General features: G+C 51.9%; 104 protein-coding genes, 2 pseudogenes and 1 riboswitch (1 of these 107 only partly in view). Of the genes and pseudogenes, 54 read left to right on the top strand and 52 right to left on the bottom strand.

Going from position 1 to position 115343, the window contains the following annotated elements:
- The first annotated feature begins 63 nt into the window (after positions 1-63).
- The 3 genes from folA (at position 64) to ACJHYR_RS11080 (ending at position 1179) form a co-directional block, all read left to right on the top strand.
- Positions 64-543: a type 3 dihydrofolate reductase gene (folA, locus tag ACJHYR_RS11090; protein WP_000624375.1), complete on the top strand. Its 480-nt coding sequence runs from the start codon at positions 64-66 to the stop codon at positions 541-543.
- Positions 544-628: 85 nt separating this feature from the next.
- The gene (locus tag ACJHYR_RS11085; RefSeq protein WP_000125566.1) at positions 629-862 is read left to right on the top strand and encodes a type II toxin-antitoxin system CcdA family antitoxin; all 234 of its coding nucleotides are present in this window, start codon (positions 629-631) and stop codon (positions 860-862) included.
- A gap of 2 nt (positions 863-864) precedes the next feature.
- Positions 865-1179 carry a CcdB family protein gene (locus ACJHYR_RS11080; protein WP_001160962.1) on the top strand — a complete coding sequence of 105 codons (315 nt, stop codon included), beginning with the start codon at positions 865-867 and terminating at the stop codon, positions 1177-1179.
- Here the strand turns inward: ACJHYR_RS11080 and apaH are convergent.
- From apaH to lptD, 6 genes are read right to left on the bottom strand one after another with little or no spacing between them, the layout of a single operon-like run.
- Complete coding sequence (apaH, locus tag ACJHYR_RS11075; protein WP_021556397.1) at positions 1176-2024, bottom strand: bis(5'-nucleosyl)-tetraphosphatase (symmetrical) ApaH; 849 nt, start codon at positions 2022-2024, stop codon at positions 1176-1178. The two genes, ACJHYR_RS11080 and apaH, sit on opposite strands and share 4 nt — an antisense overlap.
- 6 nt (positions 2025-2030) lie before the next feature.
- Positions 2031-2408: a Co2+/Mg2+ efflux protein ApaG gene (gene apaG / locus ACJHYR_RS11070; RefSeq protein ID WP_000610901.1), complete on the bottom strand. Its 378-nt coding sequence runs from the start codon at positions 2406-2408 to the stop codon at positions 2031-2033.
- Positions 2409-2410: 2 nt separating this feature from the next.
- Entirely contained in the window at positions 2411-3232 is an 822-nt protein-coding gene (rsmA, locus tag ACJHYR_RS11065) for a 16S rRNA (adenine(1518)-N(6)/adenine(1519)-N(6))-dimethyltransferase RsmA (RefSeq protein WP_001065363.1), read from the bottom strand.
- On the bottom strand, positions 3229-4218 hold the full coding sequence (pdxA, locus tag ACJHYR_RS11060) for a 4-hydroxythreonine-4-phosphate dehydrogenase PdxA (RefSeq protein WP_000241280.1): 990 nt from the start codon (positions 4216-4218) through the stop codon (positions 3229-3231). Before pdxA ends, rsmA begins: the two co-directional genes overlap by 4 nt.
- Positions 4218-5504: a peptidylprolyl isomerase SurA gene (gene surA / locus ACJHYR_RS11055; RefSeq protein ID WP_000800457.1), complete on the bottom strand. Its 1287-nt coding sequence runs from the start codon at positions 5502-5504 to the stop codon at positions 4218-4220. The genes pdxA and surA overlap by 1 nt, the downstream gene beginning before the upstream one ends.
- 52 nt (positions 5505-5556) lie before the next feature.
- On the bottom strand, positions 5557-7911 hold the full coding sequence (lptD, locus tag ACJHYR_RS11050; protein ID WP_000746151.1) for an LPS assembly protein LptD: 2355 nt from the start codon (positions 7909-7911) through the stop codon (positions 5557-5559).
- 254 nt (positions 7912-8165) lie between these two features.
- Between lptD and djlA the strand changes: the two genes are divergently transcribed.
- Both djlA and ACJHYR_RS11040 read left to right on the top strand, forming a co-directional pair.
- Positions 8166-8981: a co-chaperone DjlA gene (djlA, locus tag ACJHYR_RS11045; protein ID WP_001200573.1), complete on the top strand. Its 816-nt coding sequence runs from the start codon at positions 8166-8168 to the stop codon at positions 8979-8981.
- A gap of 294 nt (positions 8982-9275) precedes the next feature.
- Positions 9276-9980, top strand: a complete 705-nt coding sequence (locus ACJHYR_RS11040; RefSeq protein WP_042028623.1) for a hypothetical protein — start codon at positions 9276-9278, stop codon at positions 9978-9980.
- A 26-nt stretch (positions 9981-10006) separates the two neighbouring features.
- Here the strand turns inward: ACJHYR_RS11040 and ACJHYR_RS11035 are convergent.
- The 7 genes and pseudogenes from ACJHYR_RS11035 to araB all read right to left on the bottom strand — a co-directional run.
- Positions 10007-10185 (bottom strand): annotated as a pseudogene (locus ACJHYR_RS11035) (transposase DNA-binding-containing protein); the annotation flags it as partial.
- Between the two features lie 212 nt (positions 10186-10397).
- The gene (rluA, locus tag ACJHYR_RS11030; protein ID WP_000525176.1) at positions 10398-11057 is read right to left on the bottom strand and encodes a bifunctional tRNA pseudouridine(32) synthase/23S rRNA pseudouridine(746) synthase RluA; all 660 of its coding nucleotides are present in this window, start codon (positions 11055-11057) and stop codon (positions 10398-10400) included.
- Positions 11058-11068: 11 nt separating this feature from the next.
- A complete protein-coding gene (gene rapA / locus ACJHYR_RS11025; protein WP_001117011.1) occupies positions 11069-13975 on the bottom strand; it encodes an RNA polymerase-associated protein RapA in 2907 nt (968 codons plus the stop codon).
- A gap of 163 nt (positions 13976-14138) precedes the next feature.
- Positions 14139-16490: a DNA polymerase II gene (polB, locus tag ACJHYR_RS11020; RefSeq protein ID WP_059328315.1), complete on the bottom strand. Its 2352-nt coding sequence runs from the start codon at positions 16488-16490 to the stop codon at positions 14139-14141.
- 74 nt (positions 16491-16564) lie between these two features.
- On the bottom strand, positions 16565-17260 hold the full coding sequence (gene araD, locus ACJHYR_RS11015) for an L-ribulose-5-phosphate 4-epimerase (protein ID WP_000888652.1): 696 nt from the start codon (positions 17258-17260) through the stop codon (positions 16565-16567).
- A 284-nt stretch (positions 17261-17544) separates the two neighbouring features.
- Positions 17545-19047: an L-arabinose isomerase gene (gene araA, locus ACJHYR_RS11010; RefSeq protein ID WP_059328314.1), complete on the bottom strand. Its 1503-nt coding sequence runs from the start codon at positions 19045-19047 to the stop codon at positions 17545-17547.
- Positions 19048-19057: 10 nt separating this feature from the next.
- The gene (gene araB, locus ACJHYR_RS11005; protein WP_000951845.1) at positions 19058-20758 is read right to left on the bottom strand and encodes a ribulokinase; all 1701 of its coding nucleotides are present in this window, start codon (positions 20756-20758) and stop codon (positions 19058-19060) included.
- 338 nt (positions 20759-21096) lie between these two features.
- On the opposite strand from araB, the gene araC reads away from it, so the two are divergent.
- Positions 21097-21975 (top strand): arabinose operon transcriptional regulator AraC, encoded by an 879-nt coding sequence (gene araC / locus ACJHYR_RS11000; RefSeq protein ID WP_001300811.1) that lies wholly within the window; start codon positions 21097-21099, stop codon positions 21973-21975.
- An 85-nt stretch (positions 21976-22060) separates the two neighbouring features.
- Positions 22061-22825 carry a DedA family protein gene (locus ACJHYR_RS10995; protein ID WP_059328313.1) on the top strand — a complete coding sequence of 255 codons (765 nt, stop codon included), beginning with the start codon at positions 22061-22063 and terminating at the stop codon, positions 22823-22825.
- Between the two features lie 81 nt (positions 22826-22906).
- Here ACJHYR_RS10995 and thiQ read toward each other — a convergent pair whose 3' ends face one another.
- The 3 genes from thiQ to thiB are packed head-to-tail and all read right to left on the bottom strand — an operon-like array spanning position 22907 to position 26158.
- Positions 22907-23605: a thiamine ABC transporter ATP-binding protein ThiQ gene (gene thiQ, locus ACJHYR_RS10990; protein WP_072837376.1), complete on the bottom strand. Its 699-nt coding sequence runs from the start codon at positions 23603-23605 to the stop codon at positions 22907-22909.
- On the bottom strand, positions 23589-25199 hold the full coding sequence (gene thiP / locus ACJHYR_RS10985; protein WP_059328312.1) for a thiamine/thiamine pyrophosphate ABC transporter permease ThiP: 1611 nt from the start codon (positions 25197-25199) through the stop codon (positions 23589-23591). Before thiP ends, thiQ begins: the two co-directional genes overlap by 17 nt.
- A complete protein-coding gene (gene thiB, locus ACJHYR_RS10980; RefSeq protein ID WP_001306203.1) occupies positions 25175-26158 on the bottom strand; it encodes a thiamine ABC transporter substrate binding subunit in 984 nt (327 codons plus the stop codon). Before thiB ends, thiP begins: the two co-directional genes overlap by 25 nt.
- A gap of 30 nt (positions 26159-26188) precedes the next feature.
- Positions 26189-26288, bottom strand: a riboswitch (TPP riboswitch).
- Between the two features lie 240 nt (positions 26289-26528).
- On the opposite strand from thiB, the pseudogene ACJHYR_RS10975 reads away from it, so the two are divergent.
- Both ACJHYR_RS10975 and ACJHYR_RS10970 read left to right on the top strand, forming a co-directional pair.
- Positions 26529-27197 (top strand): annotated as a pseudogene (locus ACJHYR_RS10975) (pentapeptide repeat-containing protein); the annotation flags it as partial.
- Positions 27192-27365: a pentapeptide repeat-containing protein gene (locus ACJHYR_RS10970; protein ID WP_240751378.1), complete on the top strand. Its 174-nt coding sequence runs from the start codon at positions 27192-27194 to the stop codon at positions 27363-27365. The pseudogene ACJHYR_RS10975 and the gene ACJHYR_RS10970, both read left to right, overlap by 6 nt.
- A 496-nt stretch (positions 27366-27861) precedes the next feature.
- Here ACJHYR_RS10970 and sgrR read toward each other — a convergent pair whose 3' ends face one another.
- Positions 27862-29520, bottom strand: a complete 1659-nt coding sequence (sgrR, locus tag ACJHYR_RS10965) for a DNA-binding transcriptional regulator SgrR (protein ID WP_042028615.1) — start codon at positions 29518-29520, stop codon at positions 27862-27864.
- An 88-nt stretch (positions 29521-29608) separates the two neighbouring features.
- Between sgrR and sgrT the strand changes: the two genes are divergently transcribed.
- On the top strand, positions 29609-29740 hold the full coding sequence (gene sgrT, locus ACJHYR_RS10960; RefSeq protein ID WP_001248766.1) for a glucose uptake inhibitor SgrT: 132 nt from the start codon (positions 29609-29611) through the stop codon (positions 29738-29740).
- A 107-nt stretch (positions 29741-29847) separates the two neighbouring features.
- On the opposite strand, the gene leuD is transcribed toward sgrT, so the two are convergent.
- The 5 genes from leuD to leuL all read right to left on the bottom strand — a co-directional run bounded on the left by leuD (position 29848) and on the right by leuL (position 34708).
- Positions 29848-30453 (bottom strand): 3-isopropylmalate dehydratase small subunit, encoded by a 606-nt coding sequence (gene leuD, locus ACJHYR_RS10955; RefSeq protein WP_000818231.1) that lies wholly within the window; start codon positions 30451-30453, stop codon positions 29848-29850.
- Positions 30454-30463: 10 nt separating this feature from the next.
- Positions 30464-31864 carry a 3-isopropylmalate dehydratase large subunit gene (gene leuC / locus ACJHYR_RS10950; RefSeq protein ID WP_001140652.1) on the bottom strand — a complete coding sequence of 467 codons (1401 nt, stop codon included), beginning with the start codon at positions 31862-31864 and terminating at the stop codon, positions 30464-30466.
- A 2-nt stretch (positions 31865-31866) separates the two neighbouring features.
- Positions 31867-32958, bottom strand: coding sequence for a 3-isopropylmalate dehydrogenase (leuB, locus tag ACJHYR_RS10945; RefSeq protein ID WP_000042379.1), 1092 nt, complete (start codon positions 32956-32958; stop codon positions 31867-31869).
- Positions 32958-34529, bottom strand: coding sequence for a 2-isopropylmalate synthase (leuA, locus tag ACJHYR_RS10940; protein ID WP_000082847.1), 1572 nt, complete (start codon positions 34527-34529; stop codon positions 32958-32960). The genes leuB and leuA overlap by 1 nt, the downstream gene beginning before the upstream one ends.
- Positions 34530-34621: 92 nt before the next feature.
- Positions 34622-34708: a leu operon leader peptide gene (gene leuL, locus ACJHYR_RS10935; RefSeq protein ID WP_001300467.1), complete on the bottom strand. Its 87-nt coding sequence runs from the start codon at positions 34706-34708 to the stop codon at positions 34622-34624.
- Between the two features lie 658 nt (positions 34709-35366).
- Here leuL and leuO point away from each other — a divergent pair.
- Positions 35367-36311, top strand: coding sequence for a transcriptional regulator LeuO (gene leuO / locus ACJHYR_RS10930; protein ID WP_059328311.1), 945 nt, complete (start codon positions 35367-35369; stop codon positions 36309-36311).
- Positions 36312-36465: 154 nt separating this feature from the next.
- On the opposite strand, the gene ACJHYR_RS10925 is transcribed toward leuO, so the two are convergent.
- Positions 36466-36510 carry a protein YabR gene (locus ACJHYR_RS10925; RefSeq protein ID WP_120795371.1) on the bottom strand — a complete coding sequence of 15 codons (45 nt, stop codon included), beginning with the start codon at positions 36508-36510 and terminating at the stop codon, positions 36466-36468.
- 119 nt (positions 36511-36629) lie between these two features.
- On the opposite strand from ACJHYR_RS10925, the gene ilvI reads away from it, so the two are divergent.
- From ilvI to mutT, 23 genes are all read left to right on the top strand, one after another.
- The gene (ilvI, locus tag ACJHYR_RS10920) at positions 36630-38354 is read left to right on the top strand and encodes an acetolactate synthase 3 large subunit (RefSeq protein WP_000425633.1); all 1725 of its coding nucleotides are present in this window, start codon (positions 36630-36632) and stop codon (positions 38352-38354) included.
- 2 nt (positions 38355-38356) lie between these two features.
- Complete coding sequence (ilvN, locus tag ACJHYR_RS10915) at positions 38357-38848, top strand: acetolactate synthase small subunit (protein WP_001252744.1); 492 nt, start codon at positions 38357-38359, stop codon at positions 38846-38848.
- An 11-nt stretch (positions 38849-38859) separates the two neighbouring features.
- Positions 38860-38946: a fruR/shl operon leader peptide gene (locus ACJHYR_RS10910; protein ID WP_001303787.1), complete on the top strand. Its 87-nt coding sequence runs from the start codon at positions 38860-38862 to the stop codon at positions 38944-38946.
- Between the two features lie 81 nt (positions 38947-39027).
- Positions 39028-40032 (top strand): catabolite repressor/activator, encoded by a 1005-nt coding sequence (cra, locus tag ACJHYR_RS10905; protein WP_000762401.1) that lies wholly within the window; start codon positions 39028-39030, stop codon positions 40030-40032.
- 601 nt (positions 40033-40633) lie between these two features.
- Complete coding sequence (mraZ, locus tag ACJHYR_RS10900; RefSeq protein WP_001295770.1) at positions 40634-41092, top strand: division/cell wall cluster transcriptional repressor MraZ; 459 nt, start codon at positions 40634-40636, stop codon at positions 41090-41092.
- Between the two features lies 1 nt (position 41093).
- Entirely contained in the window at positions 41094-42035 is a 942-nt protein-coding gene (rsmH, locus tag ACJHYR_RS10895) for a 16S rRNA (cytosine(1402)-N(4))-methyltransferase RsmH (protein ID WP_000970479.1), read from the top strand.
- Positions 42032-42397, top strand: a complete 366-nt coding sequence (gene ftsL, locus ACJHYR_RS10890; protein WP_000625658.1) for a cell division protein FtsL — start codon at positions 42032-42034, stop codon at positions 42395-42397. Before rsmH ends, ftsL begins: the two co-directional genes overlap by 4 nt.
- Before the next feature lie 15 nt (positions 42398-42412).
- Complete coding sequence (gene ftsI / locus ACJHYR_RS10885; protein ID WP_059328310.1) at positions 42413-44179, top strand: peptidoglycan glycosyltransferase FtsI; 1767 nt, start codon at positions 42413-42415, stop codon at positions 44177-44179.
- Entirely contained in the window at positions 44166-45653 is a 1488-nt protein-coding gene (murE, locus tag ACJHYR_RS10880) for a UDP-N-acetylmuramoyl-L-alanyl-D-glutamate--2,6-diaminopimelate ligase (protein ID WP_000775104.1), read from the top strand. The genes ftsI and murE overlap by 14 nt, the downstream gene beginning before the upstream one ends.
- The gene (murF, locus tag ACJHYR_RS10875; protein WP_000626688.1) at positions 45650-47008 is read left to right on the top strand and encodes a UDP-N-acetylmuramoyl-tripeptide--D-alanyl-D-alanine ligase; all 1359 of its coding nucleotides are present in this window, start codon (positions 45650-45652) and stop codon (positions 47006-47008) included. Before murE ends, murF begins: the two co-directional genes overlap by 4 nt.
- On the top strand, positions 47002-48084 hold the full coding sequence (mraY, locus tag ACJHYR_RS10870; RefSeq protein ID WP_000964122.1) for a phospho-N-acetylmuramoyl-pentapeptide-transferase: 1083 nt from the start codon (positions 47002-47004) through the stop codon (positions 48082-48084). Before murF ends, mraY begins: the two co-directional genes overlap by 7 nt.
- Positions 48085-48086: 2 nt before the next feature.
- Entirely contained in the window at positions 48087-49403 is a 1317-nt protein-coding gene (gene murD / locus ACJHYR_RS10865; RefSeq protein ID WP_000796459.1) for a UDP-N-acetylmuramoyl-L-alanine--D-glutamate ligase, read from the top strand.
- Complete coding sequence (ftsW, locus tag ACJHYR_RS10860) at positions 49403-50647, top strand: cell division protein FtsW (RefSeq protein WP_001295532.1); 1245 nt, start codon at positions 49403-49405, stop codon at positions 50645-50647. The genes murD and ftsW overlap by 1 nt, the downstream gene beginning before the upstream one ends.
- Positions 50644-51711 (top strand): undecaprenyldiphospho-muramoylpentapeptide beta-N-acetylglucosaminyltransferase, encoded by a 1068-nt coding sequence (gene murG / locus ACJHYR_RS10855; RefSeq protein WP_000016559.1) that lies wholly within the window; start codon positions 50644-50646, stop codon positions 51709-51711. The genes ftsW and murG overlap by 4 nt, the downstream gene beginning before the upstream one ends.
- Before the next feature lie 53 nt (positions 51712-51764).
- Positions 51765-53240, top strand: coding sequence for a UDP-N-acetylmuramate--L-alanine ligase (gene murC / locus ACJHYR_RS10850; RefSeq protein WP_001096047.1), 1476 nt, complete (start codon positions 51765-51767; stop codon positions 53238-53240).
- Positions 53233-54153 (top strand): D-alanine--D-alanine ligase, encoded by a 921-nt coding sequence (ddlB, locus tag ACJHYR_RS10845; protein WP_059328309.1) that lies wholly within the window; start codon positions 53233-53235, stop codon positions 54151-54153. Before murC ends, ddlB begins: the two co-directional genes overlap by 8 nt.
- A 1-nt stretch (position 54154) precedes the next feature.
- On the top strand, positions 54155-54985 hold the full coding sequence (gene ftsQ, locus ACJHYR_RS10840) for a cell division protein FtsQ (RefSeq protein WP_000075744.1): 831 nt from the start codon (positions 54155-54157) through the stop codon (positions 54983-54985).
- Positions 54982-56244: a cell division protein FtsA gene (ftsA, locus tag ACJHYR_RS10835; protein WP_000588474.1), complete on the top strand. Its 1263-nt coding sequence runs from the start codon at positions 54982-54984 to the stop codon at positions 56242-56244. The genes ftsQ and ftsA overlap by 4 nt, the downstream gene beginning before the upstream one ends.
- 60 nt (positions 56245-56304) lie before the next feature.
- Positions 56305-57456: a cell division protein FtsZ gene (ftsZ, locus tag ACJHYR_RS10830; protein ID WP_000462776.1), complete on the top strand. Its 1152-nt coding sequence runs from the start codon at positions 56305-56307 to the stop codon at positions 57454-57456.
- A gap of 100 nt (positions 57457-57556) precedes the next feature.
- Positions 57557-58474, top strand: coding sequence for a UDP-3-O-acyl-N-acetylglucosamine deacetylase (gene lpxC, locus ACJHYR_RS10825; RefSeq protein ID WP_000595482.1), 918 nt, complete (start codon positions 57557-57559; stop codon positions 58472-58474).
- A 230-nt stretch (positions 58475-58704) separates the two neighbouring features.
- Positions 58705-59217 carry a secA translation cis-regulator SecM gene (gene secM, locus ACJHYR_RS10820; RefSeq protein WP_000014320.1) on the top strand — a complete coding sequence of 171 codons (513 nt, stop codon included), beginning with the start codon at positions 58705-58707 and terminating at the stop codon, positions 59215-59217.
- 61 nt (positions 59218-59278) lie between these two features.
- A complete protein-coding gene (gene secA / locus ACJHYR_RS10815) occupies positions 59279-61984 on the top strand; it encodes a preprotein translocase subunit SecA (RefSeq protein WP_000905780.1) in 2706 nt (901 codons plus the stop codon).
- Positions 61985-62043: 59 nt separating this feature from the next.
- Positions 62044-62442 carry an 8-oxo-dGTP diphosphatase MutT gene (mutT, locus tag ACJHYR_RS10810; protein WP_000736038.1) on the top strand — a complete coding sequence of 133 codons (399 nt, stop codon included), beginning with the start codon at positions 62044-62046 and terminating at the stop codon, positions 62440-62442.
- An 87-nt stretch (positions 62443-62529) separates the two neighbouring features.
- On the opposite strand, the gene yacG is transcribed toward mutT, so the two are convergent.
- From yacG to coaE, 3 genes are read right to left on the bottom strand one after another with little or no spacing between them, the layout of a single operon-like run.
- The gene (yacG, locus tag ACJHYR_RS10805) at positions 62530-62727 is read right to left on the bottom strand and encodes a DNA gyrase inhibitor YacG (protein WP_000005042.1); all 198 of its coding nucleotides are present in this window, start codon (positions 62725-62727) and stop codon (positions 62530-62532) included.
- A gap of 9 nt (positions 62728-62736) precedes the next feature.
- Positions 62737-63480: a cell division protein ZapD gene (gene zapD / locus ACJHYR_RS10800; RefSeq protein WP_001194720.1), complete on the bottom strand. Its 744-nt coding sequence runs from the start codon at positions 63478-63480 to the stop codon at positions 62737-62739.
- The gene (gene coaE / locus ACJHYR_RS10795; protein WP_001269517.1) at positions 63480-64100 is read right to left on the bottom strand and encodes a dephospho-CoA kinase; all 621 of its coding nucleotides are present in this window, start codon (positions 64098-64100) and stop codon (positions 63480-63482) included. Before coaE ends, zapD begins: the two co-directional genes overlap by 1 nt.
- 24 nt (positions 64101-64124) lie before the next feature.
- Between coaE and ACJHYR_RS10790 the strand changes: the two genes are divergently transcribed.
- Both ACJHYR_RS10790 and guaC read left to right on the top strand, forming a co-directional pair.
- Positions 64125-64169 (top strand): protein YacM, encoded by a 45-nt coding sequence (locus tag ACJHYR_RS10790; RefSeq protein ID WP_120795372.1) that lies wholly within the window; start codon positions 64125-64127, stop codon positions 64167-64169.
- A 155-nt stretch (positions 64170-64324) separates the two neighbouring features.
- Positions 64325-65368, top strand: a complete 1044-nt coding sequence (gene guaC, locus ACJHYR_RS10785; protein WP_001217337.1) for a GMP reductase — start codon at positions 64325-64327, stop codon at positions 65366-65368.
- A 34-nt stretch (positions 65369-65402) separates the two neighbouring features.
- On the opposite strand, the gene hofC is transcribed toward guaC, so the two are convergent.
- The 4 genes from hofC to nadC form a co-directional block, all read right to left on the bottom strand.
- Positions 65403-66605, bottom strand: coding sequence for a protein transport protein HofC (gene hofC / locus ACJHYR_RS10780; protein ID WP_059328308.1), 1203 nt, complete (start codon positions 66603-66605; stop codon positions 65403-65405).
- Positions 66595-67980: a type II secretion system protein GspE gene (gene gspE, locus ACJHYR_RS10775; RefSeq protein ID WP_059328307.1), complete on the bottom strand. Its 1386-nt coding sequence runs from the start codon at positions 67978-67980 to the stop codon at positions 66595-66597. Before gspE ends, hofC begins: the two co-directional genes overlap by 11 nt.
- A 9-nt stretch (positions 67981-67989) precedes the next feature.
- Positions 67990-68430: a prepilin peptidase-dependent pilin gene (gene ppdD / locus ACJHYR_RS10770; RefSeq protein WP_000360907.1), complete on the bottom strand. Its 441-nt coding sequence runs from the start codon at positions 68428-68430 to the stop codon at positions 67990-67992.
- 202 nt (positions 68431-68632) lie between these two features.
- Entirely contained in the window at positions 68633-69526 is an 894-nt protein-coding gene (gene nadC / locus ACJHYR_RS10765) for a carboxylating nicotinate-nucleotide diphosphorylase (protein WP_001135146.1), read from the bottom strand.
- A gap of 87 nt (positions 69527-69613) precedes the next feature.
- Here nadC and ampD point away from each other — a divergent pair, with 87 nt between their 5' ends.
- Both ampD and ampE read left to right on the top strand, forming a co-directional pair.
- The gene (ampD, locus tag ACJHYR_RS10760; RefSeq protein WP_000923726.1) at positions 69614-70165 is read left to right on the top strand and encodes a 1,6-anhydro-N-acetylmuramyl-L-alanine amidase AmpD; all 552 of its coding nucleotides are present in this window, start codon (positions 69614-69616) and stop codon (positions 70163-70165) included.
- Positions 70162-71016, top strand: a complete 855-nt coding sequence (ampE, locus tag ACJHYR_RS10755; RefSeq protein ID WP_000172019.1) for a beta-lactamase regulator AmpE — start codon at positions 70162-70164, stop codon at positions 71014-71016. Before ampD ends, ampE begins: the two co-directional genes overlap by 4 nt.
- 42 nt (positions 71017-71058) lie before the next feature.
- On the opposite strand, the gene aroP is transcribed toward ampE, so the two are convergent.
- Complete coding sequence (aroP, locus tag ACJHYR_RS10750; RefSeq protein ID WP_072262462.1) at positions 71059-72432, bottom strand: aromatic amino acid transporter AroP; 1374 nt, start codon at positions 72430-72432, stop codon at positions 71059-71061.
- A gap of 540 nt (positions 72433-72972) precedes the next feature.
- On the opposite strand from aroP, the gene pdhR reads away from it, so the two are divergent.
- From pdhR to lpdA, 4 genes are all read left to right on the top strand, one after another.
- Positions 72973-73737, top strand: a complete 765-nt coding sequence (gene pdhR / locus ACJHYR_RS10745) for a pyruvate dehydrogenase complex transcriptional repressor PdhR (RefSeq protein ID WP_000331776.1) — start codon at positions 72973-72975, stop codon at positions 73735-73737.
- 160 nt (positions 73738-73897) lie between these two features.
- Positions 73898-76561, top strand: coding sequence for a pyruvate dehydrogenase (acetyl-transferring), homodimeric type (gene aceE / locus ACJHYR_RS10740; RefSeq protein WP_000003820.1), 2664 nt, complete (start codon positions 73898-73900; stop codon positions 76559-76561).
- A gap of 14 nt (positions 76562-76575) precedes the next feature.
- Positions 76576-78468: a pyruvate dehydrogenase complex dihydrolipoyllysine-residue acetyltransferase gene (gene aceF, locus ACJHYR_RS10735; protein WP_000963535.1), complete on the top strand. Its 1893-nt coding sequence runs from the start codon at positions 76576-76578 to the stop codon at positions 78466-78468.
- Positions 78469-78792: 324 nt separating this feature from the next.
- A complete protein-coding gene (gene lpdA, locus ACJHYR_RS10730; protein WP_000102485.1) occupies positions 78793-80217 on the top strand; it encodes a dihydrolipoyl dehydrogenase in 1425 nt (474 codons plus the stop codon).
- Positions 80218-80287: 70 nt separating this feature from the next.
- Here the strand turns inward: lpdA and ACJHYR_RS10725 are convergent, their stop codons facing one another.
- The gene (locus ACJHYR_RS10725; RefSeq protein WP_410233111.1) at positions 80288-82141 is read right to left on the bottom strand and encodes a DUF3300 domain-containing protein; all 1854 of its coding nucleotides are present in this window, start codon (positions 82139-82141) and stop codon (positions 80288-80290) included.
- A 354-nt stretch (positions 82142-82495) separates the two neighbouring features.
- Here ACJHYR_RS10725 and acnB point away from each other — a divergent pair, with 354 nt between their 5' ends.
- On the top strand, positions 82496-85093 hold the full coding sequence (acnB, locus tag ACJHYR_RS10720; RefSeq protein ID WP_001303793.1) for a bifunctional aconitate hydratase 2/2-methylisocitrate dehydratase: 2598 nt from the start codon (positions 82496-82498) through the stop codon (positions 85091-85093).
- A gap of 196 nt (positions 85094-85289) precedes the next feature.
- Positions 85290-85652 carry a protein YacL gene (gene yacL, locus ACJHYR_RS10715; protein WP_000384304.1) on the top strand — a complete coding sequence of 121 codons (363 nt, stop codon included), beginning with the start codon at positions 85290-85292 and terminating at the stop codon, positions 85650-85652.
- 37 nt (positions 85653-85689) lie between these two features.
- On the opposite strand, the gene speD is transcribed toward yacL, so the two are convergent.
- The 3 genes from speD to ACJHYR_RS10700 form a co-directional block, all read right to left on the bottom strand.
- Positions 85690-86484, bottom strand: a complete 795-nt coding sequence (gene speD, locus ACJHYR_RS10710; protein ID WP_000734287.1) for an adenosylmethionine decarboxylase — start codon at positions 86482-86484, stop codon at positions 85690-85692.
- A 15-nt stretch (positions 86485-86499) separates the two neighbouring features.
- Positions 86500-87366, bottom strand: a complete 867-nt coding sequence (gene speE, locus ACJHYR_RS10705) for a polyamine aminopropyltransferase (RefSeq protein WP_000818425.1) — start codon at positions 87364-87366, stop codon at positions 86500-86502.
- Positions 87367-87471: 105 nt separating this feature from the next.
- Positions 87472-87819: a YacC family pilotin-like protein gene (locus ACJHYR_RS10700; RefSeq protein WP_014639061.1), complete on the bottom strand. Its 348-nt coding sequence runs from the start codon at positions 87817-87819 to the stop codon at positions 87472-87474.
- Positions 87820-87984: 165 nt separating this feature from the next.
- On the opposite strand from ACJHYR_RS10700, the gene cueO reads away from it, so the two are divergent.
- Positions 87985-89535, top strand: coding sequence for a multicopper oxidase CueO (cueO, locus tag ACJHYR_RS10695; RefSeq protein ID WP_001189621.1), 1551 nt, complete (start codon positions 87985-87987; stop codon positions 89533-89535).
- A gap of 46 nt (positions 89536-89581) precedes the next feature.
- Here cueO and gcd read toward each other — a convergent pair whose 3' ends face one another.
- Positions 89582-91972, bottom strand: coding sequence for a quinoprotein glucose dehydrogenase (gene gcd / locus ACJHYR_RS10690; RefSeq protein WP_014639062.1), 2391 nt, complete (start codon positions 91970-91972; stop codon positions 89582-89584).
- 205 nt (positions 91973-92177) lie between these two features.
- Here gcd and hpt point away from each other — a divergent pair, with 205 nt between their 5' ends.
- Positions 92178-92714 (top strand): hypoxanthine phosphoribosyltransferase, encoded by a 537-nt coding sequence (hpt, locus tag ACJHYR_RS10685; RefSeq protein WP_000683335.1) that lies wholly within the window; start codon positions 92178-92180, stop codon positions 92712-92714.
- Between the two features lie 40 nt (positions 92715-92754).
- On the opposite strand, the gene can is transcribed toward hpt, so the two are convergent.
- Positions 92755-93417: a carbonate dehydratase gene (can, locus tag ACJHYR_RS10680; protein ID WP_000651599.1), complete on the bottom strand. Its 663-nt coding sequence runs from the start codon at positions 93415-93417 to the stop codon at positions 92755-92757.
- Between the two features lie 108 nt (positions 93418-93525).
- Here can and ACJHYR_RS10675 point away from each other — a divergent pair, with 108 nt between their 5' ends.
- The 4 genes from ACJHYR_RS10675 (at position 93526) to ACJHYR_RS10660 (ending at position 97057) form a co-directional block, all read left to right on the top strand.
- Positions 93526-94452, top strand: coding sequence for an ABC transporter ATP-binding protein (locus tag ACJHYR_RS10675; protein WP_072837377.1), 927 nt, complete (start codon positions 93526-93528; stop codon positions 94450-94452).
- Positions 94449-95219: an ABC transporter permease gene (locus ACJHYR_RS10670; RefSeq protein WP_000972203.1), complete on the top strand. Its 771-nt coding sequence runs from the start codon at positions 94449-94451 to the stop codon at positions 95217-95219. Before ACJHYR_RS10675 ends, ACJHYR_RS10670 begins: the two co-directional genes overlap by 4 nt.
- 104 nt (positions 95220-95323) lie before the next feature.
- Positions 95324-95764, top strand: coding sequence for a PTS sugar transporter subunit IIA (locus ACJHYR_RS10665; protein WP_000901998.1), 441 nt, complete (start codon positions 95324-95326; stop codon positions 95762-95764).
- Between the two features lie 63 nt (positions 95765-95827).
- On the top strand, positions 95828-97057 hold the full coding sequence (locus ACJHYR_RS10660; RefSeq protein ID WP_059328306.1) for a polysaccharide deacetylase family protein: 1230 nt from the start codon (positions 95828-95830) through the stop codon (positions 97055-97057).
- Positions 97058-97060: 3 nt separating this feature from the next.
- Here ACJHYR_RS10660 and panD read toward each other — a convergent pair whose 3' ends face one another.
- Positions 97061-97441: an aspartate 1-decarboxylase gene (gene panD / locus ACJHYR_RS10655; RefSeq protein ID WP_000621515.1), complete on the bottom strand. Its 381-nt coding sequence runs from the start codon at positions 97439-97441 to the stop codon at positions 97061-97063.
- A gap of 273 nt (positions 97442-97714) precedes the next feature.
- Between panD and ACJHYR_RS10650 the strand changes: the two genes are divergently transcribed.
- Positions 97715-98659, top strand: coding sequence for an Rpn family recombination-promoting nuclease/putative transposase (locus ACJHYR_RS10650; protein WP_000339900.1), 945 nt, complete (start codon positions 97715-97717; stop codon positions 98657-98659).
- 68 nt (positions 98660-98727) lie between these two features.
- Positions 98728-98955 (top strand): hypothetical protein, encoded by a 228-nt coding sequence (locus tag ACJHYR_RS10645; RefSeq protein ID WP_064225960.1) that lies wholly within the window; start codon positions 98728-98730, stop codon positions 98953-98955.
- A gap of 81 nt (positions 98956-99036) precedes the next feature.
- Here ACJHYR_RS10645 and panC read toward each other — a convergent pair whose 3' ends face one another.
- The 14 genes from panC to thpR form a co-directional block, all read right to left on the bottom strand.
- The gene (gene panC, locus ACJHYR_RS10640) at positions 99037-99888 is read right to left on the bottom strand and encodes a pantoate--beta-alanine ligase (RefSeq protein ID WP_000905382.1); all 852 of its coding nucleotides are present in this window, start codon (positions 99886-99888) and stop codon (positions 99037-99039) included.
- A gap of 11 nt (positions 99889-99899) precedes the next feature.
- Positions 99900-100694, bottom strand: coding sequence for a 3-methyl-2-oxobutanoate hydroxymethyltransferase (gene panB, locus ACJHYR_RS10635; RefSeq protein WP_000805448.1), 795 nt, complete (start codon positions 100692-100694; stop codon positions 99900-99902).
- A gap of 113 nt (positions 100695-100807) precedes the next feature.
- Positions 100808-102058 carry a fimbrial-like adhesin gene (locus ACJHYR_RS10630; RefSeq protein ID WP_064766744.1) on the bottom strand — a complete coding sequence of 417 codons (1251 nt, stop codon included), beginning with the start codon at positions 102056-102058 and terminating at the stop codon, positions 100808-100810.
- 51 nt (positions 102059-102109) lie between these two features.
- Complete coding sequence (locus ACJHYR_RS10625; protein ID WP_001178095.1) at positions 102110-102709, bottom strand: fimbrial-like protein; 600 nt, start codon at positions 102707-102709, stop codon at positions 102110-102112.
- Between the two features lie 13 nt (positions 102710-102722).
- Complete coding sequence (locus tag ACJHYR_RS10620; RefSeq protein WP_000594819.1) at positions 102723-103283, bottom strand: fimbrial protein; 561 nt, start codon at positions 103281-103283, stop codon at positions 102723-102725.
- A gap of 18 nt (positions 103284-103301) precedes the next feature.
- Complete coding sequence (locus ACJHYR_RS10615; protein WP_024190023.1) at positions 103302-105902, bottom strand: outer membrane usher protein; 2601 nt, start codon at positions 105900-105902, stop codon at positions 103302-103304.
- A 34-nt stretch (positions 105903-105936) separates the two neighbouring features.
- Entirely contained in the window at positions 105937-106671 is a 735-nt protein-coding gene (locus tag ACJHYR_RS10610; protein WP_024165574.1) for a fimbrial chaperone, read from the bottom strand.
- A gap of 89 nt (positions 106672-106760) precedes the next feature.
- Positions 106761-107333, bottom strand: coding sequence for a fimbrial protein (locus tag ACJHYR_RS10605; RefSeq protein WP_000038432.1), 573 nt, complete (start codon positions 107331-107333; stop codon positions 106761-106763).
- A 348-nt stretch (positions 107334-107681) separates the two neighbouring features.
- The gene (folK, locus tag ACJHYR_RS10600) at positions 107682-108161 is read right to left on the bottom strand and encodes a 2-amino-4-hydroxy-6-hydroxymethyldihydropteridine diphosphokinase (protein ID WP_000215129.1); all 480 of its coding nucleotides are present in this window, start codon (positions 108159-108161) and stop codon (positions 107682-107684) included.
- Complete coding sequence (gene pcnB, locus ACJHYR_RS10595) at positions 108158-109555, bottom strand: polynucleotide adenylyltransferase PcnB (RefSeq protein WP_014639063.1); 1398 nt, start codon at positions 109553-109555, stop codon at positions 108158-108160. Before pcnB ends, folK begins: the two co-directional genes overlap by 4 nt.
- A 59-nt stretch (positions 109556-109614) precedes the next feature.
- Positions 109615-110511, bottom strand: coding sequence for a tRNA glutamyl-Q(34) synthetase GluQRS (gene gluQRS, locus ACJHYR_RS10590; protein ID WP_014639064.1), 897 nt, complete (start codon positions 110509-110511; stop codon positions 109615-109617).
- A gap of 66 nt (positions 110512-110577) precedes the next feature.
- Positions 110578-111033, bottom strand: a complete 456-nt coding sequence (dksA, locus tag ACJHYR_RS10585; protein WP_001155227.1) for an RNA polymerase-binding protein DksA — start codon at positions 111031-111033, stop codon at positions 110578-110580.
- Positions 111034-111210: 177 nt separating this feature from the next.
- The gene (sfsA, locus tag ACJHYR_RS10580; RefSeq protein ID WP_000396050.1) at positions 111211-111915 is read right to left on the bottom strand and encodes a DNA/RNA nuclease SfsA; all 705 of its coding nucleotides are present in this window, start codon (positions 111913-111915) and stop codon (positions 111211-111213) included.
- Positions 111916-111929: 14 nt separating this feature from the next.
- The gene (gene thpR / locus ACJHYR_RS10575) at positions 111930-112460 is read right to left on the bottom strand and encodes an RNA 2',3'-cyclic phosphodiesterase (protein ID WP_001294687.1); all 531 of its coding nucleotides are present in this window, start codon (positions 112458-112460) and stop codon (positions 111930-111932) included.
- Between the two features lie 73 nt (positions 112461-112533).
- On the opposite strand from thpR, the gene hrpB reads away from it, so the two are divergent.
- Together hrpB and mrcB are read left to right on the top strand one after the other, a co-directional pair.
- Positions 112534-114963 carry an ATP-dependent helicase HrpB gene (hrpB, locus tag ACJHYR_RS10570; protein WP_072262460.1) on the top strand — a complete coding sequence of 810 codons (2430 nt, stop codon included), beginning with the start codon at positions 112534-112536 and terminating at the stop codon, positions 114961-114963.
- 93 nt (positions 114964-115056) lie between these two features.
- On the top strand, positions 115057-115343 hold the beginning of the coding sequence (mrcB, locus tag ACJHYR_RS10565) for a bifunctional glycosyl transferase/transpeptidase (protein WP_000918166.1). It continues 2248 nt past the right edge of the window; 287 of the gene's 2535 nt are visible here — the first part of the coding sequence; its start codon is at positions 115057-115059; its stop codon lies beyond the right edge, outside the window.

The following is a 115343-nucleotide window of genomic DNA, read 5'->3' as shown; positions in this document are numbered from 1 at the left end:
CCAGTCGACGACGGTTTACGCTTTACGTATAGTGGCGACAATTTTTTTTATCGGGAAATCTCAATGATCAGTCTGATTGCGGCGTTAGCGGTAGATCGCGTTATCGGCATGGAAAACGCCATGCCGTGGAACCTGCCTGCCGATCTCGCCTGGTTTAAACGCAACACTTTAAATAAACCCGTAATTATGGGCCGCCATACCTGGGAATCCATCGGTCGTCCGCTGCCAGGACGCAAAAATATTATCCTCAGCAGTCAACCGGGTACTGACGATCGCGTTACGTGGGTGAAATCGGTGGATGAAGCCATTGCGGCGTGTGGTGACGTACCAGAAATCATGGTGATTGGCGGTGGTCGCGTTTATGAGCAGTTCCTGCCCAAAGCGCAAAAACTGTATCTGACGCATATCGACGCAGAAGTGGAAGGCGACACCCATTTCCCGGATTACGAGCCGGATGACTGGGAATCGGTATTCAGCGAATTCCACGACGCTGATGCGCAGAACTCTCATAGCTATTGCTTTGAGATTCTGGAGCGGCGGTAAGTTTGTATATTAGAATTCCGGCATCACTGATACGTGCAGATATCCGTGTTTACTAGACGTATAAATTGTACAGGAGCACGATATCATGACTGCAAAACGTACCACACAAAGTGTGACCGTCACCGTCGACCGTGAGTTAGTCAATCGCGCTCGTGATGCAGGCTTAAATATGAGCGCCACCCTTACGGTTGCGCTCAATGCTGAACTTAAAAAACATGCAGCAACACGTTGGCGTGAAGAGAACGCAGAAGCTATCGCTGCGTTAAATCAATTGGCTGATGAAACCGGATGTTTCTCTGATGAGTACCGGAGCTTCTAGCGATGCAATTTACGGTATACCGCAGTCGCGGCAGGAACGCCGCGTTTCCCTTTGTTATCGATGTTACCAGCGACATTATTGGTGAGATTAATCGCCGTATTGTTATTCCATTAACACCTATTGAACGATTTATCCGTATTCGCCCTCCAGAACGGCTTAACACAATCCTTTTACTGGTAGACGGCAAAGAATATGTGCTCATGACGCATGAGACTGCAACTGTTCCAGTTAACGCGCTGGGAACGAAATTTTGCGATGCCAGCGCGCACCGAACGTTGATTAAAGGGGCATTAGATTTTATGCTCGACGGGATTTAAGACGCGACCGCCTCTCCTTCGCCCATATCCTTATGCCGGTTCGACGGCTGGACAAAATAGTGTTTATCTTCCCAGCGCAGGCAGGTTAATGTACCACCCCAGCAGCAGCCAGTATCCAGCGCGTAAATACCTTCCGGCGTACCTTTGCCTTCCAGCGATGCCCAGTGACCAAAGGCGATGCTGTATTCTTCAGCGACAGGGCCAGGAATCGCAAACCACGGTTTCAGTGGGGCAGGGGCTTCTTCCGGCGATTCTTTGCTGTACATATCCAGTTGCCCGTTCGGGAAGCAAAAACGCATACGGGTAAAGGCGTTGGTGATAAACCGCAGTCTTCCCAGCCCCCGCAATTCCGGTGACCAGTTATTTGGCATATCGCCGTACATGGCATCAAGGAAGAAGGGGTAGGAGTCGCTCGACAGCACCGCTTCTACATCGCGCGCGCACTCTTTGGCGGTCTGCAGATCCCACTGCGGCGTGATCCCGGCGTGGGCCATCACCAACTTTTTCTCTTCGTCGATTTGCAGCAGAGGCTGGCGACGCAGCCAGTTAAGCAGCTCGTCGGCATCCGGCGCTTCCAGCAGCGGTGTCAGGCGATCTTTCGGTTTATTGCGGCTGATCCCGGCAAATACCGCCAGCAGATGCAGATCGTGATTGCCCAGCACCAGACGTACGCTGTCGCCTAAGGATTTCACATAGCGCAGAACATCCAGCGAACCCGGGCCGCGCGCGACCAGATCGCCCGTCAGCCAGAGGGTATCTTTCCCAGGGGTAAATTCTACTTTATGCAGCAATGCGATCAGTTCATCGTAACAACCATGAACGTCGCCAATAAGGTATGTCGCCATATTCTTTTAATGAATGAGTGTGGGAACGGCGAGTCGGAATACGGGAATGTCGATGCTGAAAGGGACGCCATTTTCATCGATCATTTCGTAGTGACCCTGCATGGTGCCCAGCGGGGTTTCAATGATTGCACCGCTGGTGTACTGGTACTCTTCGCCAGGGGCGATAAGTGGCTGGACGCCAACCACTCCTTCGCCCTGGACTTCGGTTTCACGGCCATTGCCATTGGTGATCAGCCAGTAACGCCCCAACAACTGCACTGGCGCTCGCCCCAGATTGCGTATGGTTACGGTATAAGCAAAAACGTAACGTTCATTATCAGGTGAAGATTGTGCCTCAATGTAGACGCTTTGAACCTGAATACACACTCGGGGCGAATTGATCATCGTTAACTCTCCTGCAAAGGCGCGTTCTCCGCCAGATAGTTCGCCATCTGGCAATATTGCGCGACAGAGATATTTTCCGCTCGCATCGCCGGATCGATCCCCATTCCGGTTAACACCTCGACGCTAAACAGGTTGCCGAGGCTGTTACGAATGGTTTTACGACGCTGGTTAAAGGCTTCGGTGGTGATGCGGCTCAACACGCGAACATCTTTAACCGGGTGAGGCATCGTTGCATGAGGAACCAGGCGCACGACGGCGGAATCCACTTTGGGTGGTGGTGTAAAGGCTGACGGCGGAACTTCCAGCACCGGGATCACGTTGCAATAGTATTGCGCCATGACGCTTAATCGACCATACGCTTTGCTGTTCGGTCCTGCAACCAGACGATTCACCACCTCTTTTTGCAACATAAAGTGCATGTCGGCAATGGCATCAGTATAGCTAAACAGATGGAACATCAACGGCGTGGAGATGTTATACGGCAGGTTGCCGAAAACACGCAGCGGCTGGCCCATTTTCGCGGCCAGTTCGCCAAAGTTAAAGGTCATCGCATCCTGCTGATAAATTGTCAGTTTTGGGCCTAAGAACGGATGCGTTTGCAGACGTGCCGCCAGATCGCGGTCAAGTTCGATGACCGTAAGTTGATCCAGACGTTCACCGACCGGTTCGGTCAATGCCGCCAGACCGGGGCCGATTTCGACCATCGCCTGGCCCTTCTGCGGGTTAATGGCAGAAACAATGCTGTCGATCACGAACTGATCGTTGAGAAAGTTTTGCCCGAAGCGTTTACGGGCTAAGTGGCCCTGGTGGACTCGATTATTCATTGGGTGTTAACAATCATTTTGATGGCGAGATTAAGCGCCGTAATAAAACTGCCGACATCGGCTTTACCACGTCCCGCTAGTTCAAGCGCGGTGCCGTGGTCCACTGATGTGCGAATAAAGGGCAGGCCCAGCGTAATGTTCACACCGCGCCCGAAGCCCTGGTATTTTAGCACGGGAAGACCCTGATCGTGGTACATCGCCAGCACGGCGTCGGCGTTATCGAGATATTTCGGCTGAAACAGGGTATCGGCAGGCAGCGGCCCGTTGAGTTTCATCCCCTGCGCCCGCAGCTCGTCGAGCACCGGAATAATGGTGTCTATCTCTTCAGTACCCATATGACCGCCTTCGCCCGCGTGCGGATTCAGCCCGCAGACCAGAATGCGCGGTTCGGCAATACCAAATTTGGTCCGCAAATCGTGATGCAAAATAGCAATCACTTCGTGCAAAAGCGCAGGGGTGATAGCATCTGCGATATCGCGCAGCGGTAAATGCGTCGTTGCCAGCGCCACGCGAAGTTCTTCGGTCGCCAGCATCATCACCACTTTTTTCGCCTGCGAACGCTCTTCGAAAAACTCGGTATGACCGGTAAACGGAATGCCTGCGTCGTTAATGACGCCTTTATGCACGGGGCCTGTGATCAGCGCAGCAAATTCACCGTTCAGACAGCCATCACACGCTCGCGCCAGCGTTTCCACCACATAATGCCCATTTTCAACCGCTAACTGCCCCGCAGTGACAGATTCACGTAGCGCGACAGGAAGTAGCGTTAATGTGCCCGCAGTTTGCGGTTGTGCAGGGGAGTTGGGGGAATAAGGGCGGAGGGTGAGCGGCAAACCGAGCATCGCTGCCCGGTTGGTAAGGAGAGTGGCATCGGCACAAACAACCAGTTCGACTGGCCACTCACGCTGTGCGAGCTGGACAACTAAGTCCGGGCCAATCCCGGCGGGCTCGCCGGGAGTGATCACAACACGTTGGGTTTTAACCATTAGTTGCTCAGGATTTTAACGTAGGCGCTGGCACGTTGTTCCTGCATCCAGCTTGCTGCTTCTTCCGAGAACTTACGGTTCATCAGCATGCGGTACGCACGATCTTTCTGTGCCGCGTCGGTTTTATCGACATTACGGGTATCCAGCAGTTCGATTAAATGCCAGCCGAATGAAGAGTGAACCGGTGCACTCATTTGACCTTTGTTCAGGCGGGTCAGGGCGTCACGGAAGGCCGGATCGAAAATATCTGGCGTAGCCCAGCCGAGATCACCGCCCTGGTTAGCAGAGCCTGGATCCTGAGAGAACTCTTTCGCTGCGGCAGCAAAAGTCGTTTTACCACTCTTGATATCGGCAGCAATTTGTTCCAGTTTCACGCGGGCTTGTTCGTCGGTCATAATCGGCGATGGTTTCAGCAGAATATGGCGAGCATGAACTTCGGTCACCGAGATATTTTTGCTTTCGCCGCGCAGGTCGTTAACTTTCAGAATATGGAAGCCAACGCCGGAACGAATCGGGCCAACAATGTCGCCTTTCTTCGCGGTGCTTAATGCCTGGGCGAAGATCCCCGGCAACTCCTGAATACGGCCCCAGCCCATCTGGCCGCCGTTCAGCGCCTGCTGGTCGGCAGAATGAGCAATCGCCAGCTTACCGAAATCAGCGCCGTTACGCGCCTGATCGACAATGGCACGCGCCTGGCTTTCCGCTTCGTTCACTTGATCAGAGGTCGGGTTTTCCGGCAGCGGGATCAGGATGTGGCTCAGGTTCAGCTCAGTGCTGGCGTCGTTTTGGTTACCCACCTGCTGCGCCAGGGATTCGACTTCCTGCGGCAGGATGGTGATGCGACGACGCACCTCGTTGTTACGCACTTCAGAGATAATCATCTCTTTGCGGATCTGGTTACGATAGGTGTTGTAGTTCAGACCATCGTAAGCCAGACGGCTGCGCATCTGATCCAGCGTCATGTTGTTCTGTTTCGCGATGTTAGCAATCGCCTGATCCAGCTGCTCATCGGAGATTTTCACTCCCATTTTCTGCCCCATCTGCAGGATGATTTGATCCATGATCAAACGTTCCATGATTTGGTGGCGCAGCGTCGCGTCATCAGGAAGCTGCTGCCTTGCCTGAGCAGCGTTCAGTTTTACCGACTGCATTAATCCATCAACGTCGCTTTCCAGCACGACGCCGTTATTGACGACGGCTGCGACTTTATCGACTACCTGGGGGGCAGCGAAACTGGTATTCGCGATCATGGCGATACCGAGAAGCAGCGTTTTCCAGTTCTTCATACTTTTTCCATTTCAATTAACCGCACTGCGGATTACGTGGTAAATCAACAAATCACAAAGTGTTTTGATACGGCAGAATGTTCGAACGCAGCATCTCTTGCGTACCCAGGCCGTAGTTGGAGCTCAGGCCGCGAAGTTCGATGTTAAAGCCGATTGCGTTGTCATATACCGCATGTTGTTTATCGTTATCCCAACCGTTCAGCTTCCGCTCGTAACCGACGCGAATTGCATAGCAGCAGGAGCTGTATTGCACACCTAACATAGAGTCGGCTTGCTTGTTCGCATTGGTGTCGTAGTAGTAGGCCCCAACAATTGACCAACGATCAGCAATTGGCCAGCTGGCGACGGCACCTACCTGCGAAATACCATTCTTATATTGCTCAGCTGTGGAATAGTACTTAGGCAGCGTAGCCTGAATATATTCCGGGCTGGCGTAACGGTAATTCAGCTGTACCAGACGGTCTTCATCCCGACGGTATTCAATGCTGGAGTTACTGGTCGCTACGTTATCCAGACGTGTATCGTACTGAATCCCGCCACGCAATCCCCAACGCTCGGAGATACGCCAGTAAGTATCGCCTGCCCACACCAGTGAGCCCGTTTTGTCGTCATTCTCCCATGTTATGTTGTCATCGCCAGTGCGAGACTCCGTAAAATAGTAGATTTGACCAACGGAAATATTAAAACGTTCAACGGCAGCATCATCATATATGCGAGATGTGACACCGGTCGTCACCTGGTTAGCGGAGGCAATACGGTCAAGACCGCCGTAAGTCCGGTCCCGGAACAGGCCAGAGTAGTCAGATTGCAGCAGAGACGAGTCGTAGTTATAGATGTCGCTCTGATCGCGATACGGCACGTATAAATACTGCGCGCGCGGTTCCAGCGTTTGGGTATAACCCGGAGCCAGCATTTCCATATCGCGTTCAAAGACCATTTTGCCGTCAACTTTGAATTGCGGCATTACGCGGTTAACGGATTCGTCCAGCTTGGTTGTGTTTCTGGAGTTATACCAGTCAAGATTAGTTTGCTGATAATGGGTTGCCAGCAACTTCGCTTCGGTATTGATGCTGCCCCAGTTATTAGAGAGCGGCAAATTGATGGTCGGTTCCAGGTGAACACGGGTTGCCTCAGGCATGTCGTCTCTGGTGTTAACAAAGTGCACTGCCTGGCCATAAATACGCGTATCAAACGGACCAACATCATTCTGGTAGTAGTTAACGTCTAACTGCGGCTCTGCCGAGTAGCTACTGGTGTTCTGCTCGCTGAAGACCTGGAACTGCTTGGTTGAAACGGTGGCATTGAAGTTTTGCACCGCATAGCCAACGCTGAATTTTTGCGTTGCGTAGCCGTCAGTACTGGAACCGTACTTGTTATCGAAATCATTGAAGTAACTAGGATCGCTGACCTTAGTGTAGTCGACGTTGAAACGCCACACCTGATCCATGACCCCGGAGTGGTTCCAGTAGAATAACCAACGACGTGAACTGTCATCGTTCGGGTGTTCATCTTCATAGACTTTATCTGAAGGCAGATAGTCCAGTTCCATCAAGCCAGCGCCCGCCTGGGAGAGGTAGCGGAATTCGTTCTCCCACATGATATTGCCACGACGATGCATATAATGCGGCGTGATGGTGGCATCCATATTTGGCGCGATGTTCCAGTAATATGGAAGGTAGAACTCAAAGTAGTTGGTGGTGGTGTACTTGGCGTTCGGGATCAAGAAACCAGAGCGACGTTTGTCACCCACCGGCAACTGCAAATAGGGGCTATAAAAGATCGGTACCGGACCCACCTTAAAGCGGGCGTTCCAGATCTCCGCAACTTGTTCTTCGCGGTCATGAATAATTTCGCTACCTACCACGCTCCAGGTGTCAGAACCTGGCAGACAGGAGGTAAAGCTACCGTTATCCAGAATGGTATAGCGGTTTTCGCCACGTTGTTTCATCAGGTCCGCTTTACCGCGGCCCTGACGACCCACCATCTGGTAATCACCTTCCCAGACATTGGTATCTTTGGTGTTCAGATTCGCCCAGCCTTTCGGCCCTTTGAGGATCACCTGGTTATCGTCGTAATGGACATTACCGAGCGCATCAACGGTACGTACCGGCTCCGGTTGTCCTGGTGCCTCTTTTTGATGGAGCTGCACTTCGTCGGCCTGCAGACGGCTGTTACCCTGCATGATATCCACGCTGCCAGTAAACACGGCGTCATCCGGGTAGTCCCCTTTCGCGTGGTCAGCATTGATAGTCACGGGTAAGTCATTGGTATCGCCCTGTACCAGAGGACGGTCATAGCTTGGCACGCCCAACATGCACTGTGAGGCGAGGTCGGCTGCCAGTCCCTGTTGACTATAAAGGGCGGTGGCAATCATGGTGGCCAGGAGAGTGGGGATACGTTTTTTCATACGTTGATTTTATTGTTCCATCATCGGTAACGTTGCGCGTGACAAACGGTCAGAGACTAACGTACTCGTCATCTCTACGCTAGTGTTAATCCTGTCCGAATAGCGTCAGTGGTGTTAGGCACGGCATTGAATGACAGGTATGATAATGCAAATTATAGGCGATGTCCCACAATTGACCGCAGCCGGAAAACGGTAAAAGCACCTTTATATTGTGGGAGATAGCCCTGATATCCGTGTGTCGATTTGGGGAATATATGCAGTATTGGGGAAAAATCATTGGCGTGGCCGTGGCCTTACTGATGGGCGGCGGCTTTTGGGGCGTAGTGTTAGGCCTGTTAATTGGCCATATGTTTGATAAAGCCCGTAGCCGTAAAATGGCGTGGTTCGCCAACCAGCGTGAGCGTCAGGCGCTGTTTTTTGCCACCACTTTTGAAGTGATGGGGCATTTAACCAAATCCAAAGGTCGCGTCACGGAGGCTGATATTCATATCGCCAGCCAGTTGATGGACCGAATGAACCTTCATGGCGCTTCCCGTACTGCGGCGCAAAACGCGTTCCGGGTGGGGAAATCAGACAATTACCCGCTGCGCGAAAAAATGCGCCAGTTTCGCAGTGTCTGCTTTGGTCGTTTTGACTTAATTCGTATGTTTCTGGAGATCCAGATTCAGGCGGCGTTTGCTGATGGTTCACTGCACCCGAATGAACGGGCGGTGCTGTATGTCATTGCCGAAGAGTTAGGCATCTCCCGCGCCCAGTTTGACCAGTTTTTGCGCATGATGCAGGGCGGTGCACAGTTTGGCGGCGGTTATCAGCAGCAATCTGGCGGTGGTAACTGGCAGCAAGCGCAGCGTGGCCCGACGCTGGAAGATGCCTGTAATGTGCTGGGCGTGAAGCCGACGGATGATGCGACCACCATCAAACGTGCCTACCGTAAGCTGATGAGTGAACACCATCCCGATAAGCTGGTGGCGAAAGGTTTGCCGCCTGAGATGATGGAGATGGCGAAGCAAAAAGCGCAGGAAATACAGCAGGCCTATGAATTGATTAAGCAGCAGAAAGGGTTTAAATGACCCTGTAAATGATGCTGAGTAACTGCCCACGATTAAAGGTGGCCGCCCTGGCGGTCACTTCTTTGAGAAAAGGCGTTTACTCCGAATGGTGGACAGGCTCAATGCACGGTTTACGGGAGGGGTTCTGTTGGTTTTATCGCGTTGACCCTGCTTAAGGTTGAGAGCTTTACGACGAGCGGAATTATATTTTTACATCTTAAAAATAAAAAACACATATCTGAATGAGCGATTTTTGAAAGTATATTTATTCAGAGTGCGCATGATGAGTTTTTAACTCAATGCGAGGCTATTACCATGAAAGTATCAGTTCCAGGCATGCCGGCTACACTTTTAAATATGAGCAATAACGATATTTATAAGATGGTGAGCGGGGACAAGATGGACGTGAAGATGAATATCTTTCAACGCTTGTGGGAGACGTTACGTCATCTGTTCTGGTCAGATAAACAGCCTGAGGCTTATAAACTTCTGTTCAATTTCGTGAATAACAAGGCTGGCAACATCAACGCCTCAGAATACTTTACTGGGGCTATCGACGAGAATGAGAGAGAAAAGTTTATCAATAGCCTGGAATTATTCAATAAACTCAAAACATGCGCAAAAAATCCGGATGAGATGGTCGCAAAGGCTAATATGTGCTGGGACACTCAGATCTACGGTGATATTGAGTTAAGTGTCACTTTTTTAATTGAAAATAATGAGATATGTACTCTGACGTTGCAGCTGTGCAAGGGCCTCGGTAGCTTGGGTGTTGATCTTAGAAACGCTTACCTTCCCGGCGTTGACATGAGGAATTGTTACCTTGGTAAAAAAACAATAATAGATAACAACGTCCTTTACTTGGAACCTGGGTGGAATGCTAACCTGGAAGGTGCTATCCTGGACGGTACTGACGCAATTATTATTAATAAAATCACCACCAAAAAAATTGCTACTGAAGAAATTACCACTAAACAAAGTACTGCTGAAGAAATTATTGCCAACGCAATTATTGAATGATCCAGAATAAGCTAAGGTTGAAGGGGCTGGAACGCCCCTTCAACCTTAGCAGTAGCGTGGGATGATTTCACAATTAGAAAGACCTGCATGATGAGCTAGAGAAGAGGCTGGTGATGCAAGGCGTCGTGCACGACGCGGATCACCGAGATGGGCATCGCCAACCAGACTGCTAATTAGCCCATGAATAACAATCAGAAAGGACCATAACAAACCCGATAAAATGAAATATTAGAGACGATCAACGGGTGAAAAAAAAGTTCAAAAATTCGCTGTGGAGCAGGAAGGGAATTACCGAATGGAAAGCGTAGCCACACGCAACGACTGAAAGCAGTTTGGCAGAAACAAAAAATCCCCGGACTCGGGGATTTATGTACAAGAGGCAGCCCTTAGGATGAGGGTATAAACGTACAGGAAAGGTTAAAAATCCGCTGGCGCTTTAAACGTCATACTATTGCCATACGCCGGATGGGTAATCGTCAACATCTCTGCATGTAGCAACAAACGCGGTGCCATCGCTCTCGCTTCCGGTGATGCATAAAAACGATCGCCGAGAATCGGATGACCCAGCGCCAGCATATGCACACGCAATTGATGCGAACGCCCGGTAATCGGTTTTAACACCACTCTTGCCGTGTTATCCGCCGCATACTCCACCACTTCATATTCCGTCTGCGCAGGCTTGCCCGTTTCGTAACAGACTTTCTGTTTCGGGCGGTTTGGCCAGTCGCAAATCAGCGGCAGATCCACCAGACCTTCTGCGGGGGATGGATGCCCCCAGACGCGGGCCACATACTGCTTTTTCGGCTCGCGCTCGCGGAACTGGCGTTTTAACTCCCGCTCCGCGGCTTTGGTCAGCGCCACTACAATCACGCCGCTGGTAGCCATATCCAGACGATGCACCGATTCTGCCTGCGGATAATCACGCTGAATGCGCGTCATCACGCTGTCTTTGTGCTCTTCCAGACGACCCGGCACAGACAACAAACCGCTCGGCTTGTTGACCACCATAATGTGGTCATCCTGATACAGGATAACCAACCAGGGTTCCTGCGGTGGATTGTAGTTTTCCATCCCCATTTTCGGCTCCGTTACTGATGCGTTACAACGATCAAACGCAGGGCATCCAGACGCCAGCCTGCCTGATCCAGGCTTTCCATTACCTGCTGACGGTTGCTCTCAATAGCGGTCAGTTCGTCGTCACGAATGTTCGGGTTCACTGCACGCAGCGCTTCCAGACGAGACAGCTCGGCAGACAGTTTTTCGTCGGCTTCGTTACGCGCTGCATCAATCAGTGCACGGGCAGATTTCTCGATCTGCGCTTCACCCAACTGAAGGATCGCGTGAACATCCTGCTGCACGGCGTTAACCAGTTTGCTGCCGGTGTGACGGTTAACCGCGTTAAGCTGACGGTTAAAGGTTTCAAACTCCACCTGCGCCGCCAGGTTGTTGCCGTTTTTATCCAGCAGCATACGTACCGGTGTCGGCGGCAGGAAGCGGTTGAGCTGCAACTGCTTCGGAGCCTGGGCTTCAACCACGTAAATCAGTTCCACCAACAGCGTACCTACCGGCAACGCTTTGTTTTTCAACAGTGAAATCGTGCTGCTACCGGTATCGCCAGAAAGGATCAGATCAAGACCGTTGCGGATCAGCGGATGTTCCCAGGTAATAAACTGCGCATCTTCACGCGCCAGCGCCACTTCACGATCAAAGGTGATGGTGATGCCATCTTCCGACAGGCCTGGGAAGTCCGGCACCAGCATATGATCGGACGGCGTCAGCACGATCATGTTGTCGCCGCGATCGTCCTGATTGATACCGATGATATCGAACAGGTTCATAGCGAAGGCGATCAGGTTGGTATCGTCATCCTGCTCTTCAATGCTTTCTGCCAGTGCCTGGGCTTTTTCGCCACCGTTGGAATGGATTTCCAGCAGGCGGTCACGACCTTGTTCCAGCTGTGCTTTCAGCGCTTCATGTTGCTCGCGGCAGTTTTTGATCAGATCGTCAAAGCCTTCGGTTTGATCCGGTGAAGCCAGATAGTTAATCAGATCGTTGTATACACTATCGTAAATAGTGCGTCCGGTCGGGCAGGTGTGCTCGAATGCATCCAGACCTTCGTGATACCAGCGCACCAGCACCGACTGAGCGGTTTTCTCCAGATAAGGCACATGGATCTGAATATCGTGCGCCTGACCGATACGATCCAGACGACCAATACGCTGCTCCAGCAGATCCGGGTTGAATGGCAGGTCAAACATCACCATGTGGCTGGCGAACTGGAAGTTACGTCCTTCAGAACCGATTTCCGAGCACAGCAGTACCTGCGCACCGGTGTCTTCTTCAGCAAACCAGGCGGCAGCGCGGTCACGTTCGATTATCGACATGCCTTCGTGGAACACCGCGGCGCGAATACCTTCACGTTCGCGCAGTACTTGCTCCAGTTGCAGCGCAGTGGCAGCTTTAGCGCAGATCACCAGCACTTTCTGAGAGCGATGGCTGGTCAGGTAGCCCATCAGCCACTCAACGCGCGGATCGAAGTTCCACCAGGTGGCGTTATCACCTTCAAATTCCTGATAAATACGCTCCGGGTAGAGCATATCGCGAGCGCGATCTTCCGCACTTTTGCGTGCGCCCATAATGCCGGAGACTTTAATAGCCGTCTGATACTGCGTCGGCAGCGGCAGCTTAATGGTGTGCAGCTCGCGTTTCGGGAAGCCTTTCACACCGTTACGCGTGTTACGGAACAGCACGCGGCTGGTGCCGTGGCGATCCATCAGCATCGAAACCAGTTCCTGACGGGCGCTCTGTGCATCTTCGCTGTCGCTGTTTGCTGCTTGCAACAGCGGCTCGATATCCTGCTCGCCGATCATCTCACCGAGCATGTTCAGCTCGTCATTGCTCAGTTTGTTACCTGCCAGCAGCATGGCAACGGCATCTGCTACCGGACGATAATTTTTCTGCTCTTCAACGAATTGCGCGAAATCGTGGAAACGGTTCGGGTCCAGCAGACGCAGACGGGCGAAGTGGCTTTCCATTCCCAGCTGTTCCGGGGTTGCGGTCAGCAGCAGAACGCCCGGCACGTGCTCTGCCAGTTGTTCAATGGCCTGATATTCGCGGCTCGGCGCATCTTCACTCCACACCAGGTGATGGGCTTCATCGACCACCAGCAGATCCCATTCGGCTTCACAGAGATGTTCCAGACGCTGTTTGCTACGACGGGCAAAATCCAGCGAGCAAATCACCAGCTGTTCGGTATCGAACGGGTTGTAAGCATCGTGCTGAGCTTCGGCATAACGCTCATCATCAAACAGAGCAAAGCGCAGGTTGAAACGGCGCAGCATTTCTACCAGCCACTGATGCTGTAAGGTTTCCGGGACGATAATCAGCACACGTTCAGCAGCGCCAGAGAGCAGTTGCTGATGCAGGATCATCCCGGCTTCAATGGTTTTCCCTAAACCCACTTCGTCAGCCAGCAGGACGCGCGGCGCGTGGCGGCGGCCAACATCATGAGCGATGTTGAGCTGGTGCGGGATCAGGCTGGTACGCTGACCGCGCAGGCCGCTGTACGGCATACGGAACTGTTCGCTGGAATACTTACGCGCGCGATAACGCAGCGCAAAGCGGTCCATACGGTCAATCTGCCCGGCAAACAGACGGTCCTGCGGTTTGCTGAACACCAGTTTGCTATCAAGGAAAACTTCACGCAGGGCTACGCCGGACTCTTCAGTATCCAGGCGAGTACCGATATAGGTCAGCAAGCCATTTTCTTCTTTTACTTCTTCGACTTGCATCTGCCAGCCGTCATGGCTGGTAATGGTATCACCAGGGTTGAACATCACGCGGGTCACGGGGGAATCACTGCGTGCGTACAGACGGTTTTCACCAGTAGATGGGAAAAGTAAAGTGACAGTTCGCGCATCCACCGCGACAACGGTTCCAAGTCCCAATTCGCTTTCTGTATCGCTGATCCAGCGTTGACCAAGTGTAAAAGGCATATGTGTTCGGCTCTATATCTTTAATTGCAGGCAATAACCACCCGCTACCGTGCTTATGAGGTAGTGGTGTTATTCAGGTCCAGGAATGGAAAGGGCGCTATGGTACTGGATGGCAAAGCATTCGTCACGCATCAAAATGGTATCTGGCGAACTCTTTTTTTGCTCAAAATAGCCCAAGTTGCCCGGTCATAAGTGTAGCAAAATTATCCTCAATAAAAGGGAGTATTCCCTCCGCCACGGGTTGTAGCTGGCGGGTCAGATAGTGTTCGTAATCCAGTGGTGAACGTTGGTAGTCCAGCGGCTCCGGGCCGTTGGTGGTCCATACGTACTTAATGGTGCCGCGGTTCTGATATTGCAAGGGGCGACCGCGCTTTTGGTTTTCTTCATCGGCAAGGCGAGCGGCGCGTACATGAGGCGGAACATTACGCTGATATTCGCTCAGCGGACGGCGAAGGCGTTTACGGTAAACCAGCCGCGCATCCAGTTCACCCGCCATCAGTTTGTCGATGGTTTCGCGGACGTACTCCTGATATGGCTCGTTGCGGAAGATACGCAGGTATAGCTCCTGCTGAAACTGCTGGGCCAGCGGCGTCCAGTCGGTGCGCACGGTTTCCAGCCCTTTAAACACCATCCGCTGTTTATCGCCCTCCTGAATCAGCCCGGCATAACGCTTTTTACTGCCGGTATCGGCTCCGCGAATGGTTGGCATCAGAAAACGGCAGAAATGGGTTTCATACTCCAGTTCCAGTGCGCTGGTCAGTCGTTGTTTTTGCAGCGTTTCTGCCCACCAGGCGTTAACGTGCTGCACCAGTGCACGACCAATTTTCGCCGCTTCTTCTTCCGAATGTGCGCCTTTCAACCAGACAAACGTTGAGTCGGTATCGCCGTAGATCACGTCGTAGCCCTGCGCTTCAATCAACGCTTTGGTTTGCCGCATGATCTGATGACCACGCATGGTGATCGACGACGCCAGGCGCGGATCGAAGAAGCGGCAGGCGGTGGTGCCAAGCACGCCATAAAAGGCATTCATAATGATCTTCAGCGCCTGCGAAAGCGGCTTATTACCCTGACGTTTGGCTTCATCGCGCCCGTGCCAGATGTTAGTCACAATCTCCGGCAGGCAATGTTTCTCCCGCGAGAACCAGGCATCGAGAAAACCTTCGGTGCTGTGCTCTGGATCAGGCTGCGCCATGCCTTCAACCAGCCCGACGGGATCAATCAGAAAGGTGCGGATGATCGACGGGTACAGGCTTTTGTAGTCCAGCACTAGCACCGAATCATAAAGTCCTGGCCGCGAATCCATCACATAGCCACCAGGGCTGGCGTGTGGCGGCACTTCGCCGAGATTAGGCGCGACATAACCAGCGCGATGCATTCGCGGAAAATAGAGATGACCAAACGCTGCCACCGAACCGCCGTGCCGATCCACCGGCAGGCCGTTCACCGTTGCTCGTTCGAGTAAAAACGGCATGATTTCAGTTTTGTGGAAGATCTGCGTCACCAGCTCGCAATCTTTCAGGTTATAAGTTGCCAGCGCAGGTTTATCTTCGGCGAAACGGCGGTCAATTTCGTCCATCCGATCCCACGGGTTATCGATAGATTTTCCTTCGCCTAATAACTCCTGAGCGACGGTTTCCAGCGAGAATGAAGAGAAATTCCAGAACGCGGATTTCAGCGCCTCGATACCGTCGATAATCAGCCGCCCTTTGGCCTGGGCAAAAAAGACGCCGTTTTTAAAGCCGTGCTCGCGCCACTCCAGCTCACTGTTATCGCGCCCCAGCCGCAGCGGAATACGATAACGCTCGGCATGTTTTTGCAGCATTCGCAGATCGAACTGCACCACGTTCCAGCCGATGATCACATCAGGATCGTGAGTCGCAAACCAGGCGTTGAGTTTTTCCAGTAGCTGCGGGCGGCTGGCGACGTACTCCAGTTCAAAATCGAGCGCGGAGGCGTCGCCATTCTCTGGCCCCAGCATATAAACGATGCGCTGCTCGCAACCTTCCAGGCCGATGCAGTACAGCTCACCGTGGCGGGTGGTTTCAATATCAATAGAAACCCACTTGAGCGGCGGACGGTAGTCGGGATGCGGTTTCAGACGGGCATTAACGATAGCGCCATTGCGCATATCACCCTCGACCCACACCGGTGAGGTGATAAACCGCTCCATCAGATAGCGTTCTGGCGGGCGCACATCGGCCTCGTAGACGGTAACGCCAGCTTCACGCAGGCGCTTTTCGTAATTCATCAACTGGCGATGGGCGCGACAGTAAAGGCCATACACCGGCTGGCGATGAAAATCCTTTAACGCCAGCGGCGTCAGGCGAAAGCCTTGCTCACCCTGCAAAATATGCTGGGCGCGGGGAACCTGATCGGCGGGAATAAACGCCACGGACTCTTGCGGCGCAAGCGTAACCTGCAACGGCCCGTTGTCCGTCGCTAACCAAAAGGAAACTTCGGTTCCTTGCGGGGTGTCCCGCCAGTGTCGGGTTAAGATAAAACCTGCCTGCGCCACGCTGAAAATCCAATAAAAAACCAGGCTTGATTATAGCCTGGTTTTGGTTGATTGGCTGTGGTTTTATACAGTCATTACTGCCCGTAATATGCCTTCGCACCATGCTTACGCAGATAGTGTTTATCCAGCAGCGTTTGCTGCATATCCGGTAACTGCGGCGCTAACTGACGGCAGAATATCCCCATATAAGCGACCTCTTCCAGCACGATGGCGTTATGCACCGCATCTTCGGCATTTTTGCCCCATGCAAATGGGCCGTGAGAATGGACCAAGACGCCGGGCATTTGTGCTGCGTCGATTCCCTGTTTTTCGAAGGTTTCTACGATGACGTTACCGGTTTCCCACTCATATTCACCGTTGATTTCTGCGTCGGTCATTTTGCGGGTGCAGGGAATGGTGCCGTAGAAATAGTCGGCGTGGGTGGTACCGGTTGCCGGAATTGACTGGCCCGCCTGCGCCCAGATGGTGGCGTGGCGGGAGTGCGTATGCACAATGCCGCCAATGGACGGGAATGCCTGATAGAGCAGCCGATGAGTTGGCGTGTCGGAGGAGGGCTTTTTCGTACCTTCAACCACTTCACCGGTTTCGATGCTGACCACGACCATATCGTCAGCGGTCATGACGTTGTAATCGACGCCGGAAGGTTTGATCACAAAGACGCCGCGCTCGCGATCAACGGCGCTGACGTTGCCCCATGTGAGCGTGACCAGGTTATGTTTTGGCAGCGCCAAATTGGCTTCTAATACCTGGCGTTTGAGATCTTCTAACATGTTGACTCCTTCGTGCCGGATGCGCTTTGCTTACCCGGCCTACAAAATCGCAGCGCGTAGGCCTGATAAGACGCGCCAGCATCGCATCAGGCGTTGAATGCCGGATGCGCTTTGCTTATCCGGCCTACAAAATCGCAGCGTGTAGGCCTGATAAGACGCGCCAGCGTCGCATCAGGCGTTGAATGCCGGATGCGCTTTGCTTATCCGGCCTACAAAATCGCAGCGTGTAGGCCTGATAAGACGCGCCAGCGTCGCATCAGGCGTTACATACCTGATGCAGCTACTTAGCGACGAAATCCGTAATACACTTCGTTCCAGCGCAGCGCGTCTTTAAACGCTGGCAGGCGGGTGTCGTTATCAATCACCGTGATTTCAATGTCGTGCATCTCGGCGAACTGGCGCATATCGTTGAGGTTCAGCGCATGGCTGAAGACGGTGTGGTGCGCGCCACCAGCAAGGATCCACGCTTCGGAAGCGGTTGGTAGATCCGGCTGCGCTTTCCACAGCGCATTCGCCACCGGTAGTTTCGGTAGGGAGTGCGGTGTTTTCACCGTGTCGATGCAGTTAACCAGCAGACGGTAACGATCGCCGAGATCAATCAAGCTGGCGACAATGGCCGGACCGGTTTGAGTGTTGAAGATCAGGCGGGCAGGATCGTCTTTACCGCCAATACCGAGGTGCTGAACGTCGAGGATCGGTTTCTCTTCTACGGCGATCGACGGGCAGACTTCCAGCATATGGGAGCCGAGCACCAGATCATTACCTTTCTCGAAGTGATAGGTGTAGTCCTCCATAAAGGAGGTGCCGCCCTGCAGACCGGTTGACATCACCTTCATGATGCGAAGCAGGGCGGCAGTTTTCCAGTCGCCTTCGCCCGCAAAGCCGTAACCCTGCTGCATCAGACGCTGTACGGCCAGACCAGGAAGCTGTTTCAGACCGTGCAAATCTTCAAAGGTGGTGGTGAACGCGTGGAAGCCACCTTGTTCCAGGAAACGCTTCATCCCCAGCTCAATACGCGCCGCTTCCAGCACGTTCTGGCGTTTTTCGCCGTGGATTTGTGTGGCAGGCGTCATGGTGTAGCAGCTTTCGTACTCATCGACCAGCGCGTTAACATCGCCATCGCTGATGGAGTTCACTACCTGCACCAGATCGCCAACCGCCCAGGTATTGACGGAGAAACCGAACTTGATCTGTGCGGCAACTTTATCGCCATCGGTGACCGCCACTTCACGCATGTTATCGCCAAAACGGCAGATTTTCAGATGACGGGTATCCTGTTTAGATACCGCCTGACGCATCCAGGAGCCGATACGCTCATGGGCTTGTTTATCCTGCCAGTGACCGGTAACGACGGCATGTTGCTGACGCATACGCGCGCCAATGAAGCCGAACTCGCGACCGCCATGTGCAGTCTGGTTCAGGTTCATAAAGTCCATATCGATGCTATCCCACGGCAGCGCCGCGTTGAACTGGGTGTGGAATTGCAGCAACGGTTTGTTGAGCATAGTCAGGCCGTTGATCCACATTTTGGCCGGGGAGAAAGTGTGCAGCCACACTACCAGGCCGGCGCAACGATCGTCGTAATTCGCGTCACGGCAAATAGCGGTGATTTCATCCGGCGTGGTGCCCAGCGGTTTCAGCACCAGTTTGCAGGGCAGTTTCGCTTCCGTATTCAGCGCATTAACGACGTGCTCGGCATGTTGGGTGACCTGACGCAGGGTTTCCGGGCCATACAGATGCTGGCTGCCAATTACAAACCACACTTCATAATTATCAAAAATCGTCATTGTCGTGTCCTTATAGAGTCGGAACGGCCTGGGCAGCCTGTGCCGGGGCGGAAGTTGGAAGATAATGTTGTTCGGCGCTCATCGCCCATTGCTGATAGCGGCGATAAAGCTGTTCAAAGCGTTGTGCCTGTTCGCTGCGCGGTTGCAGGGTTTTCTCGACCGCACTGGCCATTTTTTGCTGGGCTGATGGGATGTCTGCGTGCACTTTCGCGGCGACGGCAGCGAAAATCGCCGCACCGAGCGCACAGCACTGGTCAGAGGCAACAATTTGCAGCGGGCGATTCAGCACGTCGCAGCAGGCCTGCATAATGACCTGGTTTTTCCGCGCGATGCCGCCCAGCGCCATCACGTTATTAACGGCGATCCCCTGATCGGTAAAGCACTCCATGATTGCGCGTGCGCCAAAGGCGGTGGCAGCAATCAAACCGCCGAACAGCAGCGGAGCGTCGGTAGCGAGGTTAAGATCGGTAATCACCCCTTTCAGGCGTTGGTTAGCGTTCGGTGTGCGGCGGCCGTTAAACCAGTCGAGCACCACCGGCAGGTGATCCAGAGACGGATTTTTGGCCCATGCTTCGGTCAGCGCCGGAAGCAGTTGTTTCTGGCTGGCGTTGATTTGCTCTTTCAGTTCCGGATGCTGGGCGGCAAGCTGTTCCAGCGGCCAGCCGAGTACGCGACCGAACCAGGCGTAGATATCGCCAAACGCCGATTGGCCTGCTTCCAGACCGATAAATCCAGGCACCACGCTGCCATCAACCTGACCGCAAATACCTTTCACTGCCCGCTCGCCAACGCTCTGTTTGTCGGCAATCAGAATGTCGCAGGTGGAAGTACCGATAACTTTTACCAGAGCGTTAGGCTGTGCGCCTGCGCCAACTGCGCCCATATGGCAGTCAAACGCGCCGCCGGAAATCACCACGCTTTCAGGCAGGCCGAGACGCTGCGCCCATTCCGGGCATAAAGTGCCCACCGGAATATCGGCAGTCCAGGTGTCAGTGAACAGCGGGGAAGGCAAATGGCGATTGAGGATTGGGTCCAGCTCATCAAAGAAACTGGCTGGCGGCAGGCCGCCCCAGCTTTCGTGCCATAGCGACTTATGCCCGGCGCTGCAACGTCCGCGACGAATATCCTGCGGGCGGGTGGTACCGGAAAGCAGAGCTGGCACCCAGTCGCACAGCTCAATCCACGATGCGGCAGATTGCGCCACGGCGCTGTCCTGGCGAGTTACATGCAGTATTTTTGCCCAGAACCATTCGCTGGAATAAATACCGCCAATATAGCGGGAGTAGTCAACGTTGCCCGGCGTGTGACATAAGCGGGTAATCTCTTCCGCTTCTTCAACCGCGGTGTGGTCTTTCCACAATACGAACATCGCGTTCGGGTTTTCGGCAAACTCCGGGCGCAGCGCCAGGACGTTACCGTCGGCGTCAATCGGTGCGGGCGTCGAGCCGGTTGTGTCAACGCCAATCCCGACCACAGCTGCGCGCTGCTCGGCGCTAAGCTCTGCAAGCACGGTTTTCAGCGCCGCTTCCATTGACTCAATGTAGTCACGCGGATGATGACGGAACTGGTTATTTGGGGCATCACAAAATTGCCCTTTCTGCCAACGGGGATACCACTCTACGCTGGTGGCGATCTCTTCACCGGTGGCGCAGTCCACCGCTAAAGCTCGCACAGAATCACTGCCAAAATCGAGGCCAATTGCAATCGCCATCGTTTCACTCCATCCAAAAAAACGGGTATGGAGAAACAGTAGAGAGTTGCGAAAAAAAGCGTCAGGTAGGATCCGCTAATCTTATGGATAAAAATGCTATGGCATAGCAAAGTGTGACGCCGTGCAAATAATCAATGTGGACTTTTCTGCCGTGATTATAGACACTTTTGTTACGCGTTTTTGTCATGGCTTTGGTCCCGCGTTGTTACAGAATGCTTTTAATAAGCGGGGTTACCGGTTGGATTAGCGAGAAGAGCCAGTAAAAGACGCAGTGACGGCAATGTCTGATGCAATATGGACAATTGGTTTCTTCTCTGAATGGCGGGAGTATGAAAAGTATGGCTGAAGCGCAAAATGATCCCCTGCTGCCGGGATACTCGTTTAACGCCCATCTGGTGGCGGGTTTAACGCCGATTGAGGCCAACGGTTATCTCGATTTTTTTATCGACCGACCACTGGGAATGAAGGGTTATATTCTCAATCTCACCATACGCGGCCAGGGGGTGGTGAAAAATCAGGGACGAGAATTTGTCTGCCGACCGGGTGATATTTTGCTGTTCCCGCCAGGAGAGATTCATCACTACGGTCGTCATCCGGAGGCTCGCGAATGGTATCACCAGTGGGTTTACTTTCGTCCGCGCGCCTACTGGCATGAATGGCTTAACTGGCCGTCAATATTTGCCAATACGGGTTTCTTTCGCCCGGATGAAGCGCACCAGCCGCATTTCAGCGACCTGTTTGGGCAAATCATTAACGCCGGGCAAGGGGAAGGGCGCTATTCGGAGCTGCTGGCGATAAATCTGCTTGAGCAATTGTTACTGCGGCGCATGGAAGCGATTAACGAGTCGCTCCATCCACCGATGGATAATCGGGTACGCGAGGCTTGTCAGTACATCAGCGATCACCTGGCAGACAGCAATTTTGATATCGCCAGCGTCGCACAGCATGTTTGCCTGTCGCCGTCGCGTCTGTCGCATCTGTTCCGCCAGCAGTTAGGAATTAGCGTCTTAAGCTGGCGCGAGGACCAACGCATTAGTCAGGCGAAGCTGCTTTTGAGCACCACCCGGATGCCTATTGCTACCGTCGGTCGCAATGTTGGTTTTGACGATCAACTCTATTTCTCGCGAGTATTTAAAAAATGCACCGGGGCCAGTCCGAGCGAGTTCCGTGCCGGTTGTGAAGAAAAAGTGAATGATGTAGCCGTCAAGTTGTCATAATTGGTAACGAATCAGACAATTGACGACTTGACGGAGTAGCATAGGGTTTGCAGAATCCCTGCTTCGTCCATTTGACAGGCACATTATGCAAGCATTGCTGGAACACTTTATTACCCAATCCACCGTGTATTCATTGATAGCGGTGGTGTTGGTGGCCTTTCTGGAGTCGCTGGCGCTGGTCGGTTTGATTCTACCCGGTACGGTGCTGATGGCGGGGCTGGGGGCGCTGATTGGCAGCGGCGAGTTAAGTTTCTGGCACGCCTGGCTGGCAGGGATCGTCGGTTGCCTGCTGGGCGACTGGATCTCCTTCTGGCTGGGCTGGCGTTTTAAAAAGCCATTGCATCGCTGGTCATTTCTGAAGAAAAACAAAGCACTACTTGATAAAACTGAACATGCGTTGCATCAACACAGCATGTTCACCATTCTGGTCGGTCGTTTTGTTGGCCCGACGCGTCCGCTGGTGCCAATGGTGGCGGGAATGCTGGATCTCCCGGTGGCAAAATTTATTACGCCGAATATTATCGGCTGCCTGCTGTGGCCACCGTTTTACTTCCTGCCGGGGATTCTGGCGGGTGCGGCGATCGATATTCCAGCCGGAATGCAGAGCGGCGAGTTTAAATGGTTGCTGCTGGCGACGGCGGTATTTTTGTGGGTTGGTGGCTGGCTGTGCTGGCGGTTATGGCGCAGCGGTAAAGCAACCGATCGTTTAAGTCATTATTTGTCGCGCGGTCGTTTGTTGTGGCTGACGCCGTTGATTTCTGCCGTCGGCGTGGTGGCGCTGGTGGTGTTAATTCGCCACCCGTTGATGCCGATGTATATCGATATTTTGCGTAAAGTGGTTGGGGTTTAGGAGGTAGTTTGCATCGGCGCTGGTTTGTTCCCCTCACCCTAACCCTCTCCCCAGAGGGGCGAGGGGACTGTCCGTGCGCTTTTAACCTTTAATCCCCAATAGTGCCGAAGCACTCGCCTTACCGCTCAACAACTCATTGGTCATACCCTGCCAGGCGATGCGCCCGTTGGCGACCACCACCGAGCGCGTGGCGATCCGCGCCGCATCTTCCACACTGTGCGACACCATCAATAGCGTCATTTTTTGCTGCTGGCAGCTCGTGCTCACCAGCGTCAACATCTCCTGACGTAACGCCGGATCGAGCGCAGAAAACGGTTCATCGAGCAATAAAATCGGCTGTTCGCGCACCAGACAACGCGCTAACGCCACGCGCTGTCGTTGACCGCCAGAAAGCTCGCCCGGTAATCGCGCCATTAAATTATCAATCCCCATCTGGCGGGCGATAGCGTGCATTTTCTCCTGTTGTGCCGCGTTCAGCTTCAATCCTGGATTAAGCCCCAGCCCGATGTTCTGCGCGACCGTCAGGTGACTGAACAGGTTGTTCTCCTGAAACAGCATCGACACCGGACGGCGTGACGGCGGCGTAGAGGTGTGATCAACGCCGTCGATAGTCAGCGAACCGCTGGCTGGCGTCAGAAAACCGGCGATCAAATTCAGCAGGGTACTTTTACCCGCGCCGCTTGGCCCGAGGATCGCCACCTGCTCGCCCCGTTCCACCGTTAAGCTAAAACGCATCGGCAAATGGTGGTAAAGCCAGGTGATATCAGTCAGTTTTAACATTTCGCCCCGGTAGTTTTTCAATCACGGTAAACAGCAGAAAACAGAGTAGCAGCAGAATTAACGCGGTGACCGCGCCGTCCTGGCTGCGATAGGAGCCAATTTGCTGGTAGAGATAAAACGGCAGGGTGCGGAAATCATCGTTACCGAACAACGCCACCACGCCAAAATCACCAATCGATAGCACACAAGCAAAGGCCAGTGCCTGCGCAAGTGGGCGTTTCAGGGCGCGCAGCTCCACCACTTTTAAGCGTGACCAGCCTTCAATGCCCAGCGACTGACACAACATACTGTAACGCGCGGTGATATCGCGCATCGGGTTTTCCAGCACCTTCAGCGCATAAGGGATCGCCATTAACGCATTGGTGAAAATCACAATGCCGTCAGCAGATTGCGGCAGGCCGACAGTGTTGTTGAGCAGTAAAAAGAAGCCCGTTGCCAACACAATCCCCGGCATGGCGAGGATCAACATGCCGCTCATCTCAAGCGCCTGACCGGCCAGCATTTTTTGCCGCGCCCGCAGTTCGCGACTGCTCCATAGCAGCATCATGGTCAGCACTACGCATAATACGCCTGCCGCCAGCGCAATACGCAACGAGGTCCACAGCGCCTGCCACAGCACCGGCTGCGCCAGCACTTCCGGCAACTGGCGATTTATCCCATCGACGAGCACCGCCAGTAACGGTGGCAGCAACAGCAACAGCGCCAGCACAATTAACACCGTGTCGCAAATGCGGCTATGCAGACGATCGTCCGGGTCGCGCCAGCCTTGCAGCAGCGTAGTGCCGGGCGCAATGGCCTTACTCAATCGCTGACTCAACAGCACTAGCCCGAGGCAACACACCATCTGGATCAACGCCAGCATCGCCGCGCGGGCAGGATCGTAGTCGTAACTCAGCGCCTGATAAATAGCCAGCTCGATAGTGGTCGCCTGCGGACCGCCGCCCAGCGACAGCACGGTGGCGAAGCTGGCAAAACAGAGCATAAAGATAAGCGCAGCAACTGGCGGGATTTGTCGCCATAACCACGGCCATTCGACGAAGCGGAAAAAATGCCAGCCGCGCATCCCAAGCTGGGCGGCAAGTTGACGTTGTTCGCCGGGAATGTTTTCCAGTGCCTGAAGTAATAAACGGCTCGCCATCGGCAGATTAAAAAACACATGGGCCAGCAAAATGCCTTGCAGGCCGTAGGGCGAAAAGGTCCACTCCAGACCGAGCGATTGGCAGAGCGATGCCAGCCAGCCCTGGCGACCATAGACGCTAAGAATGCCGAAAACAGCAACCAGCACCGGGAGGATCAAGGTCATTGCGCACAGACGCAACAGCGCCAGCCGACCCGGAAAGCGCCTGCGATAGAGCGCGCGGGCGAGGAATATCGCGGGTACGACAGAGAGTAGCGCCGAGAGAAACGCCTGCCAGAAGGAGAAGCGCACCACATGCCACAGGTAGCTGTCCTGCCAGATTGCCACCCAGTCACCCTGCGGCGCGTTCCACCACAGGGCGAGAAACGCCGCCAGCGCAACCGCCACCACAAGCGTAGCGGCGCTTACACCTGGAATTAACCAGCCGGGAATTAACGGCTGACGGCGCGTTGCCATTCGCTAATCCATGCCTGACGTTGTGCCGCCACTTCGGCTGGCGTGAACTCCAGCGTGGTTGCCGGTTTGGTCAATTGTTCAAACCCGGCAGGCAGCGTGACATTTGCCACCGGATACATCCAGTTGCCGGTTGGGATCGCATTCTGGAAAGCCGGAGAAACCATAAACTGGAGGAATTTTTGCGCCAGCTCTGGCTGCTTGCTGGCAGCGGTGCGGGCGGCGACTTCCACTTGCAAATAGTGACCTTCGCTGAAGTTCGCGGTGGCGTAGTTATCTTTCTTCTCTTCGAGAATGTGATAAGCCGGAGAGGTGGTGTAACTCAGTACCAGATCGCTTTCGCCTTTTAAAAACAGGCCGTAGGCTTCGCTCCAGCCTTTGGTGACCGTGACCGTTTTCTTCGCCAGTTTCTGCCAGGCTTGTGGGGCGTCATCGCCATAGACTTTTTGCATCCACAACAGCAGGCCCAGCCCCGGCGTACTGGTGCGCGGATCCTGATAAATCACCCGCCAGTTTTGATCGCTCTCAACCAATTCTTTCAGGCTTTGCGGCGGATTTTTCAGTTTGTTCTTGTCATAGACGAAGGCGAAATAGCCGTAATCAAACGGTACGAAAGTGTCATTATTCCAGCCGCCGGGTACATTTACCGCATCTGCTGCCACACCGCTTTTGGCAAACAGTCCGGTTTTGCTGGCGGCGTCTAACAGATTGTTATCCAGCCCCAGCACCACATCAGCTTTACTGTTTTTGCCTTCCATCCGCAGACGGTTGAGAAGCGAAACGCCATCTTCCAGCGCTACCAGTTTCAGTTCGCAATTACAGTCGGCTTCAAAGGCTTTTTTTACCACTGGGCCTGGCCCCCAGTCAGCGGCGAAGGAATCGTAGGTATAAACAGTCAGAACAGGTTTCGCGAAAACGGGCGCTGTGCACAGCAACAGCAGGGGAAGATATTTTTTTAACACTTTGCACCTCAAAAAAGAGTGGCAAAGGACTTGAGAAGGAGCCTCAAATCCCTTCGCCGGCGTTATCCGGATCAGGTTCGACGGGTATTTTCTCAGCGCACGCGTCTGCGTGGCACCCCGTTGAGAACGGCGTTAGTGTAGTGATTTTGTTATCAACCAGCAATCCATAGAGAAGGCGTATTAAAAAAGCCAATATTCGTTCAGCTATCAAGGACGTATTTGCATAGCTGGGAAGCTTTGAACCGAAAGAATCCCTTAGCACAGTCAAAATCGGTAATGCAACGGCTTATTGCGTGAATGAGCGATTTTTGACAGTATTCTTATTCAGGACGCTTATTCTGAGTTTTTAACTCAGAGTGGAGCTATCAGCATGAAAGTAAGAAACCCAGAACAGATTAGTATCCCTGCAAGTAATACCACTAAAGATCCAGGCCTTACTCACTCTCAGATTATCAGGATGGTTAACCTGGTCAAAAAGACCGAGAATATGAATATCTTTGAAGAGCTATGGGAGACGTTACGCAATCTCTTCCGGTCAGATAAACATTCCCAGACTGCGGCAAGGCAAATTCTGAAGGATGCATTTTATTTCCAGAATTGTGATGGCTACTCAAAATACTTTACCGGGGCTGTCGACGAGAAGGCGCGTGATAGGTTTACCCACCGGCTAAAAAAATTTAATGAACTCAAAGAACACGCAAAAGATCCGGAAATGATGCAGGCGAGGGGCTCAATCTCGCCAGATAATATGTTATGTGTCAGTTTTTATATTGGAAATATAGAGATATATACTCAGAAGTTGCAATTGGGAATAAGCCCCAGTACCGGGGGCATTGATCTGAGTAATGCTTGCCTTTCCGGGATTTCCCTTAATGGTGCTTGCCTTCGCAAGGCTGACCTGAGTAATGCTGAAATGGACAAGATCAGTCTGTGCAGTTCTAACCTACTCGGTGCTGACCTGCACGGTGCTAAAATGAACAATGCCAAAGTTATTAGCTCTGACCTGTCCTATACTAACCTGTCCGATACTGACATGTCCGATACTGACCTGGACGATACACTCCTGCGCAATGCAAAAATGGACAATACCATCCTGAACAATGCTTATATGGAAGATACTAACGTGCGCGGGATTAACCTGAGCAAGGCTGACCTTTCCGGCCAGGATAGCGCTAAATTGCGCAGTCGTGGCGCAATTATTGATTGAGCCAGAATAATAAATAGGGAAGGGGCAGGAACGCCCTTTCTTTTTTAAGTTGGTGCTGACCACTATATATAAAATAAGGTAAAAAACACACTGCCTTATTTTTTATATAAAACAATATTGCGCAGAAATACTGAATTCTACCCGGTATGCTAATTTTCATATGCCTGTCACTTAACATCAACATCCCACACCCACGCAAGATAAAATCTCGTCTGATTAGCCTCAAACAACAGCGTGTTACTGAAATTATGAGCGTGTATTTTTATTCTGGCAAAAGAAATTTGAGTTGGAGTCTGGAGTCGAATCCAGACTCTGCCTTGTTTTCAGGGAGTGCGGAGTCGTCATTTTTCAGACAATGAATCGCACACGATTCGAGATAATCTTATTTGCGACTCTAATCAGACGATGCATAAAACAGAGAAAATATAAAAGTAATGTATTTTATTCATTCCGTCTGAATATAAAAAACGCGCTCATGACCGCCAAAAGGCACAAGCTACTCTGGATCCGGCGGCGCAAACCACGCTGATTTAAAATCGAACCAGCCAAGGGTATTCATACGCAGGCCGCGCATACTGCGTTGCCCCTGAATGATCAGCCAGTGGTGGATAAGTGGCACCATTGCTTTGCTGGCGACCAGTTGCTGGCACCAGTTCGCCAGATTCATTTCGCCATTGCGCCAGCGGGCGGCGTCGGCTTGCCAGTCGATCGGAATACAGTGTTGGAGCAGCGGCACCTCGCATAAGTGCGCGAACAGCGAAAAATCCAGCGGCAGCGTAAAGTTGGCGCTGTTAAGCCAGATATCGCTCTCGATCTCTCCTTCATGCCACTGATCGTAGCTGATCTCTTTGATTTCCAGCGTGACCTGGTGACTTGCCAGAATCTGCTGCATGATCCCGGCAATCACCCGATGCTCACTGTGATCCTGATAAAAGGTCAGGGTGAGGCTTTCCAGGCCAGCCGGTTTTTCGCTCTTTATGGTGCGGGCATGGTGCCAACGGGGGAGCAGTCCATAAGCCGGGAACCACAGTTGCTGGTACTGTTCCTCAGCGAAATAGACCAGATTAGTTGGAGAAAGCACATAGCTTACCCAGTCCCTGACTTGCTGATTCGCCCCGCGATGGGTGCGGCTGTCGAACAGTAAATAGTAGCAACCTTCCTCCAGGCGGCTTTCAATCTCTTTTTCCTCGCCCTGTGGCCCTTTTAGCATCAGCCCTCCGGCTGGCTCGTCAGCAATTTCCGGCAGAACCCAGACGTTAACTTCGTCGATTAATGCCCGATAACCAAAGAAGTCATCGAATGCCTGAATTTTCAGTTGGTTGGTGCTGTTGCGGATCACCGCATACGGACCTGTGCCGATGGGATGGCTGGCAAAGTTACTGAGGGTTTCCCATTCGCGCGGCAGGATCATCGCCGGAACTTGCCCCAGCAGTAACGGTAACCAGTGGTCCGGTTGCGTGAGATGGATATCCAGCGTCCAGGGCGTCGGCGACACAATGTCAGCAATATGCGAATAGAGCGGCAGCGTATTGATTCGTTTTAAAGAGGCGATCACGTCGTCCATGTCAAGTTCACGACCATGATGAAAATGGACTCCTGGACGCAAAAAGAAACGCCAGTGAAGCGGTGATATTTGCTGCCAGTGGTGGGCTATGTCCGCTTCCAGTTCCCCATTTTCCTCATTTATGCGCGTTAGCGAACTGAAGATTTGCCGGGCGATATGGGTTTCGGAACGACGCAATGCACTGCCGGGCAGCAGATTACGCAACGGACGATAGTAGAGAACGCGCAGGATGTGCCGCCCCTGGCGGAAGCTGCGGCCCAGATGAGAAACCAGCATTTGCCGCACAGTCGCTTTGTCGCCAACCAACTGCACTAGTTGGTCGATACGATCCTGCTCCAGCAGATCTTCCGCCCGCTGTTGCTGAAGCGCCAGCCCGGTGTAGAGGAATGTCAGACGAGAGCGTTTACCGCGCCCGACTTCCGCTTCCCACGTCAGCCAGCCGCGATCCTGCATGGTGTTGAGCAGGGTGCGCATATGACGACGCGAGCAGCTCAATAACGCTGCCAGTTCGTTGAGCGTCGTGTCCTGCGATTTACCCTCGCAGCATTGCCACAGGCGGATGAACTGTTGTTGCAGACGAGCAGATGGCATAAAAGGGGAACTCCTGCGCAAAAGTCAGCAATTTTATTTTCCCTATATTAAGTCAATAATTCCTAACGATGAAGCAAGGAGGTGCCCCATGCGTCAGTTTTATCAGCACTATTTTACCGCGACAGCGAAGTTGTGCTGGTTGCGTTGGTTAAGCGTCCCACAACTATTAACCATGCTTGAAGAACTGATGCAGTGGGAGGGGAGTCATTCTGACTACTGATTTGCGGACATCATGTGTGACTGAGTATTGGTGTTAATCGCCACGCCAGCAGTGATTATCTGCTGGCTTTTTTCTTTTTGGCGATTGAGTGCCGAACGGTTTACAAACTAACGCATAAATGCCGGTTGCTTCTCTTCATAAGACGCAATAGCGTCGTCGTGCTGCAGGGTCAGGCCAATGCTGTCCAGACCATTCATCATGCAGTGGCGGCGGAAGGCATCAATGGTAAAGCGATAGGTTTTCTCTCCCGCTTTCACCTCTTGCGCTTCCAGGTCTACATCAAAATGAATCCCCGGATTGGCTTTCACCAGCGCAAACAGTTCGTCCACTTCTGCATCGCTTAATTTCACCGGCAGCAGCTGGTTGTTAAAGCTATTGCCGTAGAAGATGTCAGCAAAACTCGGCGCAATCACTACTTTAAAACCGTAGTCAGTCAATGCCCAGGGCGCGTGCTCACGCGAGGAGCCACAGCCGAAGTTTTCCCGCGCCAGCAAAATGGAAGCGCCCTGATACTGCGGGAAGTTCAGCACGAAGTCCGGGTTTGGCTGTTGGCCTTTTTCATCCAGAAAACGCCAGTCGTTAAACAGATGCGCGCCAAAACCTGTACGGGTCACTTTCTGCAAAAACTGTTTCGGGATGATTGCATCGGTATCGACATTGGCGGCATCCAGCGGAACCACCAGGCCTGTGTGTTTGATAAATTTCTCTGCCATGGTGTGCTCCTTATTTAATGTTGCGAATGTCGGCGAAATGTCCGGTCACCGCAGCTGCGGCAGCCATTGCCGGGCTGACCAGATGCGTGCGCCCGCCACGCCCCTGGCGGCCTTCAAAGTTACGGTTGCTGGTGGAGGCACAACGCTCACCCGGATTCAGGCGGTCGTTGTTCATCGCCAGACACATTGAGCAGCCGGGTAAACGCCATTCAAAACCGGCTTCAATAAAGATTTTGTCCAGACCTTCCGCTTCTGCCTGCGCTTTTACCGGGCCAGAGCCGGGAACCACCAGTGCCTGCACGCCTGGCGCGACTTTCCGCCCTTTGGCGATTTCAGCCGCCGCGCGTAAATCTTCAATACGCGAGTTAGTGCAGGAACCGATAAACACTTTGTCGATAGCCACTTCGGTCAGCGGAATACCCGGTTTCAGCCCCATATAGGCCAGCGCTTTTTCTGCCGACGCGCGTTCAACCGGATCGGCAAACGAAGCCGGATCGGGAATATTGTCGTTCACGGAAATCACCTGACCTGGATTGGTGCCCCAGGTGACCTGCGGTGAAATTTCTTCTGCCTGCAAAGTCACAACGGTATCGAAAGTTGCGCCTTCGTCGGTTTGCAGAGTTTTCCAGTAGGCAACGGCGTCGTCGAAATCTTTGCCTTTCGGCGCATGCAGACGGCCTTTGACATAGTTAAAGGTGGTTTCGTCCGGTGCAACCAGACCGGCTTTCGCGCCCATTTCGATTGCCATATTGCACAGGGTCATACGACCTTCCATGCTTAAATCACGGATTGCTTCGCCGCAAAACTCCACCACATGCCCGGTGCCGCCTGCGCTGCCAGTTTTACCGATAATTGCCAGCACGATATCTTTCGCGGTAATGCCTGGCGCAGCTTTGCCCTGGACTTCAATTTTCATGGTCTTCGCACGGCCCTGTTTCAGGGTTTGCGTTGCCAGTACGTGTTCAACTTCGGAAGTGCCGATACCAAAGGCCAGTGCGCCAAACGCGCCGTGAGTGGCGGTATGCGAGTCGCCGCAGACGATGGTCATCCCCGGCAAGGTCACGCCCTGTTCCGGCCCCATTACGTGGACGATCCCCTGATACGGGTGATTCAGGTCATACAGCTCGACGCCAAACTCTTTGCAGTTTTTAATCAGCTCCTGCATCTGGATGCGCGCCATTTCACCGCAGGCATTAATGTCTTTGGTCTGAGTAGAGACGTTGTGATCCATGGTGGCGAAGGTTTTGCCCGGCTGACGTACCGGGCGCCCGTGGGCGCGCAGACCATCGAACGCCTGCGGTGAGGTCACTTCATGCACCAGGTGGCGGTCGATATATAACAGCGGGGTTTCGTTTTCGGCTTCGTACACTACGTGAGCGTCGAACAATTTTTCGTATAACGTCTTAGCCATGATTACACCCCTTCTGCCACATAGCGGGCAATGATATCGCCCATTTCATTGGTACTAACGGCGGCAGCGCCACGGGCTAAATCTCCGGTGCGAATGCCTTCTTCTAATGCGCGGTTAATGGCGCGTTCAATGGCGGAAGCCGCATCATCGGCATCCAGGCTGTAACGCAGCAGCAGTGCCAGCGACAGAATTTGCGCAATCGGGTTGGCGATGTTTTTGCCTGCGATATCTGGTGCCGAGCCGCCCGCAGGTTCATACAGACCAAAACCTTGCTCGTTCAGGCTGGCGGAAGGCAACATCCCCATTGAGCCAGTGATCATTGCGCACTCGTCAGACAGAATGTCGCCAAACAGGTTGGAGCACAACAGAACGTCAAACTGTGATGGATCTTTAATCAGCTGCATGGTGGCGTTGTCGATGTACATATGCGCCAGTTCGACATCCGGGTATTCCGTGGCGATCTCGTTAACGATCTCCCGCCATAAAATAGAGGATTGCAGCACGTTGGCTTTGTCGATAGACGTCACTTTATGGCGACGTTTACGAGCAGATTCAAACGCGATGCGGGCGATACGTTCAATCTCAAAACGGTGATACACCTCGGTATCAAACGCTTTTTCATATTGTCCGCTACCTTCGCGGCCTTTTGGCTGACCGAAATAGATGCCGCCGGTCAGTTCGCGCACACACAGGATGTCGAAGCCGTTAGCGGCAATGTCAGCACGCAGCGGACAGAATGCTTCCAGCCCCTGATACAGTTTTGCCGGACGCAGATTGCTGAATAATTTGAATTGTTTACGCAAAGGCAACAGTGCGCCGCGTTCTGGTTGCTGGTCTGGCGGCAAATGTTCCCACTTCGGACCTCCTACCGAGCCAAACAGCACGGCATCGGCTTGCTCACAACCTTCAATCGTCGCAGGCGGCAGCGGCTGCCCGTGGTTATCAATGGCTGCGCCGCCTACATCGTAATGGCTGGTGGTGATGCGCATCGTAAAGCGGTTGCGCACGGCATCCAGCACTTTCAGCGCCTGGGTCATCACTTCCGGACCAATACCGTCCCCCGGCAATACGGCAATATGGTAATTCTTCGACATCACACGGTTTCCTTGTTGTTTTCGTTGTGTTGAGCTTTGCGTTGCAACTCTTTTTCGACTTCTGTGGCACGCCAGATATTGTTAAGTACGTGCACCATGGCTTTGGCGGAGGACTCGACAATATCGGTGGCCAGGCCGACGCCGTGGAAGCGGCGACCATTGTAGTTGGCGACAATATCCACCTGACCCAGCGCATCTTTACCGTGGCCTTTGGCGGTCAGGCTGTACTTCACCAGTTCGACGTTATAGTCAGTGATGCGGTTTATCGCCTGATAGACGGCATCGACCGGACCGTTACCGTTGGCGGCTTCTGCTTTGACTTCTTCGCCGCAGGCCAGTTTGACGGCGGCAGTGGCAATATCGTTAGAGCCAGACTGCACGCTGAAGTAATCCAGACGGAAATGCTCCGGCTCTTCTTGCTGCTTACCGATGAAGGCCAGTGCCTCCAGATCGTAATCAAACACCTGACCTTTTTTGTCCGCCAGCTTCAGGAAGGCATCGTACAAATTGTCTAAATTATATTCACTTTCTTTATACCCCATCTCATCCATGCGGTGTTTTACTGCCGCACGTCCCGAACGAGAGGTCAGATTCAGCTGGATTTGGTTCAAACCAATAGATTCTGGTGTCATGATTTCGTAGTTTTCGCGGTTTTTCAGCACACCATCCTGATGAATACCGGAGGAGTGTGCGAATGCGCCGCTGCCAACAATGGCTTTGTTTGCCGGGATCGGCATATTACAAATCTGGCTAACTAATTGGCTGGTGCGCCATATTTCCTGGTGATTAATGGCGGTATGAACGTTGAGAATATCCTTACGAACTTTGATCGCCATGATCACTTCTTCCAGGGAACAGTTACCGGCACGCTCGCCGATCCCGTTCATTGCACCTTCCACCTGGCGTGCACCGGCATGTACCGCCGCCAGTGAGTTTCCGACCGCCAGGCCCAAATCGTCGTGGGTATGTACGGAAATAATGGCTTTGTCGATGTTGGGTACGCGTTCATACAGCCCGCTGATGATTCCGGCGAACTCAAATGGCATGGTGTAGCCCACGGTGTCCGGGATGTTGATGGTGGTGGCACCGGCATTAATCGCCGCTTCGACCACTCGCGCCAGATCGGCAATTGGGGTGCGTCCGGCATCTTCGCAAGAAAATTCAACATCATCGGTGTAATTACGGGCGCGTTTCACCATATAGATAGCGCGTTCGATCACCTCGTCCAGCGTGCTACGCAGCTTGGTGGCAATGTGCATTGGCGAAGTGGCAATAAAGGTATGAATCCGGAAGGCTTCGGCGACTTTCAGAGATTCGGCCGCCACGTCGATATCCTTTTCCACGCAGCGAGCTAACGCGCATACGCGGCTGTTTTTAACCTGGCGAGCGATGGTTTGCACTGATTCAAAATCACCCGGCGAAGAGACGGGGAACCCGACTTCCATCACGTCAACACCCATACGCTCAAGGGCCAGCGCAATTTGCAGTTTTTCTTTCACACTCAAGCTTGCCTGTAACGCCTGTTCACCGTCGCGCAATGTGGTATCGAAAATAATGACTTGCTGGCTCATGGTTTGGGTCCTTGTCTCTTTTTGAGCGCCTCGCTTCGGGCATAAAAAAACCCGCGCAATGGCGCGGGTTTTTTGTTTGACTGCGTGCTGGCTTAATGCTGGATGCCGCTCACTCGTCTACCGCGCAAAGAAGATGCGTTTAGTAGTAGTAGACCGATAAAGCGAACGATGTGAGTCATTAAATCAGCTCCAGATGAATGCGATATGCTTTTAGAGTTACTGGATACAAAAACGGATGTCAACCCTGACGTAATAAAAACGTCCCGCCAGCATGAGTTCTGCATCCGTCAAATTAGCTAATTGTGCTGCGGTGGTTAAAACAAGCGATATTAATTTCTGCTTAACCACCGCCGCTTTTCATCGGTTGACATATTTCAGAATAAATTTTTGCATCTAATCGACGAGGGAAAGGGGGATAAAATGCACGCGTTACGAAACCTATCCTGATGATTTGTATTGAATTATATGTTTTGCGAATTTTTTGATATTGATTTGGTGAATATTATTGATCAATTAATGTTAAGGATTAATGCATTAAACATATAAATTAATTATTAAAAAAGCACATTTAATCCATTTTGTGGATGATTGAGTATTCGCGGTAGTTATGATTAGATTGTTTTCGCAACAAAAACATTATGGATTATTATGCTGTGGTAAATGACGCTTTCCACGGCAATGGATTCTGTTTTTATAAGAACCCGTATCTTTATGTTTTCCTAATTTTACTCATTTTCCTTTTTCTTATTTTATATGCATGATAAATCATATTCTCGAGGATTATTTCTCTGCATTCCAATAAGGGAAAGGGAGTTAAGTGTGACAGTGGAGTTAAGTATGCCAGAGGTACAAACAGATCATCCAGAGACGGCGGAGTTAAGCAAGCCACAGCTACGCATGGTCGATCTCAACTTATTAACCGTTTTCGATGCCGTGATGCAGGAGCAAAACATTACCCGTGCCGCTCATGTTCTGGGAATGTCGCAACCTGCGGTCAGTAACGCTGTTGCACGCCTGAAGGTGATGTTTAATGACGAGCTTTTTGTTCGTTATGGCCGTGGTATTCAACCGACTGCTCGCGCATTTCAACTTTTTGGTTCAGTTCGTCAGGCATTGCAATTAGTACAAAATGAATTACCAGGTTCAGGCTTTGAGCCTGCCAGTAGTGAACGTGTATTTCATCTTTGTGTCTGCAGCCCGTTAGACAGCATTCTGACCTCGCAGATTTATAATCACATTGAGCAGATTGCGCCAAATATACATGTTATGTTCAAGTCTTCATTAAATCAGAACACTGAATATCAGCTGCGTTATCAGGAAACGGAGTTTGTGATTAGTTATGAAGACTTCCATCGTCCTGAATTTACCAGTGTGCCATTATTTAAAGATGAAATGGTGCTGGTAGCCAGCAAAAATCATCCAACAATTAAAGGCCCGTTACTGAAACATGATGTTTATAACGAACAACATGCGGCGGTTTCGCTCGATCGTTTCGCGTCATTTAGTCAACCGTGGTATGACACGGTAGATAAGCAAGCCAGTATCGCGTATCAGGGCATGGCAATGATGAGCGTACTTAGCGTGGTGTCGCAAACGCATCTGGTCGCTATTGCGCCGCGTTGGCTGGCGGAAGAGTTCGCTGAATCCTTAGAATTACAGGTATTACCGCTGCCGTTAAAACAAAACAGCAGAACCTGTTATCTCTCCTGGCATGAAGCTGCCGGGCGCGATAAAGGCCATCAGTGGATGGAAGAGCAATTAGTCTCAATTTGCAAACGCTAACTGAATGCAGAATAGGTCAGACATCAATGTCTGGTTTATTCTGCATTTTTTATTGAATGTAGAATTTTATTCTGAATGTGTGTGCTCTCTATTTTAGGATTAATTAAAAAAATAGAGAAATTGCTGTAAGTTGTGGGATTCAGCCGATTTATTATCAATTTAATCCTCTGTAATGGAGGATTTTATCGTTTCTTTTCACCTTTCCTCCTGTTTATTCTTATTACCCCGTGTTTATGTCTCTGGCTGCCAATTGCTTAAGCAAGATCGGACGGTTAATGTGTTTTACACATTTTTTTCCGTCAAACAGTGAGGCAGGCCATGGAGATGTTGTCTGGAGCCGAGATGGTCGTCCGATCGCTTATCGATCAGGGCGTTAAACAAGTATTCGGTTATCCCGGAGGCGCGGTCCTTGATATTTACGATGCATTGCATACCGTGGGTGGTATCGATCATGTTTTAGTTCGTCATGAGCAGGCGGCGGTGCATATGGCCGATGGTCTGGCGCGCGCGACCGGGGAAGTCGGCGTCGTGCTGGTAACGTCGGGTCCAGGGGCGACCAATGCGATTACTGGCATTGCCACCGCTTATATGGATTCCATTCCATTAGTTGTCCTTTCCGGGCAGGTAGCGACCTCGTTGATAGGCTACGATGCCTTTCAGGAGTGCGACATGGTGGGGATTTCTCGCCCGGTGGTTAAACACAGTTTTCTGGTTAAGCAAACGGAAGACATTCCGCAGGTGCTGAAAAAGGCTTTCTGGCTGGCGGCAAGTGGTCGTCCTGGGCCCGTGGTCGTTGATTTACCCAAAGATATTCTTAATCCGGCGAACAAATTACCCTACATCTGGCCGGAGTCGGTCAGTATGCGATCTTACAATCCCACGACCTCCGGGCATAAAGGGCAAATTAAGCGCGCTCTGCAAACGCTGGTGGCGGCAAAAAAACCGGTTGTCTATGTAGGCGGTGGGGCAATCACGGCGGGCTGTCATCAGCAGCTAAAAGAAACGGTGGAGGCGTTGAATCTGCCCGTTGTTTCCTCATTAATGGGGCTGGGGGCGTTTCCGGCAACGCATCGTCAGGCACTGGGCATGCTGGGAATGCACGGCACCTACGAAGCTAATATGACGATGCATAACGCGGATGTGATTTTTGCCGTCGGGGTACGTTTTGATGACCGAACGACGAACAATCTGGCGAAGTACTGCCCAAATGCCACGGTTCTGCATATCGATATTGATCCTACTTCCATTTCTAAAACCGTGACTGCTGATATCCCGATTGTGGGGGATGCTCGCCAGGTCCTCGAACAAATGCTTGAACTCCTGTCGCAAGAATCCGTCCATCAACCGCTGGATGAGATCCGCGACTGGTGGCAGCAGATTGAACAGTGGCGCGCTCGTCAGTGCCTGAAATATGACTCTTACAGTGAAAAGATTAAACCGCAGGCGGTGATCGAGACTCTTTGGCGGTTGACGAAGGGAGACGCTTACGTGACGTCCGATGTCGGGCAGCACCAGATGTTTGCTGCGCTTTATTATCCATTCGACAAACCGCGTCGCTGGATCAACTCTGGGGGCCTCGGCACGATGGGGTTTGGTTTACCTGCGGCACTGGGCGTCAAAATGGCGTTGCCAGAAGAAACCGTGGTTTGCGTCACTGGCGACGGCAGTATTCAGATGAACATCCAGGAACTGTCTACAGCGTTGCAATACGAGTTGCCGGTACTGGTGGTGAATCTCAATAACCGCTATCTGGGGATGGTGAAACAGTGGCAGGACATGATCTATTCCGGCCGTCATTCACAATCTTATATGCAATCGCTACCCGATTTCGTTCGTCTGGCGGAAGCCTATGGTCACGTCGGGATCCAGATTTCTCATCCGCAAGAACTGGAAAGCAAACTTAGCGAGGCGCTGGAACAGGTGCGCAATAATCGCCTGGTGTTTGTTGATGTTACCGTCGATGGCAGTGAGCACGTCTACCCGATGCAGATTCGCGGGGGCGGAATGGATGAAATGTGGTTAAGCAAAACGGAGAGAACCTGATTATGCGCCGGATATTATCAGTCTTACTCGAAAATGAATCAGGCGCGTTATCCCGCGTGATTGGCCTTTTTTCCCAGCGTGGCTACAACATTGAAAGCCTGACCGTTGCGCCAACCGACGATCCGACATTATCGCGTATGACCATCCAGACCGTGGGCGATGAAAAAGTGCTTGAGCAGATCGAAAAGCAATTACACAAGCTGGTCGATGTATTACGCGTGAGCGAGTTAGGGCAGGGCGCGCATGTTGAGCGGGAAATCATGCTGGTGAAAATTCAGGCCAGCGGCTACGGGCGTGACGAAGTGAAACGTAATACGGAAATATTCCGTGGGCAAATTATTGATGTCACACCCTCGCTTTATACCGTTCAATTAGCAGGCACCAGCGATAAGCTTGATGCATTTTTAGCATCGATTCGCGATGTGGCGAAAATTGTGGAAGTTGCTCGCTCTGGTGTGGTAGGACTTTCGCGCGGCGATAAAATAATGCGTTGATAATGATCTCAATGCGCAATTTGCAGCCCAACATGTCACGTTGGGCTTTTTTTGCGAAATCAGTGGGAACCTGGAATAAAAGCAGTTGCCGCAGTTAATTTTCTGCGCTTAGATGTTAATGAATTTAACCCATACCAGTACAATGGCTATGGTTTTTACATTTTACGCAAGGGGCAATTGTGAAACTGGATGAAATCGCTCGGCTGGCGGGAGTGTCGCGGACCACTGCAAGCTATGTTATTAACGGCAAAGCGAAGCAATACCGTGTGAGCGACAAAACCGTTGAAAAAGTCATGGCTGTGGTGCGTGAGCACAATTACCACCCGAACGCCGTGGCAGCTGGGCTTCGTGCTGGACGCACACGTTCTATTGGTCTTGTGATCCCCGATCTGGAGAACACCAGCTATACCCGCATCGCTAACTATCTTGAACGCCAGGCGCGGCAAAGGGGTTATCAACTGCTGATTGCCTGCTCGGAAGATCAGCCCGACAACGAAATGCGCTGCATTGAGCACCTTTTACAGCGTCAGGTTGATGCCATTATTGTTTCGACGTCGTTGCCACCTGAGCATCCTTTTTATCAACGCTGGGCTAACGACCCGTTCCCGATTGTCGCGCTGGACCGCGCCCTCGATCGTGAACACTTCACCAGCGTGGTTGGTGCCGATCAGGATGATGCCGAAATGCTGGCGGAAGAGTTACGTAAGTTTCCCGCCGAGACGGTACTTTATCTTGGCGCGCTGCCGGAGCTTTCTGTCAGCTTCCTGCGTGAACAAGGTTTCCGTACTGCCTGGAAAGATGATCCGCGCGAAGTGCATTTCCTTTATGCCAACAGCTATGAGCGGGAGGCGGCTGCCCAGTTATTCGAAAAATGGCTGGAAACGCATCCGATGCCGCAGGCACTGTTCACAACGTCGTTTGCGTTGTTGCAAGGGGTGATGGATGTCACGCTACGTCGCGACGGCAAACTGCCTTCTGACCTGGCAATTGCCACCTTTGGCGATAACGAACTGCTCGACTTCTTACAGTGCCCGGTGCTGGCAGTGGCTCAACGTCACCGCGATGTCGCAGAGCGTGTGCTGGAGATTGTCCTGGCAAGCCTGGACGAACCGCGTAAGCCAAAACCTGGTTTAACGCGCATTAAACGTAATCTCTATCGCCGCGGCGTGCTCAGCCGTAGCTAAGCCGCGAACAAAAATACGCGCCAGGTGAATTTCTCTCTGGCGCGTTGAGTACGGGAATGGATATCAATATCCTTAAAGTAAATAAGACTATTCCTGGCTATTATTGATAAATGCTTTTAAACCTGCCCGTTAATTACCTCACCAGCTGAAATTCACAATAATTAAGTGATATCGATAGCGCGTTTTTGCATTATTTTGTTACATGCAGAGATGAATTGCCGATTTAACAAACACTTTTCTTTGCTTTTGCGCAAACCCGCTGGCATCAAGCGCCACACAGACGCAACAGGGACTGTTAACCGGGGAAGATATGTCCTAAAATGCCGCTCGCGTCGCAAACTGACACTTTATATTTGCTGTGGAAAATAGTGAGTCATTTTAAAACGGTGATGACGATGAGGGATTTTTTCTTACAGCTATTCATAACGTTAATTTGCTTCGCACGTTGGACGTAAAATAAACAACGCTGATATTAGCCGTAAACATCGGGTTTTTTACCTCGGTATGCCTTGTGACTGGCTTGACAAGCTTTTCCTCCGCTCCGTAAACTCCTTTCAGTGGGAAATTGTGGGGCAAAGTGGGAATAAGGGGTGAGGCTGGCATGTTCCGGGGAGCAACGTTAGTCAATCTCGACAGCAAAGGGCGCTTATCAGTGCCTACCCGTTATCGGGAACAGCTGCTTGAGAACGCTGCCGGTCAAATGGTTTGCACCATTGACATTCATCACCCGTGCCTGCTGCTTTACCCCCTGCCTGAATGGGAAATTATCGAGCAAAAATTATCGCGTCTGTCGAGCATGAACCCGGTTGAGCGCCGTGTGCAGCGCCTACTGTTAGGTCATGCCAGCGAATGTCAGATGGATGGCGCAGGTCGATTGTTAATCGCGCCAGTACTGCGGCAACATGCCGGGCTGACAAAAGAAGTGATGCTGGTTGGACAGTTCAACAAGTTTGAGCTGTGGGATGAAACAACCTGGCATCAACAGGTCAAGGAAGATATCGACGCAGAGCAGTTGGCTACTGGAGACTTATCGGAGCGACTGCAGGACTTGTCTCTATAAAATGATGGAAAACTATAAACATACTACGGTGCTGCTGGATGAAGCCGTTAATGGCCTCAATATCCGTCCTGATGGCATCTACATTGATGGGACTTTTGGTCGCGGTGGTCACTCACGTCTGATCCTCTCGCAGCTTGGCGAAGAGGGGCGTTTGCTGGCGATCGATCGCGACCCGCAGGCTATCGCCGTTGCGAAGACTATTGATGATCCGCGCTTCTCCATCATCCACGGACCTTTCTCCGCGCTGGGCGAATATGTTGCCGAGCGCGATCTTATCGGCAAGATCGACGGCATTCTCCTCGATCTTGGCGTCTCTTCACCGCAACTTGATGATGCTGAACGCGGCTTTTCCTTTATGCGCGATGGTCCGCTGGACATGCGTATGGACCCAACCCGTGGGCAGTCAGCCGCTGAATGGCTACAAACCGCAGAAGAAGCCGATATCGCCTGGGTATTGAAAACCTATGGTGAAGAGCGTTTTGCCAAACGCATTGCCCGCGCCATTGTCGAGCGAAACCGCGAACAGCCGATGACCCGCACCAAAGAACTGGCGGAAGTCGTGGCTGCCGCAACGCCGGTGAAAGATAAGTTTAAACATCCCGCGACCCGGACCTTCCAGGCGGTGCGCATTTGGGTAAACAGTGAACTGGAGGAGATAGAGCAGGCGCTAAAAAGCTCGCTCAACGTGCTGGCCCCGGGTGGGCGGCTTTCGATCATCAGCTTCCACTCGCTGGAAGACCGTATTGTGAAACGTTTTATGCGTGAAAACAGCCGCGGTCCGCAAGTTCCGGCAGGGTTACCGATGACTGAAGAGCAGCTCAAAAAACTGGGTGGCCGTCAGCTGCGAGCACTAGGCAAGTTAATGCCGGGCGAAGAAGAGGTGGCTGAGAACCCTCGTGCCCGTAGTTCAGTTCTGCGTATTGCAGAGAGGACGAACGCATGATCAGCAGAGTGACAGAAGCTCTAAGCAAAGTTAAAGGATCGATGGGAAGCCACGAGCGCCATGCATTGCCTGGTGTTATCGGTGACGATCTTTTGCGATTTGGGAAGCTGCCACTCTGCCTGTTCATTTGCATTATTTTGACGGCGGTGACCGTGGTAACCACGGCGCACCATACCCGTTTACTGACCGCTCAGCGCGAACAACTGGTGCTGGAGCGAGATGCTTTAGACATTGAATGGCGCAACCTGATCCTTGAAGAGAATGCGCTCGGCGACCATAGCCGGGTGGAAAGGATCGCCACGGAAAAGCTGCAAATGCAGCATGTTGATCCGTCACAAGAAAATATCGTAGTGCAAAAATAAGGATAAACGCGACGCATGAAAGCAGCGGCGAAAACGCAGAAATCAAAACGTCAGGAAGAACATGCCAACTTTATCAGTTGGCGTTTTGCGTTGTTATGCGGCTGTATTCTCCTGGCGCTGGCTTTTCTGCTCGGACGCGTAGCGTGGTTACAAGTTATCTCCCCGGATATGCTGGTGAAAGAGGGCGACATGCGTTCTCTTCGCGTTCAGCAAGTTTCCACCTCCCGCGGCATGATTACTGACCGTTCTGGTCGCCCGTTAGCGGTGAGCGTGCCGGTAAAAGCGATTTGGGCTGACCCGAAAGAAGTGCATGACGCTGGCGGTATCAGCGTCGGTGACCGCTGGAAGGCGTTGGCTAACGCGCTCAATATTCCGCTGGATCAGCTTTCAGCCCGCATTAACGCCAACCCGAAAGGGCGCTTTATTTATCTGGCGCGTCAGGTAAACCCTGACATGGCGGACTACATCAAAAAACTGAAACTGCCGGGGATTCATCTGCGTGAAGAATCTCGCCGTTATTATCCATCCGGCGAAGTGACTGCTCACCTCATCGGCTTTACTAACGTCGATAGTCAGGGGATTGAGGGCGTCGAGAAGAGTTTCGATAAATGGCTTACCGGGCAGCCGGGTGAGCGCATTGTGCGTAAAGACCGCTATGGTCGCGTAATTGAAGATATTTCTTCTACTGACAGCCAGGCAGCGCACAACCTGGCGCTGAGTATTGATGAACGCTTGCAGGCGCTGGTTTATCGCGAACTGAACAACGCGGTGGCCTTTAACAAGGCTGAATCTGGTAGCGCCGTGCTGGTGGATGTCAACACCGGTGAAGTGCTGGCGATGGCTAACAGTCCGTCATACAACCCTAACAATCTGAGCGGCACGCCGAAAGAGGCGATGCGTAACCGTACCATCACCGACGTGTTTGAACCGGGCTCAACGGTTAAACCGATGGTGGTGATGACCGCGTTGCAACGTGGCGTGGTGCGGGAAAACTCGGTACTCAATACCATTCCTTATCGAATTAACGGCCACGAAATCAAAGACGTGGCACGCTACAGCGAATTAACCCTGACCGGGGTATTACAGAAGTCGAGTAACGTCGGTGTTTCCAAGCTGGCGTTAGCGATGCCGTCCTCAGCGTTAGTAGATACTTACTCACGTTTTGGACTGGGAAAAGCGACCAATTTGGGGTTGGTCGGAGAACGCAGTGGCTTATATCCTCAAAAACAACGGTGGTCTGACATAGAGAGGGCCACCTTCTCTTTCGGCTACGGGCTAATGGTAACACCGTTACAGTTAGCGCGAGTCTACGCAACTATCGGCAGCTACGGCATTTATCGCCCACTGTCGATTACCAAAGTTGACCCCCCGGTTCCCGGTGAACGAGTCTTCCCGGAATCCATTGTTCGCACCGTGGTGCATATGATGGAAAGCGTGGCGCTACCGGGTGGTGGCGGCGTGAAGGCGGCGATTAAGGGCTATCGTATCGCCATTAAAACCGGTACCGCGAAAAAGGTCGGGCCGGACGGTCGCTACATCAATAAATATATTGCTTATACCGCAGGCGTTGCGCCTGCGAGTCAGCCGCGCTTCGCGCTGGTTGTTGTTATCAACGATCCGCAGGCGGGTAAATACTACGGCGGCGCCGTTTCCGCGCCGGTCTTTGGTGCCATCATGGGCGGCGTATTGCGTACCATGAACATCGAGCCGGATGCGCTGACAACGGGCGATAAAAATGAATTTGTGATTAATCAAGGCGAGGGGACAGGTGGCAGATCGTAATTTGCGCGACCTTCTTGCTCCGTGGGTGCCAGACGCACCTTCGCGAGCACTGCGAGAGATGACACTCGACAGCCGTGTGGCTGCGGCGGGCGATCTCTTTGTAGCTGTAGTAGGTCATCAGGCGGACGGGCGTCGATATATCCCGCAGGCGATAGCGCAAGGTGTGGCTGCCATTATTGCAGAGGCGAAAGATGAGGCGACCGACGGTGAAATCCGTGAAATGCACGGCGTACCGGTCATCTATCTGAGCCAGCTCAACGAGCGTTTATCTGCACTGGCGGGCCGCTTTTACCATGAACCCTCTGACAATTTACGTCTCGTGGGCGTAACGGGCACCAACGGCAAAACCACGACGACCCAGCTGCTGGCGCAGTGGAGCCAACTGCTTGGCGAAACCAGCGCGGTAATGGGCACCGTTGGTAACGGCCTGCTGGGGAAAGTGATCCCGACAGAAAATACAACCGGTTCGGCAGTCGATGTTCAGCATGAGCTGGCGGGGCTGGTGGATCAGGGCGCGACTTTTTGCGCAATGGAAGTTTCCTCCCACGGGCTGGTACAGCACCGTGTGGCGGCATTGAAATTTGCGGCGTCGGTCTTTACCAACTTAAGCCGCGATCACCTTGATTATCATGGTGATATGGAACACTACGAAGCCGCGAAATGGCTGCTTTATTCTGCACATCATTGCGGTCAGGCGATTGTTAACGCCGACGATGAAGTGGGTCGCCGCTGGCTGGCAAAACTGCCGGACGCGGTTGCGGTATCAATGGAAGATCATATCAATCCGAACTGTCACGGACGCTGGTTGAAAGCGACTGAAGTGAACTATCACGACAGCGGTGCGACTATTCGCTTTAGCTCAAGCTGGGGCGATGGCGAAATTGAAAGCCATCTGATGGGCGCTTTTAACGTCAGCAACTTGCTGCTGGCGCTGGCGACGCTGCTGGCGCTGGGCTATCCGTTGGCTGACCTGCTGAAAACTGCCGCGCGTCTGCAACCGGTTTGCGGACGTATGGAAGTGTTCACTGCACCAGGCAAACCGACGGTGGTGGTGGATTACGCGCATACGCCAGATGCACTGGAAAAAGCCTTACAGGCGGCGCGCCTGCACTGTGCAGGCAAGCTGTGGTGCGTCTTTGGCTGTGGTGGCGATCGTGATAAAGGCAAACGTCCACTGATGGGCGCAATTGCTGAAGAGTTTGCTGACGTGGCGGTGGTGACGGACGATAACCCGCGTACCGAAGAACCGCGTGCCATCATCAACGATATTCTGGCGGGAATGTTAGATGCCGGACATGCCAAAGTGATGGAAGGCCGTGCTGAAGCGGTGACTTGCGCCGTTATGCAGGCTAAAGAGAATGATGTGGTACTGGTCGCGGGCAAAGGTCATGAGGATTACCAGATTGTTGGCAATCAGCGTCTGGACTACTCCGATCGCGTCACGGTGGCGCGTCTGCTGGGGGTGATTGCATGATTAGCGTAACCCTTAGCCAACTTACCGATATTCTCAACGGTGAACTGCAAGGTGCAGATATTACCCTTGATGCTGTAACCACTGACACGCGAAAACTGACGCCGGGCTGCCTGTTTGTTGCCCTGAAAGGCGAACGTTTCGATGCTCATGATTTTGCCGACCAGGCGAAAGCTGGCGGCGCGGGCGCACTACTGGTCAGCCGTCCGCTGGATATCGATCTGCCGCAGTTAATCGTCAAGGATACGCGTCTGGCGTTTGGTGAACTGGCTGCATGGGTTCGCCAGCAAGTTCCGGCGCGCGTGGTTGCTCTGACGGGGTCCTCCGGCAAAACCTCCGTTAAAGAGATGACGGCGGCGATTTTAAGCCAGTGCGGCAACACGCTTTATACGGCAGGCAATCTCAACAACGACATCGGCGTGCCGATGACGCTGCTGCGCTTAACGCCGGAATACGATTACGCAGTTATTGAACTTGGAGCGAACCATCAGGGCGAAATTGCCTGGACTGTGAGTCTGACTCGCCCGGAAGCGGCGCTGGTCAACAACCTGGCTGCAGCGCATCTGGAAGGTTTCGGTTCTTTGGCTGGCGTGGCAAAAGCGAAAGGCGAAATCTTTAGCGGCCTGCCGGAAAACGGTATCGCCATTATGAATGCCGACAACAACGACTGGCTGAACTGGCAGAGCGTAATTGGCTCACGCAAAGTGTGGCGTTTCTCACCCAATGCCGCCAACAGCGATTTCACCGCCACCAATATCCATGTGACCTCGCACGGTACGGAATTTACCCTGCAAACCCCAACCGGTAGCGTGGATGTTCTGCTGCCGTTGCCGGGGCGTCACAATATTGCGAATGCACTGGCAGCCGCTGCGCTCTCCATGTCCGTGGGCGCAACGCTTGATGCTATCAAAGCGGGGCTGGCAAATCTGAAAGCTGTTCCAGGCCGTCTGTTCCCCATCCAACTGGCAGAAAACCAGTTGCTGCTCGACGACTCCTACAACGCCAATGTCGGTTCAATGACCGCAGCAGTCCAGGTACTGGCTGAAATGCCGGGCTACCGCGTGCTGGTGGTGGGCGATATGGCGGAACTGGGCGCTGAAAGCGAAGCCTGCCATGTACAGGTGGGCGAAGCGGCAAAAGCTGCTGGTATTGACCGCGTGTTAAGCGTGGGTAAACAAAGCCATGCTATCAGCACCGCCAGCGGCGTTGGCGAACATTTTGCTGATAAAACTGCGTTAATTACGCGTCTTAAATCACTGATTGCTGAGCAACAGGTAATTACGATTTTAGTTAAGGGTTCACGTAGTGCTGCCATGGAAGAGGTAGTACGCGCTTTACAGGAGAATGGGACATGTTAGTTTGGCTGGCCGAACATTTGGTCAAATATTATTCCGGCTTTAACGTCTTTTCCTATCTGACGTTTCGCGCCATCGTCAGCCTGCTGACCGCGCTGTTCATCTCATTGTGGATGGGCCCGCGTATGATTGCTCATTTGCAAAAACTTTCCTTTGGTCAGGTAGTGCGTAACGACGGTCCTGAATCACACTTCAGCAAGCGCGGTACGCCGACCATGGGCGGGATTATGATCCTGACAGCGATTGTGATCTCCGTGCTGCTGTGGGCTTATCCATCCAATCCGTACGTCTGGTGCGTACTGGTGGTGCTGGTAGGTTACGGCATCATTGGCTTTGTTGATGACTATCGCAAAGTGGTGCGTAAAGACACCAAAGGGTTGATCGCTCGTTGGAAGTATTTCTGGATGTCGGTGATCGCGCTGGGTGTTGCCTTCGCGCTGTACCTTGCCGGCAAAGACACGCCCGCAACGCAGCTGGTGGTTCCGTTCTTTAAAGATGTGATGCCGCAACTGGGGCTGTTCTACATTCTGCTGGCTTACTTCGTCATTGTGGGTACAGGCAACGCGGTAAACCTGACTGATGGTCTCGACGGTCTGGCAATTATGCCGACCGTATTTGTCGCCGGTGGTTTTGCGCTGGTGGCGTGGGCGACCGGCAACATGAACTTTGCCAGCTATTTACACATACCGTATCTACGACACGCCGGGGAACTGGTCATTGTCTGTACCGCGATAGTCGGGGCAGGGCTGGGCTTCCTGTGGTTTAACACCTATCCGGCGCAGGTCTTTATGGGCGATGTCGGTTCGCTGGCGTTAGGTGGTGCGTTAGGTATTATCGCCGTACTGCTGCGTCAGGAATTCCTGCTGGTGATTATGGGGGGCGTGTTCGTGGTAGAAACGCTTTCCGTCATCCTGCAGGTCGGCTCCTTTAAACTGCGCGGACAACGTATTTTCCGCATGGCACCGATTCATCACCACTATGAACTGAAAGGCTGGCCGGAACCGCGCGTCATTGTACGTTTCTGGATTATTTCGCTGATGCTGGTCCTGATTGGTCTGGCAACGCTGAAGGTACGTTAATCATGGCTGATTACCAGGGTAAAAATGTCGTCATTATCGGCCTGGGCCTCACCGGGCTTTCTTGCGTGGACTTTTTCCTCGCTCGCGGTGTGACGCCGCGCGTTATGGATACGCGTATGACACCGCCTGGCCTGGATAAATTACCCGAAGCTGTAGAACGCCACACGGGCGGTCTGAATGATGAATGGCTGATGGCGGCCGATCTGATTGTCGCCAGTCCCGGTATTGCACTGGCGCATCCATCCTTAAGCGCTGCCGCTGATGCCGGAATCGAAATCGTTGGCGATATCGAGCTGTTCTGTCGTGAAGCACAAGCACCGATTGTGGCGATCACCGGTTCTAACGGCAAAAGCACGGTCACCACGCTAGTGGGAGAAATGGCGAAAGCGGCGGGGGTTAACGTTGGTGTGGGTGGCAATATTGGCCTGCCTGCGTTGATGCTGCTGGATGATGAGTGCGAACTGTACGTGCTGGAGCTGTCGAGCTTCCAGCTTGAAACCACCTCCAGTTTACAGGCGGTAGCAGCGACCATTCTGAACGTGACTGAAGATCATATGGATCGCTATCCGTTTGGTTTACAACAGTATCGTGCAGCAAAACTGCGCATTTACGAAAACGCGAAAGTTTGCGTGGTTAATGCTGATGATGCCTTAACAATGCCGATTCGCGGTGCGGATGAACGCTGCGTCAGCTTTGGCGTCAACATGGGTGACTATCACCTGAATCATCAGCAGGGTGAAACCTGGCTGCGGGTGAAGGGCGAGAAAGTGCTGAACGTGAAAGAAATGAAACTTTCCGGGCAGCATAACTACACCAATGCACTGGCAGCTCTGGCACTGGCAGATGCCGCTGGTTTGCCGCGCGCCAGCAGCCTGAAAGCGTTAACCACATTCACTGGTCTGCCGCATCGCTTTGAAGTTGTGCTGGAGCATAACGGTGTGCGCTGGATTAACGATTCAAAAGCGACCAACGTCGGCAGTACGGAAGCGGCACTGAATGGCCTGCACGTAGACGGCACGCTGCATTTGTTGCTGGGCGGCGATGGTAAATCGGCAGATTTTAGCCCACTGGCGCGTTACCTGAATGGCGATAACGTACGTCTGTATTGTTTCGGTCGAGACGGCGCGCAGCTGGCGGCGCTACGCCCGGAAGTGGCAGAACAAACCGAAACCATGGAACAGGCGATGCGCTTGCTGGCTCCGCGTGTTCAGCCGGGCGATATGGTTCTGCTCTCCCCGGCCTGTGCCAGCCTTGATCAGTTCAAGAACTTTGAACAACGAGGCAATGAGTTTGCCCGTCTGGCGAAGGAGTTAGGTTGATGCGTTTATCTCTCCCTCGCCTGAAAATGCCGCGCCTGCCAGGATTCAGTATTCTGGTCTGGATCTCCACGGCGCTAAAGGGCTGGGTGATGGGCTCGCGGGAAAAAGATACCGACAGCCTGATCATGTACGATCGCACCTTACTGTGGCTGACCTTCGGCCTCGCGGCGATTGGCTTTATCATGGTGACCTCGGCGTCAATGCCCATCGGGCAACGCTTAACCAACGATCCGTTCTTCTTCGCGAAGCGTGATGGCGTCTATCTGATCCTGGCATTCATTCTGGCGATCATTACGCTGCGTCTGCCGATGGAGTTCTGGCAACGTTACAGCGCTACGATGCTACTCGGATCAATCATCCTGTTGATGATCGTTCTGGTAGTGGGTAGCTCTGTTAAAGGGGCATCGCGTTGGATCGATCTCGGCTTGCTGCGTATCCAGCCTGCGGAGCTGACAAAACTGTCGTTGTTTTGCTATATCGCCAACTATCTGGTGCGTAAAGGCGACGAAGTACGTAATAACCTGCGCGGCTTCCTGAAACCGATGGGCGTGATTCTGGTGTTGGCAGTGTTACTGCTGGCACAGCCAGACCTTGGTACGGTGGTGGTGTTGTTTGTGACTACGCTGGCGATGTTATTCCTGGCGGGAGCGAAATTGTGGCAGTTCATTGCCATTATCGGTATGGGCATTTCAGCGGTTGTGTTGCTGATCCTCGCCGAACCGTACCGTATCCGCCGTGTTACCGCATTCTGGAACCCGTGGGAAGATCCCTTTGGCAGCGGCTATCAGTTAACGCAATCGCTGATGGCGTTTGGTCGCGGCGAACTGTGGGGGCAAGGCTTAGGTAACTCGGTACAAAAACTGGAGTATCTGCCGGAAGCGCACACTGACTTTATTTTCGCCATTATCGGCGAAGAACTGGGGTATGTCGGTGTGGTGCTGGCACTTTTAATGGTATTCTTCGTCGCTTTTCGTGCGATGTCGATTGGCCGTAAAGCATTAGAAATTGACCATCGTTTTTCCGGTTTTCTCGCCTGTTCCATTGGCATCTGGTTTAGCTTCCAGGCGCTGGTGAACGTAGGCGCGGCCGCGGGGATGTTACCGACCAAAGGTCTGACATTGCCGTTGATCAGTTACGGTGGTTCGAGCTTACTGATTATGTCGACAGCCATCATGATGCTGTTGCGTATTGATTATGAAACGCGTCTGGAGAAAGCGCAGGCGTTTGTACGAGGTTCACGATGAGTGGTCAAGGAAAGCGATTAATGGTGATGGCAGGCGGAACCGGTGGACATGTATTCCCGGGACTGGCGGTTGCGCACCATCTAATGGCTCAGGGTTGGCAAGTTCGCTGGCTGGGGACTGCCGACCGTATGGAAGCGGACTTAGTGCCAAAACATGGCATCGAAATTGATTTCATTCGTATTTCTGGTCTGCGTGGAAAAGGTATAAAAGCACTGATAGCTGCGCCACTGCGAATCTTCAACGCCTGGCGTCAGGCGCGGGCGATTATGAAAGCGTACAAACCTGACGTGGTGCTCGGAATGGGCGGCTACGTATCAGGCCCAGGTGGTCTGGCCGCGTGGTCGTTAGGCATTCCGGTTGTACTTCATGAACAAAACGGTATTGCGGGCTTAACCAATAAATGGCTGGCGAAGATTGCCACCAAAGTGATGCAGGCGTTTCCAGGCGCTTTCCCTAATGCGGAAGTGGTGGGTAACCCGGTGCGTACCGATGTGCTGGCGCTGCCGTTGCCGCAGCAACGTTTGGCTGGACGTGAAGGTCCGGTTCGTGTGTTGGTAGTGGGTGGTTCCCAGGGCGCACGTATTCTTAACCAGACAATGCCGCAGGTTGCTGCGAAACTGGGTGATTCAGTCACTATCTGGCATCAGAGCGGCAAAGGTTCGCAACAATCCGTTGAACAGGCGTATGCCGAAGCGGGGCAACCGCAGCATAAAGTGACGGAATTTATTGATGATATGGCGGCGGCGTATGCGTGGGCGGATGTCGTCGTTTGCCGCTCCGGTGCGTTAACGGTGAGTGAAATCGCCGCGGCAGGACTACCGGCGTTGTTTGTGCCGTTTCAACATAAAGACCGCCAGCAATACTGGAATGCGCTACCGCTGGAAAAAGCGGGCGCAGCCAAAATTATCGAGCAGCCACAGCTTAGCGTGGATGCTGTCGCCAACACCCTGGCCGGGTGGTCGCGAGAAACCTTATTAACCATGGCAGAACGCGCCCGCGCCGCATCCATTCCGGATGCCACCGAGCGAGTGGCAAATGAAGTGAGCCGGGCTGCCCGGGCGTAATTGTAGCGATGCCTTTTGCATCGTATGAATTTAAGAAGTTAATGGCGTAAAGAATGAATACACAACAATTGGCAAAACTGCGTTCCATCGTGCCCGAAATGCGTCGCGTTCGGCACATACATTTTGTCGGCATCGGTGGTGCCGGTATGGGCGGTATTGCCGAAGTTCTGGCCAATGAAGGTTATCAGATCAGTGGTTCCGATTTAGCGCCAAATCCGGTCACGCAACAGTTAATGAATCTTGGGGCGACGATTTATTTCAACCATCGCCCGGAAAACGTACGTGATGCCAGCGTGGTCGTTGTTTCCAGCGCGATTTCTGCCGATAACCCGGAAATTGTCGCAGCTCATGAAGCGCGTATTCCGGTGATCCGTCGTGCCGAAATGCTGGCTGAGTTAATGCGTTTTCGTCATGGCATCGCCATTGCCGGAACGCACGGCAAAACGACAACCACTGCGATGGTTTCCAGCATCTACGCAGAAGCGGGGCTCGACCCAACCTTCGTTAACGGCGGGCTGGTAAAAGCGGCGGGCGTTCATGCGCGTTTGGGGCATGGTCGGTACCTGATTGCCGAAGCAGATGAGAGTGATGCATCGTTCCTGCATCTGCAACCGATGGTGGCGATTGTCACCAATATCGAAGCCGACCATATGGATACTTATCAGGGCGACTTTGAGAATTTAAAACAGACCTTTATTAATTTTCTGCACAACCTGCCGTTTTACGGTCGTGCGGTGATGTGTGTTGATGATCCGGTGATCCGCGAATTGTTACCGCGTGTGGGACGTCAGACCACGACTTACGGCTTCAGCGAAGATGCCGACGTGCGTGTAGAAGATTATCAGCAGATTGGCCCGCAGGGGCACTTTACGCTGCTGCGCCAGGACAAAGAGCCGATGCGCGTCACCCTAAATGCGCCTGGTCGTCATAACGCGCTGAACGCCGCAGCTGCGGTTGCGGTTGCTACGGAAGAGGGCATTGACGACGAGGCTATTTTACGTGCGCTGGAGAGCTTCCAGGGGACTGGTCGCCGTTTTGATTTCCTCGGTGAATTCCCGCTGGAGCCAGTGAATGGTAAAAGCGGTACGGCGATGCTGGTCGATGACTACGGCCACCACCCGACGGAAGTGGACGCCACTATTAAAGCGGCGCGTGCAGGCTGGCCGGATAAAAACCTGGTAATGCTGTTTCAGCCGCACCGTTTTACCCGTACACGCGACCTGTATGATGATTTCGCCAATGTGCTGACGCAGGTTGATACCCTGTTGATGCTGGAAGTGTATCCGGCTGGCGAAGCGCCAATTCCGGGAGCGGACAGCCGTTCGCTGTGTCGCACAATTCGTGGCCGTGGGAAAATTGATCCCATTCTGGTGCCTGACCCGGCGCAGGTAGCCGAGATGCTGGCACCGGTATTAACCGGTAACGACCTGATTCTCGTTCAGGGGGCTGGTAATATTGGAAAAATTGCCCGTTCTTTAGCTGAAATCAAACTGAAGCCGCAAACTCCGGAGGAAGCACAACATGACTGATAAAATCGCGGTCCTGTTGGGTGGGACCTCCGCTGAGCGGGAAGTTTCTCTGAATTCTGGCGCAGCGGTGTTAGCCGGGCTGCGTGAAGGCGGTATTGACGCGTATCCTGTCGACCCGAAAGAAGTCGACGTGACGCAACTGAAGTCGATGGGCTTTCAGAAAGTGTTTATCGCGCTACACGGTCGCGGCGGTGAAGATGGCACGCTGCAGGGCATGCTCGAGCTGATGGGCTTGCCTTATACCGGCAGCGGAGTGATGGCATCTGCGCTTTCAATGGATAAACTACGCAGCAAACTTCTGTGGCAAGGTGCCGGTTTACCGGTCGCTCCGTGGGTAGCGTTAACCCGCGCAGAGTTTGAAAAAGGCCTGAGTGATAAGCAGTTAGCAGAAATTTCTGCTCTGGGTTTGCCGGTTATCGTTAAGCCGAGCCGCGAAGGTTCCAGTGTGGGAATGTCAAAAGTAGTAGCAGAAAATGCTCTACAAGATGCATTAAGATTGGCATTTCAGCACGATGACGAAGTATTGATTGAAAAATGGCTAAGTGGGCCGGAGTTCACGGTTGCGATACTCGGTGAAGAAATTTTACCGTCAATACGTATTCAACCGTCCGGAACCTTCTATGATTATGAGGCGAAGTATCTCTCTGATGAGACACAGTATTTCTGCCCCGCAGGTCTGGAAGCGTCACAAGAGGCCAATTTGCAGGCATTAGTGCTGAAAGCATGGACGACGTTAGGTTGCAAAGGATGGGGACGTATTGACGTTATGCTGGACAGCGATGGACAGTTTTATCTGCTGGAAGCCAATACCTCACCGGGTATGACCAGCCACAGTCTGGTGCCGATGGCGGCACGTCAGGCAGGTATGAGCTTCTCGCAGTTGGTAGTACGAATTCTGGAACTGGCGGACTAATATGTCGCAGGCTGCTCTGAACACGCGAAACAGCGAAGAAGAGGTTTCTTCTCGCCGCAATAATGGAACGCGTCTGGCGGGGATCCTTTTCCTGCTGACCGTTTTAACGACAGTGTTGGTGAGCGGCTGGGTCGTGTTGGGCTGGATGGAAGATGCGCAACGCCTGCCGCTCTCAAAGCTGGTGTTGACCGGTGAACGCCATTACACGCGTAATGACGATATCCGGCAGTCGATCCTGGCATTGGGTGAGCCAGGTACCTTTATGACCCAGGATGTCAACATCATCCAGACGCAAATAGAACAACGCCTGCCGTGGATTAAGCAGGTGAGCGTCAGAAAGCAGTGGCCTGATGAATTGAAGATTCATCTGGTTGAATATGTGCCGATTGCGCGGTGGAATGATCAACATATGGTAGACGCGGAAGGAAACACTTTCAGCGTGCCGCCAGATCGCACCAGCAAGCAGGTGCTTCCAATGCTGTATGGCCCGGAAGGCAGCGCCAATGAAGTGTTGCAGGGCTATCGCGAAATGGGGCAGATGCTGGCAAAGGACAGATTTACTCTGAAGGAAGCGGCGATGACCGCGCGGCGTTCCTGGCAGTTGACGCTGAATAACGATATTAAGCTCAATCTTGGCCGGGGCGATACGATGAAACGTTTGGCTCGCTTTGTAGAACTTTATCCGGTTTTACAGCAGCAGGCGCAAACCGATGGCAAACGGATTAGCTACGTTGATTTGCGTTATGACTCTGGAGCGGCAGTAGGCTGGGCGCCCTTGCCGCCAGAGGAATCTACTCAGCAACAAAATCAGGCACAGGCAGAACAACAATGATCAAGGCGACGGACAGAAAACTGGTAGTAGGACTGGAGATTGGTACCGCGAAGGTTGCCGCTTTAGTAGGGGAAGTTCTGCCCGACGGTATGGTCAATATCATTGGCGTGGGCAGCTGCCCGTCACGTGGTATGGATAAAGGCGGGGTGAACGACCTCGAATCCGTGGTCAAGTGCGTACAACGCGCCATTGACCAGGCAGAATTGATGGCAGATTGTCAGATCTCTTCGGTATATCTGGCGCTTTCTGGTAAGCACATCAGCTGCCAGAATGAAATTGGTATGGTGCCTATTTCTGAAGAAGAAGTGACGCAAGAAGATGTGGAAAACGTCGTCCATACCGCGAAATCGGTGCGTGTGCGCGATGAGCATCGTGTGCTGCATGTGATCCCGCAAGAGTATGCGATTGACTATCAGGAAGGGATCAAGAATCCGGTAGGACTTTCGGGCGTGAGGATGCAGGCAAAAGTGCACCTGATCACATGTCACAACGATATGGCGAAAAACATCGTCAAAGCGGTTGAACGTTGTGGGCTGAAAGTTGACCAACTGATATTTGCCGGACTGGCATCAAGTTATTCGGTATTGACGGAAGATGAACGTGAACTGGGTGTCTGCGTCGTCGATATCGGTGGTGGTACAATGGATATCGCCGTTTATACCGGTGGGGCATTGCGCCACACTAAGGTAATTCCTTATGCTGGCAATGTCGTGACCAGTGACATCGCTTACGCCTTTGGCACGCCGCCAAGCGACGCCGAAGCGATTAAAGTTCGCCACGGTTGTGCGCTGGGTTCCATCGTTGGAAAAGATGAGAGCGTGGAAGTGCCGAGCGTAGGCGGTCGTCCGCCGCGGAGTCTGCAACGTCAGACCCTGGCAGAGGTGATCGAGCCGCGCTATACCGAGCTGCTCAACCTGGTCAACGAAGAGATATTGCAGTTGCAGGAAAAGCTTCGCCAACAAGGGGTTAAACATCACCTGGCGGCAGGCATTGTATTAACTGGTGGCGCAGCGCAGATCGAAGGTCTTGCAGCCTGTGCTCAGCGCGTGTTTCATACGCAAGTGCGTATCGGCGCGCCGCTGAACATTACCGGTTTAACGGATTATGCTCAGGAGCCGTATTATTCGACGGCGGTGGGATTGCTTCACTATGGAAAAGAGTCACATCTTAACGGTGAAGCTGAAGTAGAAAAACGTGTTACAGCATCAGTTGGCTCGTGGATCAAGCGACTCAATAGTTGGCTGCGAAAAGAGTTTTAATTTTTATGAGGCCGACGATGATTACGGCCTCAGGCGACAGGCACAAATCGGAGAGAAACTATGTTTGAACCAATGGAACTTACCAATGACGCGGTGATTAAAGTCATCGGCGTCGGCGGCGGCGGCGGTAATGCTGTTGAACACATGGTGCGCGAGCGCATTGAAGGTGTTGAATTCTTCGCGGTAAATACCGATGCACAAGCGCTGCGTAAAACAGCGGTTGGACAGACGATTCAAATCGGTAGCGGTATCACCAAAGGACTGGGCGCAGGCGCTAATCCAGAAGTTGGCCGCAATGCGGCTGATGAGGATCGCGATGCACTGCGTGCGGCGCTGGAAGGTGCAGACATGGTCTTTATTGCTGCGGGTATGGGGGGTGGTACCGGTACAGGTGCAGCACCAGTCGTCGCTGAAGTGGCAAAAGATTTGGGTATCCTGACCGTTGCTGTCGTCACTAAGCCTTTCAACTTTGAAGGCAAGAAGCGTATGGCATTCGCCGAGCAGGGGATCACTGAACTGTCCAAGCATGTGGACTCTCTGATCACTATCCCGAACGACAAACTGCTGAAAGTTCTGGGCCGCGGTATCTCCCTGCTGGATGCGTTTGGCGCAGCGAACGATGTACTGAAAGGCGCTGTGCAAGGTATCGCCGAACTGATTACTCGTCCGGGTTTGATGAACGTGGACTTTGCAGACGTACGCACCGTAATGTCTGAAATGGGCTACGCAATGATGGGTTCTGGCGTGGCGAGCGGTGAAGACCGTGCGGAAGAAGCTGCTGAAATGGCTATCTCTTCTCCGCTGCTGGAAGATATCGACCTGTCTGGCGCACGCGGCGTGCTGGTTAACATCACGGCGGGCTTCGACCTGCGTCTGGATGAGTTCGAAACGGTAGGTAACACCATCCGTGCATTTGCTTCCGACAACGCGACTGTGGTTATCGGTACTTCTCTTGACCCGGATATGAATGACGAGCTGCGCGTAACTGTTGTTGCGACAGGTATCGGCATGGACAAACGTCCTGAAATCACTCTGGTGACCAATAAGCAGGTTCAGCAGCCAGTGATGGATCGCTACCAGCAGCACGGGATGGCTCCGCTGACCCAGGAGCAGAAGCCGGTTGCTAAAGTCGTGAATGACAATGCACCGCAAACTGCGAAAGAGCCGGATTATCTGGATATCCCAGCATTCCTGCGTAAGCAAGCTGATTAAGAATTGACTGGAATTTGGGTTTCGAGGCTCTTTGTGCTAAACTGGCCCGCCGAATGTATAGTACACTTCGGTTGGATAGGTAATTTGGCGAGATAATACGATGATCAAACAAAGGACACTTAAACGTATCGTTCAGGCGACGGGTGTCGGTTTACATACCGGCAAGAAAGTCACCCTGACGTTACGCCCTGCGCCGGCCAACACCGGGGTCATCTATCGTCGCACCGACTTGAATCCACCGGTAGATTTCCCGGCCGATGCCAAATCTGTGCGTGATACCATGCTCTGTACGTGTCTGGTCAACGAGCATGATGTACGGATTTCAACCGTAGAGCACCTCAATGCTGCTCTCGCGGGCTTGGGCATCGATAACATTGTTATCGAAGTTAACGCGCCGGAAATCCCGATCATGGACGGCAGCGCCGCTCCGTTTGTATACCTGCTGCTTGACGCCGGTATCGACGAGTTGAACTGCGCCAAGAAATTTGTTCGCATCAAAGAGACTGTTCGTGTCGAAGATGGCGATAAGTGGGCTGAATTTAAGCCGTACAATGGTTTTTCGCTGGATTTCACCATCGATTTTAACCATCCGGCTATTGATTCCAGCAACCAGCGCTATGCGATGAACTTCTCCGCTGATGCGTTTATGCGCCAGATCAGCCGTGCGCGTACGTTCGGTTTCATGCGTGATATCGAATATCTGCAGTCCCGTGGTTTGTGCCTGGGCGGTAGCTTCGATTGTGCCATCGTTGTTGACGATTATCGCGTACTGAACGAAGACGGCCTGCGTTTTGAAGACGAATTTGTGCGTCACAAAATGCTCGATGCGATCGGTGACTTGTTCATGTGTGGTCACAATATTATTGGTGCATTTACCGCTTATAAATCCGGTCATGCACTGAATAACAAACTGCTGCAGGCTGTCCTTGCAAAACAGGAAGCCTGGGAATATGTGACCTTCCAGGACGACGCAGAACTGCCGTTGGCCTTCAAAGCGCCTTCAGCCGTACTGGCATAACGACATTTATACTGTCGTATAAAATTCGACTGGCAAATCTGGCACTCTCTCCGGCCAGGTGAACCAGTCGTTTTTTTTTGAATTTTATAAGAACGATAAAAAACGGTGCGAACGCTGTTTTCTTAAGCACTTTTACGCACAACTTATCTTCATTCGTGCTGTGGACTTCAGGCTTTAATGATAAGATTTGTGCGCTAAATACGTTTGAATACGATCGGGATGGCAATAACGTGAGTGGAATACTGACGCGCTGGCGACAGTTTGGTAAACGCTACTTCTGGCCGCATCTCTTATTAGGGATGGTCGCGGCGAGTTTAGGTTTGCCTGCGCTCAGCAACGCCGCCGAACCAAACGCGCCCGCAAAAGCGACAACCCGCAACCACGAGCCTTCAGCCAAAGTTAACTTTGGTCAATTGGCCTTGCTGGAAGCGAACACGCGCCGCCCGAATTCGAACTATTCCGTTGATTACTGGCATCAACATGCCATTCGCACGGTAATCCGTCATCTTTCCTTCGCAATGGCTCCGCAAACGCTGCCCGTTGCTGAAGAATCTTTGCCTCTTCAGGCGCAACATCTTGCATTACTGGATACGCTCAGCGCGCTGTTGACCCAGGAAGGCACGCCGTCTGAAAAGGGTTATCGCATTGATTATGCGCATTTTACCCCGCAAGCAAAATTCAGCACGCCCGTCTGGATAAGCCAGGCGCAAGGCATCCGTGCTGGCCCTCAACGCCTCAGCTAACAACAATAAACCTTTACTTCATTTTATTGACTCCGCAACGCGGGGCGTTTGAGATTTTATTATGCTAATCAAATTATTAACTAAAGTTTTCGGTAGTCGTAACGATCGCACCCTGCGCCGGATGCGCAAAGTGGTCAACATCATCAATGCCATGGAACCGGAGATGGAAAAACTCTCCGACGAAGAACTGAAAGGGAAAACCGCAGAGTTTCGTGCGCGTCTGGAAAAAGGCGAAGTGCTGGAAAATCTGATCCCGGAAGCGTTCGCCGTGGTGCGTGAGGCAAGTAAGCGCGTCTTTGGTATGCGTCACTTCGACGTTCAGTTACTCGGCGGTATGGTTCTTAACGAACGCTGCATCGCCGAAATGCGTACCGGTGAAGGTAAAACCCTGACCGCAACGCTGCCTGCTTACCTGAACGCATTAACCGGTAAGGGCGTACACGTTGTTACCGTCAACGACTACCTGGCGCAACGTGACGCCGAAAACAACCGTCCGCTGTTTGAATTCCTTGGCCTGACTGTCGGTATCAACCTGCCGGGCATGCCAGCACCGGCGAAGCGTGAAGCTTACGCAGCTGACATCACTTACGGTACGAACAACGAATACGGCTTTGACTACCTGCGCGATAACATGGCGTTCAGCCCTGAAGAACGTGTACAGCGTAAACTGCACTATGCGCTGGTGGACGAAGTGGACTCCATCCTGATCGATGAAGCTCGTACACCGCTGATCATTTCCGGCCCGGCAGAAGACAGCTCGGAAATGTATAAACGCGTGAATAAAATTATTCCGCACCTGATCCGTCAGGAAAAAGAAGACTCCGAAACCTTCCAGGGCGAAGGCCACTTCTCGGTGGACGAAAAATCTCGCCAGGTGAACCTGACCGAACGTGGTCTGGTGCTGATTGAAGAACTGCTGGTGAAAGAAGGCATCATGGATGAAGGGGAGTCTCTGTACTCTCCGGCCAACATCATGCTGATGCACCACGTAACGGCGGCGCTGCGCGCTCATGCGCTGTTTACCCGAGACGTCGACTACATCGTTAAAGATGGTGAAGTTATCATCGTTGACGAACACACCGGTCGTACCATGCAGGGACGTCGTTGGTCCGATGGCCTGCATCAGGCAGTGGAAGCGAAAGAAGGTGTACAGATCCAGAACGAAAACCAGACGCTGGCGTCGATCACCTTCCAGAACTACTTCCGTCTGTATGAAAAACTGGCGGGGATGACCGGTACTGCTGATACCGAAGCTTTCGAATTCAGCTCCATCTACAAGCTGGATACCGTCGTTGTTCCGACCAACCGTCCAATGATTCGTAAAGATCTGCCGGACCTGGTCTACATGACTGAAGCGGAAAAAATTCAGGCGATCATTGAAGATATCAAAGAACGTACTGCGAAAGGCCAGCCGGTGCTGGTGGGTACTATCTCCATCGAAAAATCGGAGCTGGTATCAAACGAACTGACCAAAGCCGGTATTAAGCACAACGTCCTGAACGCCAAATTCCACGCCAACGAAGCGGCGATTGTTGCTCAGGCAGGTTATCCGGCTGCGGTGACTATCGCGACCAACATGGCGGGTCGTGGTACAGATATTGTGCTCGGTGGTAGCTGGCAGGCAGAAGTTGCCGCGCTGGAAAATCCGACCGCAGAGCAAATTGAAAAAATTAAAGCCGACTGGCAGGTACGTCACGATGCGGTACTGGCAGCAGGTGGCCTGCATATCATCGGTACCGAGCGTCACGAATCCCGTCGTATCGATAACCAGTTGCGCGGTCGTTCTGGTCGTCAGGGGGATGCTGGTTCTTCCCGTTTCTACCTGTCGATGGAAGATGCGCTGATGCGTATTTTTGCTTCCGACCGAGTATCCGGCATGATGCGTAAACTGGGTATGAAGCCAGGCGAAGCCATTGAACACCCGTGGGTGACTAAAGCGATTGCCAATGCCCAGCGTAAAGTTGAAAGTCGTAACTTCGACATTCGTAAGCAACTGCTGGAATATGATGACGTGGCTAACGATCAGCGTCGCGCCATTTACTCCCAGCGTAACGAACTGCTGGATGTCAGCGATGTGAGCGAAACCATCAACAGCATTCGTGAAGATGTGTTCAAAGCGACCATTGATGCCTACATTCCGCCACAGTCGCTGGAAGAAATGTGGGATATTCCGGGGCTGCAGGAACGTCTGAAGAACGATTTCGACCTCGATTTGCCAATTGCCGAGTGGCTGGATAAAGAACCAGAACTGCATGAAGAGACGCTGCGTGAGCGCATTCTGGCGCAGTCCATCGAAGTGTATCAGCGTAAAGAAGAAGTGGTTGGTGCTGAGATGATGCGTCACTTCGAAAAAGGCGTCATGCTGCAAACTCTCGACTCTCTGTGGAAAGAGCACCTGGCAGCGATGGACTATCTGCGTCAGGGTATCCACCTGCGTGGCTATGCACAGAAAGATCCGAAGCAGGAATACAAACGTGAATCGTTCTCCATGTTTGCAGCGATGCTGGAGTCGTTGAAATATGAAGTTATCAGCACGCTGAGCAAAGTTCAGGTACGTATGCCTGAAGAGGTTGAGGAGCTGGAACAACAGCGTCGTATGGAAGCCGAGCGTTTAGCGCAAATGCAGCAGCTTAGCCATCAGGATGACGACTCTGCAGCCGCAGCTGCACTGGCGGCGCAAACCGGTGAACGCAAAGTAGGACGTAACGATCCTTGCCCGTGCGGTTCTGGTAAAAAATACAAGCAGTGCCATGGTCGCCTGCAATAAAAGCTAACAGTTGAAGTAAAAGGCGCAGGATTCTGCGCCTTTTTTATAGGTTTAAGACAATGAAAAAGCTGCAAATTGCGGTAGGTATTATTCGCAACGAGAACAATGAAATCTTTATAACCCGTCGCGCAGCAGATGCGCACATGGCGAATAAACTGGAGTTTCCCGGCGGTAAAATTGAAATGAGCGAAACGCCGGAACAGGCGGTGGTGCGTGAACTTCAGGAAGAGGTCGGGATTACCCCACAACATTTTTCGCTATTTGAAAAACTGGAATATGAATTCCCGGACAGGCATATAACTCTGTGGTTCTGGCTGGTCGAAAGCTGGGAAGGGGAGCCGTGGGGTAAAGAAGGGCAACCCGGTGAGTGGATGTCGCTGGTCGGTCTGATTGCCGATGATTTTCCGCCAGCCAATGAACCGGTAATTGCGAAGCTTAAGCGTGTGTATGTCGGATAGGTGTTTATGCCGCATCCAACATTTGCACAAGATGCCCGATACGACGCTGGCGCGTCTTATCAGGCCAGCGTCGCATCAGACAAAATGTCACTGCTTTGGCTCTTCGCTCCAGTCATCGCTTTCGGAAAGATCGCCACTGCTGGGGATTCGTTTTTCTTCAGCAGCCCATTCTCCGAGGTCGATCAGCTGACAACGTTTGGAGCAAAATGGCCGAAACGGGCTGATTTCACCCCATACCACCGTTTTCCCGCAGGTTGGGCAATTCACCGTAATAGTTTCTGACATTTTTACTCCTTAGCAACAGGCCAATTCGAAATCCAGACGTTCCGGTACCTGTCCGTTTTCACTGTCCAGCGGCATAAAACGAATGGCAAAACGGCTCTTATGACCGGAAATTTGCGGATAAAGCTGTGAATCGAGCGACAGATTCAGGCGCAGCAAGTCGGCATCGCCACCGTTATCCTGATAAAAACCATTCAGGCTGGTTTGTTTACGGAAGGGGGCCGACTGGCGAATTAAATCCAGCACCATGGTAAGTGCCTGGGTGAGCGGGTTCAGGCTGGCAATCCAGGTTTCTACCTGGCTGTCGCGCTGCGCCTGGGGTAGATGCAGCCAAATGTGCAATGAAGGTAAATCAAAGCTGCAACAGCCGCCTGGGATGCTCAGTCGCTGACGCACCAGAGCAATCAAACGATCTTCACGCAGAAATTGCCCGATACGCGGCGCGGAAATTAATACGCTCCCCGCCGCTTTTAACTGCTGAATTAATGCTTCAATACGGCTCTGGTCCACGCCAGGCACGCCAATCCAGGTCTGGAGTTTACGTTGCTGCCGGTCAAGTTCTTTCAACAGCTCAGTGCGGACTTCGCCACGCTCGAAAACATCCAGTAATTCACTGACATTACGGAAGAAATGCAGTGCGCCAGCGTGGTCAGCGATGGGTAAATTAACGGTGAGTTGTTGAATCAAAAACTCAATGCGCAGCCACGTACGCATTTTTTCATTTAGTGGATGTTCAAAAAGGACCTGGGTCTGCATTACGGTTTTTCCTGTGAGACAAACTGCGACGCAAGCTGCAAATAGTGTGCGTGCAGGCGGGCAACATCCGATGCGATAGCATCCGGTGCGCCGTTATTATCAATGACGTCATCTGCCACGGCAAGGCGAGCTTCGCGCGGTGCCTGAGCAGCAAGGATTTGTTCGACATGCTCGCGAGTTACATCATCGCGCTGCATGGTGCGCTTAAGTTGCGTTTCTGGGCTGACATCCACCACCAGCACTCGATTCGCTTTTTTATACAGTGAGTTTTCTACCAGCAATGGCACAACCCACAGTACATAGGGGGAAGTTGCTTGCTGGATCTGGTGTTGCGTCTCTTGCTGAATCAGCGGATGCAGCAGGGCGTTAAGCCAGTTTTTCTCTTCCGGGTTGGCGAAGATCCGCTCGCGCAAGGCCCGGCGCTGCAATGTTCCATCAGCAGCAATCATGTTAGCGCCAAAGTGATCAGCAATGGCATGTAGCGCAGGTGCACCTGGTTCAACCACCTGACGCGCAATAATATCGGCATCAATGACGTTAATTCCGAGATCAGCAAACGCATTGGCAACGGTACTCTTGCCACTGCCAATGCCTCCCGTTAAGGCAACTATATACCTCATAATTTATATTCCCGGGAATTCATCATGATTATCAAAACGTTAAAAATGAGCGCACGAAAGCGAAATTGATGAAACGTTCGCTCACTATTTACCAGGTAAATTTATGGGATTGTAGCGTAAAAAAAGACAATTTCGCAGTCTTGCGCCGCATTGATTAGTGCGTATGATAGCGTCACTGGAGTTGCGCTCTTACCCTTATAGCCATTAACCCCAGGAATCCGCACATGCGTATTGAAGAAGATCTGAAGTTAGGTTTTAAAGACGTTCTCATCCGCCCTAAACGCTCCACTCTTAAAAGCCGTTCCGATGTTGAACTGGAACGTCAATTCACCTTCAAACATTCAGGTCAGAGCTGGTCCGGCGTGCCGATTATCGCCGCAAATATGGACACCGTAGGCACATTTTCTATGGCCTCTGCGCTGGCTTCTTTTGATATTTTGACTGCTGTGCATAAACACTATTCTGTCGAAGAGTGGCAAGCGTTTATCAACAATTCTTCCGCTGATGTGCTGAAACATGTGATGGTTTCTACCGGTACATCAGATGCGGATTTCGAAAAAACTAAACAGATTCTCGACCTGAACCCGGCATTAAATTTCGTTTGTATTGACGTGGCGAATGGTTATTCCGAACACTTCGTGCAGTTCGTTGCGAAAGCGCGTGAAGCGTGGCCGACCAAAACCATTTGTGCTGGCAACGTAGTGACTGGTGAAATGTGTGAGGAGCTTATCCTCTCCGGTGCTGATATCGTTAAAGTTGGCATTGGCCCAGGTTCTGTTTGTACAACTCGCGTCAAAACAGGCGTCGGTTATCCGCAACTTTCTGCGGTGATCGAATGTGCCGATGCTGCGCATGGTCTGGGCGGAATGATCGTCAGCGACGGTGGCTGCACCACGCCGGGCGATGTCGCGAAAGCCTTTGGCGGCGGTGCCGATTTCGTCATGCTTGGCGGCATGCTGGCGGGCCACGAAGAGAGCGGCGGTCGCATCGTTGAGGAGAACGGCGAGAAATTTATGCTGTTCTACGGCATGAGCTCCGAGTCTGCGATGAAACGTCACGTTGGCGGCGTTGCGGAATATCGCGCAGCAGAAGGTAAAACCGTTAAGCTGCCGCTGCGAGGCCCGGTTGAAAATACCGCGCGTGATATTTTGGGCGGCCTGCGTTCAGCTTGTACATACGTTGGGGCTTCACGCCTGAAAGAGCTGACCAAGCGCACCACATTTATCCGTGTGCTGGAACAAGAAAACCGCATCTTCAACAACCTGTAATCTCCCAACGCTGGCGTGGAGCAACACGCCAGCGTTATCCCATTCCACTCATTGCATCGCCTAAATGGAAAATGGGCAGATACATTGCCACCACCAGCGTACCGATAATTCCTCCCGTTATGATCAGCAACGCCGGTTCCAGTAAGGCTGCGAGGTTATCCGCCAGCGCCAGTGTGTTATCCCGATGATGATGGGCGAGGTTGTCTAACATGAGATCCAGCGAGCCGGATGCCTCTCCTGTTCTCACTAATTGCAAACAGAGCGGGCTAAACTCACCGGTATTTTTTAGCGCCAGCCAGATGGGATGACCGTTACTGATATCGTGCTGGATTTGTGTCAGAAGTTGCACCCAGTACGGGCAGCGCATTGTTGCTCTGACGCTCTCTACGCCCTGTAAAAAAGTAATGCCTGCACTTTGAGTCAGCGCCAGAATCGTAAAGATCTGCGTGAGTTTTTGTCCCCGCATCAGTGAACCCATAATCGGGATGCGTAACAGCAATTTCTGCCGCGCGATAAGCCAGGTCGGGCGGCGCATCAGCAACTTATTGGCTATCGCCAGCAGAAAGCCGAACAACACCAGCAGCCAGCCCCATTCGCCACTAAAGTCTGCCAGCGTCATGATCCCCTGCGTTAGTACCGGTAGTGGGGTGTTGAAGGTCTTATAAATAGCAGCAAACTCCGGCAGCACAAAATGCAGCATTGCCACAACCACCATGATTGCCATCGCTAAAATGATGATGGGATAACGCAACGCTGATTTCACTTTATCGGCTAACTGACGCTGGGCTTTTTGCTGTCGAGCAAGTTCAAAGCAACATTCATCTAACTTATCAGTCAATTCCCCCGTGCGGATCATTGCCTGATAGAGCGGCGGAAATACCTCTGACCAGGGTAATAAGGCATTGGAAAAAGCAATGCCCTGTTCGAGATCGTGCGCCAGCGATTGCAGCAACGCTTGCCATTGCTTACTGGGATGCTGTTCCGCCAGCAGTGCCAGCCCTTCAGAAAGCGTTAACCCGGCTTTGAGTAGCGTCGCCAGTTGATGAATGACTTCCGCGCTTTTATCTCCTCGCCACTGCGCAGAATTGATGGCGATTCGCTTCAGGCTAAGTGGGGTAACCATCTGTTGCTGTAGTGCCATAAGCAGTAAAGCACGACTCTCTGCCCATAGCATCCCATCTTGCGCATTACCGTCGCCGGTTATGCCATGCCAGCGCCAGAGTTGCTTACTCGCCATGCGGCATCCCCAATACGCGGATTAACTCTTCAAAGGTGGTTAAGCCTTGCTCCACGGCCAGGCAGCCGTTTTCAAAAAGTGTACGCATACCCGCCTGTCGGGCGTGTGTTTCCAGCGATTCAACGTCGGTATTAGCGGAAATAAGCTGGCGTATGACCGGTGTTATGGGTAGAACTTCAAATAAGGCCGTACGACCATAAAAACCGTGGTAGCAATGTACACAACCGGGTGCTTGCCAGCGGGGCAGCGGCGACGGCCATACATTGTCTGGAATATGGATGAGCTCCCCTTGCTGCCGGCGACAATGCGGGCAAAGTTTGCGTACCAGACGCTGGGCTATTACCAGCGTAAGCGCCGATGATAGCATCCAGCGGGCGACTCCCATTTGCTGTAAACGTACCAGCGTTTCGCAGGTGGAATTAGTGTGTAGGGTAGACAACACCAGGTGACCGGTTTGCGCGGCTTTAATGGCAATTTCTGCCGTTTCGCCATCGCGGATCTCTCCGATCATGATGACGTCAGGATCCTGGCGCAATAACGCACGCAAAACGCCCTGAAAGGTAAGACCGGCACGCGAATGGATTTGCGTCTGGTTTAGTCCGGCTATGGGGATCTCAACCGGATCTTCGACGCTACAAATATTAATGTCAGCGGTATTCAGCGTTTGCAGGGCACTATAAAGCGTGACCGTTTTGCCGCTGCCTGTAGGGCCAGTTACCAGCACCAGTCCCTGTGGTTGTTGCAAGGCATGAGCAAAGTCCGCCAGTTGTAACGGCTGCATTCCAAGCGTGTTGACATCCAGTGCCTGGCTCACCTGCTGTAACAACCTTAATACCACCTTTTCACCACCCCGACATGGTAAGGTCGCAATACGAAATGAGACGGCGTTTCCTGCCAGTTCGACAGTGAATTGCCCGTCCTGCGGCAGGCGATGTTCCGCAATATCCAGGTTCCCCAGCACTTTTAATCTGGCGGTTAATGCGACTCCGGCATCCGGTGAAACATCCGGTAAAGGATGCAATACGCTGTCGATACGCAAGCGTATGCGGTAGGCATTGTCCGCTGGTTCGATATGAATATCAGACGCGCGTTGTTCCAGCGCAGATTGTAACGTTCGAGTCAGCAACTCTGCTTTGGGCTGATGCTTCTCATGAATAGCTACGGGCAATGTCTGTTGTGTGCGACTGGCGTGACCTTCCATTTGTTGGCGCGTCCAGCAGGTGATCTCAATACGTTTGGTGGTAGCGAAATGCAATGCGTCCAGTAGCTCATGCGAAGGGGCATCGACCACCGCAACATGAACCACCTCTTCGCTGGCATCCAGCAAGACTCCCTGATAACGCAGACACAGGGCGGTGAGCTGTGGAATATTCATTGCCGCTCCTTAGTTGGCGTCATCAAAACGGAAGACATCTTCGCAGGCTTGCTGCAATGCGCTGTCACTTTGAATATTGCAGTTGCGCGTCCAACCGGTGACGCCGTTTGCGTTATCCCAACCCGGCGTCATGACGACGCTTAGCCCATTGAGACTTTCTTGCCCGGTCAGCGACACCACGCCCTTTGCCACACTCATGGTTGAAACATAGCGGGTAGTGGTAGGCGAGGGGATGCCATTACTGCCACCGTCGCAGGTATCTAATCCACCATGTTCCAGCGCACACAACTCTACGGCGGTACGGTAAGGCACAAAGGTTTGTAGCATGTCGGTGAGTGCGGCTTTGCGTAGGTAGTTTTGATAAGCGGGAATACCAATGGCGCTTAAAATGGCAATGATGCCAATAACCACCATCAGTTCGATAAGTGTAAAACCGCGTTGCTTGTCCATTTGTTTCGCTCCTTGATTTGGTTGGCGCTACTTTGGCAAACGCCATCAGCACAAGCGAGGGGCAAAAAACGAAACGGGAAAGCAGCTTCCGGAGTTTTTTATTACGTTGCAGCGAAAGACAAGAAATTTGCGAGGCGTTACGAAGAAAGTTGGGAAAGGGGAGATTATCCGCCCGCGATGGAGCGGATAAATCTGTCAGCAATCAGCGAAAACGCATTGATAGGTCGAGTGCCTGTACGTGTTTAGTTAGCGCACCGACGGAGATAAAGTCCACGCCCGTTTCGGCAAATTCGCGCAGTGTTTTGTCAGTGACGTTGCCAGACACTTCCAGTAGCGCCTTGCCGTTGGTGCGTTTGACGGCTTCGCGCATCTGTTCTGTTTCGAAGTTATCCAGCATGATGATATCGGCACCTGCTTTCAGGGCTTCATCAAGTTCTTCCAGATTCTCTACTTCGACTTCTACTGGCGCATCCGGGTGCAGCCAGGATGCTTTTTCGACCGCCTGGCGTACTGAGCCGGAGGCAATAATATGGTTTTCTTTGATCAGGAAGGCATCAGAAAGCCCCAGACGGTGATTCGCTCCGCCGCCGCAAAGTACCGCGTATTTCAGAGCTGAACGCAGGCCGGGTAAGGTTTTGCGCGTATCCAACAACTGCGTGTTGGTGCCCTCCAGTAATTCGACATAGTGGCGTACCTTACTGGCAACCCCTGAAAGGGTTTGCACAAAATTAAGCGCAGTGCGCTCGCCCGTTAACAGCACGCGGGATGGGCCTTCAAGTTCGAACAAGGGTTGATTGGCGTTTATGACATCGCCGTCATCCACATGCCAGATTATGGTGACATCGTCGCCTGCCAGTTGAATAAACACCTCTTCAACCCAGCGTTTGCCGCAAAATACGCCATTCTCGCGGGTGATCACTGTGGCATGAGAGCGAGAGTTTTCCGGTAAAAGTTTTGCCGTAATGTCATTGTTGGCATCGACTGTTCCGCCTAAATCTTCCCGCAGCGCCTGGGCCACCGCGCCGGGGATATCGATATTAATGCGTTCCAGCAGCTCGTCACGTCGGGTGTCAGGGTTATAGCGGCGAGGCGGCATGTTAAAACTCCAGATAGCTAACGAATCATAAGGTAGAAACATGCTACTCTGAACCGGGTATTAGCACCACATATAAGGAGATCCTGCATGTTGTTAGAACAGGGGTGGCTGGTTGGCGCGCGCCGCGTTCCCTCACCACATTACGATTGCCGCCCGGATGACGAAACACCCACCCTGCTGGTGGTGCACAATATTAGCCTGCCGCCAGGCGAGTTTGGCGGTCCGTGGATCGACGCATTATTCACTGGAACTATTGATCCGCAGGCACATCCTTTCTTTGCTGAGATCGCCCATTTGCGCGTCTCCGCTCACTGTTTGATTCGCCGCGATGGTGAAATAGTCCAGTATGTTCCTTTCGATAAACGTGCCTGGCATGCCGGAGTCTCTCAGTATCAGGGGCGCGAACGCTGCAATGATTTTTCTATTGGGATTGAGCTGGAAGGCACCGATACGCTGGCGTATACCGATGCGCAGTATCAACAGCTTGCGGCGGTTACGCGGGCACTGATTGATCGCTATCCAGATATCGCTAATAACATGACGGGCCATTGTGATATTGCGCCGGATCGGAAAACCGATCCCGGTCCTGCATTTGATTGGGCACGGTTTCGTGCACTGGTCAGCAAGGAGACAACATGACGCTATTTACAACCTTACTGGTGTTAATTTTCGAGCGCCTGTTTAAGTTGGGCGAGCACTGGCAGCTTGATCATCGTCTTGAAGCGTTCTTTCGGCGGGTGAAACATTTTTCTCTCGGGCGCACATTAGGCATGACCATTATTGCGATGGGCGTGACTTTTTTACTGCTACGCACATTGCAGGGAGTATTATTCAACGTTCCCACGCTGCTGGTGTGGCTGCTGATTGGTTTGCTGTGTATTGGCGCAGGTAAAGTTCGTCTTCATTATCATGCTTATCTGACAGCTGCTTCACGTAATGATAGCCATGCCCGTGCCACGATGGCTGGCGAACTCACCATGATTCACGGCGTCCCGGCAGGCTGCGATGAACGTGAGTATTTGCGTGAGCTGCAAAATGCATTGCTGTGGATTAACTTTCGTTTTTATCTTGCACCGCTGTTCTGGCTGATTGTGGGGGGAACCTGGGGACCCGTTACGCTGATGGGGTATGCGTTTTTGCGTGCATGGCAATACTGGCTGGCGCGTTACCAGACGCCGCATCATCGTTTACAGTCCGGCATTGATGCTGTGCTTCATGTACTGGATTGGGTGCCGGTTCGTCTTGCGGGTGTGGTATATGCCTTGATCGGTCATGGGGAGAAAGCGTTACCGGCCTGGTTTGCTTCGCTGGGTGATTTCCATACTTCGCAATATCAGGTATTAACGCGTCTGGCACAGTTCTCTCTGGCGCGTGAACCGCATGTCGATAAGGTGGAGACGCCAAAGGCAGCGGTTTCCATGGCGAAGAAAACCTCGTTCGTGGTCGTGGTGGTGATTGCGCTACTGACGATTTACGGGGCGTTGGTGTAAAGATTATTGCCCTCACCCTGTATGGGTGAGGGCGTAGAGAGATTAATGCGCTTTTACGGCTTTGGCGGTTTTCTCTTTAAACAGATAGCCGATACCTAACACGATCAGCCATACCGGGATCAGGTATACCGAAATCGCCATTCCTGGGGTCATCAGCATAATCACCAGTACCGCCGCCATAAACAGCAGGCAGATCCAGTTACCCAGCGGATAAAGCAGAGCAGGGAAGCGAGTTACCACGCCTTGTTCCTGCTTGGCGCGACGGAATTTCATATGCGCCATGCTAATCATCGCCCAGTTGATTACCAGTGCAGATACCACCAGCGCCATTAACAGTCCGAATGCGGATTCCGGAGCAAGGTAGTTAATCAGCACGCACAATGCCGTAACCAGCGCAGACACCAGAATAGTGTTAACCGGTACACCGCGTTTGTCGACAGACGCCAGCGCTTTTGGCGCGTTGCCCTGTTGTGCCAGACCAAACAGCATACGGCTGTTGCAATATACGCAGCTGTTGTACACGGAGAGCGCAGCAGTTAGTACCACGATGTTCAGCGCATTTGCCACAAAGGTATCGCCTAACTCGTGGAAGATCAGCACAAACGGACTGGTATCGGCAGTAACGCGGGTCCACGGCATCAGTGAGAGCAGAACGGCTAACGAACCAATATAGAAAATCAGGATGCGGTAGATAACCTGGTTAGTTGCTTTCGGGATACTTTGCTCCGGGTTATCAGCTTCTGCTGCGGTGATCCCCACCAGTTCCAGACCACCGAACGAGAACATGATAATCGCCATCATCATCACCAGCCCGGTGAAGCCGTGCGGCAGGAAACCACCTTGATCCCACAGGTTGCTAACGGTCGCCTGCGGGCCGCCGTTGCCACTGAATAGCAGCCAGCCGCCGAAGATGATCATCGCTACCACTGCGATAACTTTGATAATGGCAAACCAGAACTCCATCTCACCAAACACTTTTACGTTGGTCAGGTTGATGGCGTTGATCACCACAAAGAATACGGCGGCAGAAACCCAGGTTGGGATTTCCGGATACCAGAACTGAATGTATTTACCCACGGCAGTCAGCTCTGCCATGGCAACTAAAACGTACAGTACCCAGTAGTTCCAGCCAGAGGCGAAACCGGCAAAACTGCCCCAGTATTTATAAGCAAAGTGGCTAAAGGAGCCTGCGACAGGTTCTTCGACCACCATTTCACCTAGCTGACGCATGATCAGGAAGGCGATAAAACCAGCAATGGCGTAACCCAGGATAATCCCTGGCCCTGCGGACTGTATTACGGAGGCGCTACCCAGGAATAGCCCTGTCCCTATCGCGCCTCCCAGCGCGATAAGCTGTATGTGGCGGTTTTTAAGGCCGCGCTTTAGCTGCTCGCCGTGCTGTTGACCTTCCATCATGAAACCTCGTGCGGTGATTGTTTTTTTGATCTACGCAGTGATGCGTGTGTAAGTTTGCAATTCCGTTTTTTGTATTGATTTGTTTACATCAAAGACGTTTGAATTGTTACAAAAGGACTTCCGTCAGATAAAGAATAATGGTATGCGGCAGCGAATGCACCCGCTTTATGCATAGTTGAAGATGAGTTGCTTAAAAAGGAACCGTTTGTAAAGGTCAGCCTCAAATCCCCTCAACATACAGAATGAATATAAATTCATTATCTTTGAATTAAAAATCGATAAATTGGTAAGTGAATCGGTTCAATTCGGATTTTTATAGTTTAATAATCGTTAAAAAATCCCTTTCCTACGTAAAGTCTACATTTGTGCATAGTTACAACTTTGAAACGTTATATATGTCAAGTTGTTAAAATGTGCACAGTTTCATGATTTCAATCAAAACCTGTATGGACATAAGGTGAATACTTTGTTACTTTAGCGTCACAGACATGAAATTGGTAAGACCAATTGACTTCGGCAAGTGGCTTAAGACAGGAACTCATGGCCTACAGCAAAATCCGCCAACCAAAACTCTCCGATGTGATTGAGCAGCAACTGGAGTTTTTGATCCTCGAAGGCACTCTCCGCCCGGGCGAAAAACTCCCACCGGAACGCGAACTGGCAAAACAGTTCGACGTCTCCCGTCCCTCCTTGCGTGAGGCGATTCAACGTCTCGAAGCGAAGGGCTTGTTGCTTCGTCGCCAGGGTGGCGGCACTTTTGTCCAGAGCAGCCTATGGCAAAGCTTCAGCGATCCGCTGGTGGAGCTGCTCTCCGACCATCCTGAATCACAGTATGACTTGCTCGAAACACGACACGCCCTGGAAGGTATCGCCGCTTATTACGCCGCGCTGCGTAGTACCGATGAAGACAAGGAACGCATCCGTGAACTCCACCACGCCATAGAGCTGGCGCAGCAGTCTGGCGATCTGGACGCGGAATCAAACGCCGTCCTCCAGTATCAGATTGCCGTCACCGAAGCAGCCCACAATGTGGTTCTGCTTCATCTGCTAAGGTGTATGGAGCCGATGTTGGCCCAGAATGTCCGTCAGAACTTCGAATTGCTCTATTCGCGTCGCGAGATGCTGCCGCTGGTGAGTAGTCACCGCACCCGCATATTTGAAGCGATTATGGCCGGTAAGCCGGAAGAAGCGCGCGAAGCATCGCATCGCCATCTGGCCTTTATCGAAGAAATTTTGCTCGACAGAAGCCGTGAAGAAAGCCGCCGTGAGCGTTCTCTGCGTCGTCTGGAGCAACGAAAGAATTAGTGATTTTTCTGGTAAAAATTATCCAGAAGATGTTGTAAATCAAGCGCATATAAAAGCGCGGCAACTAAACGTAGAACCTGTCTTATTGAGCTTTCCGGCGAGAGTTCAATGGGACAGGTTCCAGAAAACTCAACGTTATTAGATAGATAAGGAATAACCCATGTCAGAACGTTTCCCAAATGACGTGGATCCGATCGAAACTCGCGACTGGCTCCAGGCGATCGAATCGGTCATCCGTGAAGAAGGTGTTGAGCGTGCTCAGTATCTGATCGACCAACTGCTTGCTGAAGCCCGCAAAGGCGGTGTCAACGTAGCCGCAGGCACCGGTATCAGCAACTACATCAACACCATCCCCGTTGAAGAACAACCGGAGTATCCGGGTAATCTGGAACTGGAACGCCGTATTCGTTCAGCTATCCGCTGGAACGCCATCATGACGGTTCTGCGTGCGTCGAAAAAAGACCTCGAACTGGGCGGCCACATGGCGTCCTTCCAGTCTTCCGCAACCATTTATGATGTGTGCTTTAACCACTTCTTCCGTGCACGCAACGAGCAGGATGGCGGCGACCTGGTTTACTTCCAGGGCCACATCTCCCCGGGCGTTTACGCACGTGCTTTCCTGGAAGGTCGTCTGACTCAGGAGCAGCTGGATAACTTCCGTCAGGAAGTTCACGGCAATGGCCTCTCTTCCTATCCGCACCCGAAACTGATGCCGGAATTCTGGCAGTTCCCGACCGTATCTATGGGTCTGGGTCCGATTGGTGCTATTTACCAGGCTAAATTCCTGAAATATCTGGAACACCGTGGCCTGAAAGATACCTCTAAACAAACCGTTTACGCGTTCCTCGGCGACGGTGAAATGGACGAACCGGAATCCAAAGGTGCGATCACCATCGCTACCCGTGAAAAACTGGATAACCTGGTCTTCGTTATCAACTGTAACCTGCAGCGTCTTGACGGCCCGGTCACCGGTAACGGCAAGATCATCAACGAACTGGAAGGCATCTTCGAAGGTGCTGGCTGGAACGTGATTAAAGTGATGTGGGGTAGCCGTTGGGATGAACTGCTGCGTAAAGATACCAGCGGTAAACTGATCCAGCTGATGAACGAAACCGTTGACGGCGACTACCAGACCTTCAAATCGAAAGATGGTGCGTACGTTCGTGAACACTTCTTCGGTAAATATCCTGAAACCGCAGCACTGGTTGCAGACTGGACTGACGAGCAGATCTGGGCGCTGAACCGTGGTGGTCACGATCCGAAGAAAATCTACGCTGCATTCAAGAAAGCGCAGGAAACCAAAGGCAAAGCGACGGTGATCCTTGCTCATACCATTAAAGGTTACGGCATGGGCGACGCGGCTGAAGGTAAAAACATCGCGCACCAGGTTAAGAAAATGAACATGGACGGCGTGCGTCACATCCGCGACCGTTTCAATGTGCCGGTGTCTGATGCCGATATCGAAAAACTGCCGTACATCACCTTCCCGGAAGGTTCTGAAGAGCATACCTATCTGCACGCTCAGCGTCAGAAACTGCACGGTTATCTGCCAAGCCGTCAGCCGAACTTCACCGAGAAGCTTGAGCTGCCGAGCCTGCAAGACTTCGGCGCGCTGCTGGAAGAGCAGAGCAAAGAGATCTCTACCACTATCGCTTTCGTTCGTGCCCTGAACGTGATGCTGAAGAACAAGTCGATCAAAGATCGTCTGGTACCGATCATCGCCGACGAAGCGCGTACTTTCGGTATGGAAGGTCTGTTCCGTCAGATTGGTATTTACAGCCCGAACGGTCAGCAGTACACCCCGCAGGACCGCGAGCAGGTTGCTTACTATAAAGAAGACGAGAAAGGTCAGATTCTGCAGGAAGGGATCAACGAGCTGGGCGCAGGGTGTTCCTGGCTGGCAGCGGCGACCTCTTACAGCACCAACAATCTGCCGATGATTCCGTTCTACATCTATTACTCGATGTTCGGCTTCCAGCGTATCGGCGATCTGTGCTGGGCGGCTGGCGACCAGCAAGCGCGTGGCTTCCTGATCGGCGGTACTTCCGGTCGTACCACCCTGAACGGCGAAGGTCTGCAGCACGAAGATGGTCACAGCCACATTCAGTCGCTGACTATCCCGAACTGTATCTCTTACGACCCGGCTTACGCTTACGAAGTTGCTGTCATCATGCATGACGGTCTGGAGCGTATGTACGGTGAAAAACAAGAGAACGTTTACTACTACATCACTACGCTGAACGAAAACTACCACATGCCGGCAATGCCGGAAGGTGCTGAGGAAGGTATCCGTAAAGGTATCTACAAACTCGAAACCATTGAAGGTAGCAAAGGTAAAGTTCAGCTGCTGGGCTCCGGTTCTATCCTGCGTCACGTCCGTGAAGCGGCAGAGATCCTGGCGAAAGATTACGGCGTAGGTTCTGACGTTTATAGCGTGACCTCCTTCACCGAGCTGGCGCGTGATGGTCAGGATTGTGAACGCTGGAACATGCTGCACCCGCTGGAAACTCCGCGCGTTCCATACATCGCTCAGGTGATGAACGACGCTCCGGCAGTGGCATCTACCGACTATATGAAACTGTTCGCTGAGCAGGTCCGTACTTACGTACCGGCTGACGACTACCGCGTACTGGGTACTGATGGCTTCGGTCGTTCCGACAGCCGTGAGAACCTGCGTCACCACTTCGAAGTTGATGCTTCTTATGTCGTGGTTGCGGCGCTGGGCGAACTGGCTAAACGTGGCGAAATCGATAAGAAAGTGGTTGCTGACGCAATCGCCAAATTCAACATCGATGCAGATAAAGTTAACCCGCGTCTGGCTTAAGAGGTAAAAGAATAATGGCTATCGAAATCAAAGTACCGGACATCGGGGCTGATGAAGTTGAAATCACCGAGATCCTGGTCAAAGTGGGCGACAAAGTTGAAGCCGAACAGTCGCTGATCACCGTAGAAGGCGACAAAGCCTCTATGGAAGTTCCGTCTCCGCAGGCGGGTATCGTTAAAGAGATCAAAGTCTCTGTTGGCGATAAAACCCAGACCGGCGCACTGATTATGATTTTCGATTCCGCCGACGGTGCAGCAGACGCTGCACCTGCTCAGGCAGAAGAGAAGAAAGAAGCCGCTCCGGCAGCAGCTCCAGCGGCTGCAGCGGCAAAAGACGTTAACGTTCCGGATATCGGCAGCGACGAAGTTGAAGTGACCGAAATCCTGGTGAAAGTTGGCGATAAAGTTGAAGCTGAACAGTCGCTGATCACCGTAGAAGGCGACAAGGCTTCTATGGAAGTTCCGGCTCCGTTTGCAGGCACCGTGAAAGAGATCAAAGTGAACGTGGGTGACAAAGTGTCTACCGGCTCGCTGATTATGGTCTTCGAAGTCGCGGGTGAGGCAGGCGCGGCAGCTCCGGCGGCTAAACAGGAAGCGGCTCCGGCAGCGGCCCCTGCATCAGCGGCTGGCGTGAAAGAAGTTAACGTTCCGGATATCGGCGGTGACGAAGTTGAAGTGACCGAAGTGATGGTGAAAGTGGGCGACAAAGTTGCCGCTGAACAGTCACTGATCACCGTAGAAGGCGATAAAGCTTCTATGGAAGTCCCGGCTCCGTTTGCAGGCGTCGTGAAGGAACTGAAAGTCAACGTTGGCGATAAAGTGAAAACTGGCTCGCTGATTATGATCTTCGAAGTTGAAGGCGCAGCGCCTGCGGCAGCTCCTGCGAAACAGGAAGCGGCAGCGCCGGCTCCGGCAGCAAAAGCTGAAGCCCCGGCAGCAGCACCAGCTGCGAAAGCGGAAGGCAAATCTGAATTTGCTGAAAACGACGCTTACGTTCACGCGACTCCGCTAATCCGCCGTCTGGCACGCGAATTTGGCGTTAACCTGGCGAAAGTGAAGGGCACTGGCCGTAAAGGTCGTATCCTGCGCGAAGACGTTCAGGCTTACGTGAAAGAAGCTATCAAACGTGCAGAAGCAGCTCCGGCGGCAACTGGCGGCGGTATCCCAGGCATGCTGCCGTGGCCTAAAGTGGACTTCAGCAAGTTTGGTGAAATCGAAGAAGTGGAACTGGGCCGCATCCAGAAAATCTCTGGTGCGAACCTGAGCCGTAACTGGGTGATGATCCCGCATGTTACTCACTTCGACAAAACCGATATCACCGAGCTGGAAGCGTTCCGTAAACAGCAGAACGAAGAAGCGGCGAAACGTAAGCTGGATGTGAAGATCACCCCAGTTGTCTTCATCATGAAAGCGGTTGCTGCAGCTCTTGAGCAGATGCCTCGCTTCAACAGTTCGCTGTCGGAAGACGGTCAGCGTCTGACCCTGAAGAAATACATCAACATCGGTGTGGCGGTGGATACCCCGAACGGTCTGGTTGTTCCGGTATTCAAAGACGTCAACAAGAAAGGCATCATCGAGCTGTCTCGCGAGCTGATGACTATTTCTAAGAAAGCGCGTGACGGTAAGCTGACTGCGGGCGAAATGCAGGGCGGTTGCTTCACCATCTCCAGCATCGGCGGCCTGGGTACTACCCACTTCGCGCCGATTGTGAACGCGCCGGAAGTGGCTATCCTCGGCGTTTCCAAGTCCGCGATGGAGCCGGTGTGGAATGGTAAAGAGTTCGTGCCGCGTCTGATGCTGCCGATTTCTCTCTCCTTCGACCACCGCGTGATCGACGGTGCTGATGGTGCCCGTTTCATTACCATCATTAACAACACGCTGTCTGACATTCGCCGTCTGGTGATGTAAGTAAAAGAGCCGGCCCAACGGCCGGCTTTTTTCTGGTAATCTCATGAATGTATTGAGGTTATTAGCGAATAGACAAATCGGTTGCCGTTTGTTGTTTAAAAATTGTTAACAATTTTGTAAAATACCGACGGATAGAACGACCCGGTGGTGGTTAGGGTATTACTTCACATACCCTATGGATTTCTGGGTGCAGCAAGGTAGCAAGCGCCGGAATCCCCAGGAGCTTACATAAGTAAGTGACTGGGGTGAGGGCGTGAAGCTAACGCCGCTGCGGCCTGAAAGACAACGGGTATGACCGCCGGAGATAAATATATAGAGGTCATGATGAGTACTGAAATCAAAACTCAGGTCGTGGTACTTGGGGCAGGCCCCGCAGGTTACTCCGCTGCCTTCCGTTGCGCTGATTTAGGTCTGGAAACCGTAATCGTAGAACGTTACAACACCCTTGGCGGTGTTTGCCTGAACGTCGGCTGTATCCCTTCTAAAGCACTGCTGCACGTAGCAAAAGTTATCGAAGAAGCCAAAGCGCTGGCTGAACACGGTATCGTCTTCGGCGAACCGAAAACCGATATCGACAAGATTCGTACCTGGAAAGAGAAAGTGATCAATCAGCTGACCGGTGGTCTGGCTGGTATGGCAAAAGGCCGCAAAGTCAAAGTGGTCAACGGTCTGGGTAAATTCACCGGGGCTAACACCCTGGAAGTTGAAGGTGAGAACGGCAAAACCGTGATCAACTTCGACAACGCGATCATTGCAGCGGGTTCTCGCCCGATCCAACTGCCGTTTATTCCGCATGAAGATCCGCGTATCTGGGACTCCACTGACGCGCTGGAACTGAAAGAAGTACCAGAACGCCTGCTGGTAATGGGTGGCGGTATCATCGGTCTGGAAATGGGCACCGTATACCACGCGCTGGGTTCACAGATTGACGTGGTTGAAATGTTCGACCAGGTTATCCCGGCAGCTGACAAAGACATCGTTAAAGTCTTCACCAAGCGTATCAGCAAGAAATTCAACCTGATGCTGGAAACCAAAGTTACCGCCGTTGAAGCGAAAGAAGACGGTATTTATGTGACGATGGAAGGCAAAAAAGCACCCGCTGAACCGCAGCGTTACGACGCCGTGCTGGTAGCGATTGGTCGTGTGCCGAACGGTAAAAACCTCGACGCAGGCAAAGCTGGCGTGGAAGTGGACGACCGTGGTTTCATCCGCGTTGACAAACAGCTGCGCACTAACGTACCGCACATCTTTGCTATCGGCGATATTGTCGGTCAGCCGATGCTGGCACACAAAGGTGTTCACGAAGGTCACGTTGCCGCTGAAGTTATCGCCGGTAAGAAACACTACTTCGATCCGAAAGTTATCCCGTCCATCGCCTATACCGAACCAGAAGTTGCATGGGTGGGTCTGACCGAGAAAGAAGCGAAAGAGAAAGGCATCAGCTATGAAACTGCCACCTTCCCGTGGGCTGCTTCTGGTCGTGCGATCGCTTCCGACTGCGCAGACGGTATGACCAAGCTGATTTTCGACAAAGAATCTCACCGTGTGATCGGTGGTGCGATTGTCGGTACTAACGGCGGCGAGCTGCTGGGTGAAATCGGCCTGGCAATCGAAATGGGTTGTGATGCTGAAGACATCGCACTGACCATCCATGCGCACCCGACTCTGCACGAGTCTGTGGGCCTGGCGGCAGAAGTGTTCGAAGGTAGCATTACCGACCTGCCGAACCCGAAAGCGAAGAAGAAGTAATTTTTCGTTTGCCGGAACATCCGGCAATTAAAAAAGCGGCTAACCACGCCGCTTTTTTTACGCCTGCATTTTACCTTTCCATTCTCCTTGCTCCACGCTCAGACAACCGTTCCCGTATCGCTGACCGTTGCTCGTTATTCAGCCTGGCAGTACGGTTACTGTCGTTTAGACGTTGCGGGCGGCTCTCCTGAACTTTCTTCCGAAAAACCTGACGTTGCTCAGGTGATGCTGATTGAACACGCTGGCGGGCGTTATCACGTTGCTGTTGGTTCAGTGGGCGCTGCTGTACTTTTTCCTTAAACACCTGGCGCTGCTCTGGTGATGCGGACTGAATACGCTCACGCGCTGCCTCTTTTCGCTGCTGGTTCTGCGGGTTAGTCTGCATTTTCTCGCGAACCGCCTGGCGCTGCTCAGGCGAGGCGGACTGAATACGCTCACGCGCTGCCTCTCTTCGCTGCTGGATCTGCGGGTTAGTCTGCATTTTCTCGCGGACTGCCTGGCGCTGCTCAGGAGAGGCCGACTGATAACGCTGACGAGCGGCGTCCTTTTGTTGCTGGGTCAGTGGTTGGCGACGGCTGAACTCGCGGAAGTCGTCATAGCTCCCATAATGTTCCGCTTCATTAAATCGCTGTGCCGCAGCCTGACGTTGAGTATCTCGCGTAATGACTGGCGCAGTGTGTGTTCGTTGCTGAAACTGACTTGCTGCTGCCTGACGCTGACTGTCGCGCGATAGAGCAGGTAACTGCGTGGCGCTCATGCCGCCGTTGACATCGGTTTGGTGAAACCGCTTTGCCATATCCTGATCATGATAGGGCACACCATCACGGTAGTTTGGATTGTGCCGCCATGCCATATTGTTATCAGTAAGATGCTCACCGGTGATACGGTTGAAATTGTTTACGTCGATATTGATGTTGTCGCCGTTGTGTTGCCAGCCATTACCGTCACGATGACCGCCATCGTGGTGGTGATAATCATCATCGTCATGATGATGATGGTCATGATCGTCGTCATCCCAGTCGATGCTGCTGAATAGCGCGTACGTGGTAGCAACGCCCATGCTATAGCCGAATCCGCGCACAAAGCTGTCAACAAACGGTTCTCCGGCTGGTGGTGGCAGATAAACTGGCGGATAAGCGGTATTGGCCCAACTGCCGTAAACCACGTTTGGGTTGTAGTTCGGAATATAAACCACATCCGGATTGGCTGGCTCAATGGTTATTACGGTCGGTGCAGGTTCTGCGACGACGGGGCTGGACGTAGAAACGGTATTTGATTGTGTGACAGGGGCGTTGGCGGGCTGATTTACCGGTACGACTTTTTTCGTTGTCGTGATGATCTTTTGTTCAGTTGATGACTTCAGCGAGCCGGTTTGTTGCGCCAGTTGCCGCAATCGCTGTACCGAGTCCATCACGTCCTGCGGCTGCGCCAGAAAAGCATCGCCCAGGTTTTGCACCCATTGCGGGTTTTCGCCCATCAATGCCATCAACTGTGGAAAGGCCACCAGTGATTTGACGCTGGCGTCCCAGGGCTGGTCAGATACCGCCTGAATAGCAGCATCGCCTTGTTTAAGTGGATTATCGTGCGACCATTGCACTGCTTGAGCAACGTTTGTCGGATAGGTTGATGCCATCAGCACCTGCGAAAGTAGGGCGTCGGGATACAGCGCGACGGGCGCGACCCATTGATCTATTTGTGCAGTGCTGAATGCAGATTTGACGACGGCGGGTGTTACGGGAGGTGCGGAAACCGTTGCAGGAAGCGTAACTGCGGAGATGTCAGGCGCATTCTGTTGTGTCGATTGCGCTTCCACAGGCGCTTCCACTGTGCGGCTTTTTATATATATCCCGGCAGAGGCGGCACAAAGCCCGGCACTGCAAATTAGCGCCAGCACATGGGGTTTAAACGGCAAAGTCATTTTCATAATTCGGATCTCAAGGAAATCGCAATGGTCGGCGAACTGCCACCCGCAGGTGCTGAGAATCCGAGTATAAAGAGGCGGTAGTTTAAATTTTGACTAATCTTGGGATTCGTTGAGAAAGGTGATTATCACCATGCGAATTAACGAAGTTTTTACGGAGGGAAACAATCTCTAGACCATCCTTAACGATTCAGCCACTTTTTTATGTTGCTTTTTTGTAAACAGATTAACACATCGTCAAAATCCTGCTATTCTGCCCGTTGCGGTACTGGGCATTTACCCTACAAACTGCTGTCTCACAGGAGCGTGAAGAGAATCGCCTGCCGCACTATGACAATGAGAGCGAGGAGAACCGTCGTGCTAGAAGAATACCGTAAGCACGTAGCTGAGCGTGCCGCTGAGGGGATTGCGCCCAAACCCCTGGATGCAAACCAAATGGCCGCACTTGTAGAGCTGCTGAAAAACCCGCCCGCGGGCGAAGAAGAATTCCTGTTAGATCTGTTAACCAACCGTGTTCCCCCTGGCGTCGATGAAGCCGCCTATGTCAAAGCAGGCTTCCTGGCTGCTGTCGCGAAAGGCGAAGCCAAATCCCCACTGCTGACTCCGGAAAAAGCCATCGAACTGCTGGGCACTATGCAGGGTGGTTACAACATTCATCCGCTGATCGACGCGCTGGATGATGCCAAACTGGCACCGATCGCTGCCAAAGCACTTTCTCACACGCTGCTGATGTTCGATAACTTCTATGACGTAGAAGAGAAAGCCAAAGCAGGCAACGAATATGCGAAGCAGGTAATGCAGTCCTGGGCGGATGCCGAATGGTTCCTGAATCGCCCGGCACTGGCTGAAAAACTGACCGTTACCGTCTTCAAAGTCACAGGCGAAACCAACACCGATGACCTTTCTCCGGCACCGGATGCGTGGTCACGCCCGGATATCCCACTGCACGCGCTGGCGATGCTGAAAAACGCCCGTGAAGGTATTGAGCCAGATCAGCCTGGTGTTGTTGGTCCGATCAAACAGATTGAAGCTCTGCAACAGAAAGGTTTCCCGCTGGCGTACGTCGGTGACGTTGTGGGTACGGGTTCATCGCGTAAATCCGCCACGAACTCCGTTCTGTGGTTTATGGGCGATGATATTCCACATGTGCCGAACAAACGCGGCGGTGGTTTGTGCCTCGGCGGTAAAATTGCACCCATCTTCTTTAACACGATGGAAGATGCGGGTGCACTGCCAATTGAAGTGGACGTCTCTAACCTGAACATGGGTGACGTAATTGACGTTTACCCGTACAAAGGTGAAGTGCGTAACCACGAAACCGGCGAACTGCTGGCGACCTTCGAACTGAAAACCGACGTGCTGATTGATGAAGTGCGTGCCGGTGGTCGTATTCCGCTGATTATCGGGCGTGGCCTGACCACCAAAGCGCGTGAAGCACTTGGTCTGCCGCACAGCGATGTGTTCCGTCAGGCGAAAGATGTCGCTGAGAGCGACCGCGGCTTCTCGCTGGCGCAGAAAATGGTAGGTCGTGCCTGCGGCGTGAAAGGCATTCGTCCGGGCGCGTACTGCGAACCGAAAATGACTTCTGTAGGTTCCCAGGACACCACCGGCCCGATGACCCGTGATGAACTGAAAGACCTGGCGTGCCTGGGCTTCTCGGCTGACCTGGTGATGCAGTCTTTCTGCCACACCGCGGCGTATCCGAAGCCAGTTGACGTGAACACGCACCACACGCTGCCGGACTTCATTATGAACCGTGGTGGTGTGTCGCTGCGTCCGGGTGACGGCGTAATCCACTCCTGGCTGAACCGTATGCTGCTGCCGGATACCGTCGGTACCGGTGGTGACTCCCATACCCGTTTCCCGATCGGCATTTCTTTCCCGGCGGGTTCTGGTCTGGTGGCATTTGCAGCCGCAACAGGCGTAATGCCGCTGGATATGCCGGAATCCGTTCTGGTGCGCTTCAAAGGCAAAATGCAGCCGGGCATCACCCTGCGCGATCTGGTACACGCTATTCCGCTGTATGCGATCAAACAAGGTCTGCTGACCGTTGAGAAGAAAGGCAAGAAAAACATCTTCTCTGGTCGCATTCTGGAAATTGAAGGTCTGCCGGATCTGAAAGTTGAGCAGGCCTTTGAGCTGACCGATGCGTCCGCCGAGCGTTCTGCCGCTGGTTGTACTATCAAGCTGAACAAAGAACCGATCATCGAATACCTGAACTCCAACATCGTCCTGCTGAAGTGGATGATCGCGGAAGGTTACGGCGATCGTCGTACCCTGGAACGTCGTATTCAGGGCATGGAAAAATGGCTGGCGAATCCTGAGCTGCTGGAAGCCGATGCAGATGCGGAATACGCGGCAGTGATCGACATCGATCTGGCGGATATTAAAGAGCCAATCCTGTGTGCTCCGAACGATCCGGATGACGCACGTCCGCTGTCTGCGGTACAGGGTGAGAAGATCGACGAAGTGTTTATCGGTTCCTGCATGACCAACATCGGTCACTTCCGTGCTGCGGGTAAACTGCTGGATGCGCATAAAGGCCAGTTGCCGACCCGCCTGTGGGTGGCACCGCCAACCCGTATGGACGCCGCGCAGTTGACCGAAGAAGGCTACTACAGCGTCTTCGGTAAGAGCGGTGCGCGTATCGAGATCCCTGGCTGTTCCCTGTGTATGGGTAACCAGGCGCGTGTAGCAGACGGTGCGACGGTGGTTTCCACCTCTACCCGTAACTTCCCGAACCGTCTGGGTACTGGCGCGAATGTCTTCCTGGCTTCTGCGGAACTGGCTGCTGTTGCGGCGCTGATTGGCAAACTACCGACGCCGGAAGAGTACCAGACCTACGTGGCACAGGTGGATAAAACTGCCGTTGATACTTACCGTTACCTGAACTTCAACCAGCTTTCTCAGTACACCGAAAAAGCGGACGGGGTGATTTTCCAGACTGCGGTGTAACAGCCTGAAAATAGCTCAGGTGTTCTCCTGAATACCTGACAAGTAACACTTCTTTAAACCCCCTTTCTGCTCAAGGAAAGGGGGTTTATTTTTATTCCTTATTCTTTTCCACCTTTTAATCTTGCATAGTGCTGCGATAATTAAACCTAAGGTGCAATGCAGTAATGGCGCATTGCCGGGAGCAGAGGAACACACTATGGATTACGAATTTCTGCGTGATATTACCGGAGTGGTAAAGGTGCGTATGTCCATGGGGCATGAAGTGGTCGGGCACTGGTTTAACGAAGAGGTGAAAGAAAACCTGGCCTTGCTTGATGAAGTAGAAGACGCCGCGCGCACGCTCAAAGGTAGCGAACGTTCCTGGCAGCGGGCAGGGCATGAGTACACGCTATGGATGGACGGCGAAGAAGTGATGGTTCGCGCTAATCAACTGGAATTCGCTGGCGATGAAATGGAAGAGGGGATGAACTACTACGACGAAGAAAGCCTGTCGCTATGCGGCGTTGAGGATTTTCTGCAGGTGGTGGCTGCTTATCGTAATTTCGTGCAGCAAAAGTAAATAAATCTGGCGGAGCCCGCGAGCTCCGCCAGAGCCGTTAAACAGCGGGCATATTGCGCCCGTAATAAATCTCGCGCATTTCTTTCCACAGCGCAGCGGTAATTTCCTGGCGCTCGCTGTCGGTTAAATCTTCCGGTTTGGTGTGGAACATATAGTGCTTAAGGTCGAACTCTTTAAGCAACATCTTGGTATGGAAGATATTTTCCTGATAGACGTTTACATCCACCATGTCATACAGCGCCTTCATATCGTCAGACATAAAGTTCTGAATCGAATTAATCTCATGGTCGATAAAGTGCTTCATACCGTTAATGTCGCGAGTAAAACCGCGCACGCGATAATCAATGGTTACGATATCGGACTCAAGCTGGTGGATCAGGTAATTCAGCGCCTTCAGCGGAGAAATCACGCCGCAGGTAGAGACTTCAATATCGGCGCGGAAGGTACATAAACCGCCTTCAGGATGACTTTCCGGGTAGGTATGTACGCAAATATGACTTTTATCGAGATGGGCAACGACCGTTTCTGGCAGTGGGCCGGGGTGTTCTGTTTTGTCGATGAGTTTCGGGTCAACCGGTTCTTCACTCACCAGAATAGTGACGCTGGCACCCTGTGGTTCGTAATCCTGGCGGGCGATGTTAAGAATATTGGCCCCGATAATGGAACAGGTTTCTGACAAGATTTCGGTCAGACGGTTGGCATTATAGAGTTCATCGATATAAGCAATATAACCGTCGCGTTCTTCGGCAGTTTTGGCGTAGCAGATATCGTAAATACAAAAACTCAGACTTTTGGTCAGATTATTAAAGCCATGCAGTTTCAGTTTTTTCAATTTCTTATCTTCTCCTTAGGACGGCTGTGAAGCCAGTGCGTCTTGCAGATACTGAGGTAAGGCAAAAGCTGCCGTATGGATTGCCGGATTGTAATAACGGCATTTCAGGCCAGAAGCGAGAAAACGCGCCTGAATAATTTCGGTTGAGAGATGGCGTAAGGCATCGTTATCTGTCGCCCATGCAAAGGTCATGATGCCGCCGTAATAGGTCGGGATCGCCGCCTGATAAAAGCCAACGTCGCTGAAGTAATGGCTGAGTTTGCGATGACTGTCGATAGCCTCTTCCTGCTGTAAAAAGCAGACGCCGTTTTGTGCGACGAAGATACCGCCAGGATTCAGGCAGCGTTTACAACCTTCATAAAATGCTGAGGTGAACAGACTTTCGCCGGGACCGATAGGATCGGTGCAGTCGGAGATAATGACATCAAAAGTCTGGTTGGTTTGATTAACGAAATTGACGCCATCGTCGATCACCAGTTTAAAGCGCGGATCGTCGTAGCTACCAGCGTTATGGTTGGGTAGATACTGACGGCAGAACGACACGACACTCGCATCGATTTCCACCATCGTGATTGACTCAACGTTTTTATGTCGGGTCACTTCACGCAGCATGGCACCGTCGCCGCCGCCGATAATCAGCACATGTTTCGCGTGACCGTGGGCCAGTAGCGGAACATGGGTCATCATCTCATGATAGATAAACTCGTCGCGCTCGGTGGTTTGTACTACGCCATCCAGCGCCATTACGCGGCCAAATGCAGCGTTCTCAAAAATGATCAGATCCTGGTGATCGGTCTTTTCATGATACAGAACGTTATCTACCGCAAAGTACTGCCCAAACTGGTCGTGTAGCGTTTCATGCCACTGTTTTTTTTCGGCCATGGGTTGATACCTCCTTTGTTAACACCCGTAAAAAAAGGGCGCAACATAATAGCTAACATTGACCGCGGATGCACGGTCAATATTTCTACAAAAAGGTATCAGGGATTATTTGACGTAGGCAAGCAGGCTTAAGGAATCGCGAGCCAGGGCTTTGCACTTTTTAGCGACGGGAATGCCAATGCCGCTGAGATCGCGGTAGCTGTCTTCACCGAGGGTTTTCATGTCGAAGGTGTCGTAATTACTGAGATCCCACTGGTTTTGCTGGGCGAAAAAGACCAGTGCGCGACGAATTTGCCCGTTAGGTAAGTTCTGGTAACCACAATCGTTCTTCAGAAAGACAAAAACTGCCGTTAAATCGGCCATATCTTCGGCTTCAGACTCGCTGAGCGCGTAACTGTTTGCGCAGACGGCCATCAGGCTGCCGAATAACACTGTTCTGAAAAACGTCTTCATTGCTTCTACCAGGGGCTTAAAGAAGATAAACGTTAGCACACTGCGAGCGAGGCGACGACCATTATTGTCGATTAAATTGTGTCTGCGGCTTGACCTTCCCGTAAGGGGAAGGACTATGCTCAACGTTTGATTTTGTTTCGCCTGCTTAAGAATAAGGAAATAACTATGCAACGTCGTGATTTCTTAAAATATTCCGTCGCGCTGGGCGTGGCTTCAGCCTTACCGCTGTGGAGCCGCGCAGTATTTGCGGCGGAACGCCCAACGTTACCGATCCCTGATTTGCTCACGACCGATGCCCGTAATCGCATTCAGTTAACTATTGGCGCAGGTCAGTCCACCTTTGGCGAGAAAACTGCAACTACCTGGGGCTATAACGGCAATCTGCTGGGGCCGGCGGTGAAATTACAGCGCGGCAAAGCGGTAACGGTTGATATCTATAACCAACTGACGGAAGAGACGACGTTGCACTGGCACGGGCTGGAAGTACCGGGTGAAGTCGACGGCGGCCCGCAGGGAATCATTCCGCCAGGTGGCAAGCGCTCGGTGACGTTGAACGTTGATCAACCTGCCGCTACCTGCTGGTTCCATCCACATCAACATGGCAAGACCGGGCGACAGGTGGCGATGGGGCTGGCTGGTCTGGTGGTGATTGAAGATGACGAGATCCTGAAATTAATGTTGCCAAAACAGTGGGGTATCGATGATGTTCCGGTGATCGTTCAGGATAAGAAATTTAGCGCTGACGGGCAGATTGATTATCAACTGGATGTGATGACCGCCGCCGTGGGCTGGTTTGGCGATACGTTGCTGACCAACGGTGCAATCTACCCACAACACGCTGCCCCGCGTGGTTGGCTGCGCCTGCGTTTGCTCAATGGCTGTAACGCCCGCTCGCTCAATTTCGCCACCAGCGACAATCGCCCGCTGTATGTGATTGCCAGCGACGGTGGTCTGCTACCTGAACCGGTGAAGGTGAGCGAGCTTCCCGTGCTGATGGGCGAGCGTTTTGAAGTGCTGGTGGAGGTTAACGACAACACCCCCTTTGACCTGGTGACGCTGCCGGTCAGCCAGATGGGAATGGCGATTGCGCCTTTTGATAAGCCGCATCCGGTAATGCGGATTCAGCCGATTGCTATTAGTGCCTCCGGTGCTTTGCCAGACACATTAAGTAGCCTGCCAGCATTACCTTCGCTGGAAGGGCTGACGGTACGTAAGCTGCAACTCTCTATGGACCCGATGCTCGATATGATGGGGATGCAGATGCTGATGGAGAAATATGGCGATCAGGCGATGGCCGGGATGGATCACAGCCAGATGATGGGGCATATGGGGCATGGCAATATGAATCATATGAACCACGGCGGGAAGTTCGATTTCCACCATGCCAATAAAATCAACGGTCAGGCGTTTGATATGAACAAGCCGATGTTTGCGGCGGCGAAAGGGCAATACGAACGTTGGGTTATCTCTGGCGTGGGCGACATGATGCTGCATCCGTTCCATATCCACGGTACGCAGTTCCGTATCTTGTCAGAAAATGGCAAACCGCCAGCCGCTCATCGCGCGGGCTGGAAAGATACCGTTAAGGTAGAAGGTAATGTCAGCGAAGTGCTGGTGAAGTTTAATCACGATGCACCGAAAGAACATGCTTATATGGCGCACTGCCATCTGCTGGAGCATGAAGATACGGGGATGATGTTAGGGTTTACGGTATAAAAAGACCGTATTCGGAAATATGCCCGGATCTCTCCGGGCATTATGGTTACTTCACATCATCCGGCAGCGCATAAGCCACAATATAGTCGCCCATCTTCGTACCAAATGAACCGTGACCGCCTGCGGAGATCACCACATACTGCTTACCATTCACTTCATAGGTCATTGGCGTAGCCTGACCACCCGCTGGTAAACGGCCCTGCCACAGTTTTTCACCGTTGCTCATGTTGTAAGCGCGCAGGTAGTTATCTGCCGTAGCGGCGATAAACAGTACGTTACCCGCTGTGGAGATTGGCCCGCCCAGCATCGGCATACCCATATTGAACGGCACCGGAACCGGCATCGGGAACGGCATACTGTCCTGCGGCGTACCAATACGTTTCTTCCACACCACTTCATTGGTTTTCAGATCCAGCGCCGAGATATAACCCCATGCTGGCTGTTTACATGGTAGACCAAACGGTGAGAGGAACGGGTTGAGCGTGACACCATACGGTACACCGTACTGTGGCTGAATGCCGGATTCCGTACCCGTGCCTTTGGCATCTTTCGGCTGCTCCATCGGGTTGCCAGGACCGCGCGGGATCAGTTTCGAAACAAACGGCAGTGCCATTGGGTTGGCAATTGCCACTTCACGATTCGGATCAACGGAAATCCCGCCCCATTCGAACATCCCCAGGTTGCCCGGGAAGACCAGCGTACCCTGTTCAGATGGCGGTGTGAAAATGCCTTCATAGCGCATCTGATGGAACATCACACGGCACACCAGCTGGTCAAACATGGTGGCTCCCCACATATCCGCACCGCTCAAATCTTTCGTCGGACGGAAGCTCAGTTCAGAAAACGGTTGAGTTGGGGTTACGTAATCGCCTTCGGCAGCACCTTGGGGAACCGGTTTTTCCGGGGCCGGAACCACCAGTTCACCATTACGACGATCGAGCACAAAAATGTTGCCGGTTTTCGCTGGAGCATAAATGACCGGAACCTTTTGACCGTTAACGGTGATGTCCGCCAGCGTCGGCTGTGCCGGAAGATCCATATCCCACAGGTCGTGATGAACGGTCTGGTAGCTCCACGCCAGTTTCCCGGTAGTGGCATTCAGCGCCAGAATCGAGCTGGCATAACGTTCCTGTTCCGGTGTGCGGTTACCGCCCCAGATATCCGGCGTGGTCACGCCCATCGGCAGATAGACCAGATCCAGCTTCGCGTCATAGGCCGCTGGTGCCCACGAGTTTGGTGAGTTAAAGGTAAAGGTGTGTTCGTCAGACGGGATTGCGTTCGGATCTTTCGCGCCCGGATCAAAAGCCCACAGCAGCTCCCCGGTGTTGACATCAAAACTACGGATCACGCCAGACGTTTCGCGGGTTGAGAAGTTATCGGTGACTGAACCGGCCATCACGATGGTTTTATCGGTGATAATCGGCGGCGAAGTCGGCTCATACAGACCCGGCTTGGTGTCCGGCATATTGCTTTGCAGATTGAGCACGCCTTTATTAGCGAAGGTTTCGCACAGCTTGCCGTTTTCAGCGTTAATCGCAATCAGGCGACCATCATTGACCGGAAGAATGATACGACGCGGGCAATCCGCCATCACTTCTGGCGAGGCCGTTTCTGCTTTGGCTTCATGATAAGAGACGCCACGGCAGGTTACGTGCTGGAAAGACTCGTTGGTTTTCAGTTCAGGATCGTAATGCCATTTCTCTTTGCCGCTGGCGGCATCGAGCGCAAACAGGCGCTGGTGAGCGGTACACAGGTAAAGGGTGTCGCCCACTTTAATCGGCGTCACTTCATTGGTGATTTCGCCCGGATCGTTCGGCTGTTTCACATCGCCTGTACGGAACACCCAGGCTTCTTTCAGGTTATGGACGTTATCGGCGTTAATCTGTTTCAGCGGCGAAAAGCGTTGACCTTCCTGATTGCGACCATACGCAGGCCAGTCCTGATCGGCAACCGGTGAGATGGCTTCGGCAGGTGTGGCATCGGCGCTTAAGGTGCCGTTGATTTCCTGCGGATCGTTAAATCCCGCCCAGGTGAGGATTCCGCCACTAATCAGCAACGCCACCACCAGAGCGGCAACTGCGCCGCTGGCAGGAATGACCAGGCGACGCCAGACAAACGGCAGGATCAGCCAGATGCCGAAGAAGACCAGAATGTCGCTGCGCGGAGTCAGCGCCCAGAAGTCGAAACCAACTTCCCAGACGCCCCAAATCATGGTGCCGAGCAGCAGGGCGGCGTATAGCCAAAGCGCGGCGCGTTTACTGCGCCACAGCATCCAGGCGACGCCGAGCATCACAAGGCCAGCGATAGGGTAGTACCAGGAGCCGCCAATCGCGACCAGCCAGCCTCCGCCAATGAGTAGATACAGCCCGCAAAGCGCTGCAAAAAGGGCTGTTAGCGTGACGAGTAATCGTCGCGAGCCTGTATTGTTAATTGCCATAAAGAGACACCATTTCAATTCATTAATATTTTAGTAGCAATTAATTATAGGTTTTAACATGTGTGATCGTCATCACAATTCGAGCTTTATTAACAGATTCCGCGAATGAATAGTTTTACTGGTATACTGCGTGTCTTGCGCTTTGTTGCGGTGCCAAAACCTGCCCGTGCGAAGTGATTTGTTTTTAAATCATATGGTTAGAGATATGAAACATACTGTAGAAGTAATGATCCCCGAAGCGGAGATTAAAGCGCGTATCGCCGAACTGGGTCGTCAGATTACTGAGCGTTACAAAGACAGCGGCAGCGATATGGTGCTGGTGGGTCTGCTGCGTGGCTCATTTATGTTTATGGCGGACCTGTGTCGTGAAGTTCAGGTATCTCATGAAGTCGATTTTATGACCGCCTCCAGCTACGGTAGCGGCATGTCCACCACCCGTGATGTGAAAATCCTCAAAGATCTGGATGAAGATATCCGTGGCAAGGACGTGCTGATTGTTGAAGATATCATCGACTCGGGTAATACACTGTCGAAAGTGCGTGAGATCTTAAGCCTGCGCGAACCGAAGTCGTTGGCGATTTGTACGCTGCTGGATAAACCGTCCCGTCGTGAAGTGAACGTCCCGGTAGAATTCATCGGTTTCTCGATCCCGGATGAGTTTGTGGTGGGCTACGGCATTGATTACGCACAGCGTTACCGTCATCTGCCGTATATCGGCAAAGTGATTCTGCTGGACGAGTAAGTGTGAAGTTGCCGGATGTGTTGCATCCGGCATGGCATTTTTATTTGTGGTTGGCGTGTTTCAGCTTGAGATTGGAAATCCCGTGACGGTAACGTTGCTCAAGAGTTTCGCGGTTGGTCGCTGTGACATCCAGATCACGCAGCAAGCCGTCGTGAATGCCGTAGGCCCAGCCGTGAATGGTGACTTTCTGCCCGCGTTTCCACGCTGATTGCATAATGGTGGAGTGGCCCAGGTTATACACCTGTTCCATGACGTTCAGTTCACACAAGGTATCCAGACGGCGCTCTTGCGGCATTTCGCCGAGCAATGAGCTATGTTTGAACCAGATATCACGGATATGCAGCAGCCAGTTGTTGATAAGCCCCAGTTCCGGGTTTTCAACTGCGGCTTGTACGCCGCCGCAACCGTAGTGGCCACAGATAATAATGTGTTCAACTTCGAGTACATCCACTGCATACTGAACCACGGAAAGGCAGTTCAGGTCAGTGTGAATGACCAGGTTAGCAACATTACGGTGAACAAAGAGTTCGCCCGGCTCAAGACCGGTTAAACGTTCTGCAGGAACGCGACTGTCGGAACATCCAATCCATAGAAAGCGCGGTTTTTGCGCTTGTGCCAGTTTCTCAAAAAACCCGGGATCCTCTTCCACCAGCATTTTTGACCATAGTGCATTGTTGCTGATGAGTGTATCTATGTCTTTCATGGAGGTTAACGACCTGTAACCAAATAATTACGTTTGGCTAATATAGGGCAACTCCGGGACGATTTAAACCACAGATAAAGTGTAAGAACGTAAGGTAAGTAAAAATTTATGACCATTGCACTGGAACTTCAACAGCTTAAAAAAACCTATTCAGGCGGCGTTCAGGCGCTTCGTGGAATAGATTTGCAGGTCGAATCGGGTGATTTTTATGCACTTCTCGGGCCGAACGGGGCCGGGAAATCGACCACTATCGGTATTATCAGCTCTCTGGTAAATAAAACCTCCGGGCGGGTCAGCGTATTTGGTTACGATCTCGAGAAGGATGTCGTGAACGCTAAACGTCAGTTGGGACTGGTGCCGCAGGAATTTAACTTCAACCCGTTTGAAACCGTACAGCAAATTGTGGTGAATCAGGCAGGGTACTACGGTGTGGAGCGCAAAGAAGCGTACATCCGCAGCGAAAAGTATCTTAAACAGCTCGATCTATGGGGGAAACGCAACGAACGTGCGCGCATGTTATCTGGCGGGATGAAGCGCCGTTTAATGATTGCCCGTGCGTTAATGCATGAACCTAAACTACTGATTCTCGACGAACCGACCGCAGGCGTGGATATCGAACTTCGCCGCTCAATGTGGGGCTTTTTGAAGGATTTAAACGACAAAGGCACCACCATCATTCTCACCACACACTACCTGGAAGAAGCAGAAATGCTGTGCCGCAATATCGGCATTATTCAACACGGTGAGCTGGTGGAAAATACCTCGATGAAGGCGCTGCTGGCGAAGCTGAAATCAGAAACCTTTATTCTCGATCTCGCACCGAAAAGCCCGTTACCGAAGCTCGATGGCTATCAGTATCGACTGGTCGATACCGCGACGCTGGAAGTTGAAGTGCTGCGTGAGCAGGGGATCAACAGCGTATTTACGCAGTTAAGTGAGCAGGGCATTCAGGTATTAAGTATGCGTAACAAAGCTAACCGTCTGGAAGAGCTGTTTGTTTCACTGGTTAATGAAAAACAAGGAGATCGCGCATGATGCATCTTTACTGGGTGGCGCTAAAAAGCATCTGGGCGAAAGAGATCCATCGCTTTATGCGTATCTGGGTGCAGACGCTGGTGCCGCCAGTCATCACCATGACCCTTTACTTTATTATTTTCGGTAACCTGATTGGTTCGCGTATTGGCGATATGCATGGCTTCAGCTACATGCAGTTCATTGTACCGGGGCTGATCATGATGTCGGTGATCACCAACGCCTACGCTAACGTCGCGTCATCATTTTTTGGTGCCAAGTTCCAGCGTAATATTGAAGAGCTGCTGGTAGCGCCGGTTCCGACTCACGTCATTATTGCCGGATATGTCGGCGGTGGCGTGGCGCGAGGTCTGTTTGTTGGCATTCTGGTGACGGCAATTTCACTGTTTTTTGTGCCGTTTCAGGTGCATTCGTGGGTATTTGTCGCTTTAACGCTGGTGCTCACGGCGGTGTTGTTCTCCCTTGCGGGTTTGCTGAACGGCGTGTTTGCCAAAACGTTCGATGACATCAGCCTGGTGCCAACCTTTGTGTTAACGCCACTTACGTATTTGGGCGGGGTCTTTTACTCACTGACTTTGTTGCCGCCGTTCTGGCAAGGGCTGTCGCACCTGAACCCAATCGTTTATATGATCAGTGGTTTCCGCTACGGCTTCCTCGGTATCAATGATGTTCCGCTGGTCACTACCTTTGGCGTACTGGTGGTCTTTATTGTGGCGTTTTATTTGATCTGTTGGTCGCTGATCCAACGTGGACGTGGTTTGCGTAGCTAAGGCTATTTCCTCTCCTCTGGATTTGGGGGAGAGGAGTTTTGACGGCTATCACCCTTTATCAACAATGGTCAGGGTAGACTGATTTTCGGCTAAGGAGGAAGGCGATGTTAGGTTGGGTAATTACCTGTCACGATGACCGGGCGCAAGAGATACTGGATGCGCTGGAGAAAAAACATGGGGTGCTTCTTCAGTGCCGGGCCGTGAATTTTTGGCGCGGATTAAGCTCTAATATGCTCAGCCGCATGATGTGCGATGCTCTGCATGAAGCGGACTCTGGTGAAGGTGTCATCTTCTTAACCGATATAGCCGGAGCGCCGCCGTACCGCGTGGCTTCATTATTAAGCCACAAACACTCCCGTTGCGAAGTGATTTCTGGCGTCACGTTACCGTTAATTGAGCAGATGCTGGTCTACCGTGAAACGTTATCCAGCGCAGAGTTTCGCGAGCGTATTGTCGAACTGGGTGCGCCGGAGGTGAGTAGTCTTTGGCACCAGCAACAAAAAAATCCGCCTTTCGTCCTCAAACATAATTTGTATGAGTATTAACCCGCGATTCTGATGACGCTTTTGCTACAATAAACGCGTTGTTTCACCCTCGGTTATTTTTTCATGTACAAACAAGCTGTTATTCTCCTGCTGATGCTGTTTACCGCAAGCGTCAGTGCCGCGTTACCTGCCCGTTATATGCAAACCATCGAAAATGCTGCGGTCTGGGCGCAAATTGGCGACAAGATGGTGACCGTGGGGAATATTCGGGCCGGGCAAATCATTGCCGTGGAGCCCACTGCCGCAAGTTATTACGCATTTAATTTTGGCTTTGGTAAAGGGTTTATCGATAAAGGGCATCTCGAGCCGGTTCAGGGGCGACAAAAAGTTGAAGATGGTTTGGGTGACCTCAACAAGCCGCTGAGTAATCAGAACTTAATAACCTGGAAAGATACGCCGGTCTACAACGCGCCGAGTGCGGGCAGTGCGCCGTTTGGGGTACTGGCGGACAATTTGCGCTACCCAATTTTGCATAAAATGAAAGACAGGTTAAATCAAACCTGGTATCAGATCCGTATTGGCGATCGGCTGGCCTATATCAGCGCGCTGGATGCCCAACCCGATAATGGCCTGCCGGTGCTAACCTATCACCATATTCTGCGCGACGAAGAAAACACCCGTTTTCGCCATACTTCGACGACCACCTCGGTACGCGCTTTCAATAACCAGATGGCCTGGCTGCGCGACAGGGGATACACGACACTGAGTATGGTGCAGCTGGAAGGTTACGTGAAGAATAAGATCAATCTCCCTGCGCGAGCGGTGGTGATTACCTTTGATGATGGCCTCAAATCGGTGAGCCGCTATGCGTATCCTGTGTTGAAACAATATGGCATGAAGGCGACGGCGTTTATTGTTACCTCGCGCATCAAACGTCACCCGCAGAAGTGGGACCCAAAATCGCTGCAATTTATGAGCGTTTCTGAACTTAACGAAATTCGCGATGTATTTGATTTCCAGTCACATACCCATTTTTTGCATCGTGTGGATGGTTATCGCCGACCCATATTACTGAGCCGTAGTGAGCATAATATTCTGTTTGATTTTTCACGTTCACGCCGCGCTCTGGCGCAATTTAATCCGCATGTCTGGTATCTTTCGTATCCGTTTGGCGGCTTTAATGACAAAGCCGTGAAGGCAGCAAACGATGCCGGATTTCACCTGGCGGTGACAACCATGAAAGGCAAAGTAAAACCGGGGGATAATCCGTTGTTACTAAAACGACTTTATATCTTAAGAACGGATTCGCTGGAGACGATGTCGCGGCTGGTGAGTAACCAGCCGCAGGGATAACAATCAAGCAACCTGTACCGGAATGGCTTTCGCGGTACGTTTCATTTCATTGTCGCCTTCAAAATAGGCGACGTTGGGTCGCCAGGTGCGAGCTTCTTCATCTGGCATAGTAACGAAGCTGGCGATGATGACAATATCGCCGACGCTGGCGCAGTGGGCCGCCGCACCGTTAACGGAAATAATTCTCGAACCGCGTTCTGCCGCGATGGCATAGGTGGAGAAACGCTTGCCGTTGGTCACATTCCAGATATCAATGGCTTCGTTTTCGAGAATACCGGCTGCGTCAAGAAAATCCTGGTCAATGGCGCAAGAACCTTCATAGTGCAGGTCCGCATGAGTCACTTTCACGCGGTGGAGTTTGCCCTGCAGCATCGTGCGAATCATAACTTCTACCTTTCTACCCTGTCGTTAACGAAGCAGGCGATGCCTGCTTTGAGGAAATTCTCACGCAGTATTGCCCGATTTTTGTTTAGTGTCTACTCATCTGACGGCATTTGCATCAGCAGTTTGCGTACCGTGCCGAAGCGTGCCATGTAACGCCTGTAACCAATTGAAATTTCTCTGAACGCTGCTCGGTAAACAATAAAGAGGCGGCTGACGACGGCGCGCTTTGACTGGATACTGCCTTCACGCAAGACAACACGGAAGGCAGGGAAGATGGATGCACCGAGTACCACACCGCATGACGCGGTATTTAAACAATTTTTAATGCATGCGGAAACGGCTCGTGACTTTCTGGATATCCATTTGCCAGCGGAGCTACGCGAACTGTGTGACCTCGACACGCTGCATCTTGAGTCGGGGAGTTTTATTGAGGAAAGCCTGAAAGGGCACAGCACTGACGTGCTCTATTCCGTGCAAATGCAGGGTAATCCCGGTTATTTGCATGTGGTGATTGAACATCAAAGCAAGCCGGATAAGAAAATGGCCTTTCGCATGATGCGTTATTCTATTGCTGCCATGCACCGGCATCTGGAGGCGGATCACGATAAGCTGCCGCTGGTGGTGCCGATTCTGTTTTATCAGGGCGAGGCCACACCTTATCCGCTCTCAATGTGCTGGTTTGATATGTTTTACTCGCCGGAGCTGGCGCGACGCGTTTACAACAACCCTTTCCCGCTGGTGGATATCACCATCACACCGGATGACGAAATCATGCAGCATCGGCGGATTGCGATTCTCGAACTACTGCAAAAACATATTCGCCAGCGCGACTTAATGTTATTGCTGGAGCAACTGGTCACGCTGATTGACGAAGGGTACACTAGCGGAAGTCAGTTAGTTGCCATGCAAAACTATATGCTGCAACGCGGTCATACTGAACAAGCGGATTTGTTTTATGGTGTGCTGAGAGACAGGGAAACGGGAGGGGAGTCTATGATGACGCTGGCGCAGTGGTTTGAAGAGAGGGGAAGACAGGAAGGAAGACAGGAGGTAAGACAAGAGGTAAGACAAGAGGTAAGACAAGAGGTAATACAGGAAGTAACACAGGAAGTAAGTCAGGAATTCGCCCAGCGTCTTCTGAGTAAAGGAATGTCTCGGGAAGACGTTGCAGAGATGGCAAATTTACCCCTTGCCGAGATTGATAAGCTGATTAACTAAGTTGTCTGCATTATCAGTTATAGCCAGATAATTGTTATTGTTAACTGACCAGATAATTAAGGGAACATATGGAAATAAAGACACGGAGAGAAACCAGGCAGACGTTGGCGCAGTGGTTTGAAGAGAAGGGATTTCAGAAGGGATTTCAGAAGGGATTTCAGAAGGGATATAAAGAGGGACTCCGGAAGGTAAGGCTGGCCCAGCGTCTTCTGAGTAAAGGAATGTCTCGGGAAGACGTTGCAGAGATGGCAACTTTATCTCTTACAGAGGTTGATAAGCTAATTAACTCTAACTAAGTTGTCTACGATATGAATAATTTCTTACAGATGACGTGGCAATGAATAACTGGCGCCATCAGCCGTAGCGCCAGTTAAATATTACACCAGCTCGACTATTTTGTTGTCGATCAGGCGGGCATCGCCAAGCCAGGCGGCTACCAGAATCACTGCACGTTTGCTGTTTTCAGAGACCTCCAGCAAGGTGTCGGCATCACGAATCTGAATATCATCGGCGCGGAAGCCTTTTTCATTCAGTTCTTGCCCGGCAATAGTAATAATTTCATCGAGATCCCGTTCGCCAGCCTGCAATTTGTCGGCAATCGAACTTAAAACCTTGTACAGACCAGGCGCAATTTTGCGTTGTTCCGCCGTCAGATAACCGTTACGGGAACTCAGCGCCAGACCGTCTTTGGCGCGCATAATTGGCACACCGACAATCTCAATATCAAAGCCCATATCAGCAACCATTTTGCGGATCAGCGCCAGTTGCTGAAAATCTTTTTCACCGAAGCAGGCGATGTCCGGCTGGACCAGATTGAACAGCTTGCTGACGATAGTCGAAACGCCGCGAAAATGTCCCGGACGGCTGGCACCTTCCAGCATGGTAGAAAGACCGGGAACATCAACATAGGTGTGGGTTTCTGTACCGTTCGGGTAGATCTCTTTTACCGAAGGGGCGAAAACTAAATCCACTTTGCGCTTGTTCAGCTTTTCGCAGTCCTCTTGCAAGGTCCGTGGATAACGTGCCAGATCTTCCGGGCGGTCGAACTGCATCGGGTTAACGAAAATACTGACGACGACCACATCGGCGCGGGCTTTGGCTTCGTCGACCAGCTTCATATGGCCGTCGTGCAGGTTACCCATGGTGGGCACCAGCGCCACGCGCTTACCTTCCATACGCAGGCGGCGGATTTGCTGACGCAGCAGCGGCAGGGTTTCGATAATTAACACAACGTCACTCCTTAATGGAAACTGTGTTCTTCGCCCGGATAAACGCCGGACTCCACTTCAGCCATATACTGCCGCACAGCCGCGCGGATGTCGCCCGTTTCGGCGAGGAAATTTTTGGCGAATTTAGGAATATGACCGCCGGTAATGCCGAATGCGTCGTGCATCACGAGAATTTGCCCGTCAGTGACGTTGCCTGCGCCAATACCGATAACCGGGATCGCCAGTGCTTCGGTAATACGTTTTGCCAGTTCAACCGGCACGCACTCCAGTACCAGCAGTTGTGCCCCAGCAGCTTCTAAAGCTAATGCATCGCTGAGCAGTCGATCGGCCGCTTCATCGCCGCGCCCCTGGACTTTGTAGCCACCGAAAATATTTACTGACTGTGGGGTTAGGCCTAAATGACCACAAACCGGAACGGCACGTTCGGTCAGCATTTGTACGGTTTCTACCAGCCACTCACCGCCCTCAATTTTGACCATGTTGGCACCGGCACGCATGACAGTCGCGGCGTTTTCAAAGGCTTGTTCTGGTGTGGCATACGCCATAAACGGCAGGTCAGCCAGCAACAGGCAGTTTGGCGCACCTCGACGTACGGCGGCAGTGTGGTAGGCGATATCGGCAACGGTTACTGGCAGAGTGGAATCGTGGCCCTGAACGGTCATGCCCAGTGAATCGCCGACCAGCATCACGTTAAGCCCTTCATCGGCAAACAGTTTTGCGAAGCTATAGTCGTAAGCAGTGATGGTCGCGAAACGTTTTTTATCCTGCTTGCATTTCTGCAATGAAGCAATAGTGGTTGGTTTCATAACGTATCCTGATAAGTAATGTCGTGCTGTCTGGCATTTTATCAGTCACATTTGTGGGGGCAATGATTTATCAATTGCAGCACCGCCAGATGATGGCGGTGCGGTTAAACCTGTTACTCGTAGGTGACCTGGAATGTACTGGTAGCCTTAAATCCGCCGGGTTTCACAGTTGCATTACCATCGCGTTTTAATGTTGCCTGAAATTTCAGGTCCTGGGTTGTAGTACGACCGTTGGCATTAGGATAATCTGGGTTATAAATTCCATTGTTTTCTCCAGGATCATCTTCAGTATCGTTATAGCTTGATGTCTCATCATTTGGCTTAAGCGTGAAATTTTGTGAATTTTTGCTGTTGGGTAACCCTTCAATAAGTACTCCGGCACCTTTTGCATCATCGGTTCCTGTCAAAGTATTACCAAGCAACAGAAGATTATTCACTCCTACTACATTAGATTTTAGTTTTGTTTTAATACTGCTTATACGAACACAATTTTGCAGCGAGATCTGAAAATTAACAGGTGTTGCAGAATCTGAGGTGATCTGTCCAACAGTATATTCCCCGAGATTTACGGTTGATCGCGTTACGCTCTCACCCAAAAGGATAGACGTAAAGCATGTTGGCAGTTGGATATTGATGTCTGTTAAATTAAAATCAATTTTTAGCATCTTAGATGCACTTACATTTGGAACCCCTGGCCCTTCATTTGCGAATGAATACAAATAATCACCAGTATGTTTTAATTGCACGTTAGTATTTGGAGCAGGGTTAAAACTGCTGTCGGTATAGAATTCCACCGTGGCATCGTGCAAAAGACCTCCGACTGCTTGATACCTGGAAGTATTACATTGACCTCGTATATAATCACCCGTAATAGAAAATTGTACAGTGTGCCAGCCATCGTCTCCAACGTATATATCTGGAGAGCTTGAGCGAAGTTCATACGACCAGAATCTATTGAGCATTAACGTATAATATAGACCGGTTACATTAGTTTCATATAATCTGTGCCCATCTGCCATTTTTCCTGAGTCAACCATGTTATGCCGGACAGTAATTGGCATACCGCTGGAATTATTTTTTGAAGTACAATATACAAACCCACGGCTACTTGATGTGTCCAGTTCACTCCAATATAATTTTATTTTTGCATTGGTCGGTGTGGTGGATGTTGGATTATAAAATACAATATTGTTTACTCCACCAACCGGATAGGAAAATGATATTAGTTTATCGCCTGATGGGCCATTAAGGTTTCCTACGCCAGCATCGTCACCGACCATAAAAGTAAGATTTTCAGCATTTACATTATTAATGCTGGCTGTGATAATCCATAAAAAAAGAAAGTATCGGAACGCTGACTTCATCTTATCACTCCTTTGAAAAAATAATATTTGTAGATGCGTTATGTCTGGCATTTATTGATAATAAATATCAACTAATACATTGCTGGTGACAAATCCTGCACCAACGGGAAGTAACGGATCAATTTTTTGCATTCGTGTATAAAATTGCCACGATGAATTATTCATGTTTGCAGAGGCAACTGGCCAGACTGTGCGAAACTGCCCTGTTGGTGACAGCACATTCACTGTGTCCGATGACTGATTATTTTGGCTAAAAATCACGATTCCTACATTTTGTGCACCGCCGACATGATTATTGGCGAATATCTGTTGGCTACCAGTGGCCATTACACCACTGACAGGTTTAAATTCTATATGCAACTGGCTTGATGTTGTGCCAGCGGAGGGGCAATCTTTTACTGTCACAGTAAAGGTCTTTCCGCCTGGATAATTATCTTCCGCACTAACATTACTGGCAAAATATCCCACTCCAACAGTGCCAAGGTTAACCAACCCCTGGTTGCTGATTTCGCTTTGACAAGTTCTGTTTTCAACAGTGGTCATAACGTTTAGGCCAATGTTATCCGTGATGGCTATAGAAAACGTGCTGAATAATAATAAGCTCAGAGTAATGCTTGCAAATATCCCATAATGTAATGATTTCATCTGCATTATTATTATCCTTTTATTCGTAGGTGAAATTGAATGTCGCAAGTGCTTTAAAATTACCTGCTCTTCCTGAACCTGGTCGGGTTTCGCGAAGTGCTACCGTCATCTCAAGTTCCGGTTTTGTTAATCCCTCTCCCCAGGAAATCTTTTTAGAACCATCTGGGGGAATAAATTCAGTGTCAGAGGCATTTCGAAGTTTAATCCCCATAGCAATATATTCTGTGGTGGATGAATTATCTGAAGTTAATGGAGAAATTAAATAGGGTAACTCTACTGAAGGATTCCCTGCCAGCGATGTCGTAATCTTGCCTATGTTACCATCACAATTAGCGACCAGTTTAAAGTCGGCTTGTGCTTCTGGCATCTTGTTTATGATTTTATCCAGAGCAACATTTAATATCCGTAGCGTGTACTGATTATTGCCATCAGCGGTGACGCGTGTCCCTTCCAGAGTGATATTACATGTCGTGCCTTTGATTGTGGCAACAAAATCAACATTAATATCTTGTGCCAGTGCGCCGGGCAGTAAAAAAATGCCTGCCAGGAGTACTATTTTATACCGTGTGTTTTTTATCATTGTCATCTCTCTTTCGTATTATTGGAGCTGGCAAAGAATATTATTGAGAATAATCGTTTGCTGGATTTTCTCCGATGTCACATTGGGTTGCTGGTACTGCGCAATACAGGTTTTGGGCATGCTGGCTTCCAGCCAGGTGATTTTTATCGTGCCCTGCTGCTGAATACCGCGAACAAATGCCTGCCCGCCCTGCCCAACGTTGCCAATGATTGCATTTGTTTCATCATGAATATCGGCGGCGAAGGGGATACCTTTTCCGTCACTGCGTTTGATATTCATAATCGCAGATTGTCCCTGATTGGTTTCAAAACCAGCAAAGATAACCGAGCCCTGGCGTGGTACGGCAACCGTACTGGTGCTCTTCATTTCGATGTCGTTTTCCAGGTTTTCAGTGTCCAGAGCAATTTTGTTTTCCTGGTATGGTGAAAGAGCACTGGTTACGCCATATCCCCAACGGTCAACGGTATTGTTGCCGTAGTTAATACGCGCCCCTTTTGCACCCGGTGCTTTAACCAAAGCAATGGTGTCATTATCACTGAAACTGTCGTTGCTGAACGTCAGTCCTCCGCTGTGCAACACAAATCCACCATCTGTATTAACGGAGTACTGGCGGTTATTATCGCTGGTAGCAGAGACTGACCCAGCTAGCGTTCCCCATGGCGATTCATAGCTGGCATAACCCCCGATGTTGCTGAGATCTTTGCCGGTTTTATTCATCCCATAACCCGCGTTCACGCTATAGCTCACGCGGTTATCGTTGCTATAACCGCTACTGCTCATGTTGAACTGATTATTACCATCCATATTGGTACTAAGTTGTGTATCAATACTTTGGAAACCGGAATCACGGTGCTCCGTACCCATCAGTTTTTCGATAGGTATCGAAAAACTGAGGTAAATACTGTTTTCTGTTTGGCTGTACTCATCCCAGGATCGTTGAGCGCTGATACTGTAGCTTCCCCATGAAGCGCTGTTACTGTAGCCGACCGAATAGTTGCTACGGCTCTTACTGCCCCCCCAGTAATCAGACCAGCTTCCAGAGGTATAGAACGAGCCATAATCATCCTTCCCAAAGCGTAGCGGTTGGTTAATGCTTACGGTGAACTGGTTTTTCATGCGCCCGTAGTTGCGCATAGTTTTGGGATCAAGATCCTGAGTGGGATGTTCAACTTCATCAATAAGTGTTAATGCATCATTCAGGCCCAGATAGTCCTGCGTGGAGTAGCGGTAAGCCGCGATGTTTAATGATGTATCTGTCAGGTCAAAAAATTTGTTCCAGGAGATGCGATAGCTTTGCCCCTGGTACCTTTTATCATCCGGTATATCGACACTGGAGTGGGTGACATCGAAGGAAATTGCGCCGACAGAAGTATTCATCCCAATGCCAAGTAAGCCTGCAGCATAATGATTATCTGTGACCTGAAAACCAGTATAGCCAGTGAACAGGTTACTTAAACCACGGTAATAGGTCGCTTGTAGTAAGTTTGGTTCATGATGCAAGTCGTCTTTATTAATTTGCCCGCCGCTGATATCCCAGCGAGAAACACCCGGGCGCAGCATTTGAATTACTGAAGAAAATGGCTGAGAAAATGTACGCTTGCTGCCATCAGCTTCTTCAATGGTTACGATAAGATCGCTGCCATACCCTGACGGACTGAGATCATCAATGACAAAAGGTCCCGGTGGAACAGTGGTTTCATAAATTTTGTATCCACTCTGGGTGATGCTGACTTTGGCGTTAGTATTTGCTACACCACGAATTGTCGGGGCGAAGTTTGCCAATACAGGCGGCAGCATTCGGCTGTCGCTGTATAAGCGAATGCCGCGGATACTAACGGAGTCGAACGTTTCACCTGTGGTGTAGGATTCCCCCATAATGAGCTGCGAGCGAATAGCGGTAATGTCGCGCTGGACGTAGCGATTCATAAACTCAACATTGCTTCCCGCGTCGTTTCTCCAGCTATAGTTACCGCTGCTACGCAGACGCCAGGCCCCTAAATTGACGCCACCATTGAACGATGTATAAACGCTATCATTTGTATAATTTGAATTTTCACTGCGATAAGCGTTGATGTTATAAGACAGCGTAGCCGCGTTAATGCCATTTTCCCAAAGTGATGGGTCCACATAGTTTTGATAATTCTTCATCACCCACGCCTGGGGAACATTGATATCCAGACGTTGTTCAGAGGGGTCATAGCTCACTGAGGATTTAGGTATGGCTAACGACAGGTCAAGACAGTTGCCAAGCGTTTCATCCCGTGGAAGAAGGATAGTATTTTCCTCGTCTGCCGGGGGTGTCTTGATATGCAGTTGTAGTAGATTTTTCAGGGTAATACAGGCTTGAGCATTCTTTTTATCGGGGATCGCGATAAAGGGGATCTCCAGGTTAGCAACAGGTTGCTCGTTAACATAGATGCTAACATCGTAAACACCAGGCAAAGTCGGGTTGCCATCGCTATAGCGGCTAACATCAATACTGGAAGCGTTGCCACCCATTAAAAAGGTAGGGTCATACTCAACGCTTTCGGCTCCGATGGTAGCGCCGCTATACATAATTGAGCAATACATTGCGATACGCGTAAGATTATGGCGTTTAGTCGATGTCGTTGTTTTCATTACATTGGCTTCCTGCTGCATAAGGTCCCTGGTCTTACAAATTGACATCGCCTTCAATTGCGCCGCCAAAATCATTAATCGCGGAGAAATGTACCTTTCCTGACGTTGCTTTCCCGCCTGAACCGCTTATGGTGAAAATCTCTTCGCTTTTCGGTGCAACCATTTTTACATTGAGCGGGTTCGACTTACCGCCAGCGATTAACTCTGCACTGTTGAAAGAGACGTAATAAGGTGTTGGGTTATATACACTCAGGCCAGACTTCCCTTCAGCCCATTTCCATTTCAGGGCTAATGGTGCTTCAGACGGGTTACCGTTTAATCCTGCCGGACGATAGAACAGCTTGATACGGGTACGGAAAGCCAGTTGTAACAGGCTCTGATTCTCTACTTTTGAAGCATCTGGTTTTGGGGGCACTTCCAGCACGTTAAACCAGAATACGCTTTCTTTATCGCTGGGGAGTACGGTACTGCCGGTATACATCAATTTGATGGTTTGACCGCGTTTAGCATCAATACGTGAAACGGGAGGTGTTGCCGTAAATGGTACATTAATGCTTCCTGGCTCAGCGTTATCGTCACCGGTATCCAGCCAGCTTTGTACTAACAGGTGGCTATTGCCTTTATTCTCCAGGCGTACGCTAACGCTTTTTTGATCACTTTTATAAATGACGCGTGTACCGGAAATAACAATATCAGCCATAACAGGCATGCTAAATGCCATACTACTGGCAACACATAATGCGACAATATTCTTTTTATTTAACAAAATATACCATCCATGACATGAATTGTTTTCAAGACAAGGGGGCGACAATAGGTGTCGCACCCTTGTAGTAATTTAAATCACCAACGAATAACTTAATTGTAGGTGATGGTGTAAGCTGTGTTGGTTCTTACATAACCAGCCGTTGCTGGTGTTGAGTCGTCTTCACGAACATAGGAGGCTTTGAAGTCAAAGACTGCAACATTATTGGTTAATGCTTTAGTGTAAGCATCAGATGCGTTATTAATTTTGACTTGTTTAACAGTGGTGCCGTCAATGTTGTGCAGGGCGATATTCACACCAGATGACGGGGTGGTGATGGACATATCGTTATTCAAAGTGCCACGACTGTTACCAAAGAAAACTGAACCGAATGTCAGAGTCGGTTGGCCTCCCGGAGTCGCTTTGCTGCAGTCTACAGTAATGCTAAACGGTTTCGCTTTGGCACCGACAGCAGTTTCAGATACACCAGCGGTAATTTCAGCAACCGTTGCAGTTTGCAGAAGAACCAGGCCATCTTGCTTGCCGCCATCAACTTTTGTTTCACAGGTGTTATCGCTAACCAAGCCACTGATGTTAATCTGACCACCGTCCATATCAGCAGAAGCAGTACCTGCAACCATTGCCAGCATAAGACCAGACAGGGCAAAACCTAATTTTTTAGACATAATAATCCTTGAATTATATTCCATGAGTTTAACTACAATCGGGTGCTTTCAGACAAAGAACCCCGATAGAGAAAAATAGATTGGTTTGTTAATGATGAATGTGAAGATTTACTGAATGTAACATCTGTTCATCACCAAGTGGGATATTGTGCATATTTAAATTTATATATCCACTTAATTCATCTTTAAGTAAAACTTAATGTACAAAGCGGGAAAAATATTGTATGTGAGGCGGAAGGTGTTAACGGGGTATATAATATTAATTATGGTTGTAGCTTAGGGAATATATTAATTGCAATGGGGTAAGGCTATTTTTCGGAATTTATTTATATTCATGAAATCATTAAATCACCATTTGTTTAATTCATGAAATTTATTTATTTTTAATAAATTTCCTAATGCTGTTCCATCAGGAAACACCAGCTCCGGCGCAATTTCAAACAGCGGCCACAGCATAAATCCACGATTCTTCATATCGTAGTGCGGAACGGTCAGGCGTTCGGTATTTATTACTTCATTACCAAATAGCATGATGTCGAGATCCAGTGTGCGCGGCCCCCAGCGTTCCGCTTTACGGACGCGACCTTGTTGTAACTCAATACGTTGTGTGTGGTTGAGTAACTCTTCAGGTGCAAGAGAGGTTTCCAGCGCCACGGCTGCGTTTAAGTAATCGGGTTGATCTTGCGGCCCCAGCGGTGGGGTGCGGTAAAACGAAGAAACGGCAAGAATGTGGCTTTCAGGGATATCGCCTAATGCTTTCAGGGCAGCATTGACCTGCTCCAGCGGAGAGGCCAGATTGCTGCCTATGGCAATATACGCCACTGTCATGCGGTACCCTCACGACGCGGTGCGCGTTTGCGTGGACGACGAGAACGGCGACGCGGTGACGGCTCTTCATCCAGCTCGTTGAGCATCCCTTTTTGATCTGGTGGCGCGGAAACCTGGAACTCACCCCACCATTTCACAAGACGCTGCAGTTCAGCATTACGTTCAACTTCAGCTCGCAAGGCCAACAGGTCATAAGCCGCACGGAACTTAGGATGCTCCAGCAGTTTCCAGGCGCGTTTACCCTGACGTCGGGACATACGCAACTGCAACTGCCAGATATCGCGGGTTAACGTCGTCAGACGTTTCGGGATTGCCAGTGAACGGCAGGCTTCGTCCAGCACGTCGTTCATCGCCAGCGCGAAAGCGTCGTGATAGGTCAGGCCGCTTTCCTGGGCGATCTTCTGTGCCGTCTCCAGCAGAGGGTACCAGAACATGGCGGCAAACAGGAACGCCGGGTTCACGCGCATATCGTTATGGATACGCGTATCGGTATTCTTCAGCACCTGTTCAATGATCCGCTCCATCGGGCTGTCGCCATTTTCCGTGAAGTAGCGGGTAATGGTCGGGAACAGCGGCTGGAACAGGTGATATTCACACAGCAGCTTATAGGTTTCGTAACCGTAGCCCGCTTGCAGCAGTTTCAAAGATTCTTCAAACAGACGTGCCGGTGGAATATCGTTCAGCAGGGTAGCCAGGCGAGGGATCGGTTCTGCGGTTTCAGGACTGATACGCATACCCAATTTGGCGGCAAAACGTACCGCGCGCAGCATCCGTACCGGATCTTCACGGTAGCGCGTTTCCGGGTTACCAATCAGACGGATAACGCCGTCCTTCAGATCCTTCATGCCGCCAACGTAATCACGGACGGTAAAATCCGCTACGCTGTAATACAGGCTGTTGATAGTGAAATCGCGGCGCTGGGCGTCTTCTTCGATGGAGCCGAAAATGTTGTCGCGCAGCAACATACCGTTTTGCCCGCGTTGGGAGGTCGTGCGGTCGCTGACGTTACCTTCGTGATGTCCACGGAAGGTCGCAACTTCGATAATCTCCGGGCCAAACATCACATGAGCCAGACGGAAACGGCGACCCACCAGGCGGCAGTTACGGAACAGTTTACGTACCTGTTCAGGCGTGGCGTTAGTGGTTACGTCAAAATCTTTCGGCTTTTTGCCAAGTAACAGGTCGCGCACGCCGCCGCCAACCAGCCAGGCTTCGTATCCCGCTTTATTGAGCCTGTACATTACCTTCAGGGCATTTTCACTGATATCTTTGCGGGAAATAGCATGCTGCTCACGCGGGATCACCGTCACCTGTGGACGGGCGACTGCCTGTTCAGCCTCGCTTTCCTCGCGGCTTAGCACCTTGCGGCAAAAATTAGCGACTCGGGTAAAAATAGTACACCTCGGTAGTGTCAAACATCATTCAGGACAAAAAAATAGCGGCTAATCATAGCTCAGCATGACGCATTTGAGAATGTTGAATTTACAATTGCCGACTCAGGCACTGCGGTGAGCCGCCAGTTTTTGACGGCTGACTGAAGGATTTGCTCGACGCTGAAATCCTGCCAGTGTGTTTCTACCTGCTGACCCAGAAAATGAAGTGCCGCGATTAACACCGGGCGCGGATCGCCTTTCGGCAACGCAGGCGCATGATTCTGCTTGGAAAGTTTAGCGCCTTGTGTGTTAAGCGCCAGCGGTAAATGAATGTAATCTGGCACTTTCCAGCCAAAAAGCTGGTACAGCGAGATTTGCCGCACTGTCGGTTCGATCAAATCTGCCCCGCGGACAATTTCGCTCACGCCCTGGAAGTGATCATCCACCACCACCGCCAGGTTATAGGCAAACAAACCATCACGGCGATGAATAATAAAATCTTCCCGTGCCAGTTTTTCGTCGGCGTGAATAATGCCTCGCAGCAGGTCAGTAAACTGGGTGACCGGATGCTGCTGGCGGATACGTACTGCGGCGTTGTTTGGTCCATGATGTAATTCCCGGCAATGACCGTCGTAAATACCGCCAATGCTTTGAATACGCGCACGCGTGCAGGTGCAGTAATAACTTAATCCTTGCTCATGTAACCAGGCGAGTGCTTCGCGATAGGCGTGGTGACGTTGCGATTGCCAGAGAACATCGCCGTCCCAGTGCAGGCCGTAATGTTCCAGCTGGCGCAGGATAGTCTCTGCGGCACCGGGAACTTCACGAGGCGGGTCGATATCTTCAATGCGTACCAGCCAGCGACCGTGCCGGGCGCGAGCCTGTAAATAGCTGCCAAGCGCGGCAATCAGAGAGCCAAAATGAAGCTCGCCGGAAGGAGAGGGGGCAAAGCGGCCAATATAGTGTGTGTCTGTCATCTCGTTGAACAAAAAATAAGGCGGGAGCATTTCCCGCCTGTGGTAAACGTGATGGAACGGCTGTAATTAGCCAGCCATTTGTTTTTCGCGAATTTCAGCCAGCGTTTTGCAGTCGATGCACAGATCGGCTGTCGGGCGCGCTTCCAGACGGCGAATACCAATTTCAACACCGCAGGACTCGCAGTAGCCGAAATCTTCGTCTTCCACTTTTTTCAGCGTCTTCTCGATCTTTTTGATCAGCTTACGCTCGCGATCGCGGTTACGCAGTTCGAGGCTGAACTCTTCTTCCTGGGCTGCACGGTCTACCGGGTCCGGGAAGTTGGCTGCTTCATCCTGCATATGTGTAACGGTGCGATCGACTTCATCCCTGAGTTGATTACGCCATGCTTCCAGAATACGACGGAAGTGCGCCAGCTGGGCTTCATTCATATACTCTTCGCCCGGCTTCTCCTGATATGGTTCCACCCCAGCGATGGCGAGAATACTCAGGGACGATGTTTTACGGTTTTGCCCTTCTTGCATGTTGCTTCTCCTTAACACGCACTATCGATCCCCATGTTCGGGGGAAAAATGAGGCCGCTATAAATAGCAGATGCTTTTCCGGATAGCAATTATCTAAACGTAACACTTGACAACTGTGTGAGGAAAAGCGTATTTGCGCACGCGACCAGAATGTAAATTAACCAGTTACTTACTCTACTACAATGTAACCGGTAGTGATTTTTTAAGAGCCATGCCTTCGGCAGAAAGTTCCGCTTTGTAAGCCAGAATTTCTACCCCCCTCTGTTGAGCTTCTGACAATAGTTGCGCGTATTTCTCATCGATGTGGCGCGCGGGTGAAAACCGTGTAATGGCTGAATGCAGCACGGCAAAAAAGATAACCGCACGCTGGCCTTCAGCCGCTACGCTCATCAACTCCCGAAGGTGTTTCTGACCTCGTTCAGTGACCGCATCGGGAAAATATCCCTGTTCGTTTTCCGCTAACGTAACCGATTTCACTTCAATATAGCAGTCTGGACGCGAATCCGCCTGCAACATAAAGTCAATACGGCTGCGTTCTGCGCCGTATTTAACTTCGCTTTTCAGCGAGCTATAGCCTGACAGTTCTGAAATTGATTCATTAAGGATAGCCTCTTTCGTCAACCTGTTAGCCCAAAGCGTATTGACGCAAATAATTGCGCCGCTCTGGCTTTGAGTCAATTCCCAGGTGTGTGGGTATTTCCGTTTGGTGTTGTCTGAAGTCGAATACCAGACGGTATCGCCAGGCGTTGCACAACCGGTCATCGCACCCGTATTCGGGCAGTGTAGCGTTAATTCGCGACCATCGGGTGTGATCACATCGGCTAAAAAACGTTTGTAACGCTGAATTAGCGTCGCGCGCTGTAGAGGGGGAGAAAATTCCATTACGACAATCCTTGTTATTGCGTTAGCGCCCAGCGTTTTAGCGGCGTGTAGCGTGTGCGTCCACGGGCAAACGAGGAGGCGTAAAGGGTGAACTCCGTCACCGTATACGACCAGTTAAAACCTGGCGGCGGGATTGTCACCGCCTCGCTGGCATCGCGCAATAAGGTAATATGTGGATGAAACGGACGATTGCTTTGAAAACAACCGCTGCGGGCAGCCTGTGAACGGAGCATATTCGCCAGCTGGATTAAGCCGCGTGGTGGCTGACGCATCCCTAACCACACCACACGCGAACGCAGCCATTGACCGGCGTCATCAAGCGTGAGTGTGAAACCCGGTTGACGAATCCGCCCGGCTAAAAGAGAAAGCGCCTTCTCTTTCTCGGCGCTCACTTCGCCTAAAAATGCCAGAGTCAGATGCAAATTATCGGCGGCGACCGGACGTCCCGCGTCAGGTGGGAAGTGTGTGGCGCGCCAGTGGATAATCTGTTCGCGGATTTCTGCAGGTAAGTCGATAGCAAAGAACAGCCGTTGCGGTTCAGACATGTGAGGCACTCGGTTATGAATTACCGCGATGCTACAATGTGCAGCGAAGAATGTTAACCCTCTGGAGCGTTTTGTGTCGTCGTTGCCCGTTGCTGCCGTCTTACCTGAATTACTTACCGCTCTCGATTGTGCATCGCAGGTGTTATTAAGTGCGCCGACCGGGGCCGGGAAATCAACCTGGCTGCCGCTGCAACTGCTGGCGCATCCCGGCATTAACGGGAAAATTATCCTTCTGGAGCCGCGTCGTCTGGCGGCGCGTAACGTTGCGCAACGACTGGCGGAGCTGCTTAACGAAAAGCCAGGCGATACCGTTGGCTACCGGATGCGTGCGCAAAACTGCGTCGGGCCGAATACCCGCCTGGAAGTGGTTACCGAAGGCGTGCTGACGCGCATGATCCAACGTGACCCGGAACTGAGCGGTGTTGGATTGGTGATCCTCGATGAGTTTCATGAGCGCAGCTTGCAGGCGGATTTGGCGTTGGCGCTGTTACTCGATGTGCAACAAGGTCTGCGTGATGACCTTAAACTGCTGATTATGTCGGCTACGCTGGACAACGACCGCTTGCAGCAAATGCTGCCAGAAGCGCCCGTCATCATCTCAGAAGGGCGCTCGTTTCCGGTTGAACGCCGTTATTTACCACTGCCCACGCATCAGCGTTTTGACGAAGCCGTTGCGGTAGCCACCGCCGAAATACTGCGTCAGGAAAGTGGATCATTACTGTTATTTTTACCTGGCGTCGGAGAAATTCAGCGCGTGCAGGAACAACTGGCTTCGCGCATCGGCAGTGATGTGTTGCTCTGCCCGCTGTATGGCGCGTTGTCGCTGAACGATCAGCGAAAAGCGATCCTTCCGGCACCGCAAGGGATGCGCAAAGTGGTGCTGGCGACCAATATTGCTGAAACCAGTTTAACCATTGAAGGTATTCGTCTGGTGGTGGATTGTGCCCAGGAGCGTGTGGCGCGTTTTGATCCGCGCACGGGGCTTACGCGACTGATTACTCAACGCGTTAGCCAGGCATCCATGACGCAGCGTGCCGGGCGCGCCGGGCGTCTGGAGCCGGGTATCTGCCTGCATTTAATCGCCAAAGAACAAGCCGAACGCGCCGCGGCGCAAAGTGAACCGGAAATATTACAAAGCGATCTTTCCGGTTTGCTGATGGAATTACTGCAATGGGGATGCAGCGATCCGGCGCAGATGAGCTGGCTGGATCAACCGCCAGCAGTGAATTTACAGGCCGCGAAACGCCTGTTACGGATGCTGGGGGCACTGGACGGTGAACGGCTTAGTGTGCACGGGCAAAAAATGGCGGCGCTGGGTAACGATCCGCGTTTAGCGGCAATGCTGGTTAGCGCGAAGAGCGACGACGAAGCTGCTACCGCGGCAAAAATTGCCGCTATTCTCGAAGAGCCGCCACGGATGGGCAATAGTGACCTGGGCGTGGCGTTTTCGCGCAATCAACCAGCCTGGCAGCAACGTAGTCAGCAACTGTTAAAACGTTTAAACGTACGCGGCGGTGAGGCAGACAGTTCTCTTATCGCGCCGCTACTTGCCGGGGCGTATGCCGATCGCATTGCTCGTCGCCGTGGGCAAGATGGACGCTATCAACTGGCAAACGGCATGGGGGCGATGCTCGATGCCGACGATGCGCTAAGCCGCCACGAATGGTTGATCGCACCGTTATTATTGCAGGGCAGCGCCTCGCCGGATGCGCGGATTTTACTGGCGCTGCCGGTCGATATTGATGAGTTAGTACAACGCTGCCCGCAGCTGGTACAGCAGTCTGACACCGTGGAATGGGATGACGCGCAAGGTACGCTGAAAGCCTGGCGTCGGCTGCAAATCGGTCAGTTGACGGTGAAAGTGCAGCCACTGGCGAAACCGTCAGAAGACGAGTTGCATCAGGCGATGCTTAACGGCATTCGTGATAAAGGTTTAAGCGTGCTCAACTGGACGGCGGAAGCGGAACAGCTACGCTTGCGTTTGTTATGCGCCGCAAAGTGGTTGCCGGAATATGACTGGCCAGCGGTTGATGATGAGAGTTTGTTGGCGACGCTGGAAACGTGGCTACTGCCGCATATGAGCGGCGTGCATTCACTACGCGGCCTGAAATCACTCGACATTTATCAGGCACTACGCGGATTACTTGATTGGGGAATGCAGCAACGTCTGGATAGTGAATTGCCTGCGCATTACACTGTGCCGACGGGAAGCCGGATCGCCATTCGTTATCATGAAGATAATCCGCCCGCGCTGGCGGTGAGAATGCAGGAGATGTTTGGTGAGGCCACCAATCCGACGATCGCCCAGGGGCGCGTGCCGCTGGTGCTGGAGTTGCTTTCCCCTGCCCAAAGGCCGCTGCAAATCACGCGTGATTTGAGCGCCTTCTGGAAAGGAGCGTACCGTGAGGTGCAAAAAGAGATGAAAGGGCGTTATCCCAAACATGTCTGGCCGGACGACCCGGCAAACACAGCACCAACGCGACGAACGAAAAAGTATTCGTGAAGATCAAAGTAAATTTGAGAGATATCTTCTTCTGTCTTGCAACAGAAGAACAGAAAATCGGGCTTTTGCGCCTGAATATTGCGGAGAAAAAGCATGGCCGGGAATGACCGCGAGCCAATTGGACGCAAAGGGAAACCGACGCGTCCGGTCAAACAAAAGGTAAGCCGTCGTCGTTACGAAGATGACGATGATTACGACGATTATGATGACTATGAGGATGAAGAACCGATGCCGCGCAAAGGTAAGGGCAAAGGCAAAGGGCGTAAGCCTCGTGGCAAACGCGGCTGGCTATGGCTGCTGCTAAAACTGGCTATCGTTTTTGCCGTGCTGATCGCCATTTACGGCGTTTATCTCGATCAAAAAATTCGCAGCCGTATTGA

This window comes from Escherichia sp. WS1450 (assembly GCF_046487395.1).
In the GTDB taxonomy this organism is placed as follows: domain Bacteria; phylum Pseudomonadota; class Gammaproteobacteria; order Enterobacterales; family Enterobacteriaceae; genus Escherichia; species Escherichia coli.
The sequence above is the reverse complement of the archived record's forward strand: the minus strand, read 5'-3'. Positions and strand labels throughout refer to the sequence as shown.

Bases quoted from the DNA above. Each gene is read 5' to 3' on its own strand.
- ACJHYR_RS10725 (WP_410233111.1), bottom strand. From the start codon at position 82,141: ATGAAAATGACTTTGCCGTTTAAACCCCATGTGCTGGCGCTAATTTGC.
- panB (WP_000805448.1), bottom strand. From the start codon at position 100,694: ATGAAACCAACCACTATTGCTTCATTGCAGAAATGCAAGCAGGATAAA.
- leuO (WP_059328311.1), top strand. From the start codon at position 35,367: ATGCCAGAGGTACAAACAGATCATCCAGAGACGGCGGAGTTAAGCAAG.
- hpt (WP_000683335.1), top strand. From the start codon at position 92,178: ATGAAACATACTGTAGAAGTAATGATCCCCGAAGCGGAGATTAAAGCG.
- lpxC (WP_000595482.1), top strand. From the start codon at position 57,557: ATGATCAAACAAAGGACACTTAAACGTATCGTTCAGGCGACGGGTGTC.
- ACJHYR_RS10670 (WP_000972203.1), top strand. From the start codon at position 94,449: ATGATGCATCTTTACTGGGTGGCGCTAAAAAGCATCTGGGCGAAAGAG.
- thiP (WP_059328312.1), bottom strand. From the start codon at position 25,199: ATGGCAACGCGCCGTCAGCCGTTAATTCCCGGCTGGTTAATTCCAGGT.
- murC (WP_001096047.1), top strand. From the start codon at position 51,765: ATGAATACACAACAATTGGCAAAACTGCGTTCCATCGTGCCCGAAATG.
- ACJHYR_RS10650 (WP_000339900.1), top strand. From the start codon at position 97,715: ATGGATGCACCGAGTACCACACCGCATGACGCGGTATTTAAACAATTT.
- lpdA (WP_000102485.1), top strand. From the start codon at position 78,793: ATGAGTACTGAAATCAAAACTCAGGTCGTGGTACTTGGGGCAGGCCCC.
- dksA (WP_001155227.1), bottom strand. From the start codon at position 111,033: ATGCAAGAAGGGCAAAACCGTAAAACATCGTCCCTGAGTATTCTCGCC.
- ftsL (WP_000625658.1), top strand. From the start codon at position 42,032: ATGATCAGCAGAGTGACAGAAGCTCTAAGCAAAGTTAAAGGATCGATG.
- coaE (WP_001269517.1), bottom strand. From the start codon at position 64,100: ATGAGGTATATAGTTGCCTTAACGGGAGGCATTGGCAGTGGCAAGAGT.
- araD (WP_000888652.1), bottom strand. From the start codon at position 17,260: ATGTTAGAAGATCTCAAACGCCAGGTATTAGAAGCCAATTTGGCGCTG.
- aceF (WP_000963535.1), top strand. From the start codon at position 76,576: ATGGCTATCGAAATCAAAGTACCGGACATCGGGGCTGATGAAGTTGAA.
- secA (WP_000905780.1), top strand. From the start codon at position 59,279: ATGCTAATCAAATTATTAACTAAAGTTTTCGGTAGTCGTAACGATCGC.
- ACJHYR_RS10910 (WP_001303787.1), top strand. From the start codon at position 38,860: ATGCGCAATTTGCAGCCCAACATGTCACGTTGGGCTTTTTTTGCGAAA.
- ACJHYR_RS10615 (WP_024190023.1), bottom strand. From the start codon at position 105,902: ATGAAAACAACGACATCGACTAAACGCCATAATCTTACGCGTATCGCA.
- leuD (WP_000818231.1), bottom strand. From the start codon at position 30,453: ATGGCAGAGAAATTTATCAAACACACAGGCCTGGTGGTTCCGCTGGAT.
- zapD (WP_001194720.1), bottom strand. From the start codon at position 63,480: ATGCAGACCCAGGTCCTTTTTGAACATCCACTAAATGAAAAAATGCGT.
- sgrT (WP_001248766.1), top strand. From the start codon at position 29,609: ATGCGTCAGTTTTATCAGCACTATTTTACCGCGACAGCGAAGTTGTGC.
- rsmH (WP_000970479.1), top strand. From the start codon at position 41,094: ATGATGGAAAACTATAAACATACTACGGTGCTGCTGGATGAAGCCGTT.
- ACJHYR_RS10620 (WP_000594819.1), bottom strand. From the start codon at position 103,283: ATGATAAAAAACACACGGTATAAAATAGTACTCCTGGCAGGCATTTTT.
- aceE (WP_000003820.1), top strand. From the start codon at position 73,898: ATGTCAGAACGTTTCCCAAATGACGTGGATCCGATCGAAACTCGCGAC.
- ACJHYR_RS10970 (WP_240751378.1), top strand. From the start codon at position 27,192: ATGTCCGATACTGACCTGGACGATACACTCCTGCGCAATGCAAAAATG.
- panD (WP_000621515.1), bottom strand. From the start codon at position 97,441: ATGATTCGCACGATGCTGCAGGGCAAACTCCACCGCGTGAAAGTGACT.
- hofC (WP_059328308.1), bottom strand. From the start codon at position 66,605: ATGGCGAGTAAGCAACTCTGGCGCTGGCATGGCATAACCGGCGACGGT.
- rluA (WP_000525176.1), bottom strand. From the start codon at position 11,057: ATGGGGATGGAAAACTACAATCCACCGCAGGAACCCTGGTTGGTTATC.
- leuC (WP_001140652.1), bottom strand. From the start codon at position 31,864: ATGGCTAAGACGTTATACGAAAAATTGTTCGACGCTCACGTAGTGTAC.
- ACJHYR_RS10700 (WP_014639061.1), bottom strand. From the start codon at position 87,819: ATGAAGACGTTTTTCAGAACAGTGTTATTCGGCAGCCTGATGGCCGTC.
- ACJHYR_RS11085 (WP_000125566.1), top strand. From the start codon at position 629: ATGACTGCAAAACGTACCACACAAAGTGTGACCGTCACCGTCGACCGT.
- ftsI (WP_059328310.1), top strand. From the start codon at position 42,413: ATGAAAGCAGCGGCGAAAACGCAGAAATCAAAACGTCAGGAAGAACAT.
- pdxA (WP_000241280.1), bottom strand. From the start codon at position 4,218: ATGGTTAAAACCCAACGTGTTGTGATCACTCCCGGCGAGCCCGCCGGG.
- yacG (WP_000005042.1), bottom strand. From the start codon at position 62,727: ATGTCAGAAACTATTACGGTGAATTGCCCAACCTGCGGGAAAACGGTG.
- yacL (WP_000384304.1), top strand. From the start codon at position 85,290: ATGGATTACGAATTTCTGCGTGATATTACCGGAGTGGTAAAGGTGCGT.
- murF (WP_000626688.1), top strand. From the start codon at position 45,650: ATGATTAGCGTAACCCTTAGCCAACTTACCGATATTCTCAACGGTGAA.
- ACJHYR_RS10625 (WP_001178095.1), bottom strand. From the start codon at position 102,709: ATGCAGATGAAATCATTACATTATGGGATATTTGCAAGCATTACTCTG.
- thiQ (WP_072837376.1), bottom strand. From the start codon at position 23,605: ATGTTAAAACTGACTGATATCACCTGGCTTTACCACCATTTGCCGATG.
- folK (WP_000215129.1), bottom strand. From the start codon at position 108,161: ATGACAGTGGCGTATATTGCCATAGGCAGCAATCTGGCCTCTCCGCTG.
- ppdD (WP_000360907.1), bottom strand. From the start codon at position 68,430: ATGGACAAGCAACGCGGTTTTACACTTATCGAACTGATGGTGGTTATT.
- araA (WP_059328314.1), bottom strand. From the start codon at position 19,047: ATGACGATTTTTGATAATTATGAAGTGTGGTTTGTAATTGGCAGCCAG.
- ampD (WP_000923726.1), top strand. From the start codon at position 69,614: ATGTTGTTAGAACAGGGGTGGCTGGTTGGCGCGCGCCGCGTTCCCTCA.
- mutT (WP_000736038.1), top strand. From the start codon at position 62,044: ATGAAAAAGCTGCAAATTGCGGTAGGTATTATTCGCAACGAGAACAAT.
- apaG (WP_000610901.1), bottom strand. From the start codon at position 2,408: ATGATCAATTCGCCCCGAGTGTGTATTCAGGTTCAAAGCGTCTACATT.
- ilvI (WP_000425633.1), top strand. From the start codon at position 36,630: ATGGAGATGTTGTCTGGAGCCGAGATGGTCGTCCGATCGCTTATCGAT.
- sgrR (WP_042028615.1), bottom strand. From the start codon at position 29,520: ATGCCATCTGCTCGTCTGCAACAACAGTTCATCCGCCTGTGGCAATGC.
- rapA (WP_001117011.1), bottom strand. From the start codon at position 13,975: ATGCCTTTTACACTTGGTCAACGCTGGATCAGCGATACAGAAAGCGAA.
- can (WP_000651599.1), bottom strand. From the start codon at position 93,417: ATGAAAGACATAGATACACTCATCAGCAACAATGCACTATGGTCAAAA.
- speE (WP_000818425.1), bottom strand. From the start codon at position 87,366: ATGGCCGAAAAAAAACAGTGGCATGAAACGCTACACGACCAGTTTGGG.
- rsmA (WP_001065363.1), bottom strand. From the start codon at position 3,232: ATGAATAATCGAGTCCACCAGGGCCACTTAGCCCGTAAACGCTTCGGG.
- ACJHYR_RS10645 (WP_064225960.1), top strand. From the start codon at position 98,728: ATGGAAATAAAGACACGGAGAGAAACCAGGCAGACGTTGGCGCAGTGG.
- leuL (WP_001300467.1), bottom strand. From the start codon at position 34,708: ATGACTCACATCGTTCGCTTTATCGGTCTACTACTACTAAACGCATCT.
- mraY (WP_000964122.1), top strand. From the start codon at position 47,002: ATGTTAGTTTGGCTGGCCGAACATTTGGTCAAATATTATTCCGGCTTT.
- pdhR (WP_000331776.1), top strand. From the start codon at position 72,973: ATGGCCTACAGCAAAATCCGCCAACCAAAACTCTCCGATGTGATTGAG.
- gluQRS (WP_014639064.1), bottom strand. From the start codon at position 110,511: ATGACAGACACACACTATATTGGCCGCTTTGCCCCCTCTCCTTCCGGC.
- apaH (WP_021556397.1), bottom strand. From the start codon at position 2,024: ATGGCGACATACCTTATTGGCGACGTTCATGGTTGTTACGATGAACTG.
- ACJHYR_RS10630 (WP_064766744.1), bottom strand. From the start codon at position 102,058: ATGAAGTCAGCGTTCCGATACTTTCTTTTTTTATGGATTATCACAGCC.
- ACJHYR_RS10605 (WP_000038432.1), bottom strand. From the start codon at position 107,333: ATGTCTAAAAAATTAGGTTTTGCCCTGTCTGGTCTTATGCTGGCAATG.
- folA (WP_000624375.1), top strand. From the start codon at position 64: ATGATCAGTCTGATTGCGGCGTTAGCGGTAGATCGCGTTATCGGCATG.
- ampE (WP_000172019.1), top strand. From the start codon at position 70,162: ATGACGCTATTTACAACCTTACTGGTGTTAATTTTCGAGCGCCTGTTT.
- ACJHYR_RS11040 (WP_042028623.1), top strand. From the start codon at position 9,276: ATGAAAGTATCAGTTCCAGGCATGCCGGCTACACTTTTAAATATGAGC.
- araC (WP_001300811.1), top strand. From the start codon at position 21,097: ATGGCTGAAGCGCAAAATGATCCCCTGCTGCCGGGATACTCGTTTAAC.
- thpR (WP_001294687.1), bottom strand. From the start codon at position 112,460: ATGTCTGAACCGCAACGGCTGTTCTTTGCTATCGACTTACCTGCAGAA.
- ACJHYR_RS10665 (WP_000901998.1), top strand. From the start codon at position 95,324: ATGTTAGGTTGGGTAATTACCTGTCACGATGACCGGGCGCAAGAGATA.
- ACJHYR_RS11080 (WP_001160962.1), top strand. From the start codon at position 865: ATGCAATTTACGGTATACCGCAGTCGCGGCAGGAACGCCGCGTTTCCC.
- aroP (WP_072262462.1), bottom strand. From the start codon at position 72,432: ATGATGGAAGGTCAACAGCACGGCGAGCAGCTAAAGCGCGGCCTTAAA.
- djlA (WP_001200573.1), top strand. From the start codon at position 8,166: ATGCAGTATTGGGGAAAAATCATTGGCGTGGCCGTGGCCTTACTGATG.
- nadC (WP_001135146.1), bottom strand. From the start codon at position 69,526: ATGCCGCCTCGCCGCTATAACCCTGACACCCGACGTGACGAGCTGCTG.
- ilvN (WP_001252744.1), top strand. From the start codon at position 38,357: ATGCGCCGGATATTATCAGTCTTACTCGAAAATGAATCAGGCGCGTTA.
- murG (WP_000016559.1), top strand. From the start codon at position 50,644: ATGAGTGGTCAAGGAAAGCGATTAATGGTGATGGCAGGCGGAACCGGT.
- lptD (WP_000746151.1), bottom strand. From the start codon at position 7,911: ATGAAAAAACGTATCCCCACTCTCCTGGCCACCATGATTGCCACCGCC.
- ACJHYR_RS10995 (WP_059328313.1), top strand. From the start codon at position 22,061: ATGCAAGCATTGCTGGAACACTTTATTACCCAATCCACCGTGTATTCA.
- ftsA (WP_000588474.1), top strand. From the start codon at position 54,982: ATGATCAAGGCGACGGACAGAAAACTGGTAGTAGGACTGGAGATTGGT.
- araB (WP_000951845.1), bottom strand. From the start codon at position 20,758: ATGGCGATTGCAATTGGCCTCGATTTTGGCAGTGATTCTGTGCGAGCT.
- ACJHYR_RS10660 (WP_059328306.1), top strand. From the start codon at position 95,828: ATGTACAAACAAGCTGTTATTCTCCTGCTGATGCTGTTTACCGCAAGC.
- mraZ (WP_001295770.1), top strand. From the start codon at position 40,634: ATGTTCCGGGGAGCAACGTTAGTCAATCTCGACAGCAAAGGGCGCTTA.
- ACJHYR_RS10675 (WP_072837377.1), top strand. From the start codon at position 93,526: ATGACCATTGCACTGGAACTTCAACAGCTTAAAAAAACCTATTCAGGC.
- gspE (WP_059328307.1), bottom strand. From the start codon at position 67,980: ATGAATATTCCACAGCTCACCGCCCTGTGTCTGCGTTATCAGGGAGTC.
- ftsQ (WP_000075744.1), top strand. From the start codon at position 54,155: ATGTCGCAGGCTGCTCTGAACACGCGAAACAGCGAAGAAGAGGTTTCT.
- gcd (WP_014639062.1), bottom strand. From the start codon at position 91,972: ATGGCAATTAACAATACAGGCTCGCGACGATTACTCGTCACGCTAACA.
- ftsZ (WP_000462776.1), top strand. From the start codon at position 56,305: ATGTTTGAACCAATGGAACTTACCAATGACGCGGTGATTAAAGTCATC.
- guaC (WP_001217337.1), top strand. From the start codon at position 64,325: ATGCGTATTGAAGAAGATCTGAAGTTAGGTTTTAAAGACGTTCTCATC.
- cueO (WP_001189621.1), top strand. From the start codon at position 87,985: ATGCAACGTCGTGATTTCTTAAAATATTCCGTCGCGCTGGGCGTGGCT.
- murD (WP_000796459.1), top strand. From the start codon at position 48,087: ATGGCTGATTACCAGGGTAAAAATGTCGTCATTATCGGCCTGGGCCTC.
- ddlB (WP_059328309.1), top strand. From the start codon at position 53,233: ATGACTGATAAAATCGCGGTCCTGTTGGGTGGGACCTCCGCTGAGCGG.
- leuA (WP_000082847.1), bottom strand. From the start codon at position 34,529: ATGAGCCAGCAAGTCATTATTTTCGATACCACATTGCGCGACGGTGAA.
- sfsA (WP_000396050.1), bottom strand. From the start codon at position 111,915: ATGGAATTTTCTCCCCCTCTACAGCGCGCGACGCTAATTCAGCGTTAC.
- surA (WP_000800457.1), bottom strand. From the start codon at position 5,504: ATGAAGAACTGGAAAACGCTGCTTCTCGGTATCGCCATGATCGCGAAT.
- ftsW (WP_001295532.1), top strand. From the start codon at position 49,403: ATGCGTTTATCTCTCCCTCGCCTGAAAATGCCGCGCCTGCCAGGATTC.
- leuB (WP_000042379.1), bottom strand. From the start codon at position 32,958: ATGTCGAAGAATTACCATATTGCCGTATTGCCGGGGGACGGTATTGGT.